Annotated in this window: 104 protein-coding genes and 1 tRNA gene; 43 read left to right on the forward strand and 62 right to left on the reverse strand. The window is 73.6% G+C overall.

All coding sequences use genetic code 11. From position 1 onward, the window contains the following. Window positions 1-18: 18 nt before the first annotated feature. Together fahA and O7546_RS26935 are read right to left on the reverse strand one after the other, a co-directional pair. On the reverse strand, window positions 19-1,218 hold the full coding sequence (gene fahA, locus O7546_RS26930; RefSeq protein WP_281600181.1) for a fumarylacetoacetase: 1,200 nt from the start codon (window positions 1,216-1,218) through the stop codon (window positions 19-21). Further along, window positions 1,215-2,081: a hypothetical protein gene (locus tag O7546_RS26935; RefSeq protein ID WP_269697758.1), complete on the reverse strand. Its 867-nt coding sequence runs from the start codon at window positions 2,079-2,081 to the stop codon at window positions 1,215-1,217. Before O7546_RS26935 ends, fahA begins: the two co-directional genes overlap by 4 nt. A 94-nt stretch (window positions 2,082-2,175) precedes the next feature. Here O7546_RS26935 and O7546_RS26940 point away from each other — a divergent pair, with 94 nt between their 5' ends. Then, window positions 2,176-3,342 carry a homogentisate 1,2-dioxygenase domain-containing protein gene (locus O7546_RS26940; protein WP_281600182.1) on the forward strand — a complete coding sequence of 389 codons (1,167 nt, stop codon included), beginning with the start codon at window positions 2,176-2,178 and terminating at the stop codon, window positions 3,340-3,342. Window positions 3,343-3,397: 55 nt separating this feature from the next. On the opposite strand, the gene O7546_RS26945 is transcribed toward O7546_RS26940, so the two are convergent. Genes O7546_RS26945 through O7546_RS26955 form a run of 3 tightly spaced genes read right to left on the reverse strand, consistent with a single transcriptional unit; the run spans window position 3,398 to window position 6,894 of the window. Then, window positions 3,398-4,438, reverse strand: a complete 1,041-nt coding sequence (locus O7546_RS26945) for an NAD(P)-dependent alcohol dehydrogenase (protein WP_194801923.1) — start codon at window positions 4,436-4,438, stop codon at window positions 3,398-3,400. A 45-nt stretch (window positions 4,439-4,483) separates the two neighbouring features. Beyond that, window positions 4,484-5,491 carry a tetratricopeptide repeat protein gene (locus O7546_RS26950; RefSeq protein WP_269697759.1) on the reverse strand — a complete coding sequence of 336 codons (1,008 nt, stop codon included), beginning with the start codon at window positions 5,489-5,491 and terminating at the stop codon, window positions 4,484-4,486. A 50-nt stretch (window positions 5,492-5,541) separates the two neighbouring features. After that, window positions 5,542-6,894, reverse strand: coding sequence for a BTAD domain-containing putative transcriptional regulator (locus O7546_RS26955; RefSeq protein ID WP_281600183.1), 1,353 nt, complete (start codon window positions 6,892-6,894; stop codon window positions 5,542-5,544). A 174-nt stretch (window positions 6,895-7,068) separates the two neighbouring features. Between O7546_RS26955 and O7546_RS26960 the strand changes: the two genes are divergently transcribed. Beyond that, window positions 7,069-7,599, forward strand: a complete 531-nt coding sequence (locus tag O7546_RS26960) for a hypothetical protein (protein ID WP_194801926.1) — start codon at window positions 7,069-7,071, stop codon at window positions 7,597-7,599. Between the two features lie 37 nt (window positions 7,600-7,636). Here the strand turns inward: O7546_RS26960 and ispF are convergent, their stop codons facing one another. Genes ispF through O7546_RS26975 form a run of 3 tightly spaced genes read right to left on the reverse strand, consistent with a single transcriptional unit; the run spans window position 7,637 to window position 9,404 of the window. Then, window positions 7,637-8,119, reverse strand: a complete 483-nt coding sequence (ispF, locus tag O7546_RS26965; protein WP_228532487.1) for a 2-C-methyl-D-erythritol 2,4-cyclodiphosphate synthase — start codon at window positions 8,117-8,119, stop codon at window positions 7,637-7,639. Between the two features lie 50 nt (window positions 8,120-8,169). Continuing rightward, window positions 8,170-8,865 (reverse strand): 2-C-methyl-D-erythritol 4-phosphate cytidylyltransferase, encoded by a 696-nt coding sequence (gene ispD, locus O7546_RS26970; protein ID WP_269697760.1) that lies wholly within the window; start codon window positions 8,863-8,865, stop codon window positions 8,170-8,172. 53 nt (window positions 8,866-8,918) lie between these two features. After that, window positions 8,919-9,404, reverse strand: coding sequence for a CarD family transcriptional regulator (locus tag O7546_RS26975; protein WP_007073334.1), 486 nt, complete (start codon window positions 9,402-9,404; stop codon window positions 8,919-8,921). Between the two features lie 328 nt (window positions 9,405-9,732). Between O7546_RS26975 and O7546_RS26980 the strand changes: the two genes are divergently transcribed. Next, complete coding sequence (locus O7546_RS26980) at window positions 9,733-10,428, forward strand: hypothetical protein (RefSeq protein WP_269697761.1); 696 nt, start codon at window positions 9,733-9,735, stop codon at window positions 10,426-10,428. Window positions 10,429-10,446: 18 nt separating this feature from the next. Here O7546_RS26980 and O7546_RS26985 read toward each other — a convergent pair whose 3' ends face one another. The 4 genes from O7546_RS26985 to O7546_RS27000 all read right to left on the reverse strand — a co-directional run bounded on the left by O7546_RS26985 (window position 10,447) and on the right by O7546_RS27000 (window position 14,208). Then, window positions 10,447-11,049, reverse strand: coding sequence for a hypothetical protein (locus O7546_RS26985; RefSeq protein ID WP_194801929.1), 603 nt, complete (start codon window positions 11,047-11,049; stop codon window positions 10,447-10,449). A 39-nt stretch (window positions 11,050-11,088) separates the two neighbouring features. Then, window positions 11,089-12,150, reverse strand: coding sequence for a type III polyketide synthase (locus O7546_RS26990; protein WP_194801930.1), 1,062 nt, complete (start codon window positions 12,148-12,150; stop codon window positions 11,089-11,091). 91 nt (window positions 12,151-12,241) lie between these two features. Beyond that, window positions 12,242-13,408 carry an acyl-CoA dehydrogenase family protein gene (locus O7546_RS26995; RefSeq protein ID WP_194801931.1) on the reverse strand — a complete coding sequence of 389 codons (1,167 nt, stop codon included), beginning with the start codon at window positions 13,406-13,408 and terminating at the stop codon, window positions 12,242-12,244. Between the two features lie 41 nt (window positions 13,409-13,449). Continuing rightward, complete coding sequence (locus tag O7546_RS27000; RefSeq protein ID WP_281600184.1) at window positions 13,450-14,208, reverse strand: methyltransferase domain-containing protein; 759 nt, start codon at window positions 14,206-14,208, stop codon at window positions 13,450-13,452. Window positions 14,209-14,253: 45 nt separating this feature from the next. On the opposite strand from O7546_RS27000, the gene O7546_RS27005 reads away from it, so the two are divergent. From O7546_RS27005 to disA, 4 genes are all read left to right on the forward strand, one after another. Then, window positions 14,254-15,084, forward strand: coding sequence for a UbiA family prenyltransferase (locus O7546_RS27005; RefSeq protein WP_281600185.1), 831 nt, complete (start codon window positions 14,254-14,256; stop codon window positions 15,082-15,084). 141 nt (window positions 15,085-15,225) lie between these two features. Next, a complete protein-coding gene (locus tag O7546_RS27010) occupies window positions 15,226-15,972 on the forward strand; it encodes a hypothetical protein (protein WP_194801934.1) in 747 nt (248 codons plus the stop codon). Window positions 15,973-16,076: 104 nt separating this feature from the next. After that, the gene (gene radA / locus O7546_RS27015; protein WP_194801935.1) at window positions 16,077-17,525 is read left to right on the forward strand and encodes a DNA repair protein RadA; all 1,449 of its coding nucleotides are present in this window, start codon (window positions 16,077-16,079) and stop codon (window positions 17,523-17,525) included. Between the two features lie 119 nt (window positions 17,526-17,644). Next, on the forward strand, window positions 17,645-18,835 hold the full coding sequence (gene disA, locus O7546_RS27020) for a DNA integrity scanning diadenylate cyclase DisA (protein ID WP_194801936.1): 1,191 nt from the start codon (window positions 17,645-17,647) through the stop codon (window positions 18,833-18,835). An 8-nt stretch (window positions 18,836-18,843) separates the two neighbouring features. On the opposite strand, the gene O7546_RS27025 is transcribed toward disA, so the two are convergent. From O7546_RS27025 to O7546_RS27035, 3 genes are all read right to left on the reverse strand, one after another. Next, on the reverse strand, window positions 18,844-19,614 hold the full coding sequence (locus O7546_RS27025) for a hypothetical protein (RefSeq protein WP_194801937.1): 771 nt from the start codon (window positions 19,612-19,614) through the stop codon (window positions 18,844-18,846). A gap of 105 nt (window positions 19,615-19,719) precedes the next feature. Next, window positions 19,720-20,283, reverse strand: coding sequence for a peptide deformylase (locus O7546_RS27030; RefSeq protein WP_194801938.1), 564 nt, complete (start codon window positions 20,281-20,283; stop codon window positions 19,720-19,722). After that, the gene (locus O7546_RS27035; protein ID WP_013288949.1) at window positions 20,280-20,792 is read right to left on the reverse strand and encodes an ACT domain-containing protein; all 513 of its coding nucleotides are present in this window, start codon (window positions 20,790-20,792) and stop codon (window positions 20,280-20,282) included. The genes O7546_RS27030 and O7546_RS27035 overlap by 4 nt, the downstream gene beginning before the upstream one ends. 96 nt (window positions 20,793-20,888) lie before the next feature. Between O7546_RS27035 and O7546_RS27040 the strand changes: the two genes are divergently transcribed. Then, window positions 20,889-21,788, forward strand: coding sequence for an A/G-specific adenine glycosylase (locus O7546_RS27040; RefSeq protein WP_194801939.1), 900 nt, complete (start codon window positions 20,889-20,891; stop codon window positions 21,786-21,788). Window positions 21,789-22,027: 239 nt separating this feature from the next. Here O7546_RS27040 and O7546_RS27045 read toward each other — a convergent pair whose 3' ends face one another. From O7546_RS27045 to lysS, 3 genes are all read right to left on the reverse strand, one after another. Further along, on the reverse strand, window positions 22,028-24,565 hold the full coding sequence (locus O7546_RS27045; protein WP_064446770.1) for an ATP-dependent Clp protease ATP-binding subunit: 2,538 nt from the start codon (window positions 24,563-24,565) through the stop codon (window positions 22,028-22,030). 518 nt (window positions 24,566-25,083) lie between these two features. Beyond that, a complete protein-coding gene (locus O7546_RS27050) occupies window positions 25,084-25,434 on the reverse strand; it encodes an Lsr2 family protein (protein WP_013288952.1) in 351 nt (116 codons plus the stop codon). Between the two features lie 124 nt (window positions 25,435-25,558). Further along, complete coding sequence (lysS, locus tag O7546_RS27055) at window positions 25,559-27,067, reverse strand: lysine--tRNA ligase (protein WP_269697766.1); 1,509 nt, start codon at window positions 27,065-27,067, stop codon at window positions 25,559-25,561. 93 nt (window positions 27,068-27,160) lie between these two features. On the opposite strand from lysS, the gene O7546_RS27060 reads away from it, so the two are divergent. Beyond that, the gene (locus O7546_RS27060) at window positions 27,161-27,907 is read left to right on the forward strand and encodes a class I SAM-dependent methyltransferase (RefSeq protein ID WP_194801941.1); all 747 of its coding nucleotides are present in this window, start codon (window positions 27,161-27,163) and stop codon (window positions 27,905-27,907) included. A 2-nt stretch (window positions 27,908-27,909) separates the two neighbouring features. Here O7546_RS27060 and O7546_RS27065 read toward each other — a convergent pair whose 3' ends face one another. The 7 genes from O7546_RS27065 to O7546_RS27095 all read right to left on the reverse strand — a co-directional run bounded on the left by O7546_RS27065 (window position 27,910) and on the right by O7546_RS27095 (window position 34,727). Further along, window positions 27,910-28,668: a type III pantothenate kinase gene (locus O7546_RS27065; protein WP_013288955.1), complete on the reverse strand. Its 759-nt coding sequence runs from the start codon at window positions 28,666-28,668 to the stop codon at window positions 27,910-27,912. A gap of 9 nt (window positions 28,669-28,677) precedes the next feature. Continuing rightward, window positions 28,678-29,574, reverse strand: coding sequence for a carboxylating nicotinate-nucleotide diphosphorylase (gene nadC, locus O7546_RS27070; RefSeq protein WP_194801942.1), 897 nt, complete (start codon window positions 29,572-29,574; stop codon window positions 28,678-28,680). A gap of 46 nt (window positions 29,575-29,620) precedes the next feature. Next, on the reverse strand, window positions 29,621-31,318 hold the full coding sequence (locus tag O7546_RS27075) for an L-aspartate oxidase (RefSeq protein WP_281600186.1): 1,698 nt from the start codon (window positions 31,316-31,318) through the stop codon (window positions 29,621-29,623). A 61-nt stretch (window positions 31,319-31,379) separates the two neighbouring features. Then, complete coding sequence (locus O7546_RS27080; RefSeq protein WP_281600187.1) at window positions 31,380-32,273, reverse strand: septum formation family protein; 894 nt, start codon at window positions 32,271-32,273, stop codon at window positions 31,380-31,382. Window positions 32,274-32,496: 223 nt separating this feature from the next. After that, window positions 32,497-32,925 carry an aspartate 1-decarboxylase gene (gene panD, locus O7546_RS27085; protein ID WP_194802007.1) on the reverse strand — a complete coding sequence of 143 codons (429 nt, stop codon included), beginning with the start codon at window positions 32,923-32,925 and terminating at the stop codon, window positions 32,497-32,499. A 30-nt stretch (window positions 32,926-32,955) separates the two neighbouring features. Then, on the reverse strand, window positions 32,956-33,798 hold the full coding sequence (gene panC / locus O7546_RS27090; protein ID WP_194801945.1) for a pantoate--beta-alanine ligase: 843 nt from the start codon (window positions 33,796-33,798) through the stop codon (window positions 32,956-32,958). Beyond that, complete coding sequence (locus tag O7546_RS27095) at window positions 33,798-34,727, reverse strand: Rossmann-like and DUF2520 domain-containing protein (RefSeq protein ID WP_281600188.1); 930 nt, start codon at window positions 34,725-34,727, stop codon at window positions 33,798-33,800. The genes panC and O7546_RS27095 overlap by 1 nt, the downstream gene beginning before the upstream one ends. A 193-nt stretch (window positions 34,728-34,920) precedes the next feature. Here O7546_RS27095 and O7546_RS27100 point away from each other — a divergent pair, with 193 nt between their 5' ends. Next, on the forward strand, window positions 34,921-35,898 hold the full coding sequence (locus tag O7546_RS27100) for an SAM-dependent methyltransferase (protein ID WP_281601188.1): 978 nt from the start codon (window positions 34,921-34,923) through the stop codon (window positions 35,896-35,898). Continuing rightward, window positions 35,895-37,064 carry an NADH-quinone oxidoreductase subunit D gene (locus tag O7546_RS27105; RefSeq protein WP_281600189.1) on the forward strand — a complete coding sequence of 390 codons (1,170 nt, stop codon included), beginning with the start codon at window positions 35,895-35,897 and terminating at the stop codon, window positions 37,062-37,064. Before O7546_RS27100 ends, O7546_RS27105 begins: the two co-directional genes overlap by 4 nt. Before the next feature lie 9 nt (window positions 37,065-37,073). Here O7546_RS27105 and O7546_RS27110 read toward each other — a convergent pair whose 3' ends face one another. From O7546_RS27110 to O7546_RS27125, 4 genes are all read right to left on the reverse strand, one after another. Then, a complete protein-coding gene (locus O7546_RS27110) occupies window positions 37,074-38,969 on the reverse strand; it encodes a hypothetical protein (protein WP_281600190.1) in 1,896 nt (631 codons plus the stop codon). 124 nt (window positions 38,970-39,093) lie between these two features. Next, window positions 39,094-40,098: a glycine betaine ABC transporter substrate-binding protein gene (locus O7546_RS27115; protein WP_091425701.1), complete on the reverse strand. Its 1,005-nt coding sequence runs from the start codon at window positions 40,096-40,098 to the stop codon at window positions 39,094-39,096. A gap of 153 nt (window positions 40,099-40,251) precedes the next feature. Beyond that, window positions 40,252-40,974, reverse strand: coding sequence for an ABC transporter permease subunit (locus tag O7546_RS27120; protein ID WP_194801950.1), 723 nt, complete (start codon window positions 40,972-40,974; stop codon window positions 40,252-40,254). Beyond that, on the reverse strand, window positions 40,971-41,660 hold the full coding sequence (locus tag O7546_RS27125; protein WP_013288967.1) for an ABC transporter permease: 690 nt from the start codon (window positions 41,658-41,660) through the stop codon (window positions 40,971-40,973). The genes O7546_RS27120 and O7546_RS27125 overlap by 4 nt, the downstream gene beginning before the upstream one ends. Before the next feature lie 2 nt (window positions 41,661-41,662). On the opposite strand from O7546_RS27125, the gene O7546_RS27130 reads away from it, so the two are divergent. Beyond that, a complete protein-coding gene (locus tag O7546_RS27130; RefSeq protein ID WP_281600191.1) occupies window positions 41,663-42,655 on the forward strand; it encodes an ATP-binding cassette domain-containing protein in 993 nt (330 codons plus the stop codon). Between the two features lie 2 nt (window positions 42,656-42,657). Here O7546_RS27130 and O7546_RS27135 read toward each other — a convergent pair whose 3' ends face one another. The 7 genes from O7546_RS27135 to folP form a co-directional block, all read right to left on the reverse strand. Continuing rightward, on the reverse strand, window positions 42,658-43,149 hold the full coding sequence (locus O7546_RS27135) for a hypothetical protein (RefSeq protein WP_013288969.1): 492 nt from the start codon (window positions 43,147-43,149) through the stop codon (window positions 42,658-42,660). Window positions 43,150-43,232: 83 nt separating this feature from the next. Next, on the reverse strand, window positions 43,233-43,535 hold the full coding sequence (locus O7546_RS27140; RefSeq protein ID WP_135242344.1) for a hypothetical protein: 303 nt from the start codon (window positions 43,533-43,535) through the stop codon (window positions 43,233-43,235). A 62-nt stretch (window positions 43,536-43,597) separates the two neighbouring features. Further along, window positions 43,598-44,824, reverse strand: coding sequence for an ABC transporter permease (locus O7546_RS27145; RefSeq protein ID WP_194801952.1), 1,227 nt, complete (start codon window positions 44,822-44,824; stop codon window positions 43,598-43,600). Between the two features lie 114 nt (window positions 44,825-44,938). After that, entirely contained in the window at window positions 44,939-45,427 is a 489-nt protein-coding gene (locus O7546_RS27150) for a DUF3180 domain-containing protein (RefSeq protein ID WP_120574102.1), read from the reverse strand. An 85-nt stretch (window positions 45,428-45,512) separates the two neighbouring features. Continuing rightward, a complete protein-coding gene (folK, locus tag O7546_RS27155; RefSeq protein WP_194801953.1) occupies window positions 45,513-46,040 on the reverse strand; it encodes a 2-amino-4-hydroxy-6-hydroxymethyldihydropteridine diphosphokinase in 528 nt (175 codons plus the stop codon). Then, window positions 46,037-46,396 carry a dihydroneopterin aldolase gene (gene folB, locus O7546_RS27160; protein WP_013288974.1) on the reverse strand — a complete coding sequence of 120 codons (360 nt, stop codon included), beginning with the start codon at window positions 46,394-46,396 and terminating at the stop codon, window positions 46,037-46,039. The genes folK and folB overlap by 4 nt, the downstream gene beginning before the upstream one ends. Continuing rightward, on the reverse strand, window positions 46,393-47,289 hold the full coding sequence (gene folP, locus O7546_RS27165; protein WP_194801954.1) for a dihydropteroate synthase: 897 nt from the start codon (window positions 47,287-47,289) through the stop codon (window positions 46,393-46,395). The genes folB and folP overlap by 4 nt, the downstream gene beginning before the upstream one ends. Before the next feature lie 358 nt (window positions 47,290-47,647). On the opposite strand from folP, the gene O7546_RS27170 reads away from it, so the two are divergent. From O7546_RS27170 to O7546_RS27200, 7 genes are read left to right on the forward strand one after another with little or no spacing between them, the layout of a single operon-like run. Next, complete coding sequence (locus O7546_RS27170; protein WP_013288976.1) at window positions 47,648-47,962, forward strand: hypothetical protein; 315 nt, start codon at window positions 47,648-47,650, stop codon at window positions 47,960-47,962. A gap of 14 nt (window positions 47,963-47,976) precedes the next feature. Next, complete coding sequence (locus O7546_RS27175) at window positions 47,977-48,339, forward strand: hypothetical protein (protein ID WP_013288977.1); 363 nt, start codon at window positions 47,977-47,979, stop codon at window positions 48,337-48,339. Window positions 48,340-48,388: 49 nt separating this feature from the next. Beyond that, window positions 48,389-51,757, forward strand: a complete 3,369-nt coding sequence (locus O7546_RS27180; RefSeq protein ID WP_269697773.1) for an ATP-binding protein — start codon at window positions 48,389-48,391, stop codon at window positions 51,755-51,757. 1 nt (window position 51,758) lies between these two features. Continuing rightward, window positions 51,759-53,702, forward strand: coding sequence for an MFS transporter (locus O7546_RS27185; RefSeq protein WP_281600192.1), 1,944 nt, complete (start codon window positions 51,759-51,761; stop codon window positions 53,700-53,702). Then, window positions 53,699-54,259, forward strand: a complete 561-nt coding sequence (locus O7546_RS27190; protein ID WP_194801957.1) for a hypothetical protein — start codon at window positions 53,699-53,701, stop codon at window positions 54,257-54,259. Before O7546_RS27185 ends, O7546_RS27190 begins: the two co-directional genes overlap by 4 nt. Then, the gene (locus tag O7546_RS27195; protein WP_269697775.1) at window positions 54,256-55,431 is read left to right on the forward strand and encodes a M23 family metallopeptidase; all 1,176 of its coding nucleotides are present in this window, start codon (window positions 54,256-54,258) and stop codon (window positions 55,429-55,431) included. The genes O7546_RS27190 and O7546_RS27195 overlap by 4 nt, the downstream gene beginning before the upstream one ends. Window positions 55,432-55,441: 10 nt before the next feature. Next, complete coding sequence (locus O7546_RS27200) at window positions 55,442-56,041, forward strand: hypothetical protein (RefSeq protein ID WP_194801959.1); 600 nt, start codon at window positions 55,442-55,444, stop codon at window positions 56,039-56,041. Window positions 56,042-56,047: 6 nt separating this feature from the next. Here O7546_RS27200 and O7546_RS27205 read toward each other — a convergent pair whose 3' ends face one another. Further along, entirely contained in the window at window positions 56,048-56,608 is a 561-nt protein-coding gene (locus tag O7546_RS27205) for a hypothetical protein (RefSeq protein WP_281601189.1), read from the reverse strand. A gap of 213 nt (window positions 56,609-56,821) precedes the next feature. Between O7546_RS27205 and O7546_RS27210 the strand changes: the two genes are divergently transcribed. Both O7546_RS27210 and O7546_RS27215 read left to right on the forward strand, forming a co-directional pair. Further along, complete coding sequence (locus O7546_RS27210) at window positions 56,822-59,404, forward strand: FtsK/SpoIIIE domain-containing protein (protein WP_194802010.1); 2,583 nt, start codon at window positions 56,822-56,824, stop codon at window positions 59,402-59,404. Next, window positions 59,401-60,102, forward strand: coding sequence for a hypothetical protein (locus O7546_RS27215; protein WP_269697777.1), 702 nt, complete (start codon window positions 59,401-59,403; stop codon window positions 60,100-60,102). The genes O7546_RS27210 and O7546_RS27215 overlap by 4 nt, the downstream gene beginning before the upstream one ends. Before the next feature lie 52 nt (window positions 60,103-60,154). Here the strand turns inward: O7546_RS27215 and folE are convergent, their stop codons facing one another. The 4 genes from folE to O7546_RS27235 form a co-directional block, all read right to left on the reverse strand. Then, window positions 60,155-60,772 carry a GTP cyclohydrolase I FolE gene (folE, locus tag O7546_RS27220; RefSeq protein WP_013288986.1) on the reverse strand — a complete coding sequence of 206 codons (618 nt, stop codon included), beginning with the start codon at window positions 60,770-60,772 and terminating at the stop codon, window positions 60,155-60,157. Between the two features lie 86 nt (window positions 60,773-60,858). Further along, a complete protein-coding gene (gene ftsH, locus O7546_RS27225; RefSeq protein WP_135242355.1) occupies window positions 60,859-62,871 on the reverse strand; it encodes an ATP-dependent zinc metalloprotease FtsH in 2,013 nt (670 codons plus the stop codon). Between the two features lie 379 nt (window positions 62,872-63,250). After that, window positions 63,251-63,826: a hypoxanthine phosphoribosyltransferase gene (gene hpt / locus O7546_RS27230; RefSeq protein WP_013288988.1), complete on the reverse strand. Its 576-nt coding sequence runs from the start codon at window positions 63,824-63,826 to the stop codon at window positions 63,251-63,253. A 99-nt stretch (window positions 63,827-63,925) separates the two neighbouring features. Further along, complete coding sequence (locus tag O7546_RS27235; protein WP_194802014.1) at window positions 63,926-64,075, reverse strand: hypothetical protein; 150 nt, start codon at window positions 64,073-64,075, stop codon at window positions 63,926-63,928. A gap of 138 nt (window positions 64,076-64,213) precedes the next feature. Between O7546_RS27235 and O7546_RS27240 the strand changes: the two genes are divergently transcribed. Further along, entirely contained in the window at window positions 64,214-65,173 is a 960-nt protein-coding gene (locus tag O7546_RS27240; protein ID WP_194801961.1) for a helix-turn-helix domain-containing protein, read from the forward strand. A 232-nt stretch (window positions 65,174-65,405) separates the two neighbouring features. On the opposite strand, the gene tilS is transcribed toward O7546_RS27240, so the two are convergent. The 3 genes from tilS to dacB form a co-directional block, all read right to left on the reverse strand. Then, a complete protein-coding gene (gene tilS / locus O7546_RS27245) occupies window positions 65,406-66,335 on the reverse strand; it encodes a tRNA lysidine(34) synthetase TilS (protein ID WP_281600193.1) in 930 nt (309 codons plus the stop codon). 181 nt (window positions 66,336-66,516) lie between these two features. Beyond that, complete coding sequence (locus O7546_RS27250; RefSeq protein ID WP_091426057.1) at window positions 66,517-67,584, reverse strand: zinc-dependent metalloprotease; 1,068 nt, start codon at window positions 67,582-67,584, stop codon at window positions 66,517-66,519. A gap of 66 nt (window positions 67,585-67,650) precedes the next feature. Continuing rightward, window positions 67,651-69,081 (reverse strand): D-alanyl-D-alanine carboxypeptidase/D-alanyl-D-alanine-endopeptidase, encoded by a 1,431-nt coding sequence (gene dacB / locus O7546_RS27255; RefSeq protein WP_194802011.1) that lies wholly within the window; start codon window positions 69,079-69,081, stop codon window positions 67,651-67,653. Between the two features lie 508 nt (window positions 69,082-69,589). On the opposite strand from dacB, the gene O7546_RS27260 reads away from it, so the two are divergent. Beyond that, window positions 69,590-70,096 carry an inorganic diphosphatase gene (locus tag O7546_RS27260; protein ID WP_013288994.1) on the forward strand — a complete coding sequence of 169 codons (507 nt, stop codon included), beginning with the start codon at window positions 69,590-69,592 and terminating at the stop codon, window positions 70,094-70,096. Window positions 70,097-70,151: 55 nt separating this feature from the next. On the opposite strand, the gene eccD is transcribed toward O7546_RS27260, so the two are convergent. Beyond that, window positions 70,152-71,534: a type VII secretion integral membrane protein EccD gene (gene eccD / locus O7546_RS27265; RefSeq protein WP_281600194.1), complete on the reverse strand. Its 1,383-nt coding sequence runs from the start codon at window positions 71,532-71,534 to the stop codon at window positions 70,152-70,154. A 105-nt stretch (window positions 71,535-71,639) separates the two neighbouring features. Here eccD and eccCa point away from each other — a divergent pair, with 105 nt between their 5' ends. From eccCa to O7546_RS27285, 4 genes are all read left to right on the forward strand, one after another. Continuing rightward, on the forward strand, window positions 71,640-75,578 hold the full coding sequence (gene eccCa / locus O7546_RS27270; RefSeq protein WP_281600195.1) for a type VII secretion protein EccCa: 3,939 nt from the start codon (window positions 71,640-71,642) through the stop codon (window positions 75,576-75,578). An 88-nt stretch (window positions 75,579-75,666) separates the two neighbouring features. Continuing rightward, window positions 75,667-76,980, forward strand: a complete 1,314-nt coding sequence (gene mycP / locus O7546_RS27275; RefSeq protein ID WP_194801965.1) for a type VII secretion-associated serine protease mycosin — start codon at window positions 75,667-75,669, stop codon at window positions 76,978-76,980. A 40-nt stretch (window positions 76,981-77,020) separates the two neighbouring features. Beyond that, window positions 77,021-77,812, forward strand: coding sequence for a phosphatase PAP2 family protein (locus O7546_RS27280; RefSeq protein ID WP_194801966.1), 792 nt, complete (start codon window positions 77,021-77,023; stop codon window positions 77,810-77,812). Window positions 77,813-77,842: 30 nt separating this feature from the next. After that, window positions 77,843-78,568, forward strand: coding sequence for a phosphatase PAP2 family protein (locus O7546_RS27285; RefSeq protein ID WP_194801967.1), 726 nt, complete (start codon window positions 77,843-77,845; stop codon window positions 78,566-78,568). A 15-nt stretch (window positions 78,569-78,583) separates the two neighbouring features. On the opposite strand, the gene O7546_RS27290 is transcribed toward O7546_RS27285, so the two are convergent. The 6 genes from O7546_RS27290 to O7546_RS27315 all read right to left on the reverse strand — a co-directional run bounded on the left by O7546_RS27290 (window position 78,584) and on the right by O7546_RS27315 (window position 83,982). Next, window positions 78,584-79,762 (reverse strand): MarP family serine protease, encoded by a 1,179-nt coding sequence (locus tag O7546_RS27290; protein WP_194801968.1) that lies wholly within the window; start codon window positions 79,760-79,762, stop codon window positions 78,584-78,586. A 76-nt stretch (window positions 79,763-79,838) separates the two neighbouring features. Beyond that, on the reverse strand, window positions 79,839-80,531 hold the full coding sequence (locus tag O7546_RS27295) for a CoA pyrophosphatase (RefSeq protein WP_194801969.1): 693 nt from the start codon (window positions 80,529-80,531) through the stop codon (window positions 79,839-79,841). Next, the gene (locus tag O7546_RS27300) at window positions 80,528-81,130 is read right to left on the reverse strand and encodes a TlpA disulfide reductase family protein (protein ID WP_194801970.1); all 603 of its coding nucleotides are present in this window, start codon (window positions 81,128-81,130) and stop codon (window positions 80,528-80,530) included. Before O7546_RS27300 ends, O7546_RS27295 begins: the two co-directional genes overlap by 4 nt. Then, window positions 81,130-81,909 carry an endonuclease III gene (gene nth / locus O7546_RS27305; RefSeq protein ID WP_281600196.1) on the reverse strand — a complete coding sequence of 260 codons (780 nt, stop codon included), beginning with the start codon at window positions 81,907-81,909 and terminating at the stop codon, window positions 81,130-81,132. The genes O7546_RS27300 and nth overlap by 1 nt, the downstream gene beginning before the upstream one ends. Before the next feature lie 59 nt (window positions 81,910-81,968). Continuing rightward, entirely contained in the window at window positions 81,969-83,102 is a 1,134-nt protein-coding gene (locus O7546_RS27310) for a CapA family protein (protein WP_269698172.1), read from the reverse strand. Window positions 83,103-83,295: 193 nt separating this feature from the next. Continuing rightward, a complete protein-coding gene (locus O7546_RS27315) occupies window positions 83,296-83,982 on the reverse strand; it encodes an adenosylcobinamide amidohydrolase (protein ID WP_194801972.1) in 687 nt (228 codons plus the stop codon). A 219-nt stretch (window positions 83,983-84,201) separates the two neighbouring features. On the opposite strand from O7546_RS27315, the gene O7546_RS27320 reads away from it, so the two are divergent. The 9 genes from O7546_RS27320 (at window position 84,202) to O7546_RS27360 (ending at window position 94,939) form a co-directional block, all read left to right on the forward strand. Continuing rightward, window positions 84,202-84,879 carry a Crp/Fnr family transcriptional regulator gene (locus O7546_RS27320; RefSeq protein ID WP_007466162.1) on the forward strand — a complete coding sequence of 226 codons (678 nt, stop codon included), beginning with the start codon at window positions 84,202-84,204 and terminating at the stop codon, window positions 84,877-84,879. A gap of 155 nt (window positions 84,880-85,034) precedes the next feature. Continuing rightward, entirely contained in the window at window positions 85,035-85,778 is a 744-nt protein-coding gene (locus tag O7546_RS27325; RefSeq protein WP_194801973.1) for a metallophosphoesterase family protein, read from the forward strand. A gap of 103 nt (window positions 85,779-85,881) precedes the next feature. Further along, complete coding sequence (locus tag O7546_RS27330) at window positions 85,882-86,493, forward strand: TetR/AcrR family transcriptional regulator (RefSeq protein ID WP_194801974.1); 612 nt, start codon at window positions 85,882-85,884, stop codon at window positions 86,491-86,493. A 33-nt stretch (window positions 86,494-86,526) separates the two neighbouring features. After that, complete coding sequence (locus O7546_RS27335; protein WP_194801975.1) at window positions 86,527-87,321, forward strand: TIGR03084 family metal-binding protein; 795 nt, start codon at window positions 86,527-86,529, stop codon at window positions 87,319-87,321. Continuing rightward, entirely contained in the window at window positions 87,318-88,994 is a 1,677-nt protein-coding gene (locus O7546_RS27340) for an acyclic terpene utilization AtuA family protein (RefSeq protein ID WP_281600197.1), read from the forward strand. Before O7546_RS27335 ends, O7546_RS27340 begins: the two co-directional genes overlap by 4 nt. Further along, on the forward strand, window positions 88,991-90,130 hold the full coding sequence (locus O7546_RS27345; protein WP_194801977.1) for an acyl-CoA dehydrogenase family protein: 1,140 nt from the start codon (window positions 88,991-88,993) through the stop codon (window positions 90,128-90,130). Before O7546_RS27340 ends, O7546_RS27345 begins: the two co-directional genes overlap by 4 nt. Then, on the forward strand, window positions 90,127-91,734 hold the full coding sequence (locus O7546_RS27350) for a carboxyl transferase domain-containing protein (protein ID WP_194801978.1): 1,608 nt from the start codon (window positions 90,127-90,129) through the stop codon (window positions 91,732-91,734). The genes O7546_RS27345 and O7546_RS27350 overlap by 4 nt, the downstream gene beginning before the upstream one ends. A gap of 68 nt (window positions 91,735-91,802) precedes the next feature. Then, window positions 91,803-93,779, forward strand: a complete 1,977-nt coding sequence (locus O7546_RS27355) for a biotin carboxylase N-terminal domain-containing protein (RefSeq protein ID WP_281600198.1) — start codon at window positions 91,803-91,805, stop codon at window positions 93,777-93,779. Then, the gene (locus tag O7546_RS27360; protein ID WP_262013423.1) at window positions 93,776-94,939 is read left to right on the forward strand and encodes an acyl-CoA dehydrogenase; all 1,164 of its coding nucleotides are present in this window, start codon (window positions 93,776-93,778) and stop codon (window positions 94,937-94,939) included. The genes O7546_RS27355 and O7546_RS27360 overlap by 4 nt, the downstream gene beginning before the upstream one ends. A gap of 58 nt (window positions 94,940-94,997) precedes the next feature. Here O7546_RS27360 and O7546_RS27365 read toward each other — a convergent pair whose 3' ends face one another. Further along, window positions 94,998-96,776, reverse strand: a complete 1,779-nt coding sequence (locus O7546_RS27365; protein WP_281600199.1) for an alpha/beta hydrolase — start codon at window positions 96,774-96,776, stop codon at window positions 94,998-95,000. A gap of 235 nt (window positions 96,777-97,011) precedes the next feature. Here O7546_RS27365 and O7546_RS27370 point away from each other — a divergent pair, with 235 nt between their 5' ends. Beyond that, window positions 97,012-97,476, forward strand: coding sequence for a hypothetical protein (locus O7546_RS27370; RefSeq protein ID WP_194801982.1), 465 nt, complete (start codon window positions 97,012-97,014; stop codon window positions 97,474-97,476). On the opposite strand, the gene O7546_RS27375 is transcribed toward O7546_RS27370, so the two are convergent. The 7 genes from O7546_RS27375 to O7546_RS27405 form a co-directional block, all read right to left on the reverse strand. Next, window positions 97,463-98,938, reverse strand: a complete 1,476-nt coding sequence (locus O7546_RS27375) for a serine/threonine-protein kinase (RefSeq protein ID WP_194801983.1) — start codon at window positions 98,936-98,938, stop codon at window positions 97,463-97,465. The genes O7546_RS27370 and O7546_RS27375 overlap by 14 nt on opposite strands. A 30-nt stretch (window positions 98,939-98,968) precedes the next feature. Continuing rightward, entirely contained in the window at window positions 98,969-99,427 is a 459-nt protein-coding gene (locus O7546_RS27380) for a hypothetical protein (RefSeq protein ID WP_194801984.1), read from the reverse strand. A gap of 133 nt (window positions 99,428-99,560) precedes the next feature. After that, on the reverse strand, window positions 99,561-103,142 hold the full coding sequence (locus O7546_RS27385; protein ID WP_194801985.1) for an adenylate/guanylate cyclase domain-containing protein: 3,582 nt from the start codon (window positions 103,140-103,142) through the stop codon (window positions 99,561-99,563). Beyond that, window positions 103,139-103,921: an MBL fold metallo-hydrolase gene (locus tag O7546_RS27390; RefSeq protein WP_194802013.1), complete on the reverse strand. Its 783-nt coding sequence runs from the start codon at window positions 103,919-103,921 to the stop codon at window positions 103,139-103,141. The genes O7546_RS27385 and O7546_RS27390 overlap by 4 nt, the downstream gene beginning before the upstream one ends. Before the next feature lie 129 nt (window positions 103,922-104,050). Then, entirely contained in the window at window positions 104,051-104,512 is a 462-nt protein-coding gene (locus O7546_RS27395) for a RidA family protein (RefSeq protein WP_135242382.1), read from the reverse strand. 5 nt (window positions 104,513-104,517) lie between these two features. After that, on the reverse strand, window positions 104,518-104,673 hold the full coding sequence (locus O7546_RS27400; protein ID WP_013289021.1) for a DUF4177 domain-containing protein: 156 nt from the start codon (window positions 104,671-104,673) through the stop codon (window positions 104,518-104,520). 62 nt (window positions 104,674-104,735) lie between these two features. Next, entirely contained in the window at window positions 104,736-105,176 is a 441-nt protein-coding gene (locus tag O7546_RS27405) for a hypothetical protein (protein ID WP_194801986.1), read from the reverse strand. A gap of 337 nt (window positions 105,177-105,513) precedes the next feature. Between O7546_RS27405 and O7546_RS27410 the strand changes: the two genes are divergently transcribed. From O7546_RS27410 to O7546_RS27420, 3 genes are read left to right on the forward strand one after another with little or no spacing between them, the layout of a single operon-like run. After that, on the forward strand, window positions 105,514-106,098 hold the full coding sequence (locus O7546_RS27410; protein WP_281600200.1) for a hypothetical protein: 585 nt from the start codon (window positions 105,514-105,516) through the stop codon (window positions 106,096-106,098). Between the two features lie 49 nt (window positions 106,099-106,147). Further along, a complete protein-coding gene (locus O7546_RS27415; protein WP_216930613.1) occupies window positions 106,148-107,122 on the forward strand; it encodes an ArsA-related P-loop ATPase in 975 nt (324 codons plus the stop codon). Between the two features lie 54 nt (window positions 107,123-107,176). Beyond that, a complete protein-coding gene (locus O7546_RS27420; protein ID WP_194801989.1) occupies window positions 107,177-108,325 on the forward strand; it encodes an ArsA-related P-loop ATPase in 1,149 nt (382 codons plus the stop codon). Between the two features lie 9 nt (window positions 108,326-108,334). Here O7546_RS27420 and O7546_RS27425 read toward each other — a convergent pair whose 3' ends face one another. Then, the gene (locus tag O7546_RS27425) at window positions 108,335-108,655 is read right to left on the reverse strand and encodes a WhiB family transcriptional regulator (protein WP_043327856.1); all 321 of its coding nucleotides are present in this window, start codon (window positions 108,653-108,655) and stop codon (window positions 108,335-108,337) included. A 403-nt stretch (window positions 108,656-109,058) separates the two neighbouring features. On the opposite strand from O7546_RS27425, the gene O7546_RS27430 reads away from it, so the two are divergent. After that, a complete protein-coding gene (locus O7546_RS27430; RefSeq protein WP_194801990.1) occupies window positions 109,059-111,503 on the forward strand; it encodes a transglycosylase domain-containing protein in 2,445 nt (814 codons plus the stop codon). 74 nt (window positions 111,504-111,577) lie between these two features. On the opposite strand, the gene O7546_RS27435 is transcribed toward O7546_RS27430, so the two are convergent. Continuing rightward, window positions 111,578-112,033: a GatB/YqeY domain-containing protein gene (locus O7546_RS27435; protein ID WP_194801991.1), complete on the reverse strand. Its 456-nt coding sequence runs from the start codon at window positions 112,031-112,033 to the stop codon at window positions 111,578-111,580. 25 nt (window positions 112,034-112,058) lie between these two features. Between O7546_RS27435 and O7546_RS27440 the strand changes: the two genes are divergently transcribed. Both O7546_RS27440 and O7546_RS27445 read left to right on the forward strand, forming a co-directional pair. Beyond that, window positions 112,059-112,952 carry a metallophosphoesterase gene (locus tag O7546_RS27440; RefSeq protein ID WP_281600201.1) on the forward strand — a complete coding sequence of 298 codons (894 nt, stop codon included), beginning with the start codon at window positions 112,059-112,061 and terminating at the stop codon, window positions 112,950-112,952. A 131-nt stretch (window positions 112,953-113,083) separates the two neighbouring features. Then, window positions 113,084-113,160: transfer RNA gene (locus O7546_RS27445), tRNA-Pro, on the forward strand. A 56-nt stretch (window positions 113,161-113,216) separates the two neighbouring features. Here the strand turns inward: O7546_RS27445 and O7546_RS27450 are convergent. After that, entirely contained in the window at window positions 113,217-113,585 is a 369-nt protein-coding gene (locus tag O7546_RS27450; protein ID WP_281600202.1) for a tyrosine-type recombinase/integrase, read from the reverse strand. Window positions 113,586-113,659 lie beyond the last annotated feature (74 nt).

A 113,659-nucleotide genomic window follows, 5' to 3' on the forward strand; every position in this document is an offset into this window, starting at 1 on the left:
GGTTCGGAAGGTCGGATCTCAGCGGGCCGGGAGGATCTTCCCGGTGACCTCGCCCAACGCGACTGTGGTGCCGTCCGGGCCGGGCGCGGTGGCGGTGATCGTCACCGTGTCGCCGTCCTCCAGGAACGTCCGCTCGCTGCCGTCGGCGAACTTGACCGGCTCGGACCCGCCCCAGGTCAGCTCCAGGAACGACCCGACCTGGCCGCGCTCCGGACCGGAGACGGTGCCGGAGGCGTAGAGGTCGCCGGTACGCAGCGACGCGCCGTTGACGGTGAGGTGCGCGAGCTGCTGCGCCGGGGTCCAGTACATGCCGGCGAACGGCGGCTCGGCGACCCGCTCGCCGTTCCACTCGACCGACAGCGTCAGGTCCAGCCCGACGCGCGGGGTGTCGCGCAGGTAGTCCTGCACCGGCGGGTCCTGGTCCGGCGCGGGTACGAACGCGTCGGCCAGCGCCTCCAGCGGCGTCACCCAGGCCGAGACGGAGGTGGCGAACGACTTGCCGAGGAACGGTCCGAGCGGCTGGTACTCCCACGCCTGGATGTCCCGGGCCGACCAGTCGTTGACGAGCACCACGCCGAAGACGTGGTCGGCGAAGTCGGCCACCGGCACCCGCTCGCCGAGCCGGCTCGGCACGCCCACCACGAAGCCCACCTCGGCCTCGATGTCCAGCCGTACCGAGGCACCGGTGGTGGGGCCCTGCGCGCTGGCCCGCTGGCCGGTCGGGCGGATCACCGGGGTGCCGGAGACGACCACCGTGCCGGCCCGGCCGTGGTAGCCGATCGGCACGTGCTTCCAGTTCGGCAGCAGCGGCGGCTGCCCGGGCCGGAAGATCTGCCCGACGTTCGAGGCGTGGTGCTCCGAGGAGTAGAAGTCGACGTAGTCGGCCACCTCGAACGGCAGCGCCATCTCGACCTCGCGCAGCGGCACCAGCAGCGGCTCGACCGCCGCCCGGTGCTCCGGCTCGGTGAGCAGCTCGACGACCCGCTGCCGGACCGCCGTCCACTGCGGACGGCCGAGCGCCATGAAGGCGTTGAGCGCCGGCTCACCCAGCGCGCCGCCGGCCAGCACCAGACCGGCGGCCTCCGCGCCGGCCAGGTCCAGCGCGAAGTCACCGATGCGGACGCCGATACGCGGCTCGCCGCCGCCGTGCCGGAACACGCCGTACGGCAGGTTCGTCACCCCGTACGGCGACCCCGCCGCCCCTGGTACCCAGGTCATGCCTCGTAGCCTCCGTTCACCAGCCCCAGCCGGATCAGATCGGTAAGTGGTTCGGAGATGCTGCACGAGCCGTACCCGACCCAGAGCGGGCGCTCGGCGTCGCGGTGCGCCCGGGCCGGCTCGACCACCCGTACCGGGTCGGTGGCGGCGAGCAGCTCGGCCACGCCGTCCACCTCGGCTCCCCCGACGGCGGCGAGCGTCGCGCCCAGCACGTTGACGAAACCGTGGTGGTTGAAGCCGGTCTCCGGGTCGCGGTGCCGGATCGCGTGGTGCAGCCCGGCGGTGAGCTTGAACGGCAGCTTACGGTCCCGGCACGCGCAGATCACCGCGGCCAGCTCGACCGGGGTGGGGAACAGTTCGGCGGCGAGCCCGCCGGTGCGGAACTTGGCGGCCACCGGCAGCCCGGCGGCGCGTGCCTCGGCGAGCGTGTCGAGCGCGCCCATCAGGCCGAAGGTCAGCGGGATCTCCGCGTACACGGCGGTGCCGGCGAGCCGGCCGGCGAGCGCGAGCAGCTCGGACAGCCCGGGTTGCGGGTCCTCGCCGCGCTTGGCGACCGGCGCCTCGATCTGCCGGGCGGCCAGCCCGTCGGGCGCGAGCGCGTCCAGCGCCTGCGGGAGCTGGTCCAGACCGGTGTCGCCGATCAGCCCGATGACCAGGCCCTCGGCCGGGTCCACCAGGCCGCTCAGTGATCCGCGCTGGATCTCCGAGGCGGGCAGCAGCAGCGGGCCGACCATGTCCGCGTACCAGGCGGTGCGGTGGGTGCGGTGCGCGGTCACCGCGTCGGGCAGCGGGGCGTTGCCGGGTGGGAAGACCGCGGCGTCGTCCACCAGGCCGGAGAGGAGGCGGGGCACCTGCGTTGACACGAGACAAGAATGTACGGGACGCTACGAGGAACGGACAACAGCGTCCGATTATCGGACGCCCTCGGCCGGAGAACGGGACATATCGGGAGGCGAGATGCCGTACTACCGCAGGGTCGGCGACGTGCCGCGCAAGCGCCACACCCAGTTCCGCCAGCCCGACGGCACGCTCTGCGCGGAGGAACTGGTCGGCCAGGAGGGCTTCTCCTCCGACTCGTCGCTGCTCTACCACCGGCACGCGCCGACCGCGATCCTCGCCGCGCAGGAGTACGCCCCGCCCACAGTCACCCGCGTGCCGAACCTGCCGCTCAAGCCGCGTCACCTGCGCACGCACAAGCTCGACGGCACCGGTGCGGACCCGGTGCTCGGCCGGCAGTACCTGCTCGCCAACGACGACGTACGCATCGCCTACGTGCTAGCCGACCGGCCGTCGCCGCTGTTCCGCGACGCCACCGGCGACCACTGCCTCTACCTGGAGGCCGGGTCGATGCGTGTGGAGTCGCCGTTCGGCGTGCTCGACGCGGTCGCCGGCGACTACGTCGTCATCCCCACCTCGACCATCCACCGCCTCGTGCCCACCGGCGACGAACCGACCCGGCTGCTCGCCGTCGAGGCGTCCGGCCACATCGGGCCGCCCAAGCGCTACCTCTCCGTACGCGGCCAGTTCCTGGAGCACGCGCCCTACTGCGAGCGCGACGTCCGGGGACCGGACACCCCGCTGCTGGTCGACGGCGAGGAGGTCGAGGTGCTGGTGCGGCACCGTCGCGGTTGGACGAGGTACGTCTACGCCAACCACCCGTTCGACGTGGTGGGCTGGGACGGGCACATGTACCCGTGGGCGTTCTCCATCCACGACTTCGAACCGATCACCGGGCGGATCCACCAGCCGCCGCCGGTGCACCAGACGTTCCAGGGCCCGAACTTCGTCATCTGCTCGTTCGTGCCGCGCAAGGTGGACTACCACCCGGCCGCCATCCCGGTGCCGTACAACCACCACAACGTCGACTCCGACGAAATGCTGTTCTACACCGGCGGCAACTACGAGGCCCGGCGCGGCTCCGGCATCGAGCAGGGCTCGATCTCGCTGCACCCGTCCGGCTTCACGCACGGCCCCCAGCCGGGTGCCGCCGAGCGGTCGATCGGTGCGGAGTTCTTCGACGAGCTGGCGGTCATGGTGGACACGTTCCGCCCACTGGACCTCTGCGACGCGGCCGCCGCCTGCGAGGACGACGGCTACGCCTGGACCTGGGCGCGCAAGTCCTGACGTACGCGAGAAGGGGCCGCGCCCGGCACGGACGCGGCCCCTCCGCACGCGGTCGTCAGAACGTGGACGCGTCGATGACGAAGCGGTAGCGGACGTCGGAGGCGAGCACCCGCTCGTACGCCTCATTGATCTTCTCGGCACCGATCACCTCGATCTCGGCGCCCAGCCCGTGCTCGGCGCAGAAGTCGAGCATCTCCTGGGTCTCCGCGATGCCGCCGATGTTCGACCCGGCGAACGACCGCCGGGCCGGGATCAGCGAGAACGCGTGCACCGACAGCGAATCCTCGGGCGCGCCCACGTTGACGAGCGTCCCGTCCACCGCGAGCAGCCGCAGGTACGCGTCCATGTCGAGCGTCGCGCTCACCGTGTTGATGATCAGGTCGAACGAGCCGGCCAGCTCGGTGAACGTGTCCTCGTCCGAGGTCGCGTAGTAGTGGTCGGCGCCGAGCCGCAGCCCGTCCTCCCGTTTCTTCAGCGACTGCGACAGCACAGTCACCTCGGCGCCCATCGCGTGCGCCAGCTTGACGGCCATGTGGCCGAGACCGCCCATGCCGATCACCGCGACCCGGCGGCCCGGCCCGGCGTTCCAGTGCCGCAGCGGCGAGTACGTGGTGATGCCGGCGCAGAGCAGCGGCGCGGCCGCGTCCAACTCGATGCCGTCCGGGATGCGCAGCACGAAGTCCTCGGTGACCACGATGGCCTGCGAGTAGCCGCCCTGGGTCGGCTCGCCGTCCCGCCCCACCCCGCCGTACGTGCCGGTGCTGCCGTTGAGGCAGTACTGCTCCAGCCCCTTGCGGCAGTTGTCGCACTCCCGGCAGGAGTCGACCAGGCAGCCGACGCCGACCCGATCGCCGACGGCGAACCTGGTGACCGCGGAGCCGACCTCACGCACCACGCCCGCGATCTCGTGACCCACCACGATCGGGTAGCGGGTCGGGCCCCACTCGCTGCGCGCGGTGTGGATGTCGGAGTGGCAGATGCCGGAGAACTTGATGTCGATGAGAACGTCGTCCGGTCCGAGATCGCGCCGCTCGATGGTGGTCGGGGCGAGCGGTTCGGTCGCGGACGTCGCCGCATAGGCGTTGACGGTGAGCACTGGTTCCCGCTTCCTTCAGCCGGTGTTTCCGGTCCTCCTACCCGCTCACCGGCGAGCGAACGCGGTGAATCCGGCCACCACCGACGCGGTGATCGCCCCGACCAGCGGCAACGGGCCGCCGACCAGCGCGTACACGAGCAGCAGCACCACCGCGGCGGCGGCCGCGTAGACCGGCACGACCAGGCCGCGTGACATCGCCTCCCGCAGGCCGGGCCGCCACGTCGCCGGGCGACGCAGCAGCACTGCCGTCCCGGCCACCGCCAGCACCGCGAACAGCCGGGACGCGCCGGTCGAGGCCGGGGCCAGCGCGGCGACCAGCACGCTCGCGAGCAGCGACCAGCCGGCCACGGACAGCAGGAGCCGCCGGATGCCGTCGTCCACCGTCCGCGCCGGGTCGGGACGTGCCACCGGCAGGTCCGCCAGCGCGGTCAGGTGTTCCAGCGTCTCGGCGTACCGGCGGCGTTCCAGCCGGGCCACGCCCACGTCCTGCCCCGCGTCACCCAGCTCCGGGTCCAGCCGCAGCGCCTCCCGGTAGGCCCGCTCGGCCAGGTCGAACAGCTGCAGCCGCACCGCGACCAGGCCGAGCACCAGGTGCGCCTCCGGCTCGTCGTGGGCCAGCTCCACCCCGCGCCACGCCGCGTCCAGCGCCGCCTGCCCGTTGCGCGACGCGGAGAGGATGGCGGCGGCACTGCGCTGCGCGTACGCGTCGCCCGGCGCACGCGCCAGGATCTCGTCGGCGGTGGCCGCGGCGGGCTTCCAGTGTTCGAGGTCGAGGAGGGCGAACCCGCGCGCCACGAGCGCCGGCACCGCCTCGGGACCGGCGGTCGCCTCCTCGACGGCGGTCTCGGTGGCGGCGAGCGCCTCGGCCGGGCGGTCGGCGGCCAGGTGCATCCGGGCCAGCATGGTCAACGCGGGCAGGTGCCCGGGCTCGTCCGCGAGCAGCGCGGCGAGTTCGCCGATCCCCTCGTCGTAGCGCCCCAGCTCGGCGAGCAGGTGGGCACGTTGCAGGTAGCCGTCGGCGGCGGACTGGTCGGGAGCGGCGTCACTCGGCATCCCGGCGAGCGTATCCGCCCGGCCCCACCGCGCGCCGAGGGTGCCCGGCGTCAGGCACTCCGGCAGGACGCGCCCGCCCGGCCGCCGCACGTCCCCAGACTGCACCACCGGCGCAGTCCGCTCTCGTCCAGGAACAGCCACCCGCACCGCCGGTCCGGGCAGACCCGCACCGTGAACCGGGCCGGATCGGCGAGCAGTTGTGCGCCGCTGAACGCGGCGGCGTGCACCGGCAGCCGCAGCCCTGCGGCAAGGTCCGGCCACCAGCGGCCGCGTCCGTCGGCCTCACGCCGGAAGACGAGCGTACGAGCGGCGGCCTCGGCGGCCCGTGCGACCGTCTCGAAGGCCGGTCCGTCGTCCGGGTCGACCAGGCTGGCGTAGAGCGCCGCGCGGAGCGTACGGGCCTCGTCGAGCACCGCCTCCGCCGCTGGCGGGTCACGGCGCGCGAGGTGCAGCAGGCGGTTCGTCGAGACCTCGTCCACCAGCCCGACATGGCCGGCCCAGACGGCAAGGGTGCGGTAGCCGCGCAGCCACTCGGCGCCGGGCAACGGAGGCTCGTGTCCCCACCCGGCGAGCGTGTTGCAGAAGTCCAGGGCCGGATGGCCGCCCACGCTCCACGGCAGGCTCTCGTCGTTCACCCGGATTTCGTGCATCGGCCGGTCGACCCGGTCCAGGCGGTCGTCGCCCGCGAGCACCCGCCGCTGCACCTCGCGGAGCCGGGGCCCCGGCTCGACGCCGAAGTCGGCCGCGAGCAGGTCCCGGGTGGCGCGGTAGAGGCGCAGCGCGTCGGCCCGCCGGGCACCCCGGTACAGGGCGGTCATCAGGACTGCCACGAGGTGTTCCCGCGTAGGGTGTTCGGCGGCCAGCGGCATCAGTTCGGCGATCGCCCGCGTGTGCCGGCCCAGCGCGAGCTGCGCCTCGGCCCGTAGCTCCACGGCCACCAGCCGTAGCTCCTCGACAGTGCCGTGCAGCCGGTGCCGCAGCTCGTCGTCCGCCGCGTCGGCGAGCAACGGCCCGCGCCAGAGGGCCAGCGCCCGGTCGAGCGACCGCACCCGCTCGGCGGGATCGGCGGCTCTCCCGGCCCTCCGGACCAGTTCGGCGAACTCGTCGACGTCGACCCGGTGCCCGTCCTCCTCCACCGCGTAGCCCTCGCCCCGGGTGCTGATCCGCACCCCGTACGGATGGAGCGAGCCCCGCAGCCGCCCGATGTACGTCTGCACCGCACTGCGCGCCGTGGCCGGCGGCCGGCCGTTCCAGAGCAGGTCGATGAGGCGGTCGGTAGGCACCACCCGGCCCACGTCGAGCAGCAGCACCCCGAGCAGGCAACGCTCCTGGCGCCGGCTGCCGACCTCGACCGGCCGGCCGTCGTGGCGGGCCTCGAACGGCCCGAGCAGGCGGAACTCCATACCGAACAGGACGATCCGGCCCGAGCCGGGGGTTGTCGCCCGGCGGTGATCGCGTGATGAGGAGCTCGGCCGGCCGGGTCCGCCCGCTCGACGGCTGCGGCTCGACGCGGTGAGCCGGTGGTGATCCGGCCCGGTGATGCTCGCCGTCCGGACCAGCGACGAATGGAGTGCAACATGCGGTTCAGGATGAGTATCGCGGTGGCGAGCGTCGTGGCGGCGGTTGTCGCGGGCCTGCCCGGCTCGGCGTCCGCCGCGCCGGAGCGGCATCCCGCCCCGGGTGCCTGGGAACCGGCACCCCAGGAGCCGTTCGAGATGCCGGCGGGCGCGCGGTGCGAGTTCGCGGTACGGGTCGAGCCGATCGTGGACGAGGTTCGGAAGCTGACGATCGAGACCTATCCGGACGGCGCACCGAAGCGGGAGTTGTTCACCGGCGCCCTGATCAACCGGGTGACGAACCTGGAGACCGGTGCCACCTCGACGGCGGACGCGAGCGGCACCGCCCTCGTCGTCTACCGCACCGACGGCTCGATGACCTGGTACGTGACCGGGCCGGTGCTGCTCGGTTTCCGGGAGAACGCCGGCACGCTGCCGAAGGGGCTGTGGATCGTCGACGGCCGGTTCCGGGTGGAGTTCTCCCCCACCTACGACAAGACCATCACGATGCTCCACGGCACTACTCACAACGTCTGCACCGACGTCGACTGATCGGGTGACGCGGTGACCGGCGTCCCCGGTCACCGCGTCAGTCGGCCGGAGCCTCGTAGACCAGAGCCACCGCGATCCCGGCGAGCCCCTCCCCGCGCCCGGTGAAGCCCAGCCCGTCTGTGGTGGCCGCGGAGACGGTCACCGGCGCGCCGACCGCCCCGGAGAGCACCCGCTGCGCCTCCTCCCGGCGCGGCCCGATCTTGGGACGGTTGCCGACGACCTGCACCGACACGTTGCCGATCTGGAAGCCCGCCGCCCGTACCCGGCGTGCGCTCTCGGTCAGCAGCGCCACCCCGGAGGCACCGGCCCACTCCGGCTGGTCCACGCCGAAGTTCGCGCCCAGGTCGCCGAGCCCGGCGGCGGAGAGCAGGGCGTTGCAGGCCGCGTGCGCCGCCACGTCGGCGTCGGAGTGCCCGGCCAGGCCGTCCTGGTCCGGCCAGTGCAGGCCCGCGACCCAGCAGGGCCGCCCGGCTGCGAACGCGTGCACGTCGGTGCCGACAGCCACCCGAGGAACGATCATGACCAGAGGGTACGCGCCGCAGATCCCAGGAGCCGGGTGGACGACGGCCGTCAGGCGCCTGTGGTCAGGAGGTGCTCGGCCAGAGCCATGTCGAACGGGCGGGTGATCTTCAGGGCCAACTCGGAGCCGGGTACGCAGGTCACCGCGATCCCCTGCTTCTCGACCAGGCCGGCGTCGTCGGTCAGCGCGTCACCCGCCGATCGGTGGGCCGCGATCAGCACCGACCGGCGGAAGCCCTGCGGCGTCTGCACCGCCCGCAACGCGGACCTGTCGACGGTGCCGAGCACCCGCTCGGCCGCGTCGACCTCCTTGATCGTGTCGACCACCGGCAGCACCGGGATCACCGCGTCGTGCCCGTCGCGGACCGCCGCGGCCACCGACTCGACCAGGTGGGGCGGGGTGAGCGCGCGGGCCGCGTCGTGCACGAGGACGATCTCCGGACCGGCGGGAACCGCTGCGAGGGCTGCCGCAACCGACTCCTGGCGTTCGGCGCCACCGGGCACCACAGTCACCGGGGCCACGGGGGCGAGCATCGCGCGTACCGCCTCGACCTCGGTCGCCGGCGCGGCCACCACGATCGTGTGCACCGAGGGCGCGGCGGCGATCCGGCGGACCGCGTGCACCAGCAGCGGCTCACCCGCGAGCAGCCGGAGTGCCTTCGGGGCGCCGGGTCCGAGGCGTACCCCGGCACCTGCCGCAGGAACGAGGACCGCGACGTCACCGCGCGGATTGAGCTGCGCGGTCACGTCGCGGTCCTCGGATTCGTTCGCTGCGGGGTGGGTAGAGGCAGAGGCGTGGATCAGGCCTCGGTCAGCACCTTGTCGAGCAGCGTCTCGGCCTCGTCCTTGGTGCTCTTCTCCGCCAGCGCGACCTCGCCGACGAGGATGTCACGAGCCTTGGCGAGCATCCGCTTCTCGCCCGCCGACAGGCCCCGCTCCCGCTCCCGGCGCCACAGGTCGCGGACGACCTCGGCCACCTTCAGCGGGTTTCCGGAGGCCAGCTTCTCCAGATTCGCCTTGTAACGCCGCGACCAGTTGGTCGGCTCCTCGGTGTGTGGTGCACGGAGCACGTCGAAGACCTTGCCCAGGCCCTCTTCGCCGACCACCTCGCGCACACCCACGATCTCGGCGTTCTCGGCGGGAACCCGGACCGTCAGGTCACCCTGTGCGACCCTCAGGACGAGGTATTGCTTGGGCTCGCCCTTGATGACCCGAGTCTCGATTGCCTCGATGAGTGCGGCCCCGTGGTGGGGGTAAACAACGGTCTCGCCGACACTGAAAACCATAGGTTCGAAACCCCTTTCGCTGTGTCTAGGGTAACACGCTCAGGCACCGATGTCTCACCGCTGTCCTGACCGTTGGCGCAGCTCAGGGGCCCTGTGAGAGGTATTTCTTCAGCTTGACAGGCGGTCAAACCGATGGTTTCGACACGCTCCGTGAGGAACACGTGACAACCCGGTACGGGGTGACGGGAGCGTCCAGATCTAGGGCAATGCGCTCCTTCCATGGTAGCTCCGCAACTCCGTCCGCGCCCAGGTGTGGCGTTACGGCGGTCGGTGCGGGACGCTGGTGAGGGACGTGACGTCCGCTCACCGAGACGTTCCTGGGGGTCCGATGGGCGTGCCTGACGCTGACGGCCAGGGGCCGCCGGACGGGCTGCCCGGCCTGCCTCCGGAGTGGGGCCGGGTGGTCGTCCCGGACGACGCCTCGGCGCTCGCCGACGAGGCCCGGCAGGTCCGCCGGGAGTTGCGCCGCGCGCGGCAGGGCTCCGGCCGGCGTACCGTTCCGGCCCGCCTCGGGCTACCGGTGCTGATCCTGCTCGTGTCGGTGCTCGTCACACTCGCCGGGCTGGCCGCCGTCACCTGGCCGCGTACCACCACGCGGTCCGGCGCGCCGACGGTGCTCCCCCGCTCCACCACCGCGCCGCAACCGGTCGGCCCGCTGCCCGCGCTGGACCTGGTCGGCGCCGACGACACACCGGTACCGCTGCGCAGCCTGCTGCCCGCCATGATCATCCTGGTCGACGCCTGCGCCTGCGCCGAGCAGGTCGGCACCGCGGCGCGCGCCGCGCCGCCCGGCGTCACGGTGGTCACCGTGACCGAGGGCCGCAGCGCCGGACCCGCGAGCGTCCCCGGGGTACGCCCGCTCGGCGACCCGGCCGGCGGCCTGCGCTCCTACGTGCACCTGTCCGCCCATCCCGGCACCGCCGCCGCGCTGCTCGTGGACCGGCAGGGCTCGCTGGTCCGGGTGGTGCCGGAGCTGGGCCCGCTGTCGGACTACGGCGCCGACCTGGCCCGGCTGGGCAACTGAGGGCCGGCGCGACAGCGGTCAGTAGAGCGCTTCGAGCCGGGCGTCCAGTTCGGCGCGGCCGCGTACGCCGCTGAACCGCACCAGCACCGGCGCGCCGGTGCCGCCCAGCAACGGCAGTTCCAGTCGCCCGCCGCACCGGAGCACCCGCTGCGCGTCGCCGGTCCCCGCGCCGGACAGCTGCACGGCGACCGCCCCGTCCCCGGAGCAGCTCACCGACAGGCGGTAGTCGTCGCCCCGCGAGGGATTCACCTGCCGGACGACGGGCGGCCCGTCCGGCGTCAGGTCGGACGTCTCCCGCCACACCACGTGCGACACCTGGAGCACACGCGAGGTGCCGTCGTCCTCGACCCGGATCACCACCGACCGGTCCGGCGCCGTGGCCGGCCCACGGAGTGCCAGGGGCGTCGGATCGCGCCCCGGTCGTGCCGGCCAGGCATCGCCTGTCGAGGGGTCGACCCGCCAGGTGCGGGCGACGGGTTCGGCGCTCGCCGGCGGCACCGGCACGGCCGTGGCCGCGCCCGGCTCCGGTGCCGCCGCCCGCCACCAGGCCGCGCCGGCCGTCAACGCCAGAACGGTCAGGACGGTCAGCGGTACCCGTCCGTCCCGCTCATCGGAGGCCATGACGGCAGCGTATCCGCGCGGCCCGGGCGGGGCGAGCCGTCAGCCCACCCGTTCCAGCAGCACCGCGTAGAGCGTCAGGCCCGGTCCGAACGCGAGCATCACCACCCAGCGCGGCGGCGCCGGCTCCGTACGCCACAGCCGGTCCAGGATCAGCAGCACGGTCGGGGACGAGCAGTTGCCGTGCTCGGCGAGCGTGCCCCGGGAGGCGGCGAGGCCGTCCGGCGGCAGGGCCAGCTCACGCTCCACCACGTTGAGGATCCGCGGCCCGCCCGGATGCACCGCCCAGCCGTCCACGTCGGAGCGCTCGCACCCGTGCCGCGCCAGCAGCTCGTCGATCAGCGTCCGCACGTGCCGCGACAGCACCTGCGGCACCTTCGGCGACAACCCCATCCGGAAACCGGTGTCGGTGACGTCCCAGGTCATGTGGTCGGCGGTGGAGGTGTCGGTGACCGAGGTGACCTCGCGCAGCGCGTACCCCCGGCCGCCGGGGACGACCACGGCGGCGACCGCGGCGTCCGAGAACAGCGCGTGGGAGACGATCTGCTGGGTGTCCACGCGGGCGCCCGGCGGCTGGATGTGCAGGCTGGTCAGCTCCGCGCAGAGCAGCAGCGCGGGCCGCCCGCGGGCGGTGACGAAGTCGCTCGCCGCGCCCAGCCCGGGCAGGGCCGCGTAGCAGCCCATGTGCCCCACGAACATGCGCTGGGCGCTCGGGGACATGCCCAGGTCCCGGGCGAGCAGGATGTCCAGCCCCGGGGTCGCGTACCCGGTGCAGGAGCAGACGATGAACAGCCCGATGTCGGAGGCGTCCAGGCCGGCGGCGGTGAGTGCCCGGCTGACCGCCTCCTTGCCGAGCGGCAGCGCCTCGACCTGGTAGCGGCGCATCCGGCGCTCGGTCGGCCACTCCGAGACGTCCTCCAGCAGCGGGTTGACCGCCGCCTGCCGCCGGCTGACGCCCGAGTTCGCGAAGATCCGCTCGGCCAGCGCCCTGGTGTTCCCCTGGAAGTGCTTCGCGAAGAAGCCCGTCCACAGTTCGTCCTGCATCGCGGCCGGCGGTTGCGCCGTACCCAGACCCGCGATCACCGGTGTGCCCACGTCCCCCACCCCTCCCTCATCTCTCGCACCGACTCCTGGTCACCCGGCAGCCTTTCGTTCGCGACTGCGGGGCTCGCAAAACCGGCTCGCTCCTCGCGCTTCACCAACGAGGGAGCGCGCTGTCCCGGTCCGGGTCGCCGCCCAGCGCGGCGATGCCGAGCCAGTCGGCGCACACGTCGGACGTGGCCGGATGCAGCGAGCCGCAGCGGGCGTCCCGGTAGAGCCGTTCCAGCGGATGCCCGCGCCGGGTCGCCGACGTACCGGCCGCCTCCAGCATGGAGGCCGCGACGTCGGCGGCGGTGGTGCCGGCGAGCAGCTTGGCCCGCCACACCCAGCGGTTCGTCTCGGCGTCGCCGGGCGCCTCGTCGACCCGGCGGGCCGCCTCGGCGACCACCAGTTCGGCGGCGGCGGTGGCCGCGTCGGCCCGGCCCAGGCGGGCCCGCACCGCGGGCAGCCCGGCGAGGTTGCGGGCGTTGAGGTGCTCGGCCGCGGCGTCGATGGCGGCCCGGGCCACGCCGACGTAGACCGCCGCATAGCTCGCCACCAGCCAGTGCGGCATGAGCTGGGCGACGACCAGGGCCAGCCCTTCGACGCCGCCGAGCAGCCGGTCGGCCGGGACCGTCACGTCCAGGTGCACGTCGTGCGAGGAGGTGGCCCGCATGCCGAGCGAATCCCAGGTGGGCTCGACGGTGATCCCGTCCCCCGCCGGGACCAGGAACTGCGACACCACCGACTGGTCGGCGGCGCTGCGGGCAGCCACCAGGTAACCGTCCGGGTGCCCGGCGCCGGAACAGAACGTCTTGCTGCCCTTGATGTGCCAGCCGCCGTCGACCGGCTCGTAGACGGTGCTGAGCTGCGACAACCGGGCACCGGCGCCGCGTTCGCTCATCGCGACCGCGTACCAGGCGCCGTCCGCAGCCGCGCGCAGCAGCCGGTCCCGCGCCGCCAGGGCCTCGTCCGGTACGCCGAGCGCCTCGGCCAGTTCCTCGGTGACCGCGCCCAGCGCCCCGGTGACCGAGGCGTGCATGTTGAACACCAGCGCGGTGGCGCCGTTGCCCCGGGCCAGTTCGGTGGCGACGGCGGCGTACTCGGCGAAGCTCGCGCCCGTACCGCCCAGCTCGGGGGGCACCATCAGGCCGAACAGCCCGGCCGCCCGCAGGTCCGCGAAGTCGTCCACGGGGAACGAGCCGTCGCGGTCGTGCTCGGCCGCGCGGGCGGCCAGTCGCGGCGCCAACCGGCGGGCCGCCTCCAGCGCGTGCACAGTCATGTCGCCCCCTTCTCGGCGTCCTTTACCCCGGGCCGCCCCGGCTACCCGCCCCGGCGCCCCCAGCCCTGGTACAGCACCGCTGTCGACCGGGTCGGCACGATGCGCGGTTCGGTCCGGCCCGGACGGTCGGCGCCGCCGCGCATGCGGCGCAGCAGCCAGGCCAGCGTGCCGCCCAGCTGCGGGCGGACCCCGCGCACCGTCAGCGACACGCCGTGCCGGGCGCACTCGGCGACCAGCGCGCGGGCGTCGACGAACAACCGCGGATCGTGGATGCCGCGCGGCACCGTGGGCAGCCGTTCGCCCAGTTCCACAGCGACGAGCCGGGCCAGCAGCGTGTCGTTGAGCGTGTCCAGCACCAGCAGGCCACCAGGGCGCAGCAGCCGGCACGCCTCGGCGACGGCCCGCCGCCAGTCCGGTACGTGTTCCAGCAGCTCACCGGCGGAGACCACAGCCGCGCAGCCGTCGGCCAGCGGCACCGCCGTGGCGTCGGCCTGGACCACAGTGACGCCGTGCGCGGCGGCCTGGTCGAGCGCGGAGCGGGTCAGGTCCACCCCGACGTGGCGGTAGCCCTTGCCGGCCAGGTGCGGCGCCAGCAGCCCGGCGCCGCAACCCAGGTCGACGAGCAGGTCGTCCGGCGTGGACGCCGCCGGTACCAGCGCCGCCCGGGCCCGGGCCAGCCAGTGCAGCATCGCGAACGCGCCGTGCGGCCGCCACCACTCGCCGGCCAGGTCGTCGTACTGCCGGGGGTCGTTCGGCGGCAGCACCCGGTAGGGAGTGGACACCGGCGACGCGTCGGGCATGCGTCGAGCGTGGCACGACTGCCCGGTAACGACCAGACTTCCCTTATGTCGACACGGGTGTTAGGGCTGGTCAGGGCGAGCCATCCGGAGCCCGCGGCGGCGGTCACAGTGGTCGCCGCGCTGCTCGCCGCCGGTGCCGGGCACTCCGCGTCGGGCGTCGCCGCGGTGGCGTTGACGGTGCTGGCCAGCCAGCTCGCCGTCGGGTGGAGCAACGACCTCATCGACGCCGACCGGGACGCGGCGGTGGGGCGTACCGACAAACCGGTGACCACCGGCGAGGTCGCCCGGCCGGCGCTGGCCCGGGCCACCGCGGTGGCCGCCGTCGCCGTGCCGGTGCTCGCGCTGGCCGGCGGCCCGGCCGCGGCGGCCTGCGCCACGCTGGGCCTGGTCTCCGCGCTGCTCTACAACCGGCCGCTGAAGTCGACGCCGGTGTCGGTGCTGCCCTACGCGGTCTCGTTCGGCGCGCTGCCCGCGTTCGTGGTGCTGGCGCTGCCCGGCTCGCCGGCGCCCCCGGCCTGGCTGGTGGCCGCCGCCGCGCTGCTCGGTGCCGGGGCGCACTTCGCCAACGTGCTGCCCGACCTGGCCGACGACGCCCGGACCGGGGTGCGCGGCCTGCCGCACCGGCTCGGGCCGGTGGGCAGCCGGCTGGCCGCCGCCGGGCTGCTGCTCGCGGCCACCGTCGCGCTGGTCCTCGGCCCGCCCGGACCGCCGTCGTGGGCCGGCCTGTCGGCCGTCGCCGCCGCCGTCGCCGTGCCGGCCGTCGGCTGGTACGCGGGACGCGCGACCGCCGGACGCTCGGCGACCGCCTTCCGGGCGGTGCTGGTGGTGGCGCTGATCGATGTGGTGCTGCTGGTGACGAGCGGCCGGGTGGTCTGAGCAGTCCCTCCCGAGGTGGTATTGCCGGGTCCGCGTGCGGGCCTCGATCAGCTCCAACTACCCTGGAGCGCGGTCTGCGCGGGTATGGCCACCCCGTGCCCGGGGGTCGACCGGGCGGGGATCGTGACGAGGAGGACCGACGTGACGCGCTCGATCAGGGGTTCCCGGGGGCCGGCCCTGCTGCTGGCCGGCACGGCGGCGGCGAGCCTGCTGCTGTCCGGGTGCGGCGCCGGGCAGATTTCCGAGACCGCCAACAAGATCCCGTCGGTACAGGGCGTCAACGTCCAGACCTCCGACAACCTCTACAAGGTGCGCGGGCTCTACGTGCAGTTCCCGGGCCCGAAGGGCTACGAGGCCGGGTCGAACGCGCCGGTCAACGTGGTGATCTACAACGACAGCGAGAAGCCGGTGACCGTGACGGTCACCACCGACAGCGCCCGGGAGATCGTGCTCACCGGTTCCGGCGCGGGCGAGAGCGGCGCGGCCACCCCGACCGGTTCGCCCACCGAGCCGGCCACCGCCTCGCCGACCGCCACCGACCCGAGCGCGTCGCCGAGCCAGTCGCTGGAGGTGACCGGGTCGCCGTCGGCCAGCCCGTCGCCGAGCGAGAGCGAGTCCGCGCCCGCCGGCCAGCCGGCCCGGATCGAGATCCCGGCGCTCAGCTACGCCCAGCTCAACGCCGGCAACCCGCGGTTCCTCCAGCTCGTCGGCCTGAACGAGAAGCTGCTCGTCGGCCAGCAGGTCAACCTGACCTTCGACTTCGGCAACGGCAAGGTCGTCACGACCCCGGCACCGATCGGCATCCCGCTGACCCCGGAGGCCACGCCGTCGAAGATCGTGGAGCCGCGGCACGTCGGTGAGGACAGCGGCGTCGAGGGCGGCCACTGACCGCGTCCCCTCTGTCGTCGGCACCGCCGTCGTGGCCAGCGCCACGCCGGCGGTGTCGCCGTTTCGGGTGGGCTTTCGTCGTACCGGCCGGTTAGCGTCCGGTGGTGACCTCGCCCCGATCGACCCCCTCCCGCGCCGGTGCCGGCCGCGGTCGCGCCGCCACCCGCGAACCCCGTCCGGCCTACGAGTGCGACGCCTGCGGCCACCAGCCCCCGAAGTGGGTGGGCCGGTGCCCCGAGTGCGGCGAGTGGGGTTCGGTGGTCGAGTGCACGGTCACCGGCCCGCTGGTCTCCGGCCGGGTGGTCAGCTCGCGGATGCCGGCCGAGCCGGCCCGGCCGATCGCCACGATCAGCGCCGCGCCCGCCCGGGCCCGTCCCACAGGTGTGAGCGAGCTCGACCGGGTGCTCGGCGGCGGCCTGGTCCCCGGCGCGGTGGTGCTGCTCGCCGGTGAGCCCGGCGTGGGCAAGTCGACGCTGCTGCTCGACGTGGCCCAGCAGTGGGCGGCCGGGGCCGGCAGCCCGTCGCTGGTGGTCAGCGGCGAGGAGTCGGTCAGCCAGGTGCGGCTGCGCGCCGAGCGGATGGGCGCCCTGCACGACCAGCTCTACCTGGCCGCCGAGAGCGACCTGTCGGCGGTGCTCGGCCACCTCGACGCGGTCAAGCCGGGGCTGCTGGTGCTCGACTCGGTGCAGACCATCTCGACCACCGGCACCGAGGGCGTGCCCGGCGGCGTCACCCAGGTCCGCGCGGTCACCGCCGCCCTCGTCGCCGTCGCAAAGGAGCGCGGCATCGCCACCGTGCTGGTCGGGCACGTCACCAAGGACGGCCAGGTGGCCGGGCCCCGGGTGCTGGAGCACCTGGTCGACGTGGTGCTGCACTTCGAGGGCGACAAGCACTCCTCGCTGCGCATGGTGCGCGGCGTGAAGAACCGCTTCGGCGCGGCCGACGAGGTGGGCTGCTTCGAGATGCACGAGGGCGGCATCAGCAGCCTGGCCGACCCGTCCGGCCTGTTCCTGACCCGCTACTCCGAGCCGGTGCCGGGCACCTGCGTGACGGTGGCGATGGAGGGGCGCCGGGCGCTGGTGACCGAGGTGCAGGCCTTGATCGGCGCCACCGTCGCCGGCTCGCCCCGGCGTACCGTCTCCGGCCTCGACAGCGCCCGGCTCGCGATGGTCCTCGCGGTGCTCCAGCGCCGCACCGAGCGGCTCACGCTGCACGACCGGGAGGTCTTCGCCGCCACCGTCGGCGGCATCCGGGTGGTGGAGCCGGCAGCCGACCTGGCGGTGGCGCTCGCTGTCGCCTCCGGCGGGCTCAACCTGGCGCTCAACCCGCACCTGGTGGCGATCGGCGAGGTGGGCCTCACCGGTGAGGTCCGCCGGGTCGGCGCGGTGCCCCGCCGGCTGGCCGAGGCCGCCCGGCTCGGCTTCCGGCTGGCCCTCGTACCGCCCGGGTGCGGGCCGGAGAGCAGTGGTGCCGGGCCGGAGAACATGCGCGTGATCGAGGTCACCGACGTGCGGGCCGCCCTCCAGGCGGCCGCACGCGCGTCGGCGGAGTGACACGGTGGGCGTTTCCGGGCAGGCCACGCAGGCCGCACCGACCCGGCCGAGCAGGGCATCGTGACACATCACAGTAACCACGAGAGCACCCACCGCATGGCAGTCCGTAGACTGTGCCCGTGCCGATCGACCGCGATGCCACAAAGCCCGCAACGGCGACGCCGCACGCCCGTACCGGCGCCGTGACCGGCAACCCCGCTCGTGCCATCAGCGTGAGCGTCAACGGAAGCGTCGGCGCCGGGGCCGGCGCCGATCCGCTGCGCGCCAACCTCGCCCTGATGGCTCCGGGCACCGCCCTGCGGGACGGCCTGGAACGGATCCTGCGCGGCCGCACCGGCGCGCTGATCGTGCTCGGCTACGACAAGGTGGTCGAGCAGATCTGCACCGGCGGCTTCCCGATGGACGTGGAGTTCTCCGCCACCCGGGTCCGGGAGCTGTGCAAGATGGACGGCGCTGTGGTGCTGTCCAGCGACGGCACCCGGATCGTGCAGGCCGGCGCGCACCTGATGCCCGACCCGTCCATCCCCACCGAGGAGTCCGGCACCCGGCACCGCACCGCCGAGCGGGTGGCCCGGCAGACCGGCTACCCGGTCATCTCGGTCAGCCAGTCGATGCGGATCATCAGCCTCTACGTCAACGGCCAGCGGCACGTGCTGGACGACTCGGCCGCCATCCTGTCCCGCGCCAACCAGGCGCTCGCCACGCTGGAGCGCTACAAGCTGCGGCTGGACGAGGTCTCCGGCACGCTCTCCGCGCTGGAGATCGAGGATCTGGTCACCGTCCGCGACGCGGTGGCGGTGGTGCAGCGGCTGGAGATGGTCCGGCGGATCGCCGACGAGATCGCCGGCTACGTGGTGGAGCTGGGCACCGACGGCCGTCTGCTGGCGCTTCAGCTCGACGAGCTGATGGCCGGCGTGGACGCCGACCGCACCCTGGTCATCCGCGACTACCTGCCGACCGGCCGCAAGTCGCGCACGCTCGACGAGGCGCTCGTCGAACTCGACCTGCTCAGCGCCACCGAGCTCATCGACCTCGTGGCGGTGGCGAAGGCGATCGGCTACCCGTCCGCCTCCGACGCGCTCGACGCCGCGGTCAGCCCGCGCGGGTTCCGCCTGCTGGCGAAGGTGCCCCGGCTGCCGGTGGCCGTGGTCGACCGGCTGGTGGTGCACTTCGGCAGCCTCCAGCGGCTGCTCGGCGCGACGGTGGAAGACCTCCAGGCGGTCGAGGGCGTGGGCGACGCCCGCGCCCGCGGCGTCCGCGAGGGCCTGTCCCGGCTCGCCGAGGCGAGCATCCTCGAACGGTACGTCTGACCGACCGCTCAGCCGGTGACGGTCAGCTTCACCGGCTCGCTGATCTTGGTGCCGACCCGGGCGAACACCTGGTACGCGCCGATCGCGGCAAACTCACCGTTCGCCAGCCCGTTCGCGCACTTGTTGTCCAGCCGGCCGTTCCAGCCCAGCTCGTAGGAGCGCTCGAAGTTCGGCGTGAACGACTGCACGTCCGAGCCCTTGCCGGTGCCGCAGGTGTCCGACGACCAGATCTTCTCCGCGCCCGACTTGACGTACAGCTCCTGGAGGTCGGCGCCGACGTCCCGGCTGCACGTACGGTTCGACACGTTCTTGACCTTGAGGCGCAGCGTGACCACAGTGCCCCGCTGGGCGGTGGCAGGAACCGCCACCGGGGTCACCAGCAACTCGGAGTCGGTGCAGGTGCCGTCGTCGGAGACCGGCTGACCGGTCGCGCCGCCGTTACCGGTGCCACCCCCGTCGTTCCCACCCCCGCCGGTGTTCCCGCCGCCGTCGCCGGTACCGCCGGGCCCGGTGCCGCCGTTGTTCGCGCCACCGCCACCGGCGTCACCCGCCGTCGGTGACGGGCTGCCGGACTGCGGGGTCAGCACCGAGCCGGACGGGTCGGGCTGCGCCCCGGCGGAACCGGTCGGCGACGGGTCGGTGCCCGGCGCGCCGGTGTTGCGGTCCGTACCGGTGCACGAATACAACAGGACAATCAGGAAGAGCAGCCCCGCTCCGAGCACGACGGCACGACGCCGCCAGTACACGGCAGGGGGCAGGGGGCCGACCGTCAGACGCATGATGCGCCTACCGTAGCCGCGCGGCGCACGGCTCGCCGTTCCGACGCGCCGGGAACCCACCGCCGTACGGCCACGCTCGTCCACACTGGATTCCGACGGCCACCGTCAGAGGTAGACCTTGCGCTGGTAGATCGCGTGCGCGCCGGCTACCCGGTCGAGGAAGAGCAGCCCGGCGCAGTGGTCGATCTCGTGCTGGAGCGCCCGCGCCTCGAAGCCGTCGGTCACCAGCCGGACCGGCTCGCCGCTGCCGGGAAGCGCGCCCTCGACCACCAGGCGGCTGGCCCGCTTCACGTCGCCGGTCAGGTCCGGCACCGACATGCAGCCCTCCCGGCCGGCCTTCCACCGGGACGCCTCGACCACGCGGGCGTTGCAGAGCACGAACGTGCCGTGCACGGTGACCGCCTTCGGATGCCCCGTCACGTCCACCGCGAACACCTGCGCGCTCACCCCGACCTGCGGCGCCGCCAGGCCCACGCAACCGGGCGAGACGCGCATCGTGGCCACCAGGTCGGCGGCGAGGCGCACCACCTCGGCAGACGTCGGGTCGACCTCCGGGCCGGGTCGGCTCAGCACCGGCTCCGGGGCGGTGACCACCGGACGTACCGCGCCGGGGAGGCCGAGCTTCTCCGGGGTCCAGCCGCCCAGGCCCGCGTACTCCGGCCCGGTCACAGCAGGTCCGTGTCCGCCGGGCGGAGGCTGACCCCCACGCCCAGCTCCGCCGCGACGCGGGTGAGCCGGCCGGCCACCTCGTCCGACACACCCGGCGGCAGCTCGACCTCGGCGACCACCACGTACAGCGAACCGGTGAGCCGGGTGCTCAGGTCGGTCACGTTCCCGCCCGCGTCGGTCAGCACCCGGGTCATCGCCGCGACGATGCCCATCCGGTCGGCGCCGTGCACCGCCAGCACGTACGGCTCCCCCGTCGGCTCGCTGCCGCCGTCGGGCGTGACCGCGCGTACGGTCGCCAGCAGGTGCCCGTCGGCGGCGAGCGGGGCCAGCGCGGCCTCCACGTCGGCGGCGGCCGGGCCCACGCAGATCAGGGTCATCGCGAAGTGTCCCCGCAGCCGGGTCATCGTCGAGTCGGTGAGGTTCGCGCCGAGCCGGGCGAGGACCTCCGCGACGTCGGCCACGATGCCCGGCCGGTCCCGGCCGATGACGGTGATCGCGAGCTCGTTCATTCGGACATTCTGCCCCGTCGCCCATGATCGATCGCGCCCGGCCACCCGCCCCGCCCAACCTGCGGGAAAGACAGCCGTGACATGATCGGCGGCGCGATGTCCGAGCCCACATTCGCCACCCAGGTCAGCCGGTGGTACGAGCGCAACGCCCGCGACCTGCCCTGGCGCAAGCCCGGCATCGGCGCCTGGGCGATCCTGGTCAGCGAGGTCATGCTCCAGCAGACCCCTGTGGTCCGCGTGGTGCCCGCGTGGGAGGCGTGGCTGGCCCGCTGGCCCGAACCGCGTGCGCTCGCCGAGGACACCCCGGCCGAGGCGATCCGGATGTGGGGGCGACTCGGCTACCCCCGCCGGGCGGTACGCCTGCGCGAGTGCGCGGTGGCGATCATGGAACGCCACGGTGGCGTGGTGCCCGACCGGCTCGACCAGTTGCTGGCGCTGCCCGGTGTCGGCACGTACACGGCCCGCGCGGTCGCCGCGTTCGCGTACGGGCAGCGGCACCCGGTGGTCGACACCAACGTCCGGCGCGTGGTGTGCCGGGCGATCGCCGGTGAACCCGACGCCGGCCCCACCACCCGCCCGGCCGACCTGGTCGCCACCGAGGAACTGCTGCCGGCCGAGCCGGCCGCCGCCGCGCTCGCCAGCGCCGCGTTCATGGAACTCGGTGCCGTCGTCTGCACCGCCCGCACGCCGCGCTGTGCGATCTGCCCGGTCGAGTCGAGCTGCGCCTGGCGGGCCTCCGGGCGGGCCGCGCCTGAGGGACCGACCCGCCGGCCGCAGCGCTACGCCGGCACCGACCGGCAGGTACGCGGACTGCTGCTCGCGGTGCTGCGGGAGTCCACCGGCCCGGTGCCGCACCAGCGGCTGGACCAGGTGTGGCACGACGACGTGCAGCGGGCGCGAGCGCTGGCCGGCCTGGTCACCGACGGCCTGGTGGAACCGGTGGGCGAGGAGTCGTTCCGCCTGGCCGGCGACGGCCCCGCCGTCCCCCTCCCCTGACGGCCCTCACCCACCCACCCCACCCCACCCCACCCTGACCCCGACCCCCGCCTCCGCCCGCCCTCGGCTCGCCCCGTTGATCATGAAGTTAGCGGCGACAAATGGGGCGCCAAGTGCGGTCAACCTCATGATCGACCACGGCAAGGGCGGGCGGGGAGGGGCGGGGCGGCGGGCGTGGAGAAGGCGACGGCCCCGGTGGCTTTCGCCTACCGGGGCCGTCGCCCTCGAACTGTGCGGACCTACGCGGCGTCGTCAGCGCCCGTGGCGGCGGTGCCGCCGAGGTCCGCCGGGACCGCGTCCGGCACGGCGTCCGGCCGGTCCGCGCCCCGGAAGACGAGCTTGGACTTGTCGATGTTCTCCGGGTCGCCCTCGCAGTCCACGACCACGATCTGACCCGGGGTCAGCTCGTTGAACAGGATCCGCTCGGACAGGTTGTCCTCGATGTCGCGCTGGATCGTGCGACGCAGCGGCCGCGCGCCCAGCACCGGGTCGAAGCCCTTCTTCGCGAGGTACTTCTTCGCGTTGTCGGTCAGCTCCAGGCCCATGTCCTTGTTGCGCAGCTGGGTCTCGATGCGCTGGATCATGATGTCGACGATCGAGAGGATCTCGGTCTCGCGCAGCTGGTGGAAGACGATGGTGTCGTCGATCCGGTTCAGGAACTCGGGCCGGAAGTGCTGCTTGAGCTCGTCGTTGACCTTCTGCTTCATCCGGTCGTAGTTCGACTCGGAGTCCTCAGAGGCCTGGAAGCCCAGCGACACCGCCTTGGCGACGTCGCGCGTACCGAGGTTGGTGGTCAGGATGATGACCGTGTTCTTGAAGTCCACGATCCGGCCCTGGCCGTCGGTGAGGCGCCCGTCCTCCAGGATCTGGAGGAGCGTGTTGAACACGTCCGGGTGGGCCTTCTCGATCTCGTCGAAGAGGACCACCGAGAACGGCCGGCGACGCACCTTCTCGGTCAGCTGCCCGCCCTCGTCGTAGCCGACGTAGCCGGGAGGGGCACCGACGAGCCGGGACACCGTGTACCGGTCGTGGAACTCCGACATGTCGAGCTGGATGAGGGCGTCCTCGCTGCCGAACAGGAACTCGGCGAGCGCCTTGGACAGCTCGGTCTTACCGACGCCGGACGGGCCGGCGAAGATGAACGAGCCGGACGGGCGCTTCGGGTCCTTCAGGCCGGCCCGGGTACGCCGGATCGCCTTCGAGACCGCCTTGACCGCGTCCTCCTGGCCGATGACGCGCTTGTGCAGCTCGTCCTCCATGCGCAGCAGGCGCGAGGTCTCCTCCTCGGTCAGCTTGTAGACCGGGATGCCGGTCCAGTTGCCGAGCACCTCGGCGATCTGCTCGTCGTCGACCTCGCTGACGACGTCCAGGTCACCGGCCTTCCACTCCTTCTCGCGCTGCGCCTTCTGACCCAGCAGCTGCTTCTCGGTGTCGCGCAGCTGGGCGGCCCGCTCGAAGTCCTGCGCGTCGATCGCGGACTCCTTGTCGCGGCGCACCTGGGCGATGCGCTCGTCGAAGTCGCGCAGGTCCGGCGGCGCGGTCATCCGGCGGATCCGCATCCGGGCGCCCGCCTCGTCGATCAGGTCGATCGCCTTGTCCGGCAGGAACCGGTCGGAGATGTACCGGTCGGCCAGCGTCGCGGCGGCGACCAGAGCGGCGTCGGTGATGGAGACGCGGTGGTGCGCCTCGTAGCGGTCCCGCAGGCCCTTGAGGATCTCGATGGTGTGGGCCAGCGACGGCTCACCCACCTGGATCGGCTGGAAACGACGCTCCAGAGCGGCGTCCTTCTCCAGGTGCTTGCGGTACTCGTCGAGCGTGGTGGCGCCGATGGTCTGCAGCTCACCACGGGCCAGCATCGGCTTGAGGATGCTGGCGGCGTCGATCGCGCCCTCGGCCGCGCCCGCACCGACGAGCGTGTGGATCTCGTCGATGAACAGGATGATGTCGCCGCGGGTGCGGATCTCCTTGAGCACCTTCTTCAGGCGCTCCTCGAAGTCACCGCGGTAGCGGGAACCGGCGACCAGGGCACCGAGGTCGAGCGTGTAGAGCTGCTTGTCCTTCAGCGTCTCGGGCACCTCGCCCTTGATGATCTTCTGGGACAGGCCCTCCACCACGGCGGTCTTGCCGACGCCGGGCTCGCCGATCAGCACCGGGTTGTTCTTGGTGCGGCGGGACAGCACCTGCATGACCCGCTCGATCTCCTTCTCGCGCCCGATGACCGGGTCGAGCTTGCCCTCGCGGGCGGCCTGGGTCAGGTTGCGGCCGAACTGGTCCAGCACGAGGCTGGTCGACGGCGCGGCCTCACCCGGCGCGGCGCCGGCGGCGGCCGGCTCCTTGCCCTGGTAGCCGGAGAGCAGCTGGATGACCTGCTGGCGGACCCGGTTCAGGTCGGCGCCCAGCTTCACCAGGACCTGGGCGGCGACGCCCTCGCCCTCGCGGATCAGGCCGAGCAGGATGTGCTCGGTGCCGATGTAGTTGTGGCCGAGCTGCAGCGCCTCGCGCAGCGACAGCTCCAGCACCTTCTTGGCCCGCGGCGTGAACGGGATGTGCCCGCTCGGTGCCTGCTGGCCCTGGCCGATGATCTCCTCGACCTGCTGGCGCACGCCCTCCAGGGAGATGCCGAGGCTCTCCAGGGCCTTTGCCGCGACACCCTCACCCTCGTGGATCAGGCCCAGCAGGATGTGTTCCGTACCGATGTAGTTGTGGTTGAGCATCCGGGCCTCTTCTTGGGCCAGGACGACAACCCGTCGCGCTCGGTCGGTGAACCGCTCGAACATGCCCTCGTGCTCCTCACGTGCCGTGCGCCTTGATGGTCAGATCTCGGCGGGGCCGGTGCGCGGACGTCCGGGACGGGCGTCCGTGCCTCCTTACTCTATCGCCGCGGACCGTCTCCGCTGAGGTCGTGTGCCCTCGCGAATGACCGTTCCGACGTCGTTTCTGACAACCGTCCACGCTCAGGAGGTGTTCCGGGGCCCCTGCCTGTACGCGCAGAGCGAAATTCGACCGGCACCCGAACGGCCGGTCGAGTGGACCGGAGGCGGCAACCGATGCGTCCGCCGGGGTCGTCCACAGCCTGTGGATGAAGTCTCCACCGCCTGTGGACAACCGTCCCCGGCGGGGTTTTCTTCCCTGCCGCCGCGACCGAGGGCGGCACTGTGGGCCGGACCGGACATCCGGCACAGGGACGACGGGACCGGCACGGCGCGGTCCAACCGTGACGGCGGACCGGAAACGGCGACGCCGGCCCGGAGTCGCACTCCGGCCCGGCGTCGCGTCGCCCGTGACGAGGGTGGGGTCAGTGCCCCGCCTTCGCGTGGTACTCGTCCACGATCTCCTGCGGGATCCGGCCCCGGTCGGAGATGTCCTTGCCGGCCTTCTTGGCCCATTCGCGGATGGCCCGGTTCTGCTCGCGGTCGGCGGTCGCGCCGCCCCGGCCCCGAGCGGCCCGGCCGCCCACGACCACACCCCCGCGACCGACCTTCGTTCCGTTCGCGATGTACGGCGCGAATACGTCACGCAATTTACCGGCGTTGGATGCGGAGAGGTCGATCTCGTACTGCACACCGTCGAGCGCGAACTTGACGGTCTCGTCAGCGTCCCCGCCGTCCAGGTCATCGACCAGCTTGTGAATGATCTGCTTGGCCACGTCCCACATTCCTTTCGAGCAGGGTTGTACTCCTGCAATACTCCGAGCACAATAACCCGTCCGGCGCTTGTTCCGTCAATAGGACCGGGTAACGAGCCGGAGAAGGCTTGCGGGGGCGAGCCGTCTACTCGGGCCGGACCAACGGGAACAGGATCGTTTCCCGAATTCCGAGCCCGGTCAGTGCCATCAGCAGCCGGTCGATTCCCATTCCCATGCCACCGGACGGCGGCATTCCATACTCCATCGCTCGGAGAAAATCCTCGTCCAGTCGCATCGCCTCGTCGTCCCCACGCGCCGCGAGCTGCGCCTGGGCCACCAGCCGCTCCCGCTGCACGACCGGGTCGACCAGCTCCGAGTACGCGGTGCCCAGCTCGAATCCGAGCACGTAGAGGTCCCACTTCTCGGCCAGGCCCGGCTCGCTGCGGTGGGCCCGGGTCAACGGGCTGGTCTCCTCCGGGTAGTCCATGACGAACGTCGGCGCCTGAAGCGACGGCACGACCAGTTCCTCGAACAACTCCTCGGCCAGCTTGCCCGGCCCCCACTTCGGGTCGACGGAGAGACCGACCTTGTCCGCGTACTCGACCAGGCGTGCCCTTTCGGTGCGGACGGTGACCTCCTCACCGAGCGCTTCGGAAAGAACACCGAACAGCGACACCGACCGCCACTCGCCGCCCAGATCGAACTCACGCCCGTCGGCGTGCGTCACCACCGTCGAGCCGGCGACCGCCACTGCGGCCTGCTGTACGAGATTTCGGGTCAGCTCCGCCATCGTGTGGTAGTCGCCGTACGCCTGGTACGCCTCCAGCATCGCGAACTCGGGTGAGTGCGAAGAGTCGATGCCCTCATTACGGAAGTTGCGGTTGATCTCGAAGACGCGGTCCACGCCACCGACCACCGCGCGCTTGAGAAACAGTTCCGGCGCGATTCGCAGATACAGATCCGTGTCGAGCGCATTGCTGTGGGTCACGAATGGGCGTGCCGCCGCACCGCCGTGCAGCAGTTGCAGCATCGGCGTCTCGACCTCGATGAAGTCCTGCCCGTGCAGGGTGTCGCGCAGACTGCGGACGGCGGTGGCCCGGGTACGGACCATCTGCCGGGCCTGCGGCCGGACCACCAGGTCCACGTAGCGCTGGCGGACCCGGGACTCCTCGCTGAGCGGCTTGTGCGCCACCGGCAGCGGGCGCAGCGCCTTGGCGGTCACCGCCCAATCCTCGGCGAGAACGGACAGCTCGCCGCGCCGGCTGGTGATCACCTCGCCGGTCACGCCGACGTGATCGCCGAGGTCGACCAGGCGCTTCCAGTCCCCCAGCCGCTCGGCGCCGACCCGGTCCAGCGAGAGCATCGCCTGGACCTCGGTGCCGTCACCGTCCCGCAGCGTCGCGAAGCAGAGCTTGCCGGTGTTGCGAATGAAGATCACCCGGCCGGTGACCGAGACCCGGTCGCCGGTGGCGGTGTCGGTGGGCAGGTCGCCGTAGCGCTCGCGCAGCCGCGCGAGCGTGGTGGTGCGCGGGAAGCCCACCGGGTACGGCTCGACGCCCTCGGCGAGCATCCGGTCCCGCTTCTCCCGGCGGACCTTCATCTGCTCGGGAAGGTCGTCGGCGGGGTCTGTTGGCAGGGCGTTCTGCTCGGTCACGGCACGCTTCCTCAGGCCTTGGGGACATCGGCGGGGTCAGCACATGAGCGTACTCAAGCGCCGTGGCGGCCGTTACGGGATAACCTGCCCGCCATGACCGACCCCACTGCGGCCCTCTCGTTCGGCGCCGCCGCGGCCGATTACGACCGGTTCCGTCCCCGCTATCCGGAGGCCGCGCTGCGCTGGGCGCTGGACGGGCTGCACGACGCCCGGGTGGTCGATCTCGGCGCCGGCACCGGCATCCTCACCCGCGGACTCCTGGCGCTGACCGGGCCGGTGGCTCAGGTCGTACCCGTGGAACCGGATCCGGGGATGCGGGCGCAACTGGCCGCCGCCACGCCCGGTACGACGGCGCTGGCCGGCAGCGCCGAGGCGGTGCCGCTGCCGGACGGGTCGGCGGACGCGGTGCTGGCCGGGCAGGCCTACCACTGGTTCGACAGGGAGCCGGCGCACGCCGAGGTGGCCCGCGTGCTGCGCCCGGGCGGCACGTTCGCGCCGGTCTGGAACATCCGGGACGAGCAGGTCGGCTGGGTGGCGGAGCTGACCCGGATCGCCCACCTCGGCGACAACGCGGGCGACGTGACGCAGCGATACGCGGACTTCGGCGCCGCCTTCACCGACGTCGAGGTGGGCGAGTTCGCGCACGCCACCACGCTCACGCCGGACGAGGTGGTGGGCATGCTGCACACCCGCTCGTACTGGCTGACCGCTGACGCGGACGAGCGGCGACGGGTTGACACGGAGCTGGCGGAGCTGTTCGCCTCCCACCCGGACCTGGCCGGCCGGGAGACGGTCGAGCTGCCCTACCGGACGTTCGTGCTGCGGGCCCGCCGCCGCTGACCTCAGACGTTGCGGTCGTAGACCATCCGCAGGCCGATCAGCGTGATCATCGGCTCGTGGTGGGTGATGGTGTGGCACTCGCCGAGCACCAGCGAGGCCAGGCCGCCGGTGGCGATGACCGCCTTCACGCCGCCCAGCTCCTCGGACATCCGCTCGACGATCCGGTCCACCTGGCCGGCGAAGCCGAAGTAGAGCCCGGCCTGAAGGCACTCGACGGTGTTCTTGCCGATCACCGAACGAGGACGGGTCGCCTCCACCTTGCGCAGCTGGGCGGCGCGGGCGGCCAGCGCGTCGAAGGAGATCTCGATGCCCGGCGCGAACGCACCGCCGAGGAACTCCCCCCGGCTGCTGACCAGGTCGAAGTTGGTGGTGGTGCCGAAGTCCACGACGATCGACGGCCCGCCGTAGAGCGTGTACGCGGCCAGCGTGTTCACCACCCGGTCCGCGCCCACCTCCTTCGGGTTGTCGATGGCGAGCTGTACACCGGTCCGGACGCCCGGCTCGACGATCACGCTGGGCAGGTCGGCGTAGTACCTGTCGAGCATGGTGCGCAGCGAGCGCAGCGCGGCCGGCACTGTCGAGCAGGCGGCCACGCCGGTGATCTCCACGGCGTCCCCGGCGAGCAGTCCCCGGAACATCAGACCCAGCTCGTCCGCAGTGGAACGGGCGTCGGTCTTGATCCGCCACGAATGCACCAGCTTGTCGCCGTCGAAGGTCGCCAGCACGGTGTTCGTGTTTCCGATGTCGATGCAGAGCAGCACAGCGGCAGCCTAGACGTCACGCAGGTCGAGGGCGATGTCCAGGATCGGTGAGGAGTGGGTGAGCGCGCCGACGGAGAGGAAGTCGACACCCGTCGCGCCGTACTCGGCCGCCATCGGCAGCGTCAGCCCGCCGGTGGCCTCCAGTTCCGCCCGGTCGCCCACCGACGCCACCACCTCGCGCAGCTGCGCCGGGGTCATGTTGTCCAGCAGCAGGAACCGGGCGCCCGCCTCGACCGCCTCCACCGCCTCGGCCGGCGTGTCCACCTCCACCTGCACCGCGACATCGGGGAACGCCTCCCGGACCCGGCGGAACGCGGCAGCGATCCCGCCCGCCGCGACCTTGTGGTTGTCCTTGATCATGGCGACGTCGTACAGGCCCATCCGCTTGTTGGTGCCGCCGCCGGCCCGGACCGCGTACTTCTCCAGCGCCCGCAGGCCCGGCGTGGTCTTGCGGGTGTCCAGCACCGTCGCCTTCGTGCCGGCCAGCGCGTCGGCCCAGGCCCGGGTGTGCGTCGCCACCCCGGACATGCGGGACAGCAGGTTCAGCGCCGTCCGCTCGGCGGTCAGCAGCAGCCGGGTCGGCCCGGACACGGTGGCCAGCACGTCGCCGCGCGCCACCCGCTGCCCGTCGTGAGCCACGAGCGAGACCTCGACCGTACGCCCCGCGCCGGTCACCTCGCCGACCAGCTCGAACACGGCGGCGGCGACGGGCAGCCCGGCCACCACACCGTCGGCGCGCGCCACCAGATCGGCCGTGTCGTGCTGCTCGTCCGGGATGGTGGCCACGCTCGTCACGTCGAGAAAGTCGGGTCCCAGATCCTCGTGCAGCGTGTCGACGATGACGTGCCGGACCCGCTCCGGGTCCAGGCCGCCGTCCCGCAGCGCCCGCTCCGTCGACTCCCTCATCAGCTGTGCCTCCTTTGTTCGTGACTGCGGGGCTCGCAAGACCGGCTCACTCCTCGCGCTCACGGGATTCCCAGCGCTCGGCCACCATGCCGTCCGTGCCCACCTCGGCCACCAGGTGGCCCAGCCACCGCTCGTCGGCCGTCGGGAAGTCCTCCCGCCAGTGGCAGCCCCGCGTCTCCTGGCGCGCGTACGCGGCGGCGACCAGCGTCGACGCCACGGTGAGCAGGTTCGTCGCCTCCCAGTCGGCGGTACGCGGCACGCCCCGGCCCGCGCCCAGCCCGGCGAGCGTGGCGGCGGTGGCTTCCAGCGTGTCCGCCGACCGGAGCACGCCGGCGCCCCGCGTCATCGCCCGTTGCAGCTCCGCCGTGCCGGACGCCGGCACCAGCGCGCCCGGACCCCCCACCCAGGCGCCGGTCTCCGCCGGGCGGGCCTGCTCGGGCAGCCCGGCGGCGATGTCCTCGGCGATCCGGCGGGAGAAGACCAGCCCTTCCAGCAGCGAGTTGCTGGCCAGCCGGTTCGCGCCGTGCACGCCGGTGCAGGCGACCTCGCCGCAGGCGTACAGGCCGGGGATGGAGGTACGGCCTCGCAGGTCGGTCCGGACGCCGCCGGAGGCGTAGTGCGCGGCCGGCGCGACCGGGATCAGGTCGGTCGCCGGGTCCACGCCGATGGCCAGGCAGGACGCCACGATGGTGGGGAACCGCCGGGCCAGGAAGTCGCCGCCCAGGTGCCGGGCGTCCAGGAACACGTGGTCCGCGCCGGACGCGAGGAGCACCCGGTGGATGCCCTTCGCGACCACGTCCCGGGGTGCCAGCTCAGCCAGTTCGTGCTGGCCGACCATGAACCGCTTGCCGTCGCCGTCGACCAGGTGGGCGCCCTCGCCGCGCAGCGCCTCGGAGACCAGCGGCTGCTGGGCCAGCCCGGCGCCCGGGCCGCCCGCCGGCACGATCAGCGCGGTCGGGTGGAACTGGACGAACTCCACGTCGGTGACGGCAGCGCCAGCGCGCAACGCCAGCGCCACGCCGTCCCCGGTGGAGACCGCCGGGTTCGTGGTGGCGGCGAAGACCTGCCCCATGCCGCCGGTGGCGAGCACCACCGCGCGGCCGAGGATCGCGCCGACGCCGTCCTCGCTGCCCTCACCGAGCACGTGCAGCGTGATGCCGCAGGCCGGGCCGAGCCCGCCCGGTCCGTCGCCCGGTGCGCGCAGCAGGTCCAGCACCAGCGCGTGCTCGACCAGCCGGATCCACGGGTCGCGGCGGACCGCGTCGTGCAGCGCCCGCTGCACCTCCGCGCCGGTGGCGTCACCGCCCGCGTGCACGATCCGGTCGGCCCGGTGGCCGCCCTCCCGGGTCAGCATCAGCGAACCGTCCGGGTTGCGGTCGAACTCCGCCCCGATCCGCATCAGCTCGCGCAGCCGGGTCGGGCCCTCGGCCACCAGTGCGCGGACCGCCGCCGGGTCGCACAGGCCGACGCCGGCGACCTCCGTGTCGTACGCGTGCGCGTCCGGCGTGTCCGCCGGGTCCAGCACGGCGGCGATCCCGCCCTGCGCCCAGCGGGTCGAGCCCTCGTCCATGTCGACCTTGGTGACCACCGTGACGTGCAGGCCGGCCTCGCGCAGGTGCAGCGCCGCGGTCAGCCCGGCCACGCCGGAGCCGACCACGATCACGTCTGTCGTCTCCACCCAGCCGGGGGCGGGCGCGGCGAGCAGCCGGGGCAGCGCCGGCAGGTCGACGGTCGGTAGGTCCATGAGCACAGTCAACCCGAAGCGAACTCGGCTCGGGCGCGGGGGGCGTGACGAGTGCCCTCGGCTACCTCGTGCGGCGCGGGAGGGCGGCCGGTCCGGCGCCCTTCAGTGAGGTGGTCACCGTCCGCGTGCTGAGCCACAGGTAGCAGCGCACGCCCCGGTCGCCGACCGCCCAGCGGCCGGCGGCGGGCGGCCGGACCACCACGTCGCTGCGGTAGCGCAGGAACGCGTCGGCGGGCACCCCGGCGTAGCGGGCGATCACACCGAAGCAACCGTCGTAGAGCGGGACCCAATCCTCGGGCTTCTTCGGGTACGGGCGGTCCGGCGCAGCCCACACGCCGACGAACTCGGCGTCGTGCGCGACAGCGCAGTCGACCGGGTTGAGCCGCTCCACGCGGTTCCCGTCCCGCACCGACCGCTGGCAGCCCAGCCGCAGCGGGGAGGGCGTCTTGAGCGCGTCCCGCAGGCTGCCCGTCCGGGTGACCACGGTGGCCGCCGCCTCGACCGTGGTCAGCTCGGTCAGGTCGCACCGGTACCAGCGGGAGCCCGCCGTCCAGGCGGTGCCTGTCGGCACCGCCACCGCCAGCCGGAGCCGACCGGCGCGCCAGTCGTCACCCACGTACCCGGTGGCCCGCTTGTCGCAGTCGGCGAACGCGGTACGCAGATCGGGCGAGGCGAGCGGCGGCGGGGTGGGCCGGTCGGCGGTGAACGCCCCGACGTGCACGGTCTCCACCCGGTGCGGCAGCTCGCAGCCGACCGGCGCGTACGCGGCCAGGCCGACGCTCGGGGTGAAGTCGGCGACCTGGCAGACCTCTGCGGCCGGGGTGAACGGCCCGGGTGCGGCCATCGCGGCCCAGTCGTCGGTGAGGTCGCCGTCCAGCCCGCCGGTGCCGGCACAGCCGGCCAGGGCGGCGCTCGCGACCATCGCGGCGACCAGGAAGCTCATCGCACGGCGCATCGCGGCCTCCCCCAGCCGACGACCGTCGATCCCCGACGGTCCGCCCAGGGTAGCCGAAAATGACCTTCCGGTGACAGACCGCGTTCCCCGCCCTTGCGCCCCGTCCTCGCCCCTCTCGCCCCGCCGATCTTGCGCTTGCTGCCCCGGCGAAAGGGGCGAACCGCCCGCGCCGAGGGCCGAAAGTGCAAGATCAACGGCGAGAGGGGGCGGCGACCCGGGAGGGTCAGCTGCGGGCGGCGGCCAGGGGGTTGGGGACGGGAGCGCCTGCGGTGCCGGGGGCCGCCGTGGTCGGGTCGGCGGTCAGGTCGACGACCTTGTTGTCGGCGTCGACGTGCACCACCTTCGGGCGGTACGTGCGGGCCTCGGCGTCGTCCATCTGCCCGTACGAGATCAGGATGACCAGGTCACCGGGGTGCACGAGGTGCGCGGCGGCGCCGTTGATGCCGATCACGCCGCTACCCCGCTGCCCCGGGATCACGTACGTCTCCAGCCGGGCGCCGTTTGTGATGTCCACGATCGCCACCTGCTCGCCGGGGATCAGGTCCGCCGCGTCGAGCAGGTCCTCGTCCACAGTCACCGAGCCGACGTAGTGCAGGTCGGCCTGGGTCACGGTGGCCCGATGGATCTTCGACTTGAGCATGGTCCGCAGCATCGGGGTGCCTTTCCGCATTCGTGGTGGGGTTCAGGGACGCGGCGCGAGGTGGATCGCCGTGTTGTCGATCAGGCGGGTGGCGCCGACCCAGGCCGCGATCAGCAGCCGGGCCGGACCGGCGACCGGGCCGGGTTCCAGCTCGGTGTCGGTGAGCACCAGGTAGTCCAGGCGGGCGTCCGGCGCGTCGAAGGCCCGGTGCGCGGCGGCCAGCACCGCGCCCGCGTCCTCACCCCGCTCGGCCGCCGTCGCGCCGGCCCGCAACGCGGCGGACAGGCTCAGCGCGGTCTCCCGCTCGGCCGCCGACAGGTACCGGTTACGGCTGGACATGGCCAGCCCGTCCGGTTCCCGTACGGTCGGCACGCCGACGATCTCGGCCGGCACGTCGAGGTCGCGAACCATCCGGCGGACCAGGGTGAGCTGCTGGTAGTCCTTCTCGCCGAAGAACGCCAGGTCCGGGCGGGTGAGCTGGAGCAGCTTCATGACCACGGTGAGCACGCCGTGGAAGAAACCGGGACGGCTCAGGCCCTCCAGGTCCTCGCCGAGCGGCCCCGGGTCGAGCCGCACGGTCGGTCGGCCCTCCGGGTACATCTCGGTCACCGAGGGCGCGAACACCACGTCCACCCCGGCCCGGCGGCAGATCTCCAGGTCGGTGTCGAGCGTGCGCGGGTAGCGGTCGAAGTCCTCGTTCGGGCCGAACTGCAGCGGGTTCACGAAGATCGTGACGATGACGTGGCCGGTGCGCTCGCGGGCGGCCCGCAGCAGCGCCTCGTGCCCGGCGTGCAGCGCGCCCATGGTCATCACCACGCCGACCGGGCCGGCCATCGCCTCGCGCGCGGCCGCCAGTTCCTTGCGCGTGTGCAGCACCTCGGCCATCAGGCCGCCACCTCGATTCCGTCGAGCACGTTGCGCAGCGCGGCCGCGTCCGCCGGGCGGAGGCGGCCGACCGCGACGGCACGATCAGCCGTCCGTCGTGCCAACGCCAGGTACGCGGGTACGGATTCCGGCGCGGTCCGCGCCAGCCGGTCCAGATGCCGGCGTACGGTGCCCGCGTCGCCCCGCGACACCGGGCCGGTGAGGGCGTCGTCGCCCAGCCGCAGCGCGTTCTCCAGCGCCGCCCGCAGCAGCGGGGCGAGCACCTTCTCCGGCCGCTCCACCCCGGCGTCGCGCAGCCGGTCGGCCGCCTCGTTGACGAGCGTCACCAGGTGGTTCGCGCCGTGCGCGAGCGCCGCGTGGTAGAGCGGCCGATCGTTCTCACCGACCCACTCCGGTACGCCGCCCAGGTCGGCCACCAGCCGGGCCGCGAACGGGCGCAGCTCGGCCGGGGCGGTCACCCCGTAGGAGATGCCGGGCAGGCGGGACAGGTCATCCGGCGTACCGGTGAAGGTCATCGCGGGGTGCAGCGCGAGCGGCCGGGCGCCCGCCTCGACGGCCGGGGCCAGCGCGGCGAGCCCGTGCGCGCCGGACGTGTGCGCCACCACCTGGCCGGGGCGCAGCGCGCCGCTCTCGGCCAGGTCGGCGATCACGCCCGCCAGCGCGTCGTCCGGGACCGCGACGATCAGCAGGTCGGCGGCGGCGCGCGCCACGGCGGACGCGGAACGGTGCGGGGTCTGCGGCAGCAGCAGCGCCATCCGGGCCTTCGTCGCGCCCGAGGCACCGGACGCGGCGACCACCCGGTGACCGGCGGCGGCGAGGGCCGCGCCCAGCACGGCGCCGACCCGGCCGGCGCCGAGGACGCCGACGGCGAGGGTACGCGGGAAGACGAGCGGGGCAGCGGTGGCCCGGGGGCGCAGCGGTGCGCTCATGGCAGCGATCCAGTCCTCGAAGGGGGTACCGGTCGATGGCAAGTATGCGCCCGGGTGACAGACCCGGAACAAGAAGGTGTGAAAACCTTCACCGACCGCCGGAAGCGGCTGCCGCGGTGGCGGGCAAACCGCCCGTTCGGGTACGTCCCGTAGGGTCGGCACGGTGACCACCCCGCTGCGCTGGCGCGACGCGATGGAGCGGGCGCTGTACGGGCCGGACGGCTTCTTCGTCTCCGGCGCCGGGCCTGCCGCGCACTTCCGCACGAGCGTGCACGCCTCACCCGTCTTCGCCGCCTGCATGCTGCGGCAGCTCGAGACGGTGGACGCGGCGCTGGGGCACCCGGCCCGGCTGGACGTGGTGGACGTGGGCGCGGGCCGGGGCGAACTGCTCCGGGCGCTGCTGTCCCGGGCCGCACCCGAACTGGCCGCCCGGCTCAGGCCGGTAGCCGTGGAACGAGCCCCCCGCCCGCCGGACCTGCCCTCGCAGATCGACTGGCGCCCCGACATCCCGGACGGCATCACCGGCCTGCTCCTGGCGACGGAATGGCTGGACAACGTCCCAGTGGACGTGGCGGTCCACACCCCCGAGGGCCGGCGCCTCCTCCTGGTGAACCCGAAAACCGGCGAGGAGACGATGGGCCCGCCCCCGTCCCCCACCGACACCACCTGGCTGACCACCTGGTGGCCCCCCACCCCCACCCGGGGCGGTGAGAGGGCGGAGATCGGGGTGGGACGGGATCTGGCCTGGGCCGAGGCTGTGGGGAAGGTGGCGCGGGGGGTGGCGCTCGCGGTGGACTACGGGCATCTGCGGGACTCGCGTCCCCTGGACGGGACGTTGACCGGGTATCGGGGTGGGCGGCAGGTGCCGCCGGTTCCGGACGGGTCGTGCGACGTGACGGCGCACGTCGCCATGGACTCGGTCGCCTCCGCCGGTGAGCGGGTCGCGCGGTGCGCGTACTCCCTGGTCTCTCAGCGGGAGGCGCTGCGGGCGCTCGGGGCCGACGGCGGGCGACCGCCGCTGAGCCTGGCCTCCCGCGACCCGGCCGGCTACCTGCGGGCGCTCGCCGCGGCGTCGGCGGCGGCCGAACTGACCGACCCGGCCGGGCTCGGCGGGCACCTGTGGCTGCGGCAGCCGGTCGGCGTCGCGCTCGACGCGGTCGTGGCACGATGACGGGCATGACCACGGACGCCGCCGACCTCCGCGAGCTGACAGTCGGTACCGGCGCCGGCGGTGAGCAGCTCGGCACCGACATGGTGCTCAACATCGGGCCGCAACACCCCTCCACGCACGGCGTGCTGCGGCTGAAGCTGGTGCTCGACGGGGAGCGGGTGGTCGCCGCCGAACCGATCGTCGGCTACATGCACCGGGGGGCGGAGAAGCTCTTCGAGGTACGCGACTACCGGCAGATCATCGTGCTGGCGAACCGGCACGACTGGTTGTCGGCGTTCTCCAACGAGCTGGGCGTGGTGCTCGCGGTCGAGCGACTGATGGGCATGGAGGTACCGGAACGCGCCACCTGGCTGCGGATGGCGCTGGCCGAGCTGAACCGGGTGCTCAACCACCTGATGTTCCTCGGCTCGTACCCGCTTGAGATCGGCGCGATCACGCCGATGTTCTACGCGTTCCGGGAACGGGAGACCATCCAGGCCGTGATGGAGGAGGTCTCCGGCGGCCGGATCCACTACATGTTCAACCGGGTCGGCGGCCTGAAGGAGGAGGTGCCGTCCGGCTGGACCGAGCGTGCCCGCGCCGCCATCGCCGAGGTACGCCGCCGGATGCCCGACCTGGACAACCTGATCCGGCGCAACGAGATCTTCCTGGCCCGTACCGTCGGGGTCGGCGTGCTCTCCGCCGCCGACGCCGCCGCGTTCGGCGCGTCCGGGCCGGTCGCCCGCGCCTCCGGGCTCGACCTCGACCTGCGCCGCGACGAGCCCTACCTGGCCTATGACCAGCTCGACGTGCCGGTGGTGACGAAGACCGCCGGCGACTGTCACGCCCGCTTCGAGGTGCTGCTCGACCAGGTGTACGCCTCGCTCGACCTCGCCGAGCAGTGCCTGGACCGGGTGGACCGGATCAGCGGGCCGGTGAACACGCGGCTGCCGAAGGTGCTGAAGGCCCCCGAGGGGCACACGTACGCCTGGACCGAGAACCCGCTCGGCATCAACGGCTACTACCTGGTGTCCCGGGGCGAGAAGACGCCGTGGCGGATGAAGCTGCGCACCGCCTCGTACGCGAACGTGCAGGCGCTGTCGTCGCTGCTGCCCGGCTGCCTGGTGCCGGACCTGATCGCCATCCTCGGCTCGATGTTCTTCGTGGTGGGCGACATCGACAAGTAGCCGGCGGGGTCAGCGCCAGCGGTCGGCGGTGTCCCGGTACGGCCGGCCGTGTGCACCGTGCTCCGGGCTCCGCCACTCCGGTTCCGCCGGCCGCCATTCCGGCTCGGGCCGACGCCACTGCTCCGGTTCGGGCTGACGCGCTTCCGGCTGACGCCAATCCGGCTCGACCTGGTGCGTTCGCCACTCCGGTTCGGCCTGGTGCCGGTCCGGTGCCGGCTGACTCCACTCCGGTTCGGGCCGGTGCCACTCCGGCGGCGGCTGACGCCATTCCGGCTGGCCGCTGCGCTGCGTCGGCGGCCGCCACTCGTCCGGCACCGGCACCCCACCGGCCGGCAGCGCCGGGTGGCTCTCCCTCTCCCCGGACCAGCGGTCGTCGGTTCCGTCCGGCCCGCTCGCGTCTGGCCTGCCGCCGCGCACCGACGCCCACCGGTCCTCGACCCGGTACTCGGTACCGCCACCGTCGGCGTGCACTGCGGCCCGCCGTTCCCCGAGCCGGATCTCCCGGCCGTCACCGTCGTCGCGTACCGCTGCCCACCGATTGCCGGCCCGCATCTCGGACCACTGGTCGCCGCCGGCGCCCGCCCGGTCCGCCGGTTCGCCCGCCGCCGGCCAGGTACTCGCCGCCCGGCCTGCCCGGTCCTCACCAGCGCCGGACCACTGCCGCTGCTCCTCCGCTGCCGTCCGGCCCTGGTCGTGGCCGCTCGACCAACCGCCCCCGGCGGTACGTCCGGACCAGCCCTGTTCTCCGGCAGTGGCCCGGCCGACACCCGCCCACGGATGCTCGGCGCCCAGCCGTCCGGGGTCGGTCCACGAGTGCCCGTCGTCGCCGGCACCGGTGCCCCAGCCACCGTCGTCCGGCCCGGCCCGACGACCTGTCCGGTCGTCCCGGCCCGATTCGCGGTGGCCCGCGCGCCACTGGTCGGCCGGGTCCGTGCCCCGGGACCGGTCCTCGTCCGACCAGCCGCCGGGGAATCCGCCGTACCGGCTTCCGGCCGGTTCACCACCGCCGACGATGGTGTGCCGGGTGGTGACGTGCACCGTCTCGGTGTGGTGGACCACGCCGACCGGGCGGCTCTCCGGCCTGGGCATCGGCTCGGACACCCGCGCCGCGCCGTACACCCCGCTCGCCTGCCGGTCCGGCCGTGCGGTGGCCCGCGCCGGCTCGGCGTCGTGCCGACCGGCCCTTGGCGAGTCGGCGTCGTAGTGGCCGGCCCGCGCCGGCTCGGCGTCGTAGCGGCCCGCCCTTGGCGAGTCGGCGTCGTAGCGGCCGGTCCGGGACGGGGCGGCGTCGTGGTGGCCGGTCCGAGGCGGGTCCGCGTCGTAGTGGCCCGCCCGGGACGCGTCGGCATCGGTTCCGTAGCGGCCGCCGGAGTACGCCGGCCGGGCCGGTTCGTCGTCGTCCCGGCCGGCCGGCTGCGCCCGGCCGACGTCGGACGTGCCGGTGACCGGTACCCTCGCCGCACCGCTCGGGCGCTCCGGCGCCGGCGCGGAGGCGGACGCCGAGGTGGACACGGGCGCGGACGCCAGTCCGGCGGCGGCCGCGTCGAGCCGGTGCCGTAGCGCGCCGGCCACCTCCTCGGCCCGTCGTGCCTGGTCGAGCGCCTGGTTGCCGCGCTGGGCGGCGGCCACGATCTCGGCCCGCAACTCCCGCCGGAGCTGCGCCAGCTCCTCGCGCAGTTCCTCGGCCTCCGCACCTGCGGAAACGTTGTCCGGCCGCAGCGCGATGGACAGACCGATGAGCACGACCGCGAGGATCGCCAGGACCGCGCCGAACCGGAGCGAGCCGTTGCCGTCGGCGACCAGCAGGATGAGCGCGGCCAGGGGCGCCAGCCCCACACCGACCCAGAACAGGACGTTGAGCAGGGCAGGCGTGCTCTTGTCGGCGGGCGCGACCGAGGCTGGCATGGCTGAGCAGAGTACCGAGAGTTCCACCCGAGGGGAACGGGTCGGCGCCACTCGATGAGCGGCCCGCCGAACGGGCTGCCCGTGCCGCCGGCCGGCACGCGTGGCGCCGGCCGGCGGTGCCGGGTCAGCTCGTGGCCAGCGCCGCGTCGGAGGAGAAGACCAGGCCGACGCTCGCCGAGCCGGTCTTCAGCGCGTTCTTGGTCTGCGGGCCGCCCGCGTCCAGCGAGCTGAACGAGCCGGCCTTGAAGTCGTACACCTCGACCAGACCGGCCTGGCACTTCGGCCGCTGCGGGCACTCCGGCGGCCCGGCCAGCACGGTGGCCTGGCCGGAGCACTTGGCGGCCAGCTCGGAGAGCGTGGACACGCCGTACTTGTCGGCGAACGCCTTGGTGACGGCGAACGCGTTCTGGTCCTGCGCCTGAGACGGCTGGCCGAAGACCAGGCCGGCCTTGTCACCCTCGGTCTTCAGCGCCGCGACGGTCTTGTCCAGCTCCGGGGAGGAGACGGGCTGGGCGTCCTTGCCGTTCGCCTTGGTGTTGAGGAACTCCGCCATGGTGGCGGCGTACTCCGGGACGACCTGGATCTGGCCCTTCTCCAGGGCCGGCTCGTAGAGCTCCCGGTTGCCGATGGTCTGCACCTTGACCTGGTAGCCGGCCGCGGTGAGCGCGATCTTGTAGAGCTCGGCGATGGTCTGGCTCTCGCTGAAGTTGCCGGCGCCGACCGTGATCTGACCGCCCGGGCCCTTCTCGATCCCGTCGGTCACGCCGTTTGCGGAGGCGAACTCCTGCGCCGCGACCTGGGGCGTCTTGCGGTCGACGTCGACCGCCCGGTTGAGCTGGATCAGCTTCGGGGTGTCGAGCTTCGCGGAGACCTTGTCCAGCGCGGCGACGAGCTGCGGCGTGGCCGCCTTCGCGTTGATCGCCGGGATGACGTTGTCGGTGTTCTGGAGCTTCTTGTCGTCGGTCAGGACGACGAGCTGGTCACCGGCCACCGGAGCGCAGCCCGCCCCCGAGGCGCCCTGCTCGGGCGCGTCGGTGCCGGACGAGCCGGCGTCGCCGCACCCGGTGAGGAGAACAGCCGCGGTGAGTGCGCCGAGCGCCCCCGCGGCCAGTGTCGTACGCGCGCGCATCAGTGCCCGCCTTCCGTGTCCCGGCGCGACCCCCTCGGGCCGGCCGCGTGTCCGACGGGCGATCCGGACGGCCACCCGCGACTCCAGCCAATATCCTCCAGACCCGACCGACAAACTCGGAGCGGTTTTCGTCATCCGATCGTCACCGACGGCTCAACTGCCGGTCGTCGCCGCCGTCGCGCGGCGGTTCGCCCGCCGGCGCTCCCGGCGCAGCGGGCGGGGCGTGACCACCCGCTCCACCAGCGCGAGCACCCCCTCGACGAGCAGCGCCAACCCGGCCACCAGCACCCCGCCGGCGATGATCTGGCCCCCGCCGGCGGCGATGTCGAGCCCGAACCCGGCCCGGATGATCTGGCCCAGCCCACCGCCGTTGACGAACGAGGCGAGCGCGGCGGTGGCCACCACCTGAACCGCCGCGGTGCGGAAGCCGGCCGCCAGGTAGGGCACCGCGAGCGGCAGCTCCACCCGGCGCAGCACCTGCCCGCCGGACAGGCCCATCCCCCGGGCCGCGTCCCGGGCCTCCGGGTCGGCCTGCCGCACCCCGGTGAACGCGTTGGCCAGCAGCGGCGGAATCGCGAAGACCGCGAGCGCCACCACCACGGCCGGGCGGCCGAAACCGAGGAACGTCAGCGGGAGGATGGTCAGCAGCGCCAGCGTCGGGATCGCCAGTGTGACGTTGGAGACCAGCAGGACCAGCCCTCCGCCCCGGCCGCTGTGCCCGAGCCAGAGCCCGATCGGCCAGGCCACCAGGCAGCCCAGCAGCACCGCCAGCGCGGACATGCTCAGGTGCTCGCCGAGGCGGTCCAGCACGCCGCCGGGGTTGGTCCAGTTCAACGGGTCGTTCAGCCAGACCACTGCCTGCTCGACGGGGTTCACCGGGCGGACCTCCCGCGCAGCCAGGGGGTGAGCAGGCGGCCCACGCCCGCCAGCACCAGGTCGAGCACCAGCGCCAGCAGCACGCACAGCACCGTGCCGGCCATGATCTGCGCCTTGTAGAAGTTGTTCTGGAAGCCCGCGAAGATGAGCTGCCCGAGCCCGCCCCGGCCGACCACCACCCCGACGGTGACGAGCGCGACAGTGGACACGGTCGCCAGCCGTACGCCGGTGAGGATGCCGGGCAGCGCCAGCGGCAGCTCGATCCGGAACAGCCGGCCCCACCTGCCGTACCCCATGCCCTCGGCGGCCTCGCGGACCTCGGGCGGCACCTGGTTCAGCCCGGCCAGCGCGTTGCGCACGATCACCAGCAGCGCGTACAGCGCGACGACGGTGAGCACGGTGATCGCGCCGATGCCCAGGTACGGCGCGAGGAACGCGAACAACGCCAGCGACGGGACGGTGTAGAGCACCCCGGTCACCGCCAGGATGGGCGCCGACAACGACCGGAACCAGTACGCGAGCACCGCGAGCGGCAACGCCACCAGCGCGGCGATCACCACGGCGCGTGCGGTCAGCCAGGTGTGCTCCCGCAGCGCGGCGAGGATCGTGTCAGAGTTGTCCCGCACGTACTGCCAGGAGAACCACGGATTACCCGGGTCGGCCCGGTAGCTCAGGTGGAGGGACACACGTGGACGGTACCCCGGGAAGCGCCGCCGGAGGCGGCGCGGCGTCGATCACGCTGGAGCGCATCCGCAAGCGCTACCCGGACGGCACCGAGGCGGTACGCGAGCTGAGCCTGGAGGTCGCGGCCGGCGAACTGGTGGTGCTGATCGGCCCGTCCGGCTGCGGCAAGTCGACGGTGCTGCGCATGATCAACCGACTGATCGAGCCGACCGACGGGCGGATCCTGCTCGGCGACGACGACGTCACCCGGGTCGACCCGGTGGCGCTGCGCCGCCGCATCGGGTACGTCATCCAGAACGTCGGACTGTTCCCGCACCAGACCGTCGCCGCGAACGTGGCGACCGTGCCGGGGCTGTTGGGCTGGCCGAAGCAGCGCACCCGGGACCGGGTCGGCGAGCTGCTGGAACTCGTCGGTCTGGACCCGGCGCAGTTCGGCAGGCGGTACCCGCACGAGCTGTCCGGCGGGCAGCGGCAGCGGGTCGGCGTGGCCCGGGCACTCGCCGCCGACCCGGTGGTGCTGCTGATGGACGAGCCGTTCTCGGCGGTGGACCCGATCGTCCGGACCCGTCTGCAGGAGGAGTTCCTGCGGTTGCAGGCCGAGGTACGCAAGACGATCGTGCTGGTCACCCACGACCTCGACGAGGCGGTCCGGCTGGGCGACCGGATCGCGGTGCTGTCCGAGGGCGGCCGGCTGGAGCAGTACGACAGCCCCGCCGCGCTGCTCGGCTCGCCCGCCTCGGACTTCGTCCGCGAGTTCGTCGGCGCCGACCGGGGCATCCGGCGGCTCGCGGTCACGCCGGTGACCCGCGCGGTGCTCGACCCGCTCCCGGCCGACGGCGGCACCGGCCTGCCCACCGTGGCGCTCGGCGACTCGGCGTACGACGCGCTCGGCGCGCTTCTCACCTCCGGTGCCGAGCACGTGGTGGTGACCGAGGAGGGCCGGGCGGTGGGGCTGCTCACCCGCACCCGGGTGCTGGCCCTCGGTGCTGTGGACTGAGGTCAGGCCCGGCCGCCGAGGCTGGCCAGTCCGACGATCCAGCCGGCGAAGAAGCCGTACGTGACGCCGGTGCTGGCGGCCTGGAACGCGGCGAACAGCGAGCCGTGCGGGCCGAGGAGCGTGGCGAGCAGGGCGCTGAGCCCGCCCGCGAGCGCGTACGCACCCCAGCCGGAGAGGAACTGGCTGCCCGAGGACGTCACCCGGTCGACCTGCGGGCCGGGCAGCAGGTACAGCAGTGCCGCGGCCAGCACGAGCAGCAGGATCGCCCGCAGGTTGGTGGCGAACACGCCCTCGTCCGCCTGCCACCGCCAGGACGGCCAGGCGAGCAGCCGCAGGAACCAGCCACCCGCGCCGGTCGGGTCGGTGCCGCGCTGCGCCCAGTCCACGTACATCGGACTGCCGCCGACGGCGACGAGCAGGAACGCGGCGAGCGTGCCGGTGCCGGCGGCCGTGCCGTACCGGGGGACGGTGCGGGGGCGGTTGCTCAGAGCCATGCGGCGGTCAGTTCCCGGCCGGTCCCGCCGGGCAAACCTGCGCAACCGGTCGGCCGCCGTCGGCCGACGGGCAGTCATCGACCTCAGTGCTTCATCAGGTAGTCGATGAAGGCGGCGCGCAGCAGCGGCGCGGACTCGTCGTAGCCGTGCCCGGTCAGCTCACGCCAGAGCGCGTTCGCCTCGTCGATGGTCGGGCCGATCGAGTTCGGTGCGCCGTCCAGCGCGGCGGCCTCGTCGGCGTTGGGCAGGTGCCGCAGGACCGACCAGAAGAAGCCCACGTCGCGGCGGTCGCGCGCCAGGTTGAACGCCTGCTCGCGCAGTTCCTCGGTGGAGAGCTTGTCGAGCTCGTCGAAGGTGCGGCCACCGGGGGCAGGAGTATCGGTCATGCCGCCGAGCCTAACCGGAGAGATCAGTCCGGGCGCGCCGGACGCACGGCCACCGCCGGGGGTCAGCGGTCGTCGGCGTCCCAGCGCCGGGGTTCGGTGTCCCAGCGCGGCGCCTCCCACGCCTCGACGGGGGTGTCGTGCTGGCGTACCGGGAGCACCGAGGGCCAGGCGTCGGCCGGTTCGGGCGGCGGGGTCATCGTCCAGCCGCCGCTCAGCGCGCCGTCCCGGGCCGGGCGGACCGGGCCGAGCGGACCCGGCGGTGCCGGGTGGGGACGGCCGAACGTCTCGACCAGCCGGGTGACGAGCAGGCCGGCGCCGAGCACGGCGCCGCCGAGCGCCCACCGGCTGACCGTCCAGCCGTGCGGCACGGTCCAGGCCAGGAACACCACCACCAGGCAGACCGCGAACAGGGTGCCGAAGATGCCGCCGCGCCGCCCGTACGCGCTGGTGCCGGCGAGCATCACCGTGCCGACCGCCAGCACGGTCCAGTCCAGTCCGGTGCCGGGCGCGACCTGGCCGTCCCCGTTCGCCGCGATCAGCACGCCGCCCAGCATCGCCAGCACGGTGGACCCGACGAGCGCCAGCGCGGTCACCGTGGCGGCCGCCACGCCGCGCCGCCGGGCCGGGTCGGCGACCGGACGGAACCGGCCGATCAGCCGGCGTACCGGTCTCATCGCGGCGAACAGGCCACCGAGGACGGCGACCGCGGCGAAGCCCACGAAGAAGTACAGCGCGCTGCCGCGCGGGTCGTAGTCGCCCTGCACCGTCACCGGGGCGGTCCGCCGTTCCAGGTAGACGATCACACCGGCTGCCCCGGCCAGGCTCGCCGCCCATCCGGGCACGTGCAGCACCACCACGGCCAGGGCGAGCGCCAGCCCGGCCGCCGCCGCGATCGCCAGCGCCGGCAGCAGCGCCTCCCGCATGCCCCGGTCGCCCTGCTCGGCGAAGTGCAGGGCGGCGGCCAGCGCGACCGGCCCGATCGCCAGGTTCACCGCGCCGGCCCGCAGGCTCAGGCCGGCGGCGAGGGCGAGCAGGCCCAGCGCCGCCACGTCGACGAGCAGCGTCTTCAGGGAGCCGCCGCGCAGCGCGTCCGAGTCCTCCCGCCAGAGCAGCCAGGCCATCGCGACCAGGCCGGCGAGCAGCACGAACTCCCAGAACACGTGCACCGCGATCCGGTCCCGGCCGGGTTCGCCGTGGGCCGGGTCGTCGAAGACGTTCTCCAGTACGGCAGCGGGCACCCCGGACGACGTCTCCGGCGGCGCTGTCCGGCCCGCATCGTCGTACGCCATTGGCTCGCGCCTCCCCCAGGTGGCCGCGTCCGGCCCACGGGCGGGCGGACCGGTGGCGGCCGTCGCTCTCCGGTCGCCAGGGACGGTACCGCCGGGCCGGGGTGGGGGGAACCCTCAGAGACGCCCGCGGGGCGTCTCCCGGTCACCGGGCTCGCGGTCCTCGTCGTCCTCCTGCTCCGGCACCCGGCAGGAGCGTTCCAGCCAGAGCGCGGCCGCGACCAGCGCCAGCGCGGCGATGAGGCCGCCGAGCGCGGCCGGCCGATCGCCCACCGCGGCGTTCGTGCGTTCCACGAACAGCCAGCCGGTCAGCCCGGCGTAGAAGCCGGCGAAGATGGCCCCGGCCAGCGCCGACGCCTTGGCCAGCACGACGAACCGGGCGACCAGCAGCGGGTTGACCGGCTCCCGGCCGGGCCGCCGCTCGATCCGGCCCCGGGTGTTCACCGCCGCGTAGCCCTCCAGCACGGCCAGCCCGGCCAGCGTGATCACCGGCAGCCAGGGCAGGTCGGGGGCGAAGTCGTAGTAGAAGCCGCTGATCAGCAGCCAGGCCACCGCGGCGGCGGCCAGGCCGGCCACCACGAGGGTGGAGGCCCGGGTCGGCCCCATCCGGAAGCGGTCGGGCCCCTGCGGGGAGCGGTCGGTGCTCACCGCACCTCCTCAGCTCGCCACTGCCGGGCCACGATCCACCGGGTCATGTGTCCGACTCTAGCGCCAGATCGGGTCGCGGGCTCAGTTCCAGGGCGTCCCCGGCGAGCGGCTCGGCGTTGAGCAGATCGGTCAGCCAGCCGTGCCCGGGCAGCCGGCCGTGCGGCTCGATGTCGATCCACGGGCGCAGCACGAAGGCGCGCAGGTGGGCCCGGGGGTGCGGCAGGATCAGCTCGGGGTCGTCGCGGAGCACCGGCTCGCCGGCGTCGTCCCAGACCGCGATCACGTCCACGTCGAGCGTGCGCGGCCCGTACCGTCGTTGCGGGTCGCGGTCGCGCCCGGCCGCCGCCTCCGCGGCCCGGGCGCACTCCAGCCAGTCATCCGGCGCCGCCGCCGGGTCCGCGACCATCACCGCGGCGTTCAGGTACGCGGGCTGGTCGGCGTCCCCCCACGGTGGAGTCTCGTAGACGCCGGAGACCACGAGCACCCGGTCGCCGAGCGCGGCCACCGCGCCGCGCAGATGGCCGAGCCGGTCGCCCAGGTTGCTGCCGATCGACAGCACGGCCCGGGTCATCGGGTACGCCTCATCGTGACCGCGACGTCCCGGAAGGCGTGCGGGATCGGGGCCTCCGGCTTGTGCACGGTCACCGTCGCGGCGGCCACCAGCGGCTCGGCCAGGCAGACCGCGAGCAGCCGGTCGGCGAGTGTCTCGATGAGGTTCACCGGCTCGCCGGTGATCACCGCGACCAGACGTTCGGCGAGTTCGCCGTAGTGCACGGTGTCGGTCACCTCGTCCGAGCGCGCGGCCGGGCCCAGGTCCAGTTCGAGCACCGCGTCGACCACGAACTCCTGCCCCTGGGCGCGCTCGAAGTCGTAGACGCCGTGGCGGCCGTGCGCGCGCAGGCCGGTCAGCTCGATCCGGTCGCTCATCTGTCGCCTCCGCTCGTGCCGGTGGCCGCTTCCGCCGGCCGGGTGCCGGTCGCGGTGGCGAGCCGGGGGCTGCCGGTGGCGCGCCAGACGGCGAGCGCGTCGGCGGTGGCGCGGACGTCGTGCACGCGTACCCCCCAGGCGCCGGCCGCGACGGCGAGCACGCTCGTCGCGACGGTCGCGGCCTCCCGCCCGGCGGTGGGGCGTGGTTCGCCGGCCGGGTCGGCGAGCAACCGGCCCAGGTAGGACTTGCGGCTCGCCCCGAACAGCACCGGGAAGCCCAGGTCGACCAGCTCGGGCAGGCGGGCGCTCAGCGCCCAGTTGTGCGCGGCGGTCTTCGCGAAGCCCAGGCCCGGGTCCACGATGATCCGGTCGGCGGCCACCCCGGCGGCGAGCGCGGCGTCGACGCGCCGGCTCAGCTCGTCCCGGACCTCGGCCACCACGTCGGTGTACGTCGCCAGCTCCCGCATCCCCCGCGAGTGACCCCGCCAGTGCATGAGCACCCAGGGGCAGCCGGCGTCGCGAACCACCCGGGCCATGTCCGGGTCGGCGAGGCCGCCGGAGACGTCGTTCACCACGTACGCGCCGGCGGCGAGGACCGCCTCGGCGACCCGGGCGCGGCTGGTGTCGATGCTGACGAGGATGCCGGCGGCGCTCAGCTCGCGGACCACGGGCAGCACCCGGGCGGTCTCCGTCTCCGCGTCGACCCGCTCGGCGCCGGGCCGGGTGGACTCGCCACCCACGTCGATCAGGTCGGCGCCGTCCCCCCGCAGTCGCACCCCGTGTGCGACTGCCGCGCCCAGATCGGCGTATCTGCCGCCGTCGGAGAAGGAGTCGGGCGTGACGTTGAGGACGCCCATCACCACCGGGGCCTCCGCCCGTACCAGATCGGTCACGGACCCGACAGTACCGTTCGCCGGCAGGGCTTCCGGCCACCGGGCGAGCGCGCGACGCGGCACCCCTGACGTGCACATTGGAACAGGTGTACGATCGGTCATCCGGGCCGTCGGAGGTCGACTCTTCACGGCTTGTCGCAAAGGTGGCCGGGCCGTACGCTTTGGAATTGCCCAGCATCGAGATGGCGAAGCCTGGAGGGAGGGCCGAAGCGGGAAGAATCCCCCCAAAACTCACCACTCTGCGTGGTGGGTGACGGACTCAGCGTTGACGGCGCTGTCTCTGACGAGCACCATCCCGCCAGGCTTGCCTACTTGCACCAACGCGGCGCCGCCGGCCGCGACCTTGGGGAGGTTTCCAGTGATCGCCATCGAGCTCATGGCAACGGCGTCCAGTGCCGTCGACCACGCGCTCCACACCCTGGCGTCGACTCCACTCGCCGAGCCGGCACCGAAGGGCATCGACACCGACAACGTCGTCACCTTCTTCGCCAGCAAGATCGCGCCGATCCTGCTCGCGGTCCTCGGGGTGATCTTCATCGGCCGGGCCAGCCGGGGTGAGATCTCCAAGGTGCTGACCAGCTCGGCCATCGCCATCATCGGCCTGGCCTTCATCGCCGGAGCGGCAACACTCTTCTTCGTCGGCGACTACCTGATCAACCTGATCTTCGAGTAGGGCGCTGGGCGACGATGCGGCTGCGCACCGACGACGACATCTACCGGGCACGCCTCGTCTACCTGGGGCCGCCCGGGTACACCCTTCCCGTCCACCTGCCGTACGCCCAGTACGGCCTGTTCATGCTGCTCGTACCCCTCTACATGTTCATCCACTGGCTGTTCACGCTCCAGGTCGAGCTGTTCCCCGCATGGGAGATCTCGCTGGCGATCGTGACGACCTCGTTCATCTTCCGGTACGTCGACCCGGACCGGCCCGCGCGCATGGTCATCCGGACCGCGCTGACCGACTGGCGACGCACCCGGGAACCGGCCACCGAGCAGCGGGATCCGCGGCTCGTCGCGAGCCGGATCAGGATCCGGGAGGAACTGGCATGACCGGGCGTACGACAACCGTGCAGACGAACGACGCGGGTGAGGCGGTCGCATGAGTCGCTCTTCCACGCCGGGTTCCCCGGCCGGGCGCCCGGCCGGGCCCAACGGTAACCGTGCGCGATCGTTCGACTACCCGCCGGACGAGGATCTGGACGAGGTCGTCCTCGACAGCGCGCTCGTCACCAGCCCCGGGCACAGCCGCGTCGGCGTGTTCCAGCCGCCGCGACCGATGACCCCGCGCGAGCCGGTACGCCCCGAAGGCGACATCGACTCCCCCTTCCTCGACCTGTTCGGCGGCGCGCAGCCCCGGCGGCGGCCCGCCGCGTCCACACCGCTCCCGCCGGTCGAGCCGGTGGTGGCGCCGCCGCGCCGTGGCGTCGGCCGGGAGCCCCTGCCGATCCCGCACCAGCCCGCCGTGCCGGTCGAGCCGGCGCCCCGGGCCGAACCGGAACCGCCGGTCCGCGAGCGGGCCCCTGGGGTACGCGCGGTCGGCCGCCCCCGGCCCGAACCCGCACCGCCGCCGGTCGAGCCCTCCCTGCCCGACCCGCCCGCCGCGCTCGCCCCGCCGCCGCCGTCCCGGAGCCGGGTGCCGCAGCAGGCCGGTGACCGGCTGCCCGCGCTCCGGCCCCCGGCCGAGCCCGAGCCGGCGCTCCCGCCGCCCCCGCAGATCCACGCCCCCGCGCCTGTCCCCGCCGACCACCGGGAGCCGGATCTCGCTCCCGCCGACCCGCTCACGGCCGCGGCGGCACCGTCGCGGGAGGTCGGCCGCTCGGCGCACCGCGAGGTGGCGCCGCCCCGGCAGCGCGCGCCGGAGCGCCGCAACCGGCCGACCAAGCCGGTCCGGGTCCGCGCCCCGAAGATCAAGTTCGGTGACCGGGACCCGTCGGTCGAGCTGGCCATCACCGAGATCGCCGGCCACCTGACCTTCACCCCGAACACAGTCACCGCCTGGTACTGGCTGCCCGAGGTGCGATGGGCGTTCCGGCCGGACGCCGAACGCGAGGCGCTGCTCTCGGCGATCTCCGAGCAGTACGCCGGACTCGCCGGGTTCCGGCTGCACCTGCGCCGCACCACCCGGCCCTTCCCGGCCGACGAGTGGGCCCGCACCATCGACGCGCACACCGCCGCCCCGCTGCCCGACGTACCGGGCACCACCGGCTGGGCCGACCACCTGGTCGCCGCCCAGCGGCACCTGATGGCGGTCAACCACGCCGAGGGCCAGACCTACCTCGGTGTCACGTTCGCCCGCCGGTCGCTCGGCGACTCGCTCACCGAACGACTCCTGCGCACGTTCGGCCGGGGCACCGCCGACGGCGAGCGCCGCCGGCTGAGCCGTACCGTCGAGCAGTTCGACGAGGTCCTCGGCGCGTTCGGCATGCGCGGACGCCGGGTCACCGCACCCGAACTGGAATGGCTGCTCTACCGCTCGGTGGCACTGTGCATGGCGCCACCCGGCGTCCTGTCCCCGATCACCAACGGCCGGTGGGAACGCGGCGACCTGCTGGCCCTCACCGAGCAGGTCGAGCGCTACCGCACCCCGTACGGCTCGACGGTGAAGCTGGTCAACCGGATGACCGGCGAGGAACGCCACGTCGCCGTGCTCGCGGTCGGCCGGATGGAGCCGCTGGAGATCCCCGAACGGCACGAGCCCTGGCTGCACTTCCACGAGCGGCTCCCGTGGCCGATGGAGCTGTCCACCCGGGTCGACATCCTCGGCCCCAACGACTCCTTCCGGAACCTCGAACACCGGCTCCGGATGATCCGTTCCCAGCAGCTCGACTACGCCGAGCACGGCATCGACGCGCCGCCCGAGCTGGAACGGCTGGCCAAGCGCGCGCTGGTGATCGGCGACGAGATGACCACCGGCCTGCCCGTGGACTCGGCCCGGGCACACGGCTGGCACCGGATCGCGGTCGGCGGGCGTACCCGGGAGGAGTGCCTGGAACGGGCCCGGCGGCTCATCCAGCTCTACTCCCGCGAGCTGCGGATCTCGCTCCAGCACCCGAAGAACCAGGACTGGCTGGCCCGCGAGTTCATCCCCGGCGAGCCGATCGCCAACACCGGCTACGTCCGGCGGATGCCGGTCAACCTGCTCGCCGCCGCGCTGCCGCAGGCCGCGTCCACGGTCGGCGACCGGCGCGGCGACCTCATCGGGCGCACCGCCGGCACCTGCCGCCGGCCGGTCTTCCTCGACCTGCACTTCCCGATGGAGGTACGCGAGCGCTCCGGCCTCGCCGTTTTCGTCGCCGAACCGGGCGGTGGCAAGTCCACGCTGCTCGGCGCGCTCGGCTACCTGGCCGCGCGCCGCGGCGTGCAGGTGACGCTGCTCGACCCGTCCGGCCCGCTGGCCCGGCTCTGCGCCATGCCCGAACTGGCGCCGTACTCGCGGGTGCTCAACCTGACCGGCTCGGAGCAGGGCACGCTCGCGCCGTACGCGCTGATCCCGACGCCGCTGCGCAGCGAGTTCGGCGCCGGCCCGGCGGGCGACCGCGAGTTCGAGATCGCCGTGTCGAACGCCCGCGCCGAGCGCCGGATGCTGGTGCAGGACATCTGCATGATGCTGGTGCCGCCGCAGGTTGCCCGGGAGGCGTCCACCGCCACGCTGTTCCGGCACGCCGTACGCCAGGTCCCCGCCGAGGAGACCTCCACGCTCGACGACGTGGTGACCTGCCTCCAGGGGCTCGACGACGACGCCGGGCGCGAACTGGCGCACCTTCTCCTCGACACCGCCGAGATGCCGCTGGCCATGCTCTTCTTCGGCCGGCCGCCGGAGGGACTGCTCGGCGCCGACGCGGCGCTCACCGTCATCACCATGGCCGGTCTGCGACTCCCCGACCTCAAGATCGAGCGGGAGTACTGGTCGGCCGAGGAGGCGCTCGCGCTGCCGATGCTGCACACCGCGCACCGGCTCGCCGTACGCCGCTGCTACGGCGGCTCGATGTCCTCCCGGAAGCTGGTCGGCCTCGACGAGGCGCACTTCATGGAGGGCTGGCGGTCCGGGCGCTCGTTCCTGGTCCGGCTCGCCCGCGACTCCCGCAAGTGGAACCTCGCCGCGCTCGTCGCCTCGCAGAACCCCAAGGACATCCTCGGCCTCGACGTGCAGAACCTCGTCTCCACCGTCTTCGTCGGCCGGATCGCCGAGGACAGCGAGATCGCCTCCGAGGCGCTGCGCCTGCTGCGGGTTCCTGTCGACGACGGTTACGAGGCGACACTCGCCTCGCTCTCCCAGGCGGACAGCGGATCGGCCAACCGGCTCGGCTTCCGCGAGTTCGTCATGCGCGACGTCGACGGGCGCGTGCAGAAGGTCCGGGTCGACGTGTCGTACGTCGACGGGCTGCTGGAACACCTGGACACCACCCCCGCCGCGGTCGCCCAGGCCGCCGGGATACTGCCGACCGTCCTGGCTGATCTGGAGGCGTGACATGGCGAGGGCCCGGGCACGGATCGCGGCGCTCCTCCTCGCGCTCGGCGTACTCGCCGGGGCCACGATCTCCTGGCCGGTGATCGGGGCAGCCACACCCGCGTACGCCGCCGCGCCGGTCACCCAGGCGCGCGCCGAGCTGTGCAGCACCAAGGAGTGGCAGGCCGACTTCCGGTCCTGCGTCGGCAAGCTCAAGGCGGTCAGCGAGGACCAGGTCGAGTGCCGCAACGCGCCGGTGCCCGCCGCGCCGGACTCGGGACTGGCCGGCTGGTTCGCGTCCCGGCCCGACTCGGCGAAGGAGCCCGGCCCGAAGGGCCTCTACAGCGACTACGGGTACGCCGGGTACAGCTACAACACGTACGACGTGGACGGCGGCTGTGCCTCCTCGGTGCTGCATCCGGACTACCGCTTCACGACGATGGTCGCCAACGGCGAGTTCATGTTCGCCAACGCGGTGATCGGCGCCTCGAACGCGCTGCGCGAGCGCGCCTGGGACCCGCGCACGATGTGGAGTTGGGCCGACCCGCTGGTGGAGCAGGCCACGAAGGCCGTCTACCAGAAGGTGTTCAGCGTCTTCGGCATCATCACCGTCTGCGTGGTCGGCCTCTACCTGCTCTGGCGGTCCCGCCAGTCGGACATGAGCAATGCGATGACCACTGCCGGCTGGGCGCTGCTGGTGATGGTGGCGGTGACCGCGCTGGCCGCCTGGCCGGTGAAGTCCGCGAACATCGCCGACAACACGCTGATCACCACGCTGGGCGTCGTGCACGACGCCGTCGGCCCATCCACCAAGGACACGCCGCCTGGCCAATGTGACGACCCGAATCCGCAGGCGTGCAAGGATCATCGACCGCCCGCCGTGCGTGCCAGTGACACGGCGACCGAGACGATGCTCTACCGGAACTGGCTGCGCGGTGTGCTCGGCTCGGCGGACAGCGAGACCGCTAAGAAGTACGGCCCGGCCCTGTACGACGCCAAGTCCCTGACCTGGGAGGAGTCGGAGAAGCTCCGCCAGAACCCGGCCACCCGCGAGGGCACGATCAAGGCCAAGCAACAGCAGTGGGCCCGTGTCGCCGAGCAGATCAAGACCGAGGATCCGGAGGCGTACGAGTACCTCAAGGGCACCAAGGACATGGACCGGATCGGTGCCGGGTTCATCGCGGTGCTGGCCTCGGTGCTGTTCGCCATGTTCGACCTCACCGCGTCACTGCTGGTACTGCTCGGCTTCCTGATCTTCCGCTGGGCGGTGATCGCTGCGCCGATCCTCGGCACCGTCGGCCTGATGCGCCCGGCCAGCGCCGGGCTCCGGCGCCTGGCGAACGCGGTGGTCGCCGCCGTCTTCAACATCGCCATCTTCGGCACCGGCGCGGCCATCTACCTCTTCGCCGTCGACCTGATCATGAACACCGCCACGCTGCCCGGCTGGCTCCAGGTGGTCCTGGTCTGGCTCTGCGGGGTCGTCGGCTGGTTGCTGTTGCGGCCGTACCGCCGGATCACCCAGCTCGGCGGCAAGGACAGCAGCGAGGCGGTCAGCTCGGCCGGCTCCTGGCACCGCCGGTTCTTCCGGGACATGCGGATCGCCGCGCGGCTGGACGTGGCCGAGCCCGGCGGGACCAACGAGTCGGCGATCGGCAAGCGCCGCACCGTCACGGCGGACCAGCGCAGTCTCCGGCCGGAGGCCCGGCACGAGGATCCGGCGCACAGCGCCACACCCGCCGAGCGGGAAAGGCCGGACGGACGGGAACGGCCGGAGGAGGCGCCCGCGAGCGGACGGCCCGGTGAGCGTCCCGGCGCCACTCCCCGCCCCCGGCGCGCAGCGTCGACCTGGACCGAGCCGGATGTGCCGGAGGAAGCGCCCTCCTACGCCGTCTACCGGCCGGACTCGGCGGACCGCGGCACCGCCCCGGCCCGGCCGGCGCCGCGCATCCGCTCCGAGGCCCGGTGAGTCCGGTGCGACGCGCGCTGGAATTCCTCTTCACCCGGGTCCTCCGGTCCCGGATCGGTGTCGCCCTCATGATCGCCGTGCTGGTCTTCGGGGTGATCGGCGCGGCCCGCCTCGTCGCCGGCCCCGGCGATCCGGGCCTCGGCCTGACCAGCCGCCCCACCCAGCCGATCAGCACCACGGACCCGGAGGCCGGTGACGACGGCGTGCTCGCCAGCCCGCCGACCGCGGTCGCACCGAAGACCCGGCCGGGCGAGGACACGCCGGAGGAGGTCGCCGGCCGCTTCGCCACCGCTTGGTTGAGCGGCCCGGGCAGCAGCGGTGACGCGTGGCAGGCCCGCCTGCGGCCGCTCTCCACGCCGGCGCTGGCCGAGAAGATGACTGATGCCGACCCGGAGACAGTGCCCGCACGGAGGACCGCCGGCACCCCGACGCTCCGGCCCCGTACCGAGTCCTTCGTGGAGGCGGTGGTTCCGCTGGACAACGGCACGCTCCGGCTCGAACTCGTCGCACCGGACGGACCCTGGCTGGTGGACGCGATCGACTGGGAGCGGTCGTGACCGCCGGCCCGGCCGTCGCCGGGCAGGTCCGCCGGAAGCTGCGCCTGGGCGTGGTCGCCACCGCCGTCACGAGTGTGCTCGCCCTGCTCTGCTGCGTCGGCGGCGCCGGCGCCTTCCTTCTCACCGAACTCGGCGGCGACGAGGACGACCCGAAGCTCGCGGCCCTGAACTGCGACCCCACCTACCAGGTGAACCTGACCGGCGACATGCCGCGCTTCGCCGAGTACGGCGAGCGCCAACTGCGCAACGCCGCGGTCATCATCAAGGTCGGCCAGGACATGAAGCTCCCCGCGCGCGGCTGGGTGATCGCGCTCGCCACCGCGATGCAGGAATCAGCGCTGCGCAACCTCGCCAACAGCACGGTGCCGGCATCGCTGGCGCTGCCGCACGAAGGGGTCGGCGCCGACCACGACTCGCTGGGTCTGTTCCAGCAGCGGCCCGGATGGGGCAGCGTCGAGCAGCGGATGACGCCCTCGTACGCGGCCCGCAAGTTCTACCAGAAGATGGAGAAGGTGCCGAACTGGCAGCAGCGCCCGCTCACTGTGGTCGCCCAGAAAGTCCAGGTCAGCGCCTACCCCGACGCCTACGCCAAGCACGAGGAACTGGCCGGAGCCATCGTCGACGCGCTGGCCGGCGGCGCCGCCCGGACCGTGGAGATCGCCGGCAAGGCCGTGTGCGACGCCGCGGCCGGAGACCGGATCGCCGCCTCCGGCTGGACCGCGCCGCTGCCCGGCGGTGTGGTCTCCGGTTTCCGCACCACGGCCCGGCCCAGCCACCACGGCGTGGACCTGGCCGCCTCGAAGGGCACGCCGATCCACGCCGCCTCGGCCGGCCGGGTGCTGGTGGCCCGCTGCGACCCCGACCGCTCCGGGCGGCGGGACTGCGACCGGGACGGCTGGCCGAACAAGGGCGGCTGCGGATGGTTCGTGGACATCCTGCACGCCGGCGGATTCATCACCCGCTACTGCCACATGGTCGAGCGACCTCGCGTGGTGCCTGGTCAGGCGGTCGAGGCGGGCGAGGTCATCGGCCTCTCCGGCAGCAGCGGCAACTCGTCCGGTCCGCACCTGCACTTCGAGGTGCACCGCAATGGCGACCGGTCCAGCAACGGGGCGGAGAACCCGGTGCCCTTCATGCGCAAGCGGGGCGCGCCCCTCGGCGAGACCGGGTGAGGCCGGGCGGATGAGCAACCCCCTGCCCGACCCGTTCGCCGACCGGCCCGACTGGGCACCGCTGCCGCCCCGGCCGGTGGAGACCGTGCCCGCCACCGGCGGCACCGAGCTGCGCGGCCGCCGCGTCCTGGTCGGCCTGCCCGGCCTCGGCTGGCGTGGCGACCTGCGGGCCGACGAGCGGGTGGTGCAGGGCAGCCGCACCTACGTACCGGTGATCCCGGAACACGAGTGGTACCGGGCCGAGGCCGAGCAGGTGGAGGTGTTCGCGCCGCTGGTGCCTGTGGAACGGGTCTGGGTGGAGACCATCGGCGAGCGGCGTCCGGCGACCGGAGGAAGCGCCCCGGGACTCCGGCTGGTCTCGCTGGACGTGCCGGAGCGCCGGCCGCCGACGCCGGTGTTCGAGGCCGACGCGGTGACCGGGCGGCGCGTGGTACACGTGGACAACGGCGTGGAACGGCGCGACCTGCGTGCCGTCACCGAGACCTACTCCGGGGCGGACGGCGACATCTGCGTGCGGGTGGCCCCGGAACTGGAGTGGTACCGGTGGGCCTGGCGCGGCCAGGCACCGACCACGTTGGAGGTGCCGGTGCACCTGCTCTGGCTGGAGTAAGGCCGCTCAACCCAATTTTCTGCCGTCGCAGACCCGCCATCCGTCTCGCTCCACGACGCGAAACTGCCAGTCCTCACGTCGGCTGCTTCGTGGCTGACCATCAGCCGAGCTCGAGATGGTCAGCGTCGTGGTCACCGACTCACCGTCGCCGCTCTCCACCCTGGTCAGGGGCCCCCAGCTGGCTCGGACCACCACCTTGAAGTTGGCTTCCCGCTGTTCCATCTCTGCGCGAAGGCCACGGAGGGCGTTAAGGTCCCCCTCGGACTTACAGGTGTACTCCTGCGCCTTCGTGTCGTTGCGGTCCACGAGGAAGGCCCGAAGATAGTTGTCCACCACGACGTCGGGGGCGCTTCGGTCCGGGGCGGTTGCGCGGTCGTACAGCACGAACCCGACCACTCCGCCGACAGTGCACAGCAGCGCCACCACCCCCGCGACGACAGCGAGCACGGTGCGCACCGGACGCTTGGGGCGTACCGGTGCGGGAGCGGGCGCGGGGGGCGCCAGCTGCTCCGGCGGGGTTCGCTGCGCCGGTACTCGGGACACCTGGGAACCGGCGGGGGGCTGCACTGATTCCACCTCCTGAGGCTATCGGCTGCGCCGCGCGTACCCAATGCCTGGAACCGGCGGATCGTGGCGAACCGCCGGGCGGGCACCGACCGGCGGCGGGGTGAGGCTGCTCACCGCCGAGCAGCTCACCGCGCCGACCGACATCCCGGTGGACGGCCGCCGCCTGGGTTACCGTCACACCTCGGGGAGGACATGTCGGCCTCGGAAAGAGAGGTGGACGCGGTGGTGACTCCGAAGGCGCGCGCCGGCCGGGCCGCCGCGCTGCACCGCCGGGCCGAGGCCGCCGCGACGGCGGCGGCGGGCATCCTCGACGAGATCCGGCCCGCGCCGGCCGACCATCATCGGCAGTACGAACTGGCCGAGCGCCTGCGGGCGGCGGCAGAGCTGGCGGCGCCCGGTTGGGCCGGCGCGCCACTGGACGCGCTGACCGCGACGACTCCACCGGGTGACGGTCTGCCGCCGCTGGTCCGGGTCGGTACCGCGTCGCCGCTCGACGACGCCCGCTTCCCCGCGCTGGTGCCGCTGCTCGGCAGCGGCCATGTGAGCCTCGACGCCGACGCCTCGGACGCCCGGGTGGCCGGGCTGCTCCGCGCGCTGCTGCTGCGCGTCTTCGCTGCCACGCCGGCAGGGGCGCTGCTGGCCCGCGCGGTGGACGGCGGTTCCGGTGCGACGTTCGCCGGGTACGCGCCGCTCGCCGACGCCGGCCTGCTGCCCCCGCCCGCCACCGACCTCGCCGGGATGCGCGCGGTGCTGGCCGAGGCGGAGCAGTGGGTGGCCGCCGGGACGGCCCGGCAGCGCGGGCACGACCGAACGCTGCTGCTCGTGGTTGCGGCGCTGCCCGAGGGTACGACCACCGCCGACCTGGACCGGCTCGCCGGGCTGGCCGAGGGCGGGCCGCGCGCAGGGCTGCATCTGGTGCTCGCCGGCTGGCCGGACGGCAGCCCGCTGCCGCGCGCCACAGCGGTCACCGTTCGCACCGCGTACGCGCTGGTCGGTGACCCGCCCGGCGCCGGCTTCAGCAGTCCGGGCGCCGAGCCGCCGGGCGGGTTGAACTCGCCGGTGTTCCTCGACGAGGATCCACCCGCCGACCTGGTCGCCGCTGTTTGTGCGCGGTTGGCCCAGCAGATCGAGGACGGCTCCCGTCTCTCCCTTCGTGACCTGCTGCCTGCCGACGGCTTCTGGACGACCGGCTCGGCCGACGGGCTGAGCACAACTGTGGGTGACGCCGCCGGGCGTCCGGTCAGCCTGGGCTTCACCGAGCTGACGCCACACTGGCTGGTCAGCGGCCGAGGTCAGGCGGGGCGGTCGGCGTTCCTGACCGACGCGTTGTTCGGCCTCGCCGCCCGGTACGGCCCGGACGAGCTGGCGCTCTACCTGGCCGACCTGGCCGACGGCGAGTCGTTCGTGGAGTTCCTCCAGACCGAGCGGGACCGCTCCTGGGTGCCGCAGGTGCGTGCCGCCGGGATGGCCGCCGACCGGGAGTACGTGGCCGACCTGTTCGGTGAGCTGGAGGCGGAGCTGCGCCGCCGCGAGGAGGCGTCCCGGCGGGCCGGCGGGCAGCGCTACGCCGAGCTGCGCCAGCACCAGCCGCTGCCCCGGATCGTCTGCGTGGTCGACAACTTCCCGCTGGCGCTGCGCGAGCGGGACCGGCTCGCCGCCGACCTGCTGGCCCGGCTGGACGCGCTCGCCCGCGCCGGCCGGTCGTACGGGATCCACCTGGTGCTGGCCGGCGAGGGTGACCTGGGCATCGGCGGTCCGCGTGACCCGCTGCTCGGCCAGTTCCCGGTGCGGGTGGCGCTGCCCGGCGGCTCGGCGGTGCTGGAACCGGCGAACGACTCGGCGGCCGGGCTGCCGGTGGGCAGCGCTGTGGTGAACACGGCGGGTGGCCTGGGCGGTCCGCGCGGCGCGACCCGGGGGCACGAGCGGATGATCCGTTTCCCGGATCCGTACGAGGATCCCGAGGTCCTGTCCGACCTGCGGCGACGGCTCTGGGAGGCGCGGGGCGAGTCGGCGACACCGCCCGTGGTGTTCGCCGGGTACGCCCGCCCGCTGCTCGCCAACGACCCCCGGCACCGGGCCGCGCTGGCCGGGCGGACCCACGCGCCCGCCGCGTTGCTGGGCCGGGCGGTGGACGTGCGGCGGTCCACGGTGACGGTGCCGCTGGGGCCGGGCGCGGGGCGGAACCTGGCCGTCCTGGGCCGGGACGAGGAGGCTGAGCGCCTGCTGGTGACTGCGGTGCGCAGCGCGGCGGCAGCGCATCCGGGCTCGGCCCGGTTCGTGCTGGCGCCGCTGGCGAACGGGTCTGCCGAGCCGGCCGGGGTGCTCGCCGCCGAGCTGGCCGGACGGCACCGGGTGGAGACCGTCGACGCGGCCGGGCTGCGGACCGCGATGGAGTCGGACGAGCCGGGTTATCTCGTCGTGTTCGGGCTGGACGTGCCGGACGCCACCGAACTGCCGCCGGACCTGCTGCGGACGCTGCTGCTGGAGGGCCCGCCGGCCGGGCGGCACCTGCTCGGCTGGTGGCGGACACCGGCGCCGCTGGCCGGGCTGCTCGGTCCCGAGGGCGAGGTGGACAAGCTCACCGCCGTGGCGGTCACCGACGTGCCGGGCGGCCGGCTGGAGCAACTCTTCGACCGTCCGGTCTGGTGGCGGCCCCGCCCCTGTCGCGCGGTGCTCTGGGACGGCCCGGACGAGCAGGGCACCGTCTTCGTCCCGTTCGGCACGACCGAAGTGGCGACCGCGCGGGTCGAACCGGACCCGCGGGCGACGGAGCGCACCGGGGAGGGGGCCGCATGAGCGAGACCGGCACGACCGTACCGGGGCCCCGCGCGGGTGGCCCGACAACCGTGGCGGACCCCGCCGAGTCGGCCTGGGCGGAGTACGTCGCCGCCGCGCGGGCGCTCGACGGCGTACGCCGGGCGGCGGCCACCGCCGCCGGGGAGCAGGCGCGGTCGGTGGCTGCGGCCCGCGAGGAGCTGACAGCGGTACGGGAACGGCTGGCGCCGCAGCAGTCCCGGCTGCGTGAGCTGGGCGTACCGGCGATGTCGCTGGTCCCGACGCCGCCGGAGGTGACCGAGGCGGCCCGGTCGATGGCGGGCGGGCCGTCGGCGGTGCTGGCGGCGCTGCGCGCCGCCGGGGACTGGGCGGACGCGGCGGACGACACTCTGAGCGCGCGCGGCCTGCCGCGGCTGGCTAGGTGGCCGGCCCGTCCGCGCAACCTGCTCGTGTACGGGCCGCTGGCGCTCGTGGTGCCGCTGCTCCAGCTCGTGCTGTACGCGGTCGCCGGCCCGGGGCCGGTGACAGTGCTGGCGCTGCTCGTGGGGCTGCCGCTGCCGGCTGTCGCGTTCATGCTGGGCTGGCTCGCGGTGGGGCGCGTCTTCCGCCCGCGTCCGACCGATCGGGTGGACCGGACGCCCCGATTCGGCGCCCTGGTCTGCCTGGTCCCGGCGGTGCTCACCGCCGCCGGACTGCTGCTCGCCATGCTGCCCGACTGACGACGGCCGCGCCTCCGGGCGGGAGTACGCGGCCGTCGGTGCCGGTCGAGGGTCAGCGGGCCATGATCAGTGCCATCGCCTCGGCCCGCGACTTCGCGTCGTTCTGGAGGCCGCCGCGCACGGCGGACGTGATGGTCTTCGCGCCGGACTTCTGGATGCCGCGCATCGCCATGCACATGTGCTCGCACTCCAGCACCACGATCACGCCGCGCGGGGCGAGGCTGGACATCAGCAGGTCGGCGATCTGCGAGGTGAGCCGCTCCTGCACCTGCGGCCGGCGGGCGAACACCTCGACCAGCCGGGCCAGCTTCGACAGGCCGGTGATCCGGCCGTCCGGGCCGGGGATGTAGCCGATGTGCGCGCTGCCCCGGAACGGCAGCAGGTGGTGCTCGCAGAGGCTCATCACGTCGATGTCCCGGACGAGCACCAGTTCCTCGTGGTTGGCCTCGAACGTGGTGCGGAGCACCTGGGCCGGGTCGACCCGCAGGCCGGCGAAGAGTTCGGCGTACGCGCGGGCCACCCGGGCCGGCGTCTGCTGGAGGCCGTCGCGGTCCGGGTCCTCGCCGACCGCGATGAGTATCTCGCGGACCGCCTTCTCGATCCGGGCGAGGTCGACGCTGTCCTCCACCGGGCCGCCGGTGAGCTTGCCGCTGATCAGGCGTGCGGCCACGTAGTCGAGCGCGTCGTCCCCGTCGGGCTCGGTCGCGGAGACGGCCGACTCCCTGTGGTGGGAGCCGGCCGTCGTCGGATCGCTGTTCAGTGCGTACCGTCCGAGTTGTTGCTGGAACCACCGATCGAGGCGGCGGCGTCGGCGCGGGCCTGTGCGGCCAGCGCCTCCTTCTCGGCCGGGGTGAGCACCGGCGGCTCGGTGGAGGGCTGACGCTTGCCGAAGCCGTGGTACGGGGCCATCGGCGGGCGCTTGACCACACGCGCACAGATGCGGGCCATGTCGGCGGTGGAGAGGGTCTCCTTCTCCATCAGCTCCAGGACCATGTTGTCCAGGACGTCCCGGTATTCCACCAGGATCTCCCAGGCCTCGTCGTGGGCCAGCTCGATCAGCGCACGCATTTCGCCGTCGATCTCGGCCGCCACCGCGTCGGAGTAGTCCCGCTCGTGGCCCATGTTGCGGCCGAGGAACGGCTCGTCGCCGCTGGTGCCGTACTTGATCGCACCGAGCTTGGAGCTCATGCCGTACTGCGTGATCATCGCGCGGGCCAGCTGCGTGGCCTTCTCGATGTCGTTGCCGGCGCCGGTGGTCGGCTCGTGGAAGACCAGCTCCTCGGCCGCCCGGCCACCCAGCGCGTACGCCAGGGTGTCGATCATCTCGGCCCGCGTCTGGGTGTACTTGTCCTCCGTGGGGAGCACGAGCGTGTGACCCAGCGAGCGACCCCGGGACAGGATGGTCACCTTGTGCACCGGCGCGGCGTGCGGCAGCGCCCAGGCGACCAGCGCGTGCCCACCCTCGTGGTACGCGGTGATCTTCTTCTCCTGGTCGCTCATCACCCGGGTCCGGCGCTGCGGGCCGGCGATCACCCGGTCGATCGACTCCTCCAGGGAGTCGTTGGTGATCGCCCGCTGCTCCTTACGAGCGGTGAGCAGCGCGGCCTCGTTGATCACGTTGGCCAGGTCGGCGCCGCTGAAACCCGGGGTACGCCGGGCGACCGCGTCGAGGTCGACGTCGGGCGTGAACGGCTTGCCCTTGGCGTGCACCCGCAGGATGGCCTTGCGGCCCTCCATGTCGGGGGCGTCGACCGGGATCTGCCTGTCGAACCGGCCCGGGCGCAGCAGCGCCGGGTCGAGGATGTCCGGCCGGTTGGTGGCGGCGATCAGGATGACCCCGCCCTTGGTGTCGAAGCCGTCCATCTCGACAAGCAGCTGGTTGAGCGTCTGCTCCCGCTCGTCGTGACCGCCGCCCATACCGGCGCCGCGGTGGCGGCCGACGGCGTCGATCTCGTCCACGAAGACGATCGCCGGAGCGTTCGACTTGGCCTGCTCGAACAGGTCGCGGACGCGGCTGGCGCCGACACCGACGAACATCTCGACGAAGTCGGAGCCGGAAATGGAGTAGAAGGGCACCCCGGCCTCGCCGGCGACCGCGCGGGCCAGCAGCGTCTTGCCGGTACCGGGCGGGCCGAACAGCAGCACGCCCTTCGGGATCTTGGCGCCCAGGGCCTGGTATTTCGCCGGGTTCTGCAGGAAGTCCTTGATCTCGTGCAGTTCCTCGACGGCCTCGTCCGCACCCGCGACGTCAGCGAAGGTGGTCTTCGGCGTGTCCTTGGTGATCATCTTCGCCTTGGACTTGCCGAAGTTGAGCACCCGGGAACCGCCACCCTGCATCTGCGACATGAAGAACAGCAGCAGGAGCACGAGCAGCGCGATGGGAAGCAGGTTGACCAGCAGGCTGACCCAGATGCTGTCCGACGACACCTTGGTGTCGACCGGGCCGGTGATGCGGTCCGCCGCCTCGGCCTCGCGTACCTGGTTCCAGACCTGGCCGCCGACCTCGTACGGGAACTGCGCCTCGATCTTGTCAGTGGTGGTGTCGCCGTCGAACTTGGCCTTGTCCTTCAGGTCGAGCTGGAGCGTCTGCTCCTTGTCCTGGAAGACGACCTTCTCGATGCCACCCTTGTTGAGCTGGTCGAGCGCGACGGACGTGTCCACCCGGTGGTAGCTGGGACCAGCGGTGAACAGTTGACTGAGCACAACGGCGCCGAGGATGACCAGGATGATCCAGACCACCGGTCGGCGGAAGAAACGCGTACGTTCCATGCTGTAGTCGGGTGCCGAGGCGCCCGCATCCTCCTGATCGACGTCCTGACCGTCTGAATGGTGTCGCCGCCTTGAGCGGCGGCCGGGGCCGCCGTGCGGGCCGGCCCGACCCCCGGGGCACGCAAACTGCCGCACCACGGTCATTCGACGGTACACCGTTCGGGCGACGCGTGAGCTTGCGAGCCCGGCACTTACGCGTAGGGCGAACCCGGGTTTGGAGCCGGCGTGGCGGGGAGCTCCCACCCGGCCCGCCCACACCGCACGGTCACGCGGTTCGAGGGGCCGGGCGTGGAGGGTGCCTCCACGTCACCGGCTCCTACCGTAGACCGGAAGACTGAGAGCCCGCTGAATGTCAGCTGACGAAGGGCTCGGCAGAGCCTCAGGCCCGCGCGTACACCTCGGGCTTGAGCACCCCGACGTAGGGCACCTCGCGGTACCGCTCGCCGAAGTCGAGCCCGTAGCCCACGACGAACTCGGTGGGGATGTCGAACCCGACGTACTTGACCGGGACCTGCACCTTGACCGCGTCCGGCTTGCGGAACAGCGCGACCACCTCGACGCTCGCCGCGGAGCGCGACTCCAGGTAGCGCAGCAGCCAGGACAGCGTCAGACCGGAGTCGACGATGTCCTCGACGACCACCACGTGGCGGCCGGCGATGTCCCGGTCCAGGTCCTTGAGGATGCGGACCACGCCGGACGAGGTGGTGCCCTGGCCGTAGGACGAGACGGCCATGAACTCCAGTTCGGCGGGCGGACCCTGGCGGCCCAGCGCGCGGGCGAAGTCGGCCATGAACATGACCGCTCCCTTGAGCACACACACGAGCAGCAGGCCGTCCTCGACGTGGGCGTAGTCCGCCGAGACCTGCTTGGCCAGCTCCGCGGTCTTGTCGCGGATCTGCGCCTCCGAGATGATCACGTGGTCGATGTCGGCGTCGTACCAGGAGCCGTCAGCCATGCTCCTAGCCTGCCGTACGCCCCCGCGCCGCCGTCGGCGGGGCCGCCCCTTTTGGCGCGGTCCCGCCGGGGATTTTCGGCGCGAACTGAATAAATCACCTCAGCAGGTACGGGAGCGCCAGCGTTGCCCGTCGTCGCTCGGCTTCCAGTCGGCCGAGTCGCGGGTGTCGGCGGTGAACCCGAGGGCGCTGGCGCCGACGAGGAGGAGCAGGAAGAGCAGGAGCAGCAGAACGGTCATGGCGGCGCTCACTTTCGCATGGTTGAGACTGTTTTCGCCGCCGGTGCGCACCGGACACCATTGATTCTGCGGCCCACCGACCGATCCGGACAGTGGCAGGAATGTCACCGGGCATCGATTTCCTGCCAGATGTCGGGTTACCCTCGTCACATGCTCCGCTCGGTCGCCGTCATCGTCATGGACCAGGTCGCCGCGTTCGAACTCGGCGTGCTCGCGGAGGTCTTCGGCACCGACCGCACCGCCGACGGCTTTCCCGAATACCGGTTCGACGTGTGCACCGCCGACGGCAGCGCGGTCCGCAGCCGGTCCGGGTTCCTGCTCACCCCCACCGCCGACCTGGGCGCGGTCGAGGACGCCGATCTGGTGGCGGTGCCCGCGCACGCCGACGGCACCCCGGTACCCGAACCGGTGCTCGCCGCGCTGCGCCGCGCCGCCGACCGGGGCGCCTGGCTGCTCAGCGTCTGCGCCGGCGCGTTCGTCCTCGGCGAGGCGGGCGTGCTCGACGGGCGCGACTGCACCACCCACTGGCGGTACACCGACGAGTTGCAGCGGCGCTTCCCGGCCGCCCGGGTCCAGTGCGATTCGCTCTACGTGCAGGACGACCGCCTGCTCACCAGCGCCGGCACCGCCGCCGGCATCGACGCCTGCCTGCATCTGGTACGCCAGGAGCACGGCTCCGCGGTGGCGACCCGGCTGGCCCGCCGGATGGTCGTCCCGCCGCACCGCGACGGCGGCCAGTCGCAGTACGTCGAGGCGCCGATCCCCAAGGCGCCCGAGGCGGCCACCCTGGAACCGGTGCTGGAGTGGCTGATGGGACACCTGCGCCGGCAGGTGACTGTGGACGAACTCGCGGCACGCGCCGGCATGGCCCCGCGGACGTTCGCCCGCCGGTTCCGCGCCGAGACCGGCACCACCCCGCACGACTGGGTGACCAACCAGCGGGTGCTGCTGGCCCGGCACCTGCTGGAGGACACAACGCTCAGCGTGGAGGGCGTGGCCGAGCAGGCCGGCTTCGGCGACGCGGCGGCCCTGCGGCACCACTTCACCCGCCGGGTGGGCACCACCCCGCTGGCCTACCGCACGACTTTCCGAGACCGCCAGACCACCTGACCCCCCACCCCCACCCCCACCCCCGCCCCGCCCGGGTCTGCCCCGTCGATCATGAAGTTGACCGCAATTTGCGCCCGTTTTCTCCCCGTCAACCTCATGATCGACGCCCCCGGGCGCACCCCTGGAGCGGTGATCAAGGAGTTTGCGGGCTCGAGAGGGGCGGATCGGGACCAGAAGTCCTTGATCAACGGGGCGGGGATGAGTGGGCGGGCGGAGGCGGAGGGTGCGCGGGTCAGGGCAGGAGTTGGCCTGCGTGGCGGCGTACCTGGTGGTTGCCGGGTAGGTGCACCGGGCCCTGTCCGTGCCAGGCCGTGACCAGGGCGTCCAGCGCCGCCACGTGACTGTGGGACAGCGCGGCCGGCGTCGCGCCCAGCTCACGGGCCCAGGCGTGCAGCACCCGGGTACGGACGGCGGCCGGCAACTCGGCGAGTCCGGCTACGGACAGCCCACCGTCAGCGGTCCGGACGTCGGCGAGCGCGGCGTCGGCGAGCGCGGCGAGTGCGGCGTTGTCGGCCGCGAGCAGCCCGGCGGTACGGGCCAGGTTCGCCACCACCCCCGGCCCGAGCGCGTCGACGAGTGCCGGCAGCGCGTCGGACCGGACCCGCGCCCGGGCGTACGCGGGGTCGGCGTTATGCGGGTCCGCCCACGGGTCGAGCCCGAGCGCGGCGCAGGCGGCCCGGGTGTTGGCGCGCGTGACGTCGAGCAGCGGGCGGAGCAGGGATACCCCGTCGACGTCGCGCCGCTCCGGCATCCCGGACAGCCCGCGCGGTCCGGCGCCCCGGGCCAGCGCCAGCAGGACGGTCTCGGCCTGGTCGTCGCGCGTGTGCCCGAGCAGCACCCCGGCTGCGTCGTAGCGGCGGGCTGCCGCGATCAGCGCCTCGTACCGGGCCTCGCGGGCGGCCGCCTCGGGTCCGCCGGGCCGGCCGTCCACCCGTACCGGAAGCACCTCGACCGGGTCGAGCCCTTCGGCGCGGGCCCAGCCGGCGACCGCCTCCGCCCGGTCGGCGGACCCGGCTTGCAGGCCGTGGTCGACCGTCACCAGGCCGGCCTGCCGCCCGAGCCGGGGGGCCACGAACGCGGTGGCGGCGGCGAGCGCGAGCGAGTCGGCCCCGCCGGAACAGGCCACCAGCACCGGGCCGGCGCCGGACAGACCCGTCAGCATCCGGCGGACCGCGAGCCGCACCGCGGCAACGGCGGGAGCGGGCGACGGCGAGCGGCGCGACCGAACGCCGGAATCAGCCCGGCCCGCGGAAGAAGCCGAACCGAGCGGACCAACGGAATCAGCCGGACCGGCCGGATCAGCCGAGCCGGCGGGACCGCCCGGCACGACCGGGCCGGCCGGATCAGCCGACGGGCGGGGTGGCACCGGCGGGACCGTGTACGCGGGACACCCAGGCGTCCGGGTCGCCCAACTCGTCGAGGCGGGGCAGCGTCAGCGGGGACGAGAAGATCTTGTTGAAGCCCGCCATCCCCACCCGGTCGACGACGCCGTGCACGAACTTGCGGCCCTCGGCGTACTGGCGCATCTTGACCTCGATGCCGAGCAACCGCCGGATCGCCTTCTCCAGCGGGTTGCCGGACTCGCGGCGCCGGTTGAACGCCGCCCGGATCGACTCGACGCTGGGGATGACCTGCGGGCCGACGCCGTCCATGACGAACTCGGCGTGGCCCTCCAGCAGCGTCATCAGCGCGGTCAGCCGGTCCAGCACGGCGCGCTGGGCCGGGGTCTGCACGATGTCCAGCACGCTGGCCCGGCTCTCCGGGTCCTTCACCGCGTCGGAGAGCGTGGCGACACCCCGGCGGAGCCGCTCCAGCAGGTGCTCGCCGCCCTGGGAGGCGTCCACGAACGCCTGCACCTCGCCGAGGAAGTACGCGCGCATCCACGGCACAGCGGTGAACTGGGTGCGGTGGGTGACCTCGTGCAGGCACACCCAGAGCCGGAAGTCGCGCGAGTCGGCACCGAGCTTCCGCTCGACCTCGAGGATGTTCGGCGCCACCAGCAGCAGCTGGCCGGGGTCCCCGGCGAAGACCTCGTACTGGCCGAGCACGCGGCCGGAGAGGTACGCCAGCACGGTGCCGGCCTGCACACCTGTCACCCGGGAGCCGATCGCCTCGGTGAGCGCGCCCGGCCGCTTGTCGCCGGAGAGGCGCTCGACCAGCGGGGAGACCACCTCACGCAGCCCGGCGATGTTCGCCGCCGCCCAGTCCCGGCGGTCGACCACGCGTACCGGCGGGTGCGCGACCTGCGCGCGCAGGCCGGTGTAGTCGGCGACGTGACCGGCCGCCTCGTCGGTCAGCCGGCGCAGGTCGCCGACCACGTCGGTGGCCTCGGCGTACGACACCCGGGGGCCCGACTTGCTCAGCGCCCCCGCTGTCGCGGCGGCCAGATCCCAGTCCACGAACTGCGCCATGAACCCACCGTACCCGCGCCGGAACACCCCTACCCGGGCTCGCGCCGACCGATCGACGCCCGTCGGTCAGCGGCAGCCGCACCCGGCCAGCGCGGAACTGATCCGGTCCAGCGCCGCCCGGGTGTCGTCCAGCGAGCCCTGCGTCCGGTCGGTGAGCACGGCGAACGTGAGCAGCCGGCCGTCGGCGGTGGTCACCGTGCCGGCGATCGCGTTGACGCCGCTCAGCGTGCCGGTCTTGGCCCGGACGACGCCCGCTCCGGCGCGGGTCGCCGCCGCCCGGTAGCGCTCGTCGAGCGTGCCGGACCAGCCGCCGACCGGCAGTCCGCCGAAGATCGCCGCGAGTTCGGGGTGGCTGCCGTTGCCGGCGAGCGTGATCAGGTCGGTGAGCAGCGAGGGGCTGATCCGGTTGGTGCGGGACAGCCCGCTGCCGTCGGCCAGGCTGATCTCACCGGCCGGCAGGCCCAGCTCGCCGAGCACCTGGTCGGTCGCGGCCGCGCCGCCGACGAACGAGCCGGGCTTGCCCTTGGCGAGCGCCACCTGGCGGGCCATCGCCTCGGCGATCACGTTGTCGCTGTCGCTGATCATGATGTCGACCAGCCGGATCATCGGCAGGGACTCGACAGTGCCCAGCTCGGCGCCGGGGGCCGTACCCGTGGCGCCGGAGGCGGCCGGCGCGGTGCCCCGGGTGACCTGGGCGGCGCCGCCGGTCAGGCCGAGCAGCTTGGCGAACTGGCGGCCGGCGGTCAGGTCGGGCTGCGGCACCCGCTCGGCGGCGTGGTTCGTCTGCTCGGCGGTGCGCCGCGCCTCCGCCGGGTTCTTCCGGGCGCCGTCGGTCATCAGCGCGGTGATCGCCGCGCCGAAGCCGCCGGTGGGGATGTCGGAGTCCCAGCCGGGCTCGAAGACGGGGCCGCTGAACAGCGACGAGTCGACGATCACCTTGGTCGGGGCGGTGCCGCCGAGCGCGTCGCGCACCTGGGCGGCGAGGTCGTCCAGCCGGGCCGCGCCCGGGTAGAAGCCGTTCTTGTCCACGGCGAGCGTGGGGTCACCGCCGCCGACCAGGACCACCTCGCCCGGGTTGGCGCCGGCCACGGCCCGGGTCGGGATCCGGTAGGCGGGACCGCGCGCCGCGAGCACCGCCACCCCGGTCGCCAGCTTGGTCACCGAGGCGGGCACGGTGGGTGTGTCCTGGCCGCTGCCGTAGAGCCCCTGGCCGGTGCTCACGTCGGCCACCGAAACGTGCACCCGGTCGCCGAGCGCGGCAGCGCGGACCAGCGGGTCCAGGGCGGCGCGGATGCCGGCCTCGGTGGGCAGCGGGGCGTTGCCGTCCGGCCCGGCCAGCACGGCCGGCGGGGAGGGCTCGGGCGGCGCGGCGACCGCCGTACCCGTGCTGTCGTCGTCGCCCAGCCACCCGGCGACCGGGCCGGGGCGCAGCACGGCGAGCCCGGCCACCGCCAGGGCCAGCACGAGCACGCAGGCGAGCGCCGCGACGAGCCGCAGGCTACGTCGCGGCCGGCCCGGGGGCGGCCCGGAGGGTGCGGGCGGCGCGGCGCCGACCGGCGGGACCGGCGGGCTGACCGGGATCGAGTCCGGCGCGCCGGGCCGGTTCAGCGCAGCCGTGGGATCGTGCGGCGGCCCGACGCGGGCCGAGCCGCTCGCCGGGCCGGAGCCGTGATGCAGCGGGCCGGGGCCGTGGTGCGGCGGGCCGACGCGGGCGGACCCGGCCGGAGAGGGACGATGAGGGACGTTGGCCCCCGGGACGGACACCCGTCCGGTGGCCCCGCCGGAACCGGAACCGGCGGACCCGCGCCCGTCAACCCTCTCGGGGCGGTAGTGTGAATCTTCCCTCCCCACGGCCCCCTCCTCCCCGCTCGAAATCGCCTTGGGCGACACTACTTCGGTCCGAACACTATGCGGCGGCCGGAGCCGACGGGGGGCGTTCACCCCGCGCCGGGGGTGAGCCGCTGGTTTCCGTTAGCCAGCGTGGGCAAACGAGGGAGCGTGGAAGATGGATTTCGACGTCACGGTTGAGATCCCCAAGGGTCACCGGAACAAGTACGAGGTAGACCACGCGACCGGCCGCATCCGGCTGGACCGCACCCTCTTCACCTCCACGCAGTACCCGGCCGACTACGGGTTCATCGAGGGCACCCTGGGCGAGGACGGCGACCCGCTGGACGCGCTGGTGCTGGTGCCGGAGCCGACGTTCCCGGGCTGCCTGATCCGCTGCCGCACCATCGGCATGTTCCGGATGACGGACGAGAAGGGCGGCGACGACAAGGTCCTCTGCGTGCCCTACGAGGACCCGCGTCAGGAGCACCTGCGCGACATCCACCACCTGGGCGAGTTCGACCGGCTGGAGATCCAGCACTTCTTCGAGGTCTACAAGGACCTGGAGCCGGGCAAGTCGGTCGAGGGCGCGACCTGGGTGGGCCGGGTCGAGGCCGAGGCGGAGATCGCCGCGTCGTACCGGCGTGCCAAGGAGGCCGAGGAGCGCGGCGAGACGCTGCACTGACGCTGACACCTGCCGGGGGCCCGGGTCGCGCTTCGCGACCCGGGCCTCCGCGTGTTCAGGCGAGCAGGTCGCGGGCCCGGTCGTAGAGGCCGAGCACCGCGCAGGCCACCGGCACGACAGCGACGACGAGCGCGGTGTCGGTCAGGTCGGCCAGCCGGCCGAGGTACGGGGAGACGGGCCGCCGGGCGTACGTGGCGCCGGCGGTGACCGCCGTCAGGGCCAGGGCCAGCCCGCCCACAGTCAGCGCGAGCCGGGCACCCGGACCGGATCGGCCGGCCAGCACCACCCCCAGCAGCGCGAACCCGGTCAACCCGGCGACGATCGCCGGCACCCGGTGCCGTACCGCCACGAACAGCCGGGAGCGCAGCAGCAGCACCCCGCCGGCGACGGCGGCGAGCAGCAGCCCGGCGGTCCGGCCGACGGAGACGAGCACCGCGACCGCGCCGACGGCGAGCACCGCGTGGCCGAGCAGCATTCCGGTGAGCACCTCCTCGGCGCGCGCCACTGCCGCGTGCACCCGGCCCCGGTCCGGCAGGTCCCGGGTGCCGGCCGGGCTGGGCAGGGTGAGCGGCGGCAGCGGCAGCTTGCCGACCCGGATGGCCAGCAGCGGCAGCCCGCCGAGCGCGAACACCAGCACGGCGAGCAGGACCGCGGCGGTGCCCTCCGGGTCGAGCAGCAGCCCGCCGAGCGCTGCCGCCACGCCCGCCACGCCGACAGTCACCCCGGCCACGAAGACGCGGGACCGGCTGGCCACGCCGAGCAGGCCGAGCACCGCCACCAGCAGCAGCGCCACCGAGCCGACCAGCAGTTCGGGGGCGCCCACCCAGCGCAGGCCGGGGATCGGGCCGACCGGATCGCCGGAGGCGACCGCGAGCGCACCGGCCACCGCGGCCCAGGGCAGCGCGTACCCGCCGAGCGTGGCGCCGACCGGGCCGTCGCCGTACGCCCGGGACGCCGCGGTGGCGGTGAGCACCAGGATCAGGGCGACCGCCGCGGCGACCGGCCAGCCGCGCGCGCCCGGCCCGGCCGCGACCACGGCGACCAGGCCGACGGCCAGGGGTACGGCGGCACCGGCGAGCGCCGCGGCCCGGGTGGCCCGGCCGGACCAGGCGGCACCCCGGCGCCGGGCGCCGTCCACTATCGCCTCGACCACGTCGTCGTACTCCAACTCGGGCCACTGCGCGCGAGCCGGCACCAGGTGCAGGACCTCGCCGTCGCGCACGCCCTGCGGCAGCAGCGCCTGGGCGGTGGTGAGCACCGCCCCGTCGGTCCGGCGCAGCACCCACCCGCCGTGCCGTTCCCCGTCGTCGGCCAGTCCCTCCCCGGCGTGCCGGAGCACCTCGGGCAGCAGCTCGGCCAGGGGCACCTGCTCCGGTAGGGCCACGTCGACCCGCCGCCTGGGCGCGCTGATCGTGACCCGGGCGAGCCCGCTTGTCATCGAGGCATCTCCATATCGGGCGGAAGGAGTGGGCTGACGGACGAGAGGACTTTACCTACGATGAGCCAGGCTCGGGTTACCCAGAGCCACTTCCGGGGAGGGTGAGTGTCCACTGTCGTCATCAAGCGGCCGCCACGCCGCCCGGCACCGGAGATCCCGGTCGGTGAGCTGCCCGTCGAGGCGCCGCCGGAGATCCCCGCCGCTGCGGGCGGGCGCTGGCAGCAGGCGCTGATGGTGCTGCCGATGCTCGGCGGGACGGTGGCCATGGCGATGATGTTCGGCCGCGGCGGCGGTGCCTACTCGTACGTGGTGGGCGGCATGTTCGGCCTCTCCTCGCTGGCGATGCTGGTGACCACCTGGGGCAGCGCCGGGCCGAAGAAGTCCGAGCTGATGGCCGCCCGCCGGGAATACCTGCGCCACCTGGCCACGCTCCGGCGCCGGGTGCGGGAGACGGCCGGGGCCCAGCGGGCCGGGCTGTCCTACCGCCATCCCGAGCCGGGGCGGCTCTGGTCGACAGTCGACAGTCACCGGGTCTGGGAGCGCCGGCCGGCCGACCCGGACTTCGCGGTGGTCCGGGTCGGTGTGGGCCCGCAGACGCTCGCCACCCCGCTGGTCCCGCCGGTCACCCGCCCGCTGGAGGAACTGGAGCCGATGACGGCCGGGGCGCTGCGGCGCTTCCTGGACGCGTACTCGGTGGTGCCGGACCTGCCGGTGGCGCTGTCGCTGCGCAGTTTCGCCCGGGTCTTCGTGCGCGGCCCGGCCGGCCAGGTACGCGGCGCCGGCTCGCCCGCCGGGCAGGCGCTGGCCCGGGCGGTGCTCACCCAGCTCGCCGTCTTCCACGCGCCGGACGAGCTGCTGATCGCGGTCTGCGCCGGGCCGGAACGCCGCAGCGCCTGGGAGTGGGTGAAGTGGCTGCCGCACGCCCACCATCCGGCGCGCACCGACGCGCTGGGCCCGGTGCGGCTGGTCACCAGCTCCGCCGCCGACCTGGAACGGCTGCTCGACGACGTACTCGGCGCCCGGTCCCGGTTCAGCCCGCACGGCACCGCGACCGACGGGCCGCACGTCGTGGTGGTGCTCGACGGCGGTGACCTGACCGGCGCGACCGACCTGGCCGGCGACGGCGGCATCGACGCCGTCACCGTGCTCGACCTGGACACTCCGCCGCCCCGGCTGCTCGACCGGTACGCGCTCCTGCTCGACCTGGTCGACGGCCGGCTGCACTCGCACTCCGCGGAGGGGCACGCCGAGGTGGGTGCCGCCGACGCGCTGGCGCCCGCCGACGCGGAGGCGGTGGCCCGGCGGCTCGCGCCACTACGGCTGGCCGGCACGGTACGCGGACCGGATGCGCCGCCCGGCACCGAGCTGGGCCTGCCCGAGCTACTGGGTCTGGGCGACCCGGAGAGCTTCACCGCCGAGCAGGGCTGGGCGCCCCGGGCCGCGCGGGACCGGCTGCGGGTGCCGATCGGGGTGGGCGCCGACGGCGGGGCGATCGACCTGGATCTGAAGGAGTCGGCGCAGGACGGCATGGGCCCGCACGGCCTGTTGATCGGCGCGACCGGCTCGGGCAAGTCGGAGCTGCTGCGCACACTGGTGCTCGGGCTGGCCGCCACGCACAGCTCGGAGCAGCTCAACTTCGTGCTCGTCGACTTCAAGGGCGGCGCCACGTTCGCGTCGTTCGAGCGGCTGCCGCACACCGCCGCCGTGATCACCAACCTGGCCGACGCGCTGCCGCTCGTGGACCGGATGGTGGACGCGATAAACGGGGAGCTGATGCGCCGGCAGGAGTTGCTGCGCCGGGCCGGCAACTTCGCGAGCGTGCGCGACTACGAGCGGGCCCGGGCGGCCGGATCCCCGCTGGCCCCGCTGCCGTCGCTGCTGCTGATCTGCGACGAGTTCTCCGAGCTGCTGTCCGCCAAGCCCGACTTCATCGACCTGTTCGTGCAGATCGGCCGGCTGGGCCGGTCGCTGGGTGTGCACCTGCTGCTGGCGAGCCAGCGGCTGGAGGAGGGACGGCTGCGCGGGCTGGACACGCACCTGTCGTACCGGATCGGGTTGCGGACGTTCTCGGCGCTGGAGTCCCGGACTGTGCTGGGCGTGCCGGACGCGCACGAGCTGCCGCGCAGTCCGGGGCACGGCTACCTGCGCTCGGGCACCGACCCGCTGGTCCGGTTCCGGGCCGCGTACGTCTCCGGGGCGGTCCGCCGGCGCGGCGGGGCGGCGGGCGCGTCCGGCGCCGGCGAGGCACGGGTGCTCGCGTTCTCCACCCACCTGGTCCCGGTGCCCGAGCCGCCCGCGCCCGTCGCCCCGCCCGCCGAGGACGACAGCGGCGAGACGCTGCTGGACCTGCTCGTGGACCGGCTGGCCGGGCAGGGCCCGCCCGCGCACCAGGTGTGGCTGCCGCCGCTGGACGCCTCGCCCGCCCTGGACGAGCTGCTCGGCCCGGTCGGCGCCGCCCCGGTACGCGGGCTCACTGTCGCGAATCCGGAGCTGCACGGGGCGCTGCAGGTGCCGGTGGCGGTGGTCGACAAGCCGTTCGAGCAGCGGCGCGACCTGCTCTGGCTGGCGCTGGACGGCGCGGCCGGGCACGTCGCGGTGGTCGGCACCACCCGCAGTGGCCGGTCCAGTCTGCTGCGCACCCTGGTCTGCGCGCTCGCACTCACCCACACCCCGGCCGAGGTGCAGGTCTACTGCCTCGACTTCGGCAGCGGGACGCTCGGCACGCTGCGCGACCTGCCGCACGTGGGCGGTGTCAGCGGGCGCACCGACGGCACCGCGGTGCGCCGTACCGTCGGCGAGGTCGCCGGTCTGCTGGCCGAACGGGAGCGGCGTTTCGCCGAGGCCGGTGTGGAGTCGATGGCCGCGTGGCGACGGCGGCGGGCGGCGGGCGCGCCGGACCCGTTCGGGGACGTGTTCCTGGTGGTCGACGGCTGGAACACGCTGCGCGGCGAGTACGAGGACCTGGAACCCCTGGTCACCGAGCTCGCCACCCGGGGCCTGGCGTACGGGGTGCACGTGGTGGCGAGCGCGCTGCGCTGGTCGGACTTCCGCCCGGCGATCCGCGACCTGTTCGGCTCCCGGCTGGAGTTGCGTCTCGGCGACCCGGCCGACTCGGTGGTGGTCAAGCGCGCGCTGGCGGCCACCGTGCCGGAGGAGCGGCCGGGCCGCGGCATCACCGCCGGCGGCCTGCACTTCCTCACCGCCGAGCCGCGCGTCGAGGCGCTCGGCGCGGAGACCGCCGACCTGGTCAAGGCGGTAGCCGGCGCGTGGAGCGGTCCGCCCGCGCCCCGGGTACGGCTGCTCCCGCCGGTGCTGCCGTACGCCGAGCTGGACCAGAGCGCGACGAGCGGGCCGGCGTTCCCGATCGGCGTGGCCGAGGCGGACCTGTCCCAGGTGGTGCTGGACTTCGCCACCGAGCCGAACTTCCTGGTCTTCGGCGACGCCGAGTGCGGCAAGTCGTCGTTCCTGCGGGCGCTCGCCACCTCGATCGTCAACCGGTTCACCCCGGAGCAGGCCCGGGTGATGCTCGTGGACTACCGGCGCAGCCTGATGGGCGTGATCGAGACGCCGCACCTGATCGGGTACGGCACCGCCGCGCCGCACACCGCCGAGCTGATCGAGTCGGCCGCCGGTTATCTCCAGGGGCGGCAGCCGGGGCCGGAGGTGACACCGGCACAGTTGCGCAGCCGGTCGTGGTGGACGGGACCGGAGCTGTTCGTGCTCGTGGACGACTACGACCTGGTGGCGGGCGGGCCGACGAACCCGTTGCGGGCGCTGGAGGACCACCTGCCGCACGCGCGGGACGTCGGGCTGCACCTGGTGCTGGCGCGGCGCACCGGCGGCGCCGGGCGGACCGCGTACGAGCCGATCGTGCAGCGGCTGCGCGAGCTGTCCACGGCCGGGCTGGTGATGTCGGGCGGGCCGGAGGAGGGCACGCTCGTCGGCCAGGTGAAGGCCGGGCCGCTGCCGCCGGGGCGGGCGCGTCTGGTCACCCGCCGGGAGGGGGTGCGCCTGGTGCAGCTGGCGTATCTCCCGCCCGGGTGATCAGGCTGGCCGAGTTGCCCCGTGACGGCCGGGGCAACCGGTAATCTCCGTGCAGCATGTGTCTGACGCGACCGAACGGCTGGGGAATGTGACAGGGGATCGGCAGGGACTGCCCGGTGGGCCGCCCCGGCGTCTCGCCGGACGCGCGCTGCTCGCCGCCGCCTCGGCACTGGTCACCGTGGCCGGTCCGCTGGCACCGTCGGCACACGCCGCGCCCGCCGCCTCGACCGCCGTGGCGCGGCCCTGGTCGGCCCCCGACCGTCCGCTGCGCACCGACCAGGTACGCGACGAGCAGTGGCAGCTGGAGGAGCTGCGGGCGAAGACCGCGTGGCGCACGTCGACCGGGCGCGGCGTGGTGGTCGCCGTGATCGACTCCGGTGTGGACGGCTCTCACCCCGACCTGGCCGGGCAGGTGCTGCCCGGCCTGGATCTGGTGACGCCGGACGGCTCGGACGGCGCGGACCCGGTGGGGCACGGCACCACTGTGGCGGGGCTGATCGCCGGGCGGTCCGACGACGACCGGGGCGTGGTGGGGCTCGCGCCGGACGCCAAGATCCTCCCGGTCCGGGTCCTCGACGCCGAGAACCGCTACGACGACGCGCTGATCATCGCCAAGGCGGTGCGCTGGGCGGTGGACAACGGCGCCCAGGTGGTCAACCTGTCGCTCGGCGGCAGCAGCGACAACCCGGCCCTGGCCGCGGCGCTCGACTACGCGTTCGCCCGGGACGTGGTGGTGGTCGCCTGCACCGGCAACCTGGCCACCTCGACGACCACCGAGGTCTGGTACCCGGCCCGGGAACCGGGCGTGCTCGCGGTCACCGGGCTGGAGCGGACCAGCGAGAACCTCTGGTCCGGCTCGATCACGGGTCACGAGACGGTGCTCAGCGCCCCGGCCACCGGGCTCTACGGCGCCCGCCCGGAGGGCTACTGGCGGGTGCAGGGGACGAGCTTCGCCGCGCCGCTCGTCGCCGCGACGGCGGCCCTGGTCCGCTCGCGGTATCCGAAGATGTCGGCCGGGGACGTGGTCAACCGGCTGATCAGCACCGCCCGGGATCTGGGCCCGACCGGGCGGGACGACCGGTTCGGCTACGGCCTGGTCGACCCGGTGGCCGCGCTCACCGGTGACGTGCCGCCGGTGGTCCACAACCCGCTCGACGACAACGCCTCCCCCGGCGTGGTGGGCTTCGGGCCGGCACCCGGCGACGGACCGGACACCCGGGCCGCTGCGGCGGGCCGCGGCGGCGACCCACTCGGGCGTACGGCGGAGGGCTGGACCGCCCGGCCGGCCGGGCAGACGGACGTCTCCGCCCCGGAGCGGCTCTGGACCGGCCTGGCCCTGTTCGTCGCGCTCGTCACCGGCACCGCGCTGATGGTTCGCCGGTTCCGGCAGACCCGGCGCTGAACCGGTCTGATCCCGCCCCTGGGTGGGTAGGGGAAGCCCCATGGACACCACCGAGGCGACGATCACGCACCGGTCGTGGCGGCACCGCCGCCTCGACCGCGATCACTCGCTGGGGCTGCGGCTCACCCTGACAGTGGTGGCGGCGTTCCTGGTGCTGGTGCCGTTCGCGCTGATCGCGCTGCTGGTGCTCGGCGCCTGGCCGCCCCTGCTGCGGCTGGACGCCTCGATCACCGACGCGTTCCACGGGTACGCGCAGGACCATCCCGCCTGGGTGGCGGTGATGACGGTCTGGACGCACGTGTTCGGGCCCGGCCCGCTGCGGGTGGCAGCGGTAGTGGTGGTGGTCTGGCTGGTCCGGCGCGGCGCGCCCCGGCTCGCGGTCTGGGTGGTGGTCACCGTGGTCGCCGGCGGCCTGCTCGGCGCGCTGCTCAAGCTGCTCGTCGGCCGGGACCGGCCGGATCTGCTCGACCCGGTGGCCCGGGCCGCCGGCTACTCCTTCCCGTCCGGCCATGCGCTCAACGCCACGCTCGCCGCGGGTGTGCTGCTGCTGGTGTTCCTGCCGTTCGTGCGGGACAGCCGCCCGGGCCGGATCGCGCTGTGGACCGCCGCCCTGCTGGTGACGGTGGTGACCGGGATCAGCCGGATCGCGCTCGGCGTGCACTGGACCAGCGACGTGGTGGGCGGCTGGGTGCTCGGGACCGCCGTGGTGGCCGCGACAGCGGCGGCGTTCGCCACCTGGCGCAGCGGGTCCGGACGGCCGTCCGCGCGTCCGCTGCGCGAGGGGGTCGAGCCGGAGCTGGCCGACCAGCGGCCGGAGTGCGGCCGGGCGTAGCCGGGCCCGCATCGGGGTACAGGCGAGCCCATGTCCGATGTCGTGATCCGAGTCACCCGGCGCGTCCTGCTGCCGCTGGCCCTGCTCTTCGCGCTGATGGTGGGCCTGGGCCTGCTGGTGACCCGGGTACTGGCGCACACCTGGCCGTTCACCGTGGAGGACACGGTGAACCGGGAGCTGGCCGGCGACCGGACGCCGGGGTGGAACGACGTCTCGCTGGTGTTCAGCACGCTCGCCAGCACCCAGATGATCGTCGTGGTCACCGTGCTGGCGGCGCTGGTGTTGCGGCTGGTGCTGCACCGCTGGCGGGAGCCGCTTTTCCTGTGCGCGGCGGTGACCGCGCAGGCGCTGATCTTCCTGTTCACCACGATGGTCATCGACCGGAACCGCCCGGCCGTTGCGCACATGGACGCCTCGCCGCCCACGTCCAGCTTCCCGTCCGGGCACACCTCGGCGGCCACGGCGCTCTACGTCGGCCTCGCGGTGCTGCTGGCGCTGCGGGCGCGCAGCACCCCGGCCAAGATCGGCTGGTGGACGCTGCTGGTGCTGGTGCCGATCGGCGTGGCCCTCACCCGGATGTATCGGGGCATGCACCACCCCAGCGACGTGGTCGCCTCGTTCCTCAACGGCGGCGTCTGCGTGGCGATCATGGCCCGGGCGGTCCTCGACCGCACGCTCACCTGGGGCCGCGCCCATCTGCCGCTGTCCCGCTCCGGTGACGAGGCGACACCGGCGGGAGCGTCCGCGGGCGGCTGAGCGCCGCCGGCCGGCTCAGGTGCAGTCGCCGGTCTCCACTCCCCGGGTACGCTCCGCGCCCGCCAGCGCCACCGGTCGCGCCTCGGCCGCGGTCACCGCGAAGCCGGTGTTGGGGTCGTCCGCCGCCGCCGCGAAGATCACGCCGAGCACCAGACCGTTCGAGGAGACCAGCGGGCCGCCGGAGTTGCCGCTGCGTACCAGCGCCCGGATCGTGTAGATCTCCCGGTTGACGTCACCGGCCGAGTAGATGTCCGGGCCGGTGATCCGGTCGACGTCGCGGATCCGGGCCGGGCGGGCGTCGTACGGGCCGTCGAGCGGGAAGCCGAGCACGATCGCGTCGGCGCCGGTGGCGGCCGGTCCGGCGGCGAAGCGCAGCGACGGCCCGGGCAGCCCCGGTACGTAGAGCACCGCCAGGTCCCGGTCCGGGTCGTAGACGACGACCTCGCCGTCGTACCGCTCGCCGCGCAACTCCACCGCCACCGAGCGGGTGCCGGCCACCACGTGCGCGTTCGTCATCACCCGGTCGTCGGCGTACACGAAACCGGAGCCCTCGATGCGGCGTGAGCAGCTCGGCGCGGAGCCGAGCACCTTCACCACCGACCGCCTGCTGTTCTGCACCACCTGGGAGTTGGCCAGGGCCGGGTCGGGCGGTGCGACCTGCCGGGCCCGGGTCGGCGCGAGGTCGCCGAACACGTCCGGGAAGCCGTTGGTGTCGACCGTGTCGCGCAGCGCGGTGGACAGGTCCTGCGCCTTGTCCGGCAGCACCTGGTCGACGACGGTGAGCAGCGCGCTGTTGCGGACCGAGGAGGCCAGCCACGGCACCGAGGAGGAGCCGAGCGGCACGGCGACCAGCCACGCCACGAGCATGACCGCGATGACCGAGATGAACGCGCCGCCGACGTCGTCGATCTTCCGGCCGGCCGGGCCGGTGATGGCTGCCCGCAGGTTGGAGCCGAGCCAGCCGGCCAGCGCCTGCCCCAGGACCGCGAGCCCGAAGATCGCCACCAGGGAGATCAGCACGCGTGTGCCGCTCGCCGCGAACTGCTGTGCGATCAGCGGCCCGACCTGGAGGCCGAGCAGCGCTCCGAGGAAGAAGCCGGAGAACGACAGGGCCCCGATGACGAAACCCTGGCGGTATCCGCTGATCGCGAACACGAGCATGAGCAGGAGAAGGACGAGATCCACGGCGGACACGCCCCAAGGGTACGGGCACGAGGCCCGTGCTCGGCTCAGCGCTCGCGGAACGTGACCCGGGGATGCGTACGGGTGATCACCGCACCGGGCTCTCGTCGGCCGCCTCGGTGCCCGCCGACGGAGCGGGCGTGGCGTCGACAGGCGGCAGGTCCACCACCCGCGAGTGCGGCCAGGGCCGGGACCAGCCGCCCATCTCCAGCAGCCGGTCGATCACGCCCGCGGTGAAGCCCCAGACGAGCATGCCGCGTGCGGAGAAGGCGGGACCGATCCAGCCGCTCGGGTGGCGTACCCGCATGCGGTTGTCCGGGTCGACCAGCTCGGTGACCGGCAGCCGGGCCACGTGGGCGACCTCGGCCGGCTCGCGCGGGTGCACCGGGTGCGGGTCGTGCCACCAGGCGAGCACCGGGGTGACGACGAAGTCGCTGACCGGGATCCACAGCCGGGGCAGCTCGGCCAGCACTGTGACGCTGCCGGGGTCGAGGCCGACCTCCTCGTTCGCCTCGCGCAGCGCGGTGGCGCGGGCGTCCGCGTCCTCCGGGTCGGCCGCCCCGCCCGGGAAGGCCGGCTGCCCGGCGTGGTTGCGCAGCGTCGCGGCGCGCTGGAGGACGAGCACGTCCGGCCCGGCACCGGGCTCCTCGCCGAGCAGCACCAGCACGGCGCTCTCCCGGCCGCCGCTTTCCGGCGTGACGATGCGGGTGAAGTCCTCCGCCCGCGCGGTGCCGAGCCGGCCCAGCAGCGGATCGAACCACCCCGGCGGCCGTCGGGTCATACCCGCACCCCGAGGTGACGTTCGAGCAGCGCGGCGAGGCGGGCGTCGTCGAGCGCGCCGGTCGCGTCGGTGTGCCGGATCCGGCCGTCGGCGTCGACGAGCACTGTGAGCGGGAACGCGTTGCGTTCCAGCGCGCGCTGGAACGCGTCGCCCTGGTCGAGCAGCATCGGGAAGTCGACGCCGTAGTCCTCGCCGATGGACTGCGCGCCGCCGCGGCTGTCCCGGCTGTTCACGCCGATCACCTGGAACCGGCCGTCGGCCCGCTCGCTGAGCCGCTGGAACGCGGGCAGCTCCTTGCGGCACGGCGGGCACCAGGACGCCCACACGTTGATCACCGCCGGGCCCTTGACGTCGCGCAGGTTCACCGGCGCGCCGCCGGTGAAGCAGTTCAGCGTCAGGTCGGGGAGTTGGTCCCCGGCCTTCCCGGCGGGAGTCGGGGACGCGGCGGCGGGCGCGACGGTCAGCGGGGCGCAGTCGGCGAACGGCGAGGGGCGCTCGGCCCGGGTCGCCGGCGCCGGACGTTCCGGCGCCTCGGTCGTGGCGGTGCAGCCCGCTGCCGCCAGCAGCAGCGGGACGAGCACGTACGCGAACCGGCGCATCACGGCACGTCCGCCGCTGCCGCCTGCTGCGGCACCAGGTCGGGATCGAGGCCGACTGCGACCGCCAGGTCACGGGCCCGGGGGCCCTTCAGCAGCTTGGCCGCGGCGGCCGGCTCGGTCGGCCCGGTGCCGTACGCGTGACACAGCTTCGCCAGCGTGCACGCGCCGCAGGCGGGCTTGCGGGCGTGGCAGACCCGGCGGCCGTGGAAGATCACCCGGTGCGACAGCATCGTCCAGTCGCGCTTCGGGTAGAGCGCGCCGATCGCGTGCTCGATCTTCACCGGGTCGGTCTCGGTGGTGAGCTGCCACCGCTGCACCAGCCGCTGGAAGTGGGTGTCGACGGTGATGCCGGGGACGCCGAAGGCGTTGCCGAGGATGACGTTCGCGGTCTTGCGGCCGATCCCCGGCAGGGTCACCAGGTCGTCGAGCCGCCCCGGCACCTCGCCGTCGTACCGCTCGCAGAGCGCCCGCCCCAGGTTGATCAGGGAGCTGGTCTTGTTGCGGTAGAACCCGGTGGGCCGGATCAGCTCCTCCAGCTCGGCGCGGTCCGCCGCGGCGTAGTCGGCCGCGGTGCGGTAGCGGGCGAACAGCTTCGGCGTGACCTCGTTGACCTTCTTGTCGGTGCACTGGGCGGACAGGATCGTCGCCACCGCGAGCTCCAGCGCGTTGCCGTGGTCGAGCTCACAGTGCGCGTCGGGGTGCGTCTCGGTCAGCACACGGCCGATGCGCCGGGCGCGGCGCGTACGGCCGAGGTCGGTCTCGGGGGAACGCGTGGTCACGTCGGCCAGCCTACGTCGCGGGGCCGACGCTCCGGCGGCTCGGCGCGGCCGGGGTGCGCTCAGCCACCCGCCGGTGCGGTGATCTTGCCGGTCCCGTCGAGCTTCGCGCCGGTGTCCGGGAAGTCGGACCGGTTCAGGTCACGGACCAGTCCGAGGCCGCGGTCCTGCCGGTCCACCGACGGACGGCCCACGCCGTTCATCACGGTGGAGGTGAACGTGCCGCCGACGAACGTCCCCTCGGCGGTGAGCGACACCTTGAGCACGCCGCCCCAGCCGAGCCGGCCCGAGCTGTTCAGCGACTTCCCGCCGCCGGCGAAGTTGCCCAGGCTGTATGCGATCAGCCGCCCCTTGTAGAACTCCATCCCGCGCAGCACGTGCGGGCCGTGCCCGATGACCAGGTCGGCGCCGGCGTCGATGACGGTGCGGGAGAAGCGGATCGGGTCGCCGCGGTTCTCGCCGAAGAACATCTCCGTGCCCGGCTTGACCCGGGTCTTGTCCGCCCCCTCGGCGCCCATGTGCACCTGCACCACCACGAGCTGGGCCTGCTCCTTGGCCATCTCGACCACCTGCTTGGCGGCGTTCAGGTCGACCAGGCTGTTGGACCAGGGGTACGACGAGAAGCCCACCACGGCGACCTTGATGCCCTTGACGTCCACCACGGTGATCTCGCCCGGCGCGCCGGTGTGCTTGAGCCCGTGCGCCTCCAGCGCCGACTGGGTGTTCTCGTAGCCCTGCCGGCCGTAGTCGTAGCCGTGGTTGTTTGCCTGGTTGAGCAGCTGGAACCCGGCCGAGCGCAGGTGCGCGGCGTAGCCGGGCGGCGCGCGGAACTGGTAGCAGTTCTTCGGCTCCGGGCCGCACTTGCCGGCGCCGGTGTCGTCGGTGAGCGGCTCCTCCAGGTTGCCCATCACCAGGTCGCCCTTGAGCGCCGACTTCACGTCGTCGAAGAAGCCCTTGCCGCCGTTGGGCGGCAGCCGGTCCGGCGCGTTGCCCATGATCACGTCACCGGTCGCGGTGAGCGAGATCGACGGCTCCTTCGACGCGCCCGGCGCGGCCGGCTGGTCACCCGTCTCGGGCCCGGCCGAGCCGGTCGACCCGCCGCCCTGTCCCGCCTGCCACCGGGGGTCGCCGCCGGACCCGCCGGCGTCGCCGCCGCAGCCGGCGACGAACAGGACGGCGACGAGCGCGGCGAACACGGCCAGGCGCCGGCCGAGCACCGCGCGACGCGGGCCGGGCACGGCGGCGGGCGGTCCGGCGACGGCGGCGCGGAGGGTACGGGGCACAGAGCGGGCGGAAGCGTACATCGTCGGCGACGCTACCGTCCCCGGAACGCCGCGACGAGGGCCGATCGGTCGGAAAACCCGGCGTGTCGCGTGTGCCGGGCCCACGTCAGCCCGCCCGCCGGTCGGACCAGGGCACCACGGTCCCGGCGCCGCCCGAGCGCACGGCGGCGTGCACGGCCCGGGCCAGCGGCGCACCCCAGGCCGACCGGGGACCGCCGTACGGGGCCGGATCGCCGTCGGCCGGGCAGAGCACCGTCACCGCGTCGGTGGGCGTGCCGGTGGCGGGCAGGCCGAGTTCCCAGATCGCCTGGGCCTTCGCCTCGGTGGCGGTGGCCACGGCGTTGACCAGGGCGGCGTCGCCGAGCCGCACCGGGACGTACACGACGATGTTGACGGTGCCTACGTGCTGCGCGGGCCGGGCCGGCTCGCTCGCGGCCGACGGCGCCGGCCCGGGGGCGGCGGCCCAGACCGGCGTGCCGAGGCCGACAGTCGCCCAGACCCGGACGCCGCCGTCGGTGCGGCGGACCACCTCGCTCACGTCCACGCCGGTCAGCAGCCCGACCCCGGGCCCGTCCAGGTCGAGGCCGTGCGCCAGCTCGGCCAGGTGCGCGGCGGGGTCGTCCCGGTCGTACGACATGGGGACCGTCGCGTTCAGCACCCACCGGCGGACGCCGATCCCCCCGCCCAGCGGCGCGGAGCCGACCGCCAGCAGCGGCGACTCGGCCCGCCAGGCCAGCAGCGGGATGTCCCAGCCGGATTCGGACCGGCTGGTCAGGAACGGCTCACACAGCACGCCGGTCACCCTACGATCACAGGTGGGAACGGGTGGCGCCGGCCCGGGCCGGAGGCGGGATCTTAGCCGCTCCCCAGGTCGGGTGGGTTACGCCCAACGATCAAGATTCCAGGGGTGCACCTCTGATTCCTGCTCATGTGCGCCTAGACTGGCGGCGCGCGAGGGATCAGCGGACGGCAGACCCGGCCGACGGACGGCACGCGCAGGCGGAGGTGCGCGATGGACGAGGTACTGGCCCGCAGCGGGATCTTCCAGGGTGTCGACCCGGAGGCTGCCGAGGCGCTCGCCAAGGAGATGGAGACGATCGAGGTCCGCAAGGGCGAGATCGTGTTCAACGAGGGCGAGCCCGGCGACAGTCTCTACATCCTCCTGTCCGGCAAGATCAAGGTGGGTCGCCGCGCGGCGGACGGCCGGCAGAACCTGATCGCCGTGATGGGCCCGTCGGACATGGTGGGTGAGCTGTCGCTCTTCGACCCCGGTCCGCGTACGGCGACGGCCACGGCGGTCACCGACACCCGCCTGGTCCGGCTGCGCAAGCAGGCGTTGCGGCCGTGGCTGAACAACCGGCCCGAGATCGCCGAGCAGTTGCTGCGGGTACTGGCCCGCCGGCTGCGGCGGACCAACGACTCGCTCGCCGACCTGATCTTCACCGACGTGCCGGGGCGGGTCGCCAAGAACCTGCTCCAGATGGCCGGCCGGTTCGGCACCCGTGACGGCGGCGTGCTGCGCGTGACGCACGACCTCACCCAGGAGGAGATCGCCCAGCTCGTCGGCGCCTCCCGGGAGACCGTCAACAAGGCGCTGGCCGACTTCGCCTCGCGTGGCTGGCTGCGGCTGGACGGCAAGAGCATCATCATCCTCGACCCGGAGCGCCTGGCCCGCCGCGCGCGGGTCTGATCCTCCGTACCGGCTTCCCGGCCCGGCCCGCCACCGCGCGGAGCCGGGCCGATGCCGTCTTCTGCGCAGGCCGGGCCGGCCGCCTCTGAGCAAGCCGGCTCTGCCCGCCGCAGAATCGCTTGGTGCTCCCGCGCCGGTGCCGCCAGGCTGGGACGATGCCCGATCGCATCGCCGTCCTCTCCGACATCCACGGTGTGCTGCCCGCGCTGGAAGCAGTGCTGGCCGAGCCGGACGTGGCCGCCGCCGACCTGATCGTCCTCACCGGTGACCTGGCGGCCGGTCCGCAGCCGGTCGAGGTGCTGGACCGGCTGACCGCGCTCGGTGACCGGGCCTGCTGGGTCGGCGGGAACGCCGACCGGGAGCTGGTGCAGGCGCGGGCCGGCAGGTCATCCCCGATCGCCGTCTCCAACTGGGCCGCCGGGCAGCTCCGCGACGACCAGGTGGCCCGGCTGGCCGCGCTGCCGCCGTCCGTCACGCTGCCGGTCACCGGTCTGGGCGACGTGCTGTTCTGCCACGCCACCCCGCGCGACGACGAGGAGGTCGTGCTCGTCGACTCGCGGCTCGACCGCTGGGCCGAGGTCTTCGCCGGCCTGCCGGTCGAGGTCGGCACGGTGGTCTGCGGGCACACGCACATGCCGTTCACCCGGCTGGTCGACAGTCGCCTGGTGGTGAACCCGGGCAGCGTCGGCATGCCGTACGGGGGCGCGGGCGCCTGGTGGGCACTGCTCGGCCCGGGCGTGCAGATGCGCCGGACGCGCTTCGACGTGGACGCCGCCTGCGCCCGGATCGCCGCCGAGTCCACGTTCCCGGATGCGGCGGCCTGGGCCGACGAGTACGTCCGCTCCCGTCACTCCGACGCCGACGCGCTCACGGTCTTCGCTCCGCGCGACGGCCGCTGAGGCGTTAAAAGGGGGCCCTTCCTCTACCGCAGGCGTCAACAAGGGCCCCCTCCTAAAAAAAGTCAGGCTTGACTGTTTGTTTTGGACGGGGCACGCTGTCTGCGTGTCGAGCCGGGTTCCGCAGCAGGAGCGCAGCCGTGCCACCCAGGCCCGGCTGCTGGAGGCGACCGTCGAGTGCCTGGTGGAGCACGGCTGGTCCGGCACCACCACGACTGTGGTGGCGGCCCACGCCGGCGTCTCCCGGGGCGCCCAGCTGCACCACTACCCGACGAAGGCCGCGCTGGTGACCGCCGCCGTCACCCACCTGACCGAGCGCCGGGCGGCCGAGCTGCGCGCCGAGGCGGCGCACCTGCCGGTCGGCCCGAAGCGGCTCGACGGCGTGGTCGACCTGCTCGCCGCCTCGTTCACCGGCCCGCTGTTCGTGGCCGCGCTGGAGCTGTGGGTGGCCGCGCGTACCGACGCCGAGCTGCGCGCCGCGCTGGTACCGCTGGAGGCGCGGATCGGCCGCGAGATGCACCGGCTCACCGTCGAGCTGCTCGGTGTGGACGAGCGCAGGCCGGGCGTACGCGAGTCGGTGCAGGCCACCCTCGACCTGCTGCGCGGCCTCGGCGTGGCCAACCTGCTCAGCGACGACTCGCCCCGCCGCGCCGCCCTGCTGCACACCTGGAAACGCCAGCTCGCCGCGCTGCTCACCCCCGAGAGCGAGCGGCACTGATCCCCTGACGCCCCACCCCCGCCCGGAGGCACAATGGTCGACCTGACAGCCCTGCTCGCGGATCTGGCCGCCGAGTCCGAACAGCTCGACGCGCTCGTCGCGGATCTGCCGCCGGACGGATGGGAGCAGCAGACACCGGCCCCGGGCTGGACCGTCGCACACCAGGTCGCGCACCTGGCCTGGACCGACCACGTGGCCTACCTGGCGGCCACCGACGAGTCCGCGTTCTTCGCCTCGGTGATGGCCGCGCCGGACCCGTCGCGCCTGGTCGAGGACGGCGCCGAGTCCTTCCTCGCACCCCCGGCAGCGCTGCTGACCCGCTGGCGTACCGGCCGGTCGGCGCTCGCCGGGGCGCTCGCCGCCGTCCCGGCCGGGCAGAAGATCCCCTGGTACGGCACCAGCATGTCGCCCACCTCGATGGCGACGGCCCGGCTGATGGAGACGTGGGCGCACGGCGAGGACGTGGCCGACGCGCTGGGCGTCAGCCGTACCCCGACGCAGCGCCTGCGGCACATCGCGCACCTCGGCTTCCGTACCCTCGGGCACGGCTTCTCGGCCCACGGCCGCGACGTGCCCACGGTGCCGGTGCGGGTCGAGCTGACCGCACCCGCGGACGGCGAGGTGTGGGAGTTCGGACCGGCCGACGCGGCCGACCGGGTGACCGGCCCGGCGCTCGACTTCTGCCTGCTCGTCACGCAGCGCCGGCACCGCGCGGACCTGGCCCTGACCGCCACCGGGCCGGTGGCCGACGAGTGGCTGGACGTGGCCCAGGCGTTCGCCGGCCCGCCCGGCGGCAAGCGGGAACCGGCGAACGGAACCCCCTCATGAGCGTGCTGCGGATCGGGAACGCGTCGGGCTTCTACGGCGACCGTTTCGCCGCCTGGCGGGAGATGCTCGACGGCGGCGAGCTGGACGTGCTGACCGGTGACTACCTGGCCGAGCTGACCATGCTCATCCTCGGCCGGGACCGGATGCGCGACCCGTCGCTCGGCTACGCCAAGACGTTCCTGCGTCAGGCGGAGGGCGTGCTCGGCACCGCGCTGGAGCGCGGCGTCACGCTGGTCACCAACGCCGGCGGTCTCAACCCGGCCGGGCTGGCCGACGCGATCCGGTCGCTCGGCGACCGGCTCGGCCTTCAGGTCCGGGTCGGGTACGTCGAGGGCGACGCGATCCAGCGGCCGGACGCGCTGACCGCGAACGCCTACCTGGGCGCGTTCGGGATCGCGGCCTGCCTCGACGCGGGCGCGGACGTGGTGGTCACCGGGCGGGTCACCGACGCCTCGCTGGCCGTCGGACCGGCGATCGCCCGCTTCGGGTGGACCCGCGACGACCTCGACGCGCTGGCCGGCGCGACGGTGGCCGGGCACCTGATCGAGTGCGGCGCGCAGGTCACCGGCGGCAACTTCAGCTTCTTCACCGAGCTGCCGGACGGCGGGCACCGGCCCGGCTTCCCGATCGCGGAGCTGCACGCGGACGGCTCGTCGGTGCTCACCAAGCACCCCGGCACCGGCGGCGCGGTGACAGTCGAGACGGTCACCGCCCAGCTGCTGTACGAGGTGGGCGGGCCGGACTACCTCGGGCCGGACGTGGTGACCCGGCTGGACACCGTGCGGCTGGAGCAGGAGGGCCCGGACCGGGTACGCGTCTCCGGGGTGCGCGGCACGCCGCCGCCGGACACGCTCAAGGTGGGCGTCAACAACCTGGGCGGCTTCCGCAACTCGATGACGTTCGTGCTGTGCGGGCTGGACATCCCGGCCAAGGCGGCGCTGGTCCGGGGGCAGATCGAGGAGTCGGTCGGCACGGAAGGGCTGGAGTTCACGCTGGCCCGTACCGACCACCCGGACACCGGCGACACCGAGGCGGCCAGCGCGCTGCTGCACGTACACCTGCGCGACGGCGACAAGTCGCGGGCCGGGCGGACGTTCTCGGCGGCGGCGGTGGAGCTGGCGCTGGCCTCGTACCCGGGCTGCACGCTCACCACGCTGCCCGGCGACGCGACGCCGTACGGGGTGTTCACCGCCGACGCGATCGCGCAGGACGCGGTCGAGCACGTCGCGGTGCTCCCGTCCGGCGAGCGGGTGCCGATCCCGCCGCCGACGGTGACCGGCGGTTTGCAGGGGGCCCCTGTACAACACGAGGCGTTGACAGGGGGCCCGTCCTTACCCGCAACCCGGCGGGGGCCGCTCGGTGAGCTGGTCGGGGCGCGGTCGGGCGACAAGGGCGGCGACGCCAACCTGGGCGTCTGGGCCCGTACCGACGCGACCTGGCCCTGGCTGCGCGACTGGCTGACCGTGGAGCGGCTGGCCGAGCTGCTGCCGGAGACCGCGGCGCTCACCGTCGAGCGGTACGAGCTGCCGAACCTGCGCGCCGTCAACTTCGTGATCCGTGGGCTGCTCGGGCAGGGCGTGGCCGCGTCCACCCGGTTCGACCCCCAGGCCAAGGCGCTCGGCGAGCTGCTGCGCTCCCGGGTGGTCGACCTACCGACGGAGGTTCCGGCATGACCATCGTGGACACGCCGGAACGCCGGCAACTGCGCGAGCTGACCCGCTCGTTCGTCACCCGGGAGGTGCTGCCGCACCTGTCCGACTGGGAACGGGCGGGCGAGGTGCCCCGGTCGCTGCACGAGACCGCCGCCAAGATCGGTCTGCTCGGCATCGGCTTCCCGGAGTCGGTCGGCGGCAGCGGCGGTGACCTGCTCGACTCGATGGTCGTGACCGAGGAGATCATCCGCTCGGGCGGGTCGTCCGGGCTGGTGGCCGCGCTGTTCACGCACGGGATCGCGCTGCCGCACATGGTCGAGACCCAGGACGAGGCGCTGATCGACAGGTACGTCCGGCCGGCGCTGGCCGGGACGATGATCGGCGCGCTGGCGATCACCGAGCCGGACGGCGGCTCGGACGTGGCGGGCATCCGCACCTGCGCGGTACGCGACGGCGACCACTACGTCGTAAACGGCTCCAAGACGTACATCACCAGCGGGGTCCGCGCCGACTTCGTCACCACTGCGGTCTGCACCGACTTCCCCGGCTCGGGCTCGGTCAGCCTGCTCGTCATCGACAAGGGCACGCCCGGGTTCACAGTGGGCCGGCGGCTGGAGAAGCTGGGCTGGCACTGCTCCGACACCGCCGAGCTGTCCTTCGTCGACGTGCGGGTGCCGGTGACGAACCGGGTCGGCCCGGAGGACACCGGATTCCTCGCCATCATGCAGCAGTTCGCCAACGAGCGGCTGTCGCTCGCCACCCAGGCGTACGCGACCGCGCAGCGCTGCGTGGACCTGTCGGTGCAGTGGTGCCGGGACCGCTCCACGTTCGGCCGGCCGCTCGTCGGTCGCCAGGTCGTCCGGCACAAGCTGGCCGAGATGCACAGCCGCACCGACGCGGCGCGGGCGTACGTGCACGACGTCGCCGAGCGGGTGGCCGCCGGGCAACCGGTGGTGACCGAGGTGGCGATGGCGAAGAACGTGGCGGTGGCCACCTGCGACTGGGTGGTCGACGCGGCGCTGCAACTGCACGGCGGCTTCGGCTACATGCGCGACGCCGAGGTGGAGCGGCACTACCGGGACGCCCGTCTGCTCGGCATCGGCGGCGGCACCACCGAGATCATGAACGAGATCATCGCGAAGGGCATGGGCCTATGAGCACGACTGTCCTGCAGAGCACCATCGACCCGTCCGCGCCCGCCTTCACCGCGAACCGGGAGGCGCTGCTGGAACGCCTGGCCGAGCTGGAGTCGGCGCTCGACCAGGCCCGGGGCGGTGGCGGCGAGAAGTACGTGACGCGGCACCACAACCGCGGCAAGCTGCTCCCCCGCGAGCGGATCGAGCTGCTTCTCGACCCGGACAGCCCGTTCCTGGAGTTGTCGTCGGTGGCCGCGTACGGCACCGACTTTCCGGTCGGCGCCAGCACCGTGACCGGCATCGGCGTGGTCGAGGGCGTCGAGTGCCTGATCGTGGCGAACGACCCGACCGTACGCGGCGGTGCGATCAACCCGTGGTCGCTGGCGAAGACCCGCCGGGCGGGTGAGATCGCGGCGGCCAACCGGCTGCCGATGGTGAACCTGGTCGAGTCGGCCGGCGCGGACCTGCCCACCCAGGCGGAGATCTTCATTCCCGGCGGCCGGGTGTTCCGCGACCTGACCCGGCTTTCCGCGCAGCGGATCCCGACCGTGAGCGTGGTCTTCGGCAACGCCACCGCCGGTGGCGCGTACGTGCCGGGCATGTCGGACTTCACCATCATGATCCGGGACCGGTCGCAGGTCTACCTGGCCGGGCCGCCGCTGGTGAAGATGGCCACCGGTGAGGTCACCGACGACGAGTCGCTCGGCGGCGCGGCGATGCACGCCACCACGTCCGGCCTGGCCGACTTCCTCGCCGAGGACGAGCGCGACGGCATCCGGCTGGCCCGGCAGTGCGTCCGCCGGCTCAACTGGCGCAAGCACGGCCCGCCGCCGCGCAACCCCCACCCGCTGCCACCCCGGTACGACCCGGAGGAGCTGCTCGGCATCGCCAGCGCCGACCTGAAGGTGCCGTTCGACCCGCGCGAGGTGCTGGCCCGGGTGCTCGACGACAGCGCGTTCGACGAGTTCAAGCCCGGCTACGGCACCGCGCTGGTGACCGGCTGGGGTGAGCTGCACGGCTACCCGGTCGGCGTGCTGGCGAACGCCCGGGGCGTGCTGTTCAGCGAGGAGGCGCAGAAGGCGGCCCAGTTCATCCAGCTCGCCAACGCGGCGGACACACCGCTGGTCTTCCTCCAGAACACCACCGGCTACATGGTCGGTACCGAGTACGAGCAGCGCGGCATCATCAAGCACGGCGCATTCATGATCAACGCGGTGTCGAACTCGAAGGTGCCGCATCTGACCGTCAACCTGGGCGCCTCCTACGGCGCCGGCAACTACGGCATGTGCGGCCGGGCGTACGAGCCCCGGTTCCTGTTCACCTGGCCGAACGCGAAGTCGGCGGTGATGGGTCCGGCACAGCTCGCCGGGGTGCTGTCCATCGTGGCCCGGCAGGCCGCCGCCGCGCGGGGACGCGAGTACGACGAGGACACCGACGCCGCCATGCGAATGATGGTCGAGCAGCAGATCGAGTCGCAGTCCGGCGCGCTGTTCCTGTCCGGGCGGCTCTACGACGACGGGGTGATCGACCCCCGGGACACCCGTACCGTCCTCGGGCTGTGCCTGTCGGCGATCCACAACGGACCGGTGAAGGGCGCCGACGGTTTCGGCGTCTTCCGGATGTGACCTGTGAGCGCGAGGAACGCAGCGAAGCGGAGTCCCGCAGTCGCGAACGAAAGGCAGGCTCAGCGCCAATGATCACGAAGCTTCTGGTTGCGAACCGGGGCGAGATCGCCCGCCGGGTCTTCGCCACCTGCCGCGCCCTCGGCGTGGCCACCGTCGCCGTGCACTCCGACGCGGACGCCGACGCGCCGTTCGTCGCGGACGCCGACCAGGCCGTCCGGCTGCCGGGCAACACGCCGGCCGAGACGTACCTGCGCATCGACGCCATCCTGGACGCGGCCCGGCGTTCCGGCGCGGACGCCGTCCACCCCGGCTACGGGTTCCTGGCCGAGAACGCCGAGTTCGCGGCGGCGGTGACCGACGCGGGCCTGACCTGGATCGGTCCGTCGGCCAAGGCGATCGCGGCGATGGGCGACAAGATGGCCGCCAAGGCGCTGCTCGCCGACGCGGGCGTGCCGATGCTACCCACCTGGACCGACCCGGCCGAGGTCACCGCCTTCCCGGTGCTGGTCAAGGCCGCTGCCGGTGGCGGCGGCCGGGGCATGCGGATCGTCCGCGACGCCGCCGGCCTGGCCGAGGCCGTCGCGGGCGCGCGCCGCGAGGCGGCTGCGGCGTTCGGCGACGGCACCGTCTTCATCGAGCGGTACGTGGAACGCGGCCGCCACGTCGAGGTGCAGATCTTCGGCGACACCCACGGCACGGTGGTGGCGCTCGGGGTACGCGACTGCTCGATCCAGCGCCGCCACCAGAAGATCGTCGAGGAGGCACCCGGTGTGCTGCCCGACGACGTGCGGGCGGCGCTGCACGAGGCGGCGGTGGCGGCCGGGCGCGCAGTCGACTACGTCGGCGCGGGCACCGTGGAGTTCCTGCTCGCGCCGGACGGTCAGGTGCACTTCCTGGAGATGAACACCCGCCTCCAGGTGGAGCACCCGGTCACCGAGCTGACCACCGGGCTGGACCTGGTGCGGCTGCAACTGCTCGTCGCCGAGGGCGAGCCGCTGCCGGTCACCACCACGCCGCCGGCCGACGGTCACGCCATCGAGGTACGGCTGTGCGCCGAGGACCCGGCTCAGGGTTTCCGTCCGGCCACCGGCACGCTGCACCGGTTCGCGATCCCCGGGGTCGCCGCCGAGTTCGGCCCGGCCCGCGGGCTGCGCCTGGACTCGGGTGTGGTGGACGGCTCGACGGTGAGCGTGCACTACGACTCGATGCTGGCGAAGCTCATCGCCTGGGCGCCCACCCGCACCGAGGCGGCCCGCGCGCTCGCCGGCGCGCTGGCCCGCGCCGAACTGCACGGCGTGGCCACCAACCGGGACCTGCTGGTCCGTGTGCTGCGCAGTCCGGAGTTCGCCGCGGTGGACGTGGACACCGGCTTCCTGGACCGGCACCCGGAGGTGTTCGCGCCGCTGCTGCCTGCCGAGCAGCTTCCGGTCGCGGCGCTGGCCGCCGCGCTGGCCGGGGCCGCCGCGCGCCGGGCCGCCGCACCGGTGCTGGCCGGGCTGCCGTCGGGCTGGCGCAACGTGCCGTCCTTCCCGCAGGTCACCCGCTTCACCGGCCCCGGCGACGAGGAGATCGAGGTCCGGTACCGGCTCGACCGCACCGGCGGGCTCGCCGAATGGTCCGTGTCGTCGTCCGACGCCACCCCGGCCGTGACTGTCGTCGACGCCGGCCCGGACCGGGTGGTGCTCGACGTGGACGGGGTGCGGCGGGCGTTGCGCGTACACCGGGCGGGGTCGTCGGTCTTCGTGGACGGCCCGGACGGGGCGGCGAGCCTCACCGAGCTGCCCCGCCTGCCCCTGCCCACCGCGGAGCTGGCGGCCGGGTCGCTGCTCGCGCCGCTGCCCGGCGCGGTGACCCGGGTGCACGTCGAGGTCGGTCAGCGGGTCGCCGCCGGTGACCTGCTGCTGACGCTGGAAGCGATGAAGCTCGAACATCCCGTGCTCGCCCCCGCCGACGGCGTGGTGACGGAGCTGCCGGTGCCGGCCGGCGGCCAGGTCGAGACGGGTGCCGTACTTGCCGTGGTGGACCCCGAGGAGGACCCGCAGTGAACTTCGACCTGACCCCCGAGCAGGACCAGCTCCGCGACGCCGTACGGGCGTTGGGCCGCAAGTACGGCCACTCCTACTTCGTCGAGAAGGCCAAGTCCGGCGGGCACACCGACGAGCTGTGGCACGAGGCCGGCCGGCTCGGCTACCTGGGCGTGAACATCCCCACCGAGTACGGCGGCGGGGGCGGCGGCATCACCGAGCTGGCGCTGGTGTGCGAGGAGCTGGCCGCGACCGGCTGCCCGCTGCTGCTCCTGGTGGTCTCCCCCGCCATCGCGGCCACGATCATCAACAAGCACGGTACGGAGGAGCAGCGCAAGAAGCACCTCCCCGGCCTCGCCGACGGCTCCCAGAAGATCGTCTTCGCGATCACCGAGCCGGACGCCGGTTCGAACTTCCACCGCCTCGCCACCGTGGCCCGGCGCGACGGCGACGACTGGCTGCTCAGCGGCCGGAAGATCTACATCTCCGGGGTGGACGAGGCCGGCCACGTGCTCGTGGTGGCACGTACCGAGGACGCGTCCACCGGGAAGCTGAAGCCGGCGCTGTTCATCGTGCCGACCGACGCGCCCGGCCTGGAGAAGTCCAAGCTGGACATGGAGATCCTGTCGCCGGAGAACCAGTTCCTGCTCTTCCTCGACGACGTCCGGCTCCCCGCCGACGCGCTCGTCGGTGAGTCGCTCGACGCCGGGCTGCCCGCGCTGTTCGCCGGGCTCAACCCGGAGCGCATCACCGTCGCCGCGATGGGCGCCGGCACCGGCCGGTACGCGATCGAGAAGGCCAGCGACTACACGTCCACCCGCAAGGTGTGGGGCGGGCGTTCGATCGGCTCGCACCAGGGTGTGGCGCACCCGCTGGCGCACGCCGCAGTGCAGGTCGAGCTGGCCCGGCTGATGATCCACAAGGCGGCCACGCTCTACGACGCGGGCCGCGACCTGGAGGCCGGCATCTCCGGCAACATGGCCAAGTACGCGGCGGGCGAGGCCGCCGCGCTCGCTGTCGACACCGCCGTCCAGGCGCTCGGCGGGGCCGGCATGACCACCGAGTACGGCGTGGCGACGCTGCTCGGCGCGGTACGCGCGGGCCGGATCGCCCCGGTCAGCCGGGAGATGATCCTCAACTTCGTCGCCCAGCACGTCCTCGGCCAGGACAAGTCCTACTGACCGAGGTGGGCCCGGGGTACGGCGGGTGCCCGATCACCCGCCGTACCCCGGGGGTCCGTCAGCGGACGGTCAGCGTGCCGACCGCCGGACGCGGCGTCGCCACCGGCGGCAGCCGCTTCGGCTCACCCCGGCTCGGCTCGCCCGCCCGGGCCAGCTCGCTCTTCGACGCGTCCGCCCGGCCGGCCGCCGCGTCCTCCTGGAACGGCTGCGCGTCACCGACGCAGAGCGTGCCCTTGGCCGGCAGCTTCCCGGTGAGCAGGTACGCGTCGATCCGGCCGGTCACGCACGCCGAGGTGCCGTACGCGGTGTGGCCCCAGCTGTCGCTGCTCAGCAGGCGGCTGTTCGGCAGCAGCTCGGCCGAGCTGACCGCACCCTGGTAGTTGGTCGCCGGGTCCCAGTAGTTGCCGACGACGAGCACCGGAGCGGCGGTGACCCGGTTGAACGGCCCGGTCCAGGCGTCCTCGTCCCGCACCGTCCAGGTGTTGCGGGCACAGGGCGAGGTGCCCCAGGCCCACGCGCGCCCGAAGTACGGCGCCCGCTTGTCCTCCTTCGCCGACAACGCCGGCCAGGCGTCGGCGCTCTTCGGGTGGTACGCGTCGGTGCAGTCGACGGTCAGGAACGTCTCCAGCCCGTTGTCGTACGGGAAGTCGTACCCCCGCTGTTGCCGTGCCTGCGCGGCGCGGGCGGCGAGCGCCGTGCGGGCCGACGCGGTGGCGGCCTTGCCGGCGGCCGGATCGGTGGCGGCCAGGAGCTGCACGGTGATGTCGACGACCGACTGCCAGCCGTACGGATCGTAGAGCGCGCCGAGCGTGGCACCGACGAAGTCGGCGTAGCTGACGGTGAAGGAGCCGAAGTCCGGGTCCTCGATCACCACCGGCTTCTTGCGGAGTCGCTTCGCCACCGTGTCGTACGCGGCCAGCGGGTTGCCGGCGGCGGCCAGCTCGCACTTCTCGGCGCCGGCCTTGCCGCACCGGACGAGGATCTCCCGCAGCGCCCGGTACGCGCCGTCGGCGCTGCGCAGCCGCGTCTCCTGGAGCTGGTTGCGGGCGCTGCCCTGGCCGACCCAGGCGTTCGGGTCGAGCACGCCGTCAACGACGAGCGCGCGGAAGCGGTCCGGGAACATGTTCGCGTAGTACTGGCCCAGCGCGGTGCCGTAGCTGAACCCGAGGTAGCTGAGCAACTTGTCGCCGACGGCCCGGCGCAACACGTCCATGTCGCGGGCCACCTCGGCGGTGGAGGCCGCGCCGGTGAGCGGCTTGCCGGTGGTGGAGCACGCCTTGCCGACCGCCTTGGACGCGGCGACGTACGCCTTCTCCTCCGCCTTGGTCCACGGGAACGCGACGTTCAACCCGGCGTACGCCCGGGTCTGGTCCTTCACCGAGCGGAAGCACTTGATGTTCTCGCTGGCCTCGACGCCACGCGGGTCGACGCCGACGATGTCGAAGCGGTCGAGCAGGTCGTCGCCGAGGAAGTAGGGCGCGGCGAGCGCGATGCTCGTGCCGGAGCCACCCGGGCCACCCGGGTTGAGGAAGAGGCTGCCGACCTTGCGCTGCTGGTCGCGGGCCTTGACCCGGAGCAGTGCGACCTCGGTGGTGGCGCCCTTCGGGTTGTCGTAGTCCAGCGGGAGCCGGACCGTGGCGCACTCGGCGTAGTCGTAGCAGGCGTACCAGTCGAGCTTCGGCGTCGGCACGCGGTCCACCCGGCGTGCCTCGGCGGCGGTGGTCCGGTCGTGCGCGGGTGGTTGCGGAGTCGCCGCCGCGGCGGGCGCGACGGCCGGTCCGGCGAGGAGGACGCCGGCGATCCCGGTTGCGGCCAGGGATCGGATTGCACGGGGCATGAGGCTGCCTTCCGTCGGGGAACAGTTCCGTCGAGGAGACCTCGACCCCCGTCACTGTAGGGATCGACGCCCACGTTAGTGGCCCCCAAACATGGATCGATACGGCAAACAACCAGATGATGTAACGATTTTTTCTCGATCGTCGCTACCTGCGACTCCGAAGTGGAGCCTCAATGACGGGAAGCTGTCTCATCCCGCCGGTTGACAGGTGGACGCGCTGGGCCATGCTTGTCGGGTGAGATCGTTCCCGAAGCCCGATGCGCGGGCGAAGGCCGTCGTCGCGTCCCTGGCGACGGTGGCGGCGGTGGTGACCCTCGCCGTGTGGCGTCCGCCCGGCATCCTGTCGGTCGTGCTGGCCCTGGTCTGCGTGCTGCTCGCCATGATCACGGGAGTGACGATCACCGCCGCGCGTCAGCCCGGCGGCACCGGCGGGTCCGCCCCGCAGGCCGAGACCTGGCCGGTCCCCCACCAGGGGTACGGAGTGGACGCCGACACGCTGGAGGCGATCGATCCGCGCGCGGTGCGGAACCTGCGCACCCCGGCGGGTCAGCCGATCGACGCGGACACGCTGGAGACGCTGGACCCGCGCGTGGTACGCGGCATGCGTGCGCCGACGGCGGTGGACGCCGACACGCTGGAGACGCTCGACCCGCGGTCGGTGCGGCAGAGCCGGACCGTGAACGGGCTCAGCGACCGGTGAGCGTGGGACCGGCGAGCGCGTTGACGCCCCGGCCGGCCAGACAGCGGTAGGTGCGGTCCGCCTCGGCCTCCGGCGGCAGCACCTCCAGGTTCCACCCGCTCGCCGACTTGCCGCCGCTGACCAGCCGGAACGTGTCGGCGTTGCACACCCTGCCGACGGCCGGGTCGGCCGCGACCGTCTCGTGCCGGGCCCCGGCGAGCGCGGCCGGCAGGTCACCGGCGGCGTAGGTCTCCCAGGTGTGCTGGCCGTCGCACGGCACCCGGCTCGCCTCGGCCCGGTCGCGGCGCAGCCGTACCGGACCGAAGCACTCCAGTTCCGTCGCGCAGCGCGCCCCGGCGGGCAGCCGCACGTCGGCGGACGCGCATCCCGGTACCGGCGCCACCCCGGCCACCCCGCTGGCCGTCGGCGTCGGCGAGGCGGCCGGAGCGTGGCCGCCGGCCACCCAGCCACCGCCGGCCGAGGCCGCAAGCGCCAGCACGCCGGCACCGCCGAGGAACCAGCGTTTGGGCCAGCGCCGGCCACGCGAGGCCACCGTCGGGTGGTCGTCGTCCGCGGGCGGTCGCGGGTTCGGCCCACCGGTGCGGTGGAACCGGTCGCCGATGCCGTCGTCGTACCGGCCGCCGGTCGCCGGGGCGCCGTCGAGCGGCAGCGAGGCGAGCAGGCCGCGCAGCTCGACCGCCGAGGGCCGCGCGCCCGGGTCGTTCGACATGCCCAGCCGGAGTACGTCGATCAGCTCGCCGGGCACACCGGGCAGACCCGGGATCGGCTGCTGGAACATCTCCAGCACGGTCACCAGACTCGGGTTGCGTTCGGAGTGCCAGCGCGGCGGACGGCCGTACATCAGCGCGTAGAGCGTGGCGCACAGCGAGTAGACGTCGACGGCAGGCGTGGGCGGGCTGTGGTTGAACGTCTCCGGCGGCGCGTACGCCGGGGTGAGCGCCTCCAGCATCACCGAGGAGTCGCGGAACTCGGCGAGCACCGCCAGGCCGAAGTCGGCCAGGACCGCCGAGTTGAACTCGGAGTGCAGGATGTTCGCCGGCTTGACGTCGCGGTGCAGGACGCCCGCCGCGTGCGAGTGCGCCAGCGCGTCGGCGATCTTCACGCCGAGGTCGCGGGTCTCCGCCGGACCCAGCGGGGAGGTGCGCATCCGCTCGGCGTACGAGCCGTCGCACAGCTCCATGATGAGGTAGGGGTGCTGGTCGACGGTGACCCCGACGTCGAACAGGTCGACCACGTGCGGGTGCGACGACATCCGCCCGGCCGCACGGGCCTCGCGCAGGAAGCGGGCCTGGTCGCGTTCGCTGTCCAGTGTGCGGTTCTCGATCTTGACCGCGACCTCGCGTCCCACCGAGATCTGGGTGGCCCGGTAGATGGTGGCGTAGCCGCCCCGGGCGAACACCTGCAGATCGGTCAGACCGGGCACGATGGGCAGCCGCAGGGCGCCGGGCGGGGTCTCGGTCACGACTCGAAAATACCCAACGATCCGGACCCGTCAGCGCGCCGCGTCGGTGGCCGGCGCCGGCTCCGGCGCGGACACGGCACCGGCGGGAGCCGCCCGGCGTGCGTCCCACCACAGGCCGGCTGCCGTGGCGAGCGCGCCCAGGCCCTCCCACGCGGCGACCGCGAAGAAGCGGTCCGGCGCGACGTCGGAGAGCACCGCGATGGTGAACACGGTGAAGGTGACCAGGCGGAACCACACGGTGAACCGGTAGAACGGCCGCCACTCGGTGGCGACGGCGAGCAGGTAGTAGACCCCCATGTTGAACGAGGCCATCGAGGACGCGGTGAGGAACGTGCCGGTGTAGTCGCCCGGAGCGCGCTCGGCCGGCACCTCGAAGCCGAGCAGGCGCAGCTGCGTCTCCGGCCAGATCAGACCGAGCGCGCCGAGCAGCAGCGCGAGGAGCCCGAAGACCGCGATCGTCCAGCCGGCGCCCGAGCGCGGCAGCCTCATCGTTCCTCCCCAGCATGAGCGCCGGTGACGCGGGCGCGCACCGGGCGGCCACAGTCGATCCACGACTGTGGCCGCCCCACGCTAACCGGCTCCACCGACGAACACATCCCCGGAACCGTCAGAACACGGGCGATCAGCCGCTGGAGAGGCGCACCCGCAAGGCGTCCGCGACGATCCGCTCACTGCGCTGCTCGGTGACGTACGCGAGGCGTACCGCCTCCTCCGCGTGCGTCAGCGCCTCGGCCCGCCGACCGCAGGCGTCAAGCGCCTCGGCCAGCACGAGCAGCGCCACCACCTGGCTGCGGACGTCCTCCGCCGGGGCGGTGATGGACCGCTGCGCCCAGTCGAGCGCCTGTTCGCGCTGGCCGTGTGCGAGCAGCGCGGCGGCGTACCGGGCCATCGTCTGCCGCCGGGAGAACAGCAGCGAGGGCGCGTTCGCCGCGCCGGTCGCCACCGGGGCGAGCAGCCCCACGGCGGTGCCCGGGTCACCCGCCGCGAGGCGGGCCATGGCGAGCAGCACCCGCGGCGCGACCTGGGCCGGCGCCTGCGGGTTGTGCGGCTCCACCCGGGTCAGCACCGACCGCGCCTCCCGCTCGGCGGTCTCGTGGTCGCCCATGTCCAGCGCCACGAAGCCGCGCAGCGTGCCGGCCATGCCGGTGAGCAGCGGGTGGGTGGTGCGGTCGGCGTACTCCAGCGCGTCGGTGAACAGGTCGGCCGCGTGTTCCGGCTCGCCCAGCCCGCGCGCCACCACCCCGCGCACCACGAGCGCGAAGCCCTGCCCCCAGTCGTCGCCCACCTCGGCGAAGTCCCGGTACGCACGCCGCGCCGCCCGGTCCGCCTCGGCCAGGTCGCCGAGCTCGGCGGTGGCGTACGCCTCGACCGCGCGCAGCGTCCCCACCGCCCACGCCTCGCCGACCCGCTCGCCGAACGGCAGGAACACCCGCGCCATCCGGCACGCCTCCCGCAGCCGGCCGGCGAGCAGCCGGGCGAACGCGGTGGTGCCGCGCAGCCAGGCCCGCCCGTACGGGTCCTTCAGCTCGGCGAAGAGCCGGGCGGCTCGGCCGAGCACCGCGTCGGTCCCGGCGAAGTCGCCCCGGGTGGTGGTCACCCAGGCCAGGTTCTGCAACGACCACGCCTGCCCGCGGAGATCCCGCGCGGCGAGACTGACCTGGTAGGACGCGGCCAGCCGGCTGCTCGCCTGCCCGAGCCGGCCGGCGATGAAGTCGGCCATGCCGAGCCGCCGCATCGCCGAGGCCCGCAGCGTGGGCAGGTCGGCGTCGGTCGCCACCTGCAACGCCTCCTGCCAGTTGCACTCGGCCCGCTCGGCGTCACCGAGGGTCTGCTGGGCCTGCCCGGCGAGCAGCAGCGCGGCGGTACGGGTGGCCGGGTCGCCGGTGTTCGCGGCGATCTTCTCGGCGAAGGCCAGCGCGTCGGCCGGGCGACCGACCTGGAGCAGCGCCCGGGCGTGCACCACCCGGTCGGCCGCGGGCACCCCGTCGCGGGCCAGCTCGGCCGCGCGTTCGGCGTACTCGACGGCGAGAGCCGGCTCCCCCGACCGCAGCGACCGGCGGGCGGCCCGGCCCAGCGCGGCCACGCCCAGCGGGGTGACCGCCCGGGCCGGCGCGTCCGGGCGCAGCTTGACCGCGTCGGCGAGCGCGGTGGCCCGCTCCACGTGCTCGGCGACGAAGTCGTCCCGGGCGGCCTCGGTGAACGCGCCACCGGGTGCGCCGCCGGTCTCGTCGACGCTCTCCGGCGCGGCCCAGCGGGCCAGCGCCGCGTGCCGCTCGGCCAGCTCGGCCTTGCTCACCCCGGCGTACGCGGCCTCCCGCATCAGCGGGGTGGCGAAGGCGAACCCGCTGCGGGTGCGGTGCAGCATGCGCCGTTGCAGCAGTTCCTCCACCGCCCGGTCCAGCTCGACGGCGGCCACCGCGGCGGGCCGCCCGTCCTGCCCGACCCGCTGCTCCCGCAGCGCCTCCAGCGCCCCCGCCGGCACGGTGTCGCCCACCACCGCGGCGTCCCGCAACGCCGAACGGGCGTTGGGCGGCAGCGCGTCGATACGCGCGGCGAGCACCGCGGCCAGGTCCCGGGAGAGCAGCCGGCTGCCGAGCGAGCCGGGGGCGAGCCGCCAGCCGACGTCGGAGCCCCGGCCCGGCCCGGCGGTGAGCGCACCGCGCTCCATCAGCAGCGTGACCAGTTCGGCCAGATAGAACGGGTTGCCCTGCGCGGTGGCGAGCAGCCGGTCCGCGTCGGTCTGCGGCATCCGGCCACCGGACAGGTAGCTGGTGAGCAGCCGGGACGCGTCAGCGCCGCGCAGCGGTGGCAGCGCGTGCACCTCGGCGTCCGCGACGCGGGTCAGCGCACCGGCGGTCCGTACCAGCTCGGGGCGGCCGAGCAGCAGCACCAGCACCGGCCCGCTGAGCCGGTTGAGGGTCAGCGCCAGCGCCTTGAGCGTCTCGGCGGTGGCGTCGTGCAGGTCGTCCACCACGATCACCAGCGGCGCCTCACCGGCGAGCGCGCTGAGCAGGTCCGCCACGGCGGTGGGCACCGCCTCGTCGTCGGGCGGGGGTCCGGCCGCGTTCCACTCGCCGTTCTCGCTGGCGGGCGGGAGTTCGGCGTACCCGAGCAGGGCCAGGAGCTGATCCACGGCGATCGGCGGCGGGTCGCCGGGGAGCCGGGACAGGCGCTGGCCGAGGCGGCGCAGCCGCTCCTCGACGGCCGGCCGGGTGACCGCGGTGGCCGCGTCGCCGGGCAGGCCGACTGCGGCCCGGACCAGGTCGGCCAGCGGGGCCAGCCGGCGCCGTTCGCCGAACGCCGCGCAGCGCACCGAGAGGACGCGGGCGCCGGTGTGCGCCGCGTACCGCCCGGCGCCGACGTCGTAGCCGGCGGCGAGGCGTTCCACCTCGGCCGCGAACCGGGACTTGCCGATCCCCGCCTCGGCGGTCATCAGCAGCACCCGGGGCTCGCCCCTGTCGATCACCTCGGCGAGCCGGCCGGCGACCCGGCCGATCTCGGTCTCCCGGCCCACGAACGGCGCCTCGTCACCGAGGCCGGACCGGGTGCCGGGCGCGTCGAGCAGGCCCAGCAGCTCGTACGCCTCGACCGGTTCCCGCTTGCCCTTGAGCCGCAGCGGGCGCAGCGCCCGCCAGGAGGCGACGTGCCGGGTGGCGGCGGAGGTGCGCGCCCCGGCGTAGACCGCGCCGACGGCGGCGGCGTCGGCCAGCCGGGCGGCGGTGTTCACCGTGTCGCCGATGACCGTGTACTCGATCGCCGCCTGGATGCCCGCGATCACGTCCCCGGTGTTGAGGCCGACGCGCAGGCCCAGCGGCGCGCCGCCGCCGCGCTCGTCGTCGAGCACCCGCCGCACCGCGCGCTGCATGGACAGCGCGGCGCGGACCGCCCGCTCGGCGTCGTCCTCGTGCGCCACGGGCGCGCCGAAGACCGCCATGATGCCGTCGCCGGTGAGCTTGTCGACGTGCCCGCCGAACGTCTTGACCGCACCCGCGAGGGCGGCCAGCACCCGGTCGGTGACCGCGCCGACCCGTTCCGGGTCAAGGTCCTCCGACCAGGAGGTGAAGTCGGACAGGTCGCCGAAGAGCACAGTCACCACGCGGCGCTCGGCGGCGGGCAGGGTGGCAGCGGCCGGGAGCGCCGCCCCGCAGTTGTGGCAGAACCGCGCCCCGGGCACGGCTACGGTTCCGCACACCGGGCAGGTCACGGCTGCTCCACTCCGAGGTGTTCGAGCTGGGCCCGGACCGACCACTCGGCGGCCCACCACAGCGACCTGTCGACGTCGGCGTAGACCACTGCGACCACCTCGGCGGCGGTGGTGGCGCCCGCGGCGACTGCGGCACGCACCTGGTCCAGCCGGGCCCGCCGGTGGGCCAGGTAGAAGTCGGCCGCCACACCGCAGTCGGCGAGCGCCGGGCCGTGGCCCGGCAGCGCCGGGATCCCCCGGTACGCGGAGAGCAGCTCCAGGCTCGACAGATAGTCGCCGAGGTGCCCGTCCGGGTGGGCGACCACTGTGGTGCCCCGGCCGAGGATGGTGTCACCGGTCAGCACCACGTGCTCGCCGTCGTGTGCGGCGACCAGGCAGACCGAGTCGGCGGTGTGCCCGGGGGTGGGCAGCAGGCGCAGGTCCAGCCCCACGTCGATGGTGGTGTCGGCGGTGAGCGGCTCGCCTCCGGCGGTGTGCGCCGGGTCGGCGGCGAGCACCGGTACGCCGTCGAGCAGCTCGCGCAACCGGGGCGCGCCCTCGGTGTGGTCGGCGTGCCCGTGCGTGATCAGCACGCATCCGATGCGTCCCTGCGCCGCGATCGCGGCCAGGTGCCCCTCGTCGGCGGGCCCCGGGTCGACCACGACGGCGGGCGCGTCCGGCCCGGCCCGCAGCACCCAGGTGTTGGTCCCGTCGAGCGTCATCGGCCCCGGGTTCGGCGCACGCAGCAGCGTCACCCACCCCGGCAGCCCGTCCGCAAGCGCCCCCGCCGCACCGGCCATACGCCCACCCATGGCTGCGATCGTACGACTCCGCCCGCCGCTCCCCGCGATCTTGCAGTTCCGGCCCGAGCTTTGTCCCCGTCTGGGGCTTCTGCCGGGGCCACAACCGCAAGATCGCGGGCTTCAGCGTTACGCGACCTCGACGATGACCTCTACCTCTACCGGGGCGTCTAGGGGGAGCTCGGCCACGCCGACGGCGCTGCGGGCGTGACGGCCGGCCTCGCCGAACACGGCGCCGAACAGGTCGGAGGCACCGTTGATCACGCCGGGCTGGCCGGTGAAGCCGGGTGCGCTGGCCACGAAGCCGGTCAGCTTCACCACCTTCACCACGTTCTCCAGCCCGACCAGCGCGTCGATCGCGGCGAGCGCGTTCAGCGCGCACCGCTCCGCCAGGTCCTTGGCCTGCTCGGCCGAGACGCCGTTGCCGACCTTGCCGGTGGCGAGCAGCTTGCCCTCGGCCATCGGCAGCTGGCCCGACACGTAGACGTGCTGCCCGGACTGAACGGCCGGCACGTAGCTGGCCACCGGCGGCACCACCTCGGGCAGTTCGAGGCCGAGCTCGGCGAGCTTCGCGTGGGGTCCGTTGCTCATCGGGGTCAGCCCTTCGGACGCTTCAGGTACGCGACGAGCTGCTCCGGGTTCGGGCCGGGGACCACGGAGACCAGTTCCCAGCCGTCCTCGCCCCAGTTGTCGAGGATCTGCTTGGTCGCGTGGACCAGCAGCGGCACCGTGGCGTATTCCCACTTCTGCATCGGAGGAGGGCTCCCTTGCCTGACTTGGACTTCGGTCAGGCACAGCCTACGGTCCGCCGCGGTCACCAGGACGCGGGACGCGGCTCCGGTGCCGGTGGCGGCTCGCCGCACGGGCCCTCGTGCTCGAAGCGCTGCGGGCACCGGCTGCGGTCGGGCAGCAGTAGGTCGCAGAAGACCCGGTGCCTGTTGTTCTGGTCGTCGGCGGTGGAGACGGTGGTCTCGCCCGCGTCCAGCTCCACCAGGAAGCCCAGCGAGGTGGCCACGGTGCCGGCGAGCGCGGTGGCCGCGTCCAGGTCGGGTACCCGGACCTGGAGGTGGATGACGTAGCCGGGCTCGTCCTCGTCCCGCCCCTTCCCGCCGGATCGGGGCAGCGTCCGGACCGCCTCGGCCGGCGGGCCGTAGGAGCGCTCGTTGAACGGCGCACCCGGCACCTCGGCCTCACCCGGCCGTCCGGCCCGGTCACCGGGGAACTGGCCTCGGGGACTGTTCTCCGCGTCACGCATCCGTCGCCTCCGGGCGTCGTACCTGTTCAACAAACACCGCCATCCGGCTCGGAGCCGTCCCCGGCCCGGCTCTCCGCGTCGGGGACGAACGTAGATCCTGCGACAAGTCCCGGCAACGGGACGCGCACTCCTCGTCACCTCCAGTCACATTTGCGACACAAGGGTGGTCGGGAACGCGCTAGCCGTGTCCGCCCGGCGGGGCGCGTACGCGGGGCTGGCAAGCGCACCGCCGACCGATACCCTTCCGGACTGGACGCGCGCCGACGCGCGCCCGCACACCTCGACCCGTGCCCGTCGCCTGGGGCGGCGACGGGAGCCGCAACCCCGGGGGAGACAGATGACCCAACCGCCCGCCGGTGGCGACACCGGCACGCCCGGCGACCCGAATCCGCAACCGCCGCCCGCCGGCGGCGCGCCGCCGGGATCCGCACCCGCACCCGCAGCCGGTCCGCCGCCGTACCCGTCCGACACCCCGCCGCGAAAGCGACCGGCGGTGCTGATCGTCTCGCTGGTGCTGGCCGCCGCGGTCCTGCTCTGCGGCGGTGGGGGCACTGCCGCGTTCCTCGCGTTACGCAACAGCGAGGACGGCCAGGGCGCGAAAGAACCGCAGGTAGCCGTGGACGGCTTCCTCAAGGCCGTCTACCAGGAGCGCGACTCCGAGAAGGCGGCCGCGTTCGTCTGCTCGGCGGCCCGTGACGACGAGAAGATCGCCGCCAAGGTCACCGAGGTACGGGAGTACGTCTCCCAGTACCAGAACCCCCGTTTCCGCTGGCCCACCCCGACGGTCGACAACCAGACCGGGGACCGGGCAACCGTGTCCGCGCGGGTGACCATGACCACCGCCGACGAGAAGGTCGCCGAGCAGGCGCTGCGTTTCACAGTGGTGCGGAAGACGGGTTGGTGGGTCTGTGAGGTCGGCTGATCCCGCCGGCCGGACAGGGCTGGTCCCAACGGCTGGTTAGGCTCGACGGGTGGCAGCTAGTGAGCAGCCGGCCGAGTCCGCCGGCAGATGGCCGGCCCGCCTGCACGTGGTGACCGGCAAGGGCGGCACCGGAAAGACCAGCGTGGCCGCCGCGCTGGCCCTCGGCCTGGCCGCCGGGGGCCGGCGCACCCTGCTGGTCGAGGTGGAGGGCCGGCAGGGCATCGCCCAGCTCTTCGGCACCGACCCGCTGCCGTACGAGGAACGGCACCTCGCCGACGCGCCCGGCGGCGGTGAGGTGCGGGCGTTGGCGGTGGACGCCGAGGAGGCGCTCCTCGAATACCTGGACATGTTCTACAAGCTCGGCGCGGCCGGCCGGGCGCTGCGCAAGCTCGGCGCGATCGACTTCGCCACCACGATCGCGCCGGGCCTGCGCGACGTGCTGCTCACCGGCAAGGTCAAGGAGGCGACCACCCGCACCAGCGGGTCGCGCCGGACGTACGACGCGGTGGTGCTGGACGCGCCGCCGACCGGGCGGATCGGCCGCTTCCTGAACGTGACGGCGGAGACCGCCCGGCTGGCGAAGGTCGGCCCGATCAAGACCCAGAGCGAGGGTGTCTCCGCGCTGCTCCGGTCCCCGATGACCGCTGTGCACGTGGTCACGCTGCTGGAGGAGATGCCGGTCCAGGAGACGCTCGACGCGGTCGCGGAGCTGACCCAGCTCGGTTTCCCGGTCGGCCGCGTGATCGTCAACGGCGTCCGCCCGCCGGTGCCGGCCGGACGCGCGGTGACGGCGGCCGAGCTGAAGCGCGGGCTGGCCGCCGCCGGCCTGCCGGCCGACGGCCCGACCGTGGCCGGGCTCGTCGAGGAGGCACGTGACCAGCAGGTACGCCGTGAGCTGGAGGACTCCCTGCGGGGTGACCTGGTGGATCTGGGCCTGCCTCTGGTCGAGTTGCCGCTGCTGCCCGAGGGGGTCGACCGGGCCGGGCTGGAGACGCTCGCCGAGGCCCTCGTCCGGGCGGATTGACTCACACCTGCGGCCGGCACGGAGCAGAGAGGCCCTCGGGACCGATACGCTCGATTGGTGCCTTCCGAAGACGCGGCGCCTCCGCTTGACGTCGACCAGATCCTCGCCGACGACGGCGTACGGATCGTGGTCTGCTGCGGGGCGGGCGGCGTGGGCAAGACGACCACCGCCGCGGCGCTGGCGCTGCGGGCGGCCGAGCGGCACGGCCGGCGGACGGTGGTGCTCACCATCGACCCGGCCCGGCGGCTGGCCCAGTCGCTCGGCCTGACCGAACTGGACAACACACCCCGGCAGGTAAAGGGCATCGACGTCGAGGCCGGCGGCGGCGAACTGCACGCCATGATGCTCGACATGAAGCGCACGTTCGACGACGTGGTGCTCCAGCACACCGACCCGGCGAAGGCCGCGGAGATCTTCGCGAACCCCTTCTACCAGGCCATGAGTTCCACCTTCGCCGGCACGCAGGAATACATGGCGATGGAGAAGCTGGGCCAGTTGCACGCCCGGGGCGAGTGGGACCTGATCGTGGTGGACACGCCGCCGTCGCGGTCCGCGCTCGACTTCCTGGACGCACCGGCCCGGCTGTCCCGGTTCCTCGACGGCCGGATGCTGCGGCTGCTGCTGGCTCCGGCACGCAGCGGCGGGCGGAGCATGTTCAGCCTGGTCACCGCCAGCTTCGGGATGTTCTCCAAGGTGGTGCAGAAGGTGATCGGCGCCCAGCTGCTCACCGACCTGTCCGGCTTCGTTGCCGCCCTCGACTCGATGTTCGGCGGGTTCCGGCAGCGCGCCGAGCAGACGTACCGGATCCTGCAGGCCCGGGAGACGGCGTTCCTGCTGGTCGCGACGCCGGAGCCGGACGCGGTCCGGGAGGCCGCCTACTTCGCCGGCCGCCTGCGTGAGGAGCGGATGCCGCTGGCCGGGCTGGTACTCAACCGGGTGCACCGGCCGGCCGCGGACCTGTCCGCGGCGGAGAGCCTGGCCGCCGCGGAGCGGCTGGCCGGCGTGGGTGGGCACGAGGGCACCGTCGAGGTGTTGCGCGCGCACGCCGCGCTGGCTCAGCAGGCGGTACGCGAGGAGCAGGTGGCGGCCCGGTTCACCGAGGCGTTCCCGGCGGTGCCGGCGGTGTCGGTGACGGCGCAACCCGCCGACGTGCACGACGTCGACGGGCTGCGGACGATCGGCGAGGCGATCAGCCGGAGCTGACGGGTGCGGTCAGGTGGCCGTGGTGACCAGGACCTTGTCCTTGCCGGCCTTCTCCTTGGCGTTCTTCTTCATGGCCGCCTCGAACATCTTGCGCCAGCTGGTGACCTGCGGGTGACGGCGCAGCAACGCCCGGCGCTCGCGCTCGGTCATGCCACCCCACACGCCGAACTCGATCCGGTTGTCGAGCGCGTCGGCCAGGCACTCGTACCGAACTGGGCAGCTCCGGCAGATCCTCTTCGCCACGTTCTGTTCGGCGCCCTGTACGAACAACGCGTCCGGGTCTCCGTTCTGACACGCCGCCAGTGACGGCCAGTCAGTGATCATGCCCATCTGTACACGTCCCCCCTTGCAGTACCTACCGACTTCGCGCGAGCAGCCGTCGTACATCCCCCCGGTCGTTCGCCCCGGCCTCCCCAGGGCGGCACGAACGACTCATGGCTGCGGTCGCCGCCACCATCATGCTGTGTAGTCGCCCGATTACGCAACGTTGTCGGCGAAATCCATCATTCCGGACACTCCCGGCTTCCCGGGCTTTCGCCCCGCGACTACCCCGCCCGACTACGTGAAAACGCTGCGCCGCTCCCGGAGTTCGGCGAGACTTCCGCCGGATCCCACGCAACCTCGGACCAGGGCTCGTGCGTTTAGCACAACGAGGCCGGCGCGTGCAGGAAATGGGGAAAGTTCCCCGCGCGCCCGCCATTCCCTACTCGCGTACCCTGTCGAGGTGACCTGGATGCGGAAACGTGACCACAACGTGCTGACCAACGCCGCATCGCTGCTGATCTGCGGCCTGTTGGCCGGAGTGGTGGTCGCTGCGGCGGCCTTCCCCGTGGCGGCGATGTCGGGCCTGGCCGCGAAGGCGGGGGCGGAGACGTTCGAGGCGCTGCCCAAGGAGCTGACAGTCGCCCGGGCGCCGCAGATCACCAAGCTGCTCGCGGCCGACGGCAAGACCGTGCTGGCCACGATGTACGACGAGAACCGCAAGGACGTCAAGTTCGAGGACATCTCGCCGTACATGAAGAAGGCCATCATCGCGGCCGAGGACCACGACTTCTACAAGCACAACGGCGTGGACATCAACGGTGTGGCGCGCGCCTTCGTCAACAACCAGGCCGCCGGCTCGTCCCGGCAGGGAGCGTCGACGCTCACCATGCAGTACGTCCGGCTGGCCATCTCCTACTCGGCCACGCACCCGGCCGACGTGGTCGCCGCGACCGAGGACACCAGCGGTCGCAAGCTGCGCGAGATGAGCCTGGCGCTCCAGGTCGACAAGGAGCTCTCCAAGGACGAGATCCTCCGGCGCTACCTGAACATCGCCGCGTTCGGCAACGGCGCGTACGGCATCTGGGCGGCCAGCCAGGTCTACTTCAACAAGCCGCCGAGCAAGCTCGACATCCAGGAGTCGGCGATGCTCGCCGGCATGGTGAAGGCCCCCACCTCGTTCGACCCGACCACCAAGTCGGGCTACCCGGAGGCGGTCGGCCGGCGCGACTACGTCATCCAGAACATGGTGCAGATCGGCGCGATCACCCAGCAGGAGGCGGACGCCGCCAAGAAGATCAAGCTCGTGGTCAAGGGCAAGCGCACCCCGAACGGCTGCACCCAGACCACCACCCGCTCCTGGGGCTTCTTCTGCGACTACCTCTACCGCTGGTGGCTGCAGCAGGAGACGTTCGGCGCCACGTCGTACGACCGTGAGCGGCGGCTCAAGAGCGGCGGCTACACCATCATCTCCACCCTGGACGTCCAGGCCCAGAAGGGCGCCGACAAGGCCGTCCGCAACAAGCTCGGCGAGAGCAGCAAGGCGGCCCGCATGGTGGCCGCGGTCGAGCCGGGCACCGGCCGGGTGCGCGCCGTGGCGGTGAACCGGAACTTCAAGCTCGACGACCCGGCCGACCCGCAGAACAAGATCTCCAGCGACCCGGCCAAGGCCAAGAAGAAGATCCGCGGCAACTACCCCAACACGGTGAACCCGCTGGTCACCGGTGGTCCCGGCATCGCCGGCTACCAGGCCGGCTCGACCTTCAAGATCTTCACGCTGGTGGCCGCGCTGGAGAAGGGCTACCCGCTCAGCTACCCCATCAACGCGCAGCCGGTGTTCAAGTCGGACTACCCGGTCGAGTTCAACTCGCCCGCCGCCTGCCCGGGCACCAGCAAGTACTGCCCGAAGAACGCCAACCCGGCGATGGCCGGCATGCACAACATGTGGAGTGGCTTCGGCTACTCGGTCAACACCTTCTTCATCGACCTCCAGCAGCGGGTCGGCGCGGAGAACGTGGTGAAGGCCGCGCAGAAGCTCGGCATCACGTTCCGCTCGTCGAGCGACGCGCAGCTCGCCGCCAACCCGCACCAGTGGGGCGCGTTCAGCCTCGGCGTCTCCCAGACCACGCCGCTGGAGCTGGCGAACGCGTACGCCACGCTCGCCGCCGACGGCAAGTACTGCGAGCCGATCCCGGTGCAGGAGATCCGCGGCCCGGACGGCGAGAAGCTGGACGTCGCCAACCCGCGCTGCGAGCAGCGCGTCAGCACCGAGGTGGCCCGCGCCGCCGTGGACGCCGCGCGCTGCCCGGTCGGTGACCGCTCCTCCACCACCAAGTGCGGCCCCGCCACCGCCGGCAACGTCCGCAACATCGTCGACGCGCCGGTGGCCGGCAAGTCCGGCACCACCGACTCCGACCGCACCTCGGCCCTGGTCGCGATGACCAAGCAGTACGCGGTGGCCGGCATCATGGCTGACCCGGACTGGCCGCAGACCAACCAGAAGATGGGCCACGACGAGACGCCCCAGGGCATCAACCCGGCGGTCTACCAGACGCTGCGCGACGCCATGAAGGGCAAGGAGCGGAAGAACTTCACGCCGCCCAGCGGCAAGATCGTCCTGGGTGACCAGCGCTCCATCCCCGGCGTCAAGTGCGAGTCGATCGACACCGCGAAGTCCCGGCTGAAGGGTGCCGGCTTCGAGCCGGTGGTCTCCAGCAACAAGGTGCCGTCGGAGTGCCCGGCCGGCACCGCGGCCGGCACCAGCCCGGACGGGCGCACCATCAAGGGTGGCGTGGTGATGATCGAGGTCAGCTCCGGCCAGGGCACGGGCACCCCGGAGCAGGGCGGCACCGCGACACCGGACCGGCCGGGTGGGCCGGGCGGGGGTAACGGCAGACCGGGACGCCCGGGGAACTGATCCCGGACAGCAGACAGCGACGGCCACCTCCCCGGGAGGTGGCCGTCGTCGTTTCCGCGCTACCGGAGCCCGGGTCAGAGGCCGAGCTGGCGGCGTACCTCCGCGGCGACCCGACCACCCTCGGCCCGGCCGGCCACCGCGCCCTGGGCCGCCTTCATCGCCGGGCCCATCTGCGCCTTGCCGGTGAAGCCGCCCGCGGTGAGCGCCCCCGAGACCAGCTCGGCCAGCTCCTCGTCGGAGAGCTGCTTGGGCAGGTAGCGCTCCAGCACCTCACCCTCGGCGGTCTCCTTGCCGGCTTGCTCGGCGCGCCCGGCGTCGGCGAACGCCACCGCCGCCTCGCGGCGCTTCTTCGCCTCCTTGGTCAGCACGGCGAGCACCTCGTCGTCGCTGAGCTCGCGCTTTTCCCGGCCGGCGACCTCGGCGTTGCCCACGGCGGCCAGGGCCATCCGCAGCGTGGAGGTGGTCAGCTCGTCGCGCGCCTTGAGAGCGGCGCGCATGTCGGCGGTGAGACGGTCCTTCAGCGTGCTCATGGACGGTGAAACTACCCTGAACGCCATGCGAAAGCGCACACTATTCCGGCTCGCGGCCGGAACCGTCGCCGCCGGCGCGGCCACCCTGGCGTACGCGTCGCTCGTCGAGCGCAACATGTTCACCCTCCGCCGGTACGACGTGCCGGTGCTCCCGACCGACGCCGAACCGCTGCGGGTGCTGCACCTGTCCGACCTGCACATGATGCCCGGCCAGCGACGCAAGCAGGACTGGGTGGCCTCACTGGCCGCGCTCGACCCCGACCTGGTCGTGGTCACCGGCGACAACATGGCGCACCCGGAGTCGGTGCCGGGCGTGCTGCGCGCCCTGCAGCCGCTGCTCGATCTGCCCGGCGCGTTCGTCTTCGGCTCCAACGACTACACCGGTCCGGTCTTCAAGAACCCCTTCACCTACTTCCTGCCCGACCGGGAGTACACCGAGGGCGTGCCGCTGCCGTACGAGGAACTGCGCGACATCCTCACCGGCGCCGGCTGGGCCGACCTGAACAACGCCCGCACCATGCTCAAAGCAGGCGGGCGGGAGATCGAACTGGTCGGCGTGGACGACCCGCACATCGAACGCGACGACTACGACGCCGTGGCCGGCCGGGTCAGTGGCGACGCGGCGCTGTCGATCGCGGTGTCCCACTCCCCCGAGCCGATCGTGCTGGACCGGATGGCCGCCGACGGCTTCGGTCTGCTGCTCGCCGGCCACACCCACGGCGGCCAGGTCTGCGTGCCCGGGTACGGCGCCCTGGTGACCAACTGCGGGCTGCCCCGCTCGATGGCGCGCGGACTGCACCGCTGGCCCGGCTCGGACTCCTGGCTGCACGTCTCCGCCGGCCTAGGCACCCACCCCACCGCCCCCATCCGCTTCGCCTGCCCCCCGGAGGCCAGCATCCTCACCTTGATCCCCCGCTGACCCCCCGGCAGATCTTGGTACGCGACCGCCCCTCGGAGGGCCGATCCGTACCAAGATCTGCCGGGTACGCGGGGCGGGGGGTACCGAGTTTGACCGTGCGGGCGGGTGGGCTACTATTTGTCGGCACGCCTCGGGGTGTGGCGCAGCTTGGTAGCGCGCTTCGTTCGGGACGAAGAGGTCGTCGGTTCGAATCCGGCCACCCCGACCAGAGGTAAGTAAAGGTCAAGGCCCCTCCACGGAGGGGCCTTGATTCGTTCCCGCCGATCATTGCTCCAGCAGAGGCAGCGAGAAGGCAGCAAACGACGCGAGCACCCTGCGATCCCGGTCCAGGGTCGAGTGCGTGTACCGGCCCAGAGTCGTCGACGTCTGCTCGTGTCCCATCACCTTGGCTACGTCGTTGATCGGTACCCCGTCGGAGACGAGCCACGTCGCGTAGGAGTGCCGCAGGTCATGGAACCGGAGCCCGAGTGGCAGGCCGGCGCGTTGCAGGGAGGGCTTCCAGATCCGAGCCCGAAACGTTCCCCGCTTCAGCGGCTCGCCAGTCCGGGCGACGAAGATCAACCCGTCGGCGCCCGTTTCGAAGGACTGCCGATGGTCGGTCAGCGCCTGGACGACGAACGGGGGCAGCGGCACAGTCCGCCGGCCAGTTCGTGACTTCCTAAGTTAGGAACATCGCTGGCCATCCGAGGAAGATGGTATGCGTTCGG

The sequence above is a fragment of the Micromonospora sp. WMMA1976 genome, from assembly GCF_027497335.1.
Taxonomy (GTDB): Bacteria; Actinomycetota; Actinomycetes; order Mycobacteriales; family Micromonosporaceae; genus Micromonospora; species Micromonospora aurantiaca.

What these genes read in the sequence shown, in the direction of transcription:
- fahA (WP_281600181.1), bottom strand. Translation starts at nt 1,218, where the DNA reads ATGACCTGGGTACCAGGGGCGGCGGGGTCGCCGTACGGGGTGACGAAC.
- O7546_RS26940 (WP_281600182.1), top strand. Translation starts at nt 2,176, where the DNA reads ATGCCGTACTACCGCAGGGTCGGCGACGTGCCGCGCAAGCGCCACACC.
- O7546_RS26950 (WP_269697759.1), bottom strand. Translation starts at nt 5,491, where the DNA reads ATGCCGAGTGACGCCGCTCCCGACCAGTCCGCCGCCGACGGCTACCTG.
- O7546_RS26955 (WP_281600183.1), bottom strand. Translation starts at nt 6,894, where the DNA reads ATGGAGTTCCGCCTGCTCGGGCCGTTCGAGGCCCGCCACGACGGCCGG.
- O7546_RS26960 (WP_194801926.1), top strand. Translation starts at nt 7,069, where the DNA reads ATGCGGTTCAGGATGAGTATCGCGGTGGCGAGCGTCGTGGCGGCGGTT.
- ispF (WP_228532487.1), bottom strand. Translation starts at nt 8,119, where the DNA reads ATGATCGTTCCTCGGGTGGCTGTCGGCACCGACGTGCACGCGTTCGCA.
- O7546_RS26975 (WP_007073334.1), bottom strand. Translation starts at nt 9,404, where the DNA reads ATGGTTTTCAGTGTCGGCGAGACCGTTGTTTACCCCCACCACGGGGCC.
- O7546_RS26980 (WP_269697761.1), top strand. Translation starts at nt 9,733, where the DNA reads ATGGGCGTGCCTGACGCTGACGGCCAGGGGCCGCCGGACGGGCTGCCC.
- O7546_RS26985 (WP_194801929.1), bottom strand. Translation starts at nt 11,049, where the DNA reads ATGGCCTCCGATGAGCGGGACGGACGGGTACCGCTGACCGTCCTGACC.
- O7546_RS26995 (WP_194801931.1), bottom strand. Translation starts at nt 13,408, where the DNA reads ATGACTGTGCACGCGCTGGAGGCGGCCCGCCGGTTGGCGCCGCGACTG.
- O7546_RS27000 (WP_281600184.1), bottom strand. Translation starts at nt 14,208, where the DNA reads ATGCCCGACGCGTCGCCGGTGTCCACTCCCTACCGGGTGCTGCCGCCG.
- O7546_RS27005 (WP_281600185.1), top strand. Translation starts at nt 14,254, where the DNA reads ATGTCGACACGGGTGTTAGGGCTGGTCAGGGCGAGCCATCCGGAGCCC.
- O7546_RS27025 (WP_194801937.1), bottom strand. Translation starts at nt 19,614, where the DNA reads ATGCGTCTGACGGTCGGCCCCCTGCCCCCTGCCGTGTACTGGCGGCGT.
- O7546_RS27035 (WP_013288949.1), bottom strand. Translation starts at nt 20,792, where the DNA reads ATGAACGAGCTCGCGATCACCGTCATCGGCCGGGACCGGCCGGGCATC.
- O7546_RS27040 (WP_194801939.1), top strand. Translation starts at nt 20,889, where the DNA reads ATGTCCGAGCCCACATTCGCCACCCAGGTCAGCCGGTGGTACGAGCGC.
- O7546_RS27045 (WP_064446770.1), bottom strand. Translation starts at nt 24,565, where the DNA reads ATGTTCGAGCGGTTCACCGACCGAGCGCGACGGGTTGTCGTCCTGGCC.
- O7546_RS27060 (WP_194801941.1), top strand. Translation starts at nt 27,161, where the DNA reads ATGACCGACCCCACTGCGGCCCTCTCGTTCGGCGCCGCCGCGGCCGAT.
- nadC (WP_194801942.1), bottom strand. Translation starts at nt 29,574, where the DNA reads ATGAGGGAGTCGACGGAGCGGGCGCTGCGGGACGGCGGCCTGGACCCG.
- O7546_RS27075 (WP_281600186.1), bottom strand. Translation starts at nt 31,318, where the DNA reads ATGGACCTACCGACCGTCGACCTGCCGGCGCTGCCCCGGCTGCTCGCC.
- O7546_RS27080 (WP_281600187.1), bottom strand. Translation starts at nt 32,273, where the DNA reads ATGCGCCGTGCGATGAGCTTCCTGGTCGCCGCGATGGTCGCGAGCGCC.
- panD (WP_194802007.1), bottom strand. Translation starts at nt 32,925, where the DNA reads ATGCTGCGGACCATGCTCAAGTCGAAGATCCATCGGGCCACCGTGACC.
- panC (WP_194801945.1), bottom strand. Translation starts at nt 33,798, where the DNA reads ATGGCCGAGGTGCTGCACACGCGCAAGGAACTGGCGGCCGCGCGCGAG.
- O7546_RS27095 (WP_281600188.1), bottom strand. Translation starts at nt 34,727, where the DNA reads ATGAGCGCACCGCTGCGCCCCCGGGCCACCGCTGCCCCGCTCGTCTTC.
- O7546_RS27100 (WP_281601188.1), top strand. Translation starts at nt 34,921, where the DNA reads ATGGAGCGGGCGCTGTACGGGCCGGACGGCTTCTTCGTCTCCGGCGCC.
- O7546_RS27105 (WP_281600189.1), top strand. Translation starts at nt 35,895, where the DNA reads ATGACGGGCATGACCACGGACGCCGCCGACCTCCGCGAGCTGACAGTC.
- O7546_RS27110 (WP_281600190.1), bottom strand. Translation starts at nt 38,969, where the DNA reads ATGCCAGCCTCGGTCGCGCCCGCCGACAAGAGCACGCCTGCCCTGCTC.
- O7546_RS27115 (WP_091425701.1), bottom strand. Translation starts at nt 40,098, where the DNA reads ATGCGCGCGCGTACGACACTGGCCGCGGGGGCGCTCGGCGCACTCACC.
- O7546_RS27135 (WP_013288969.1), bottom strand. Translation starts at nt 43,149, where the DNA reads ATGGCTCTGAGCAACCGCCCCCGCACCGTCCCCCGGTACGGCACGGCC.
- O7546_RS27140 (WP_135242344.1), bottom strand. Translation starts at nt 43,535, where the DNA reads ATGACCGATACTCCTGCCCCCGGTGGCCGCACCTTCGACGAGCTCGAC.
- O7546_RS27145 (WP_194801952.1), bottom strand. Translation starts at nt 44,824, where the DNA reads ATGGCGTACGACGATGCGGGCCGGACAGCGCCGCCGGAGACGTCGTCC.
- O7546_RS27150 (WP_120574102.1), bottom strand. Translation starts at nt 45,427, where the DNA reads ATGGGGCCGACCCGGGCCTCCACCCTCGTGGTGGCCGGCCTGGCCGCC.
- folK (WP_194801953.1), bottom strand. Translation starts at nt 46,040, where the DNA reads ATGACCCGGGCCGTGCTGTCGATCGGCAGCAACCTGGGCGACCGGCTC.
- folB (WP_013288974.1), bottom strand. Translation starts at nt 46,396, where the DNA reads ATGAGCGACCGGATCGAGCTGACCGGCCTGCGCGCGCACGGCCGCCAC.
- O7546_RS27175 (WP_013288977.1), top strand. Translation starts at nt 47,977, where the DNA reads ATGCGGCTGCGCACCGACGACGACATCTACCGGGCACGCCTCGTCTAC.
- O7546_RS27180 (WP_269697773.1), top strand. Translation starts at nt 48,389, where the DNA reads ATGAGTCGCTCTTCCACGCCGGGTTCCCCGGCCGGGCGCCCGGCCGGG.
- O7546_RS27185 (WP_281600192.1), top strand. Translation starts at nt 51,759, where the DNA reads ATGGCGAGGGCCCGGGCACGGATCGCGGCGCTCCTCCTCGCGCTCGGC.
- O7546_RS27200 (WP_194801959.1), top strand. Translation starts at nt 55,442, where the DNA reads ATGAGCAACCCCCTGCCCGACCCGTTCGCCGACCGGCCCGACTGGGCA.
- O7546_RS27215 (WP_269697777.1), top strand. Translation starts at nt 59,401, where the DNA reads ATGAGCGAGACCGGCACGACCGTACCGGGGCCCCGCGCGGGTGGCCCG.
- ftsH (WP_135242355.1), bottom strand. Translation starts at nt 62,871, where the DNA reads ATGGAACGTACGCGTTTCTTCCGCCGACCGGTGGTCTGGATCATCCTG.
- hpt (WP_013288988.1), bottom strand. Translation starts at nt 63,826, where the DNA reads ATGGCTGACGGCTCCTGGTACGACGCCGACATCGACCACGTGATCATC.
- O7546_RS27240 (WP_194801961.1), top strand. Translation starts at nt 64,214, where the DNA reads ATGCTCCGCTCGGTCGCCGTCATCGTCATGGACCAGGTCGCCGCGTTC.
- tilS (WP_281600193.1), bottom strand. Translation starts at nt 66,335, where the DNA reads ATGCTGACGGGTCTGTCCGGCGCCGGCCCGGTGCTGGTGGCCTGTTCC.
- O7546_RS27250 (WP_091426057.1), bottom strand. Translation starts at nt 67,584, where the DNA reads ATGGCGCAGTTCGTGGACTGGGATCTGGCCGCCGCGACAGCGGGGGCG.
- O7546_RS27260 (WP_013288994.1), top strand. Translation starts at nt 69,590, where the DNA reads ATGGATTTCGACGTCACGGTTGAGATCCCCAAGGGTCACCGGAACAAG.
- eccD (WP_281600194.1), bottom strand. Translation starts at nt 71,534, where the DNA reads ATGACAAGCGGGCTCGCCCGGGTCACGATCAGCGCGCCCAGGCGGCGG.
- O7546_RS27280 (WP_194801966.1), top strand. Translation starts at nt 77,021, where the DNA reads ATGGACACCACCGAGGCGACGATCACGCACCGGTCGTGGCGGCACCGC.
- O7546_RS27285 (WP_194801967.1), top strand. Translation starts at nt 77,843, where the DNA reads ATGTCCGATGTCGTGATCCGAGTCACCCGGCGCGTCCTGCTGCCGCTG.
- O7546_RS27295 (WP_194801969.1), bottom strand. Translation starts at nt 80,531, where the DNA reads ATGACCCGACGGCCGCCGGGGTGGTTCGATCCGCTGCTGGGCCGGCTC.
- O7546_RS27300 (WP_194801970.1), bottom strand. Translation starts at nt 81,130, where the DNA reads ATGCGCCGGTTCGCGTACGTGCTCGTCCCGCTGCTGCTGGCGGCAGCG.
- O7546_RS27320 (WP_007466162.1), top strand. Translation starts at nt 84,202, where the DNA reads ATGGACGAGGTACTGGCCCGCAGCGGGATCTTCCAGGGTGTCGACCCG.
- O7546_RS27325 (WP_194801973.1), top strand. Translation starts at nt 85,035, where the DNA reads ATGCCCGATCGCATCGCCGTCCTCTCCGACATCCACGGTGTGCTGCCC.
- O7546_RS27335 (WP_194801975.1), top strand. Translation starts at nt 86,527, where the DNA reads ATGGTCGACCTGACAGCCCTGCTCGCGGATCTGGCCGCCGAGTCCGAA.
- O7546_RS27340 (WP_281600197.1), top strand. Translation starts at nt 87,318, where the DNA reads ATGAGCGTGCTGCGGATCGGGAACGCGTCGGGCTTCTACGGCGACCGT.
- O7546_RS27345 (WP_194801977.1), top strand. Translation starts at nt 88,991, where the DNA reads ATGACCATCGTGGACACGCCGGAACGCCGGCAACTGCGCGAGCTGACC.
- O7546_RS27350 (WP_194801978.1), top strand. Translation starts at nt 90,127, where the DNA reads ATGAGCACGACTGTCCTGCAGAGCACCATCGACCCGTCCGCGCCCGCC.
- O7546_RS27355 (WP_281600198.1), top strand. Translation starts at nt 91,803, where the DNA reads ATGATCACGAAGCTTCTGGTTGCGAACCGGGGCGAGATCGCCCGCCGG.
- O7546_RS27365 (WP_281600199.1), bottom strand. Translation starts at nt 96,776, where the DNA reads ATGCCCCGTGCAATCCGATCCCTGGCCGCAACCGGGATCGCCGGCGTC.
- O7546_RS27380 (WP_194801984.1), bottom strand. Translation starts at nt 99,427, where the DNA reads ATGAGGCTGCCGCGCTCGGGCGCCGGCTGGACGATCGCGGTCTTCGGG.
- O7546_RS27390 (WP_194802013.1), bottom strand. Translation starts at nt 103,921, where the DNA reads ATGGCCGGTGCGGCGGGGGCGCTTGCGGACGGGCTGCCGGGGTGGGTG.
- O7546_RS27395 (WP_135242382.1), bottom strand. Translation starts at nt 104,512, where the DNA reads ATGAGCAACGGACCCCACGCGAAGCTCGCCGAGCTCGGCCTCGAACTG.
- O7546_RS27400 (WP_013289021.1), bottom strand. Translation starts at nt 104,673, where the DNA reads ATGCAGAAGTGGGAATACGCCACGGTGCCGCTGCTGGTCCACGCGACC.
- O7546_RS27405 (WP_194801986.1), bottom strand. Translation starts at nt 105,176, where the DNA reads ATGCGTGACGCGGAGAACAGTCCCCGAGGCCAGTTCCCCGGTGACCGG.
- O7546_RS27410 (WP_281600200.1), top strand. Translation starts at nt 105,514, where the DNA reads ATGACCCAACCGCCCGCCGGTGGCGACACCGGCACGCCCGGCGACCCG.
- O7546_RS27425 (WP_043327856.1), bottom strand. Translation starts at nt 108,655, where the DNA reads ATGGGCATGATCACTGACTGGCCGTCACTGGCGGCGTGTCAGAACGGA.
- O7546_RS27430 (WP_194801990.1), top strand. Translation starts at nt 109,059, where the DNA reads ATGCGGAAACGTGACCACAACGTGCTGACCAACGCCGCATCGCTGCTG.
- O7546_RS27435 (WP_194801991.1), bottom strand. Translation starts at nt 112,033, where the DNA reads ATGAGCACGCTGAAGGACCGTCTCACCGCCGACATGCGCGCCGCTCTC.
- O7546_RS27440 (WP_281600201.1), top strand. Translation starts at nt 112,059, where the DNA reads ATGCGAAAGCGCACACTATTCCGGCTCGCGGCCGGAACCGTCGCCGCC.